This window comes from Gordonia sp. N1V (genome assembly GCF_029269935.1).
In the GTDB taxonomy this organism is placed as follows: Bacteria; Actinomycetota; Actinomycetes; order Mycobacteriales; family Mycobacteriaceae; genus Gordonia; species Gordonia polyisoprenivorans.
Genome location: NZ_JARJDD010000001.1, coordinates 1 through 115,343, shown reverse-complemented (window position 1 = coordinate 115,343; position 115,343 = coordinate 1). Strand labels below are relative to the sequence as shown.

Genomic DNA, 115,343 nt, shown 5'->3' with positions numbered 1-115,343 from the left:
CGCAGGTCGACCCGGCGGGTGCAGGACCTGACTGGTGATCACCTTGCCCATCGCCGACGAGTACACCTCGAGCACCGACTCGGTCGGGGAGAGGTCGTGGACGGCGACGAGGTGTGCCGCCTGCGCGCGAGCCGGCACCTGCGCACCGACGGTCGCGGCCAGCAGCAGCATCGCCGCGATCATCCCGATGCGGCGGGCCCACGACGAGGCGGTGGGTCCGGCGCCATGGGGTCCGGTGCCGTTCGGTCCGGATCGTCTCAGGCCGGATCGTCGAGTTGTCATCCACGTGCTCCGTTCGCAATTCGTGTGGTCCCGACGCATGTCTGTGAGGTCGCTGTGAGCATATCCGTGGCAGGTGGGTCCAGAGTTACCCATGGTGCGATTTCGTTAGAGGTGCGTAATGAATCCGAGTCCTTGCATCCGCAAGGTTTGCGCTGCTCGCTCGCATGAGGTGCAGGTGAAATCCGCTCGCCTCGTGCCCGTATCCTGGATGGGTCATTTCCTCCAGTCACGCCAGGAGAGATCCATGCTCGCCCGAACCGACCTGCGCGGTAGCACCCCGACGCTTGCCGAACTGCGTCGCGCGTTGCCCCGCGGGGGCACCGACGTCAACGCCGTTCTCGACACGGTGGGGCCAGTGGTTCATGCCGTCGCCGAGCGCGGCACGGCAGCGGCACTGGAGTACGGGGAGCGCTTCGACGGTGTACGGCCCGCGTCGGTGCGGGTGCCGTCATCGGTCATCGGTGACGCACTCGCGGCGCTGGATCCGGCGGTCGCCGATGCCTTGCGCGAGTCGATCACACGCGCACGGGCGGTGCACGCCGATCAGCGCAGGCAGACCTCGCGGACGCAGGTCGTCGACGGCGGTGTGGTCAGTGAGAAGTGGATTCCGGTGCGACGCGTCGGTCTGTACGTGCCCGGCGGCAATGCCGTGTATCCCTCGTCGGTGATCATGAACGTCGTTCCGGCGCAGGAGGCCGGCGTGGGGTCGCTGGTGGTGGCCTCGCCGCCGCAGAAGGACTTCGGCGGATGGCCGCATCCGACGATCCTGGCCGCGTGCGCGTTGCTCGGGGTCGACGAGGTGTGGGCGGTCGGCGGAGCGCAGGGCATTGCCTTGTTGACCTACGGCGGAACCGACGCCGATGCCGCCGATGCGCCCGGCGCCGTCCTCGATCCGGTGGACCTCATCACCGGGCCGGGCAACATCTACGTGACCGCGGCCAAGCGGTTGTGCCGCGGGGTCGTGGGTATCGACTCCGAGGCCGGGCCGACCGAGATCGCGATTCTCGCGGACGCCACCGCGGTGCCCGAACTCGTTGCCGCAGACTTGATCTCCCAGGCCGAGCACGATGTCCTGGCCGCGTCGGTACTCGTCACCGACAGCGTCGACCTCGCCGATGCCGTCGACGCGGCCCTCGACGGCCAGGTGGCACAGACCAAACACCGCGAACGGGTGGCAACCGCCTTGGCGGGCAAGCAATCCGGTGTGGTGCTCGTCGACGATCTCGAGGCGGGACTGGCGGTGGTCGACGCCTACGCCGCCGAGCATCTCGAGATTCAGACGCGCGACGCGGCCGCGGTGGCCGATCGCGTGCACAATGCCGGCGCGATCTTCGTCGGTAACTACGCGCCGGTCAGCCTCGGTGATTACTGTGCGGGTTCCAATCACGTTCTGCCGACCTCGGGTTCGGCGCGCTTCGCGTCGGGGTTGTCGGTACAGACCTTCCTCAAGGGCGTCCAAGTCATCGACTACGACGAGGCCGCACTGCGTGATGTCGCAGACAAGGTCGTCACCCTGGCGCAGGCCGAAGACCTTCCGGCACACGGGGATGCGATCACCCGGCGCTTCATGGAGGACGCGCGGTGACCGCGGAGGGCGTAGCGAGCGGGCCGAGTGTGCCTGGCGCCGGGAGCGCAGCGAGCGGGCCGAGTGTGCCTGGCGCCGGGAGCGCAGCGAGCGGGCCGAGTGTTCCCGGCGCGTCGATCTCGGTCGACGAGTTGCCGTTGCGGGACAACCTTCGTGGGAAGAGTGCCTACGGTGCACCGCAGTTGACGGTTCCGGTGGTGCTCAACACCAATGAGAACCCGCATCCGCCGTCGGCGGCGTTGATCGCCGACGTCGCCGAGTCGGTCCGTGCTGCGGCGGCGGAGTTGCATCGATACCCCGACCGGGATGCGGTCGCGCTGCGTACCGAGTTGGCGGAGTATCTCACCCGCGCCACCGGCGTGCGGTTGTCGGTCGAGAACCTTTGGGCGGCAAATGGTTCCAACGAGATCCTGCAGCAGCTGCTGCAGGCCTTCGGGGGGCCGGGGCGGACCGCGTTGGGGTTCGTGCCCAGTTATTCGATGCATCCGATCATCTCCGACGGCACCACCACCACGTGGCTGGAGGCCAAACGCAACGCCGATTTCTCGCTCGACGTCGATTACGCCATCGGTGAGGTCGCCGCGCGCCGCCCCGACGTCGTGTTCCTCACCTCGCCCAACAACCCGACGGGTGCGTCGATCCCGAATGCCGGGTTGCGCGCCATCGTCGATGCCGCGCCGGGCATCGTCATCGTCGACGAGGCGTACGGTGAGTTCTCCGAGCAACCCAGTGCGGCCGAATTGATCGACGAGTTCCCGGCGAAGGTCGTCGTGAGCCGCACGATGAGCAAGGCGTTCGCCTTCGCCGGCGGACGGCTCGGGTATCTGGCCGCGTCGCCGGCGATCGTCGAAGCCCTGCAACTCGTGCGGTTGCCCTATCACCTGTCGGTGCTGACCCAGGCGTCCGCGCGAGCGGCGCTGCGCCACGGCGAGGAGACCCTGGCGGGGGTCGCCACGATCATCGCCGAACGCAAGCGCGTCGTCGCCGAGCTCGCCGCGTCAGGTTTCGAGGTGATCGACTCCGACGCCAACTTCATTCTGTTCGGACGGTTCGCCGACGCCCCGGCGTCGTGGCAGCGCTACCTCGATGACGGGGTCCTCATCCGTGACGTCGGGATTCCCGCATACCTGCGGGTGACGGTCGGTCTGCGTACCGAGAACGACGTCTTCCTCGAGGTCAGTCGACGCCTGGCCGCAACCGATCTGGAGAATGGCTGAGTGAGCACCACACAGGAGTCGAGCACAACCGGGGCCCGCATCGGCAGGGTCGAGCGCACCACCAAGGAGTCGTCGATCGCCGTCGAGATCGACCTCGACGGCACCGGTCGCACCGACATCTCCACCGGCATCGCGTTCTTCGATCACATGCTCACCGCGTTCGGTGCGCACGGCAGCTTCGATCTGACGGTCAAGGCGACCGGTGATGTCGAGGTCGAGGGCCACCACACCATCGAGGACACCGCGATCGTCCTCGGTCAGGCGCTCGGTCAGGCGCTCGGGGACAAGAAGGGCATCCGTCGCTTCGGTGACTGCTACATCCCGATGGACGAGACCCTCGCACACGCCGTCGTCGACGTGTCGGGCCGGCCGTACTGCGTCCACACCGGCGAGCCGGAGCATCTGCTGGCCGCGGTCATCGGCGGGTACCCGGGCGTCCCGTACTCGACGATCATCAATCGGCACATCTTCGAGTCGATCGCGCTGAATGCCCGTATCGCACTGCATGTTCGGGTGCTCTACGGACGCGATCAGCACCACATCACCGAGGCGGAGTTCAAAGCCGTCGCCCGGGCGTTGCGCGAGGCCACCGAGGCCGATCCGCGGGTGACCGGGGTGCCCTCGACCAAGGGTGCTCTATGAGCGGGCCCGACGTCGTCGTCCTCGATTACGGGTCGGGGAATCTGCGGTCGGCGCAGCGGGCACTGGAGCGGGCCGGCGCTGCGGTCACCGTCTCGGCCGATTTCGACACCGCCCTGAACGCGACCGGTCTGGTCGTGCCGGGCGTCGGGGCCTTCGCGGCTTGTATGGAGGGACTGCGTGCGGTGAAGGGTGACCGGATCATCGGGCGTCGCCTCGCCGGCGGCCGTCCGGTCCTCGGGATCTGCGTGGGCATGCAGATCCTGTTCGATCACGGTGTCGAGTTCGGGGAGGAAGCCGACGGGTGTGGTGAATGGCCCGGTTCGATCACCCGGCTGCCCGCGCCGGTGCTGCCACACATGGGATGGAACACCGTCGATGCCCCCGAAGATTCGGTGCTGTTCGCCGGGCTCGACGCCGACACCCGCTTCTACTTCGTGCACTCCTATGCCGCGCAGTCCTGGGAGATGGACAACGACGGCACCGCGCTCCGCGCACCCCGGTTGACCTGGGCCGACTACGGTGGGAAATTCCTCGCCGCCGTCGAGAACGGTCCACTGAGCGCCACCCAGTTCCATCCGGAGAAATCCGGTGACGCCGGGGCGCACCTGCTCGCCAACTGGATCGGGGCCCTCTCATGACCGACTCGGGTGCCGGCGGTGATCCGGAGTACCGCTTCTCCTACGGTCGATTCGTCCTGTTCGTCCTCGGCGCGGGTGTCATCGTGCTGGTGATCTGCATCCCGGTGGTGCTGGCGTTGGCCAAATGGAATGCGATCGCCGGGCTGGTCGCGTCGCTGGTCAGCATCGTGCTGATGATCACGGCGATCGGCATCACCTCCAAACGCTTGATCGGCAAAGCCGAACGCGCGCTGCGCGCCCAGCACCGCAGCAACCCCCCGACCTCCTGAAAGGACCCGCGCAACCCCATGGGAACAACCCTCGAACTGCTTCCGGCCGTCGACGTCGCCGATGGTCAGGCGGTGCGCCTGGTCCAGGGCGCCGCCGGTACGGAAACCTCCTACGGTTCACCGCGGGAGGCCGCGCTCGCCTGGCAGAAGGACGGCGCGGAGTGGATTCACCTCGTCGACCTCGACGCGGCCTTCGGACGCGGCAACAATCGTGACCTGCTCGCCGAGGTCGTCGGCGAACTCGACGTGAAGGTCGAATTGTCCGGCGGCATCCGCGACGACGAGTCGCTCGAGGCCGCACTGGCCACCGGTTGTACGCGGGTGAATCTGGGCACCGCCGCGCTGGAGAATCCGCAGTGGTGCGCCACGGCGATCGAGCGATTCGGCGACCGGATCGCCGTCGGGCTCGACGTCATCCGGGAAGGCTCGTCGTACCGGTTGCGCGGGCGCGGCTGGGTGACCGACGGCGGCGACCTGTGGGAGGTGCTCGAACGGCTCAACGGCGATGGATGCGCCCGCTACGTCGTCACCGACGTTTCCAAGGACGGCACGCTGGGGGGGCCGAATCTCGACCTGCTCGCCGAGGTCGCCGCGGCCACCGACGCGCCGATCGTCGCGTCCGGTGGGGTGTCGGCGCTCGACGACCTCGTCGCGATCGCCGGTCTGGTGGAGCAGGGCGTGGAGGGTGCAATCGTCGGAAAGGCGCTCTACGCCGGGCGTTTCACCCTGCCCGAGGCGTTGACGGCGGTCGGCCGACGGTGACCGCGGGCGCCGACCTGGATCTGTCCCGACTGCTCGAGGTGGCCGGGGGAGTCCTCGACGGGGTCAGCGACGAGTTCATCGCCGGTCTGGGAGCGCCGAGCGCGGTCCGCAAGGGTGCCACCGACTTCGCCACCCAGGTCGATCTCGATCTCGAACGCCGGATCGTCGGCGAGCTGACCGAGCTGACCGGTATCGGGGTGCACGGTGAGGAATTCGGCGGTCCGCCCGTCGACGAGGGCGTGGTGTGGGTCCTCGATCCGGTCGACGGTACCTACAACTATTCGGCCGGTGTGCCTTTGACGGGCATCCTGCTCGCGCTGCTCGTCGACGGCGAGAGCGTGTTGGGTCTGACGTGGTTGCCGTTGTCGCGGCAACGTTTCGCCGGGCACCTCGACTCACCACTGCTCTGCAACGGCGAGCCGGTGACCCCTTCCGGCGCAACGTCGTTGGCGCAGTGCGCGATCGGCTTCGGGCCGTTCAACGTCGGGCACGGCGGCCGGTATCCCGGTGCGCGCCGCGCCGACCTGATCCGGGCGCTGTCCGGGCGGGTGGCCCGGCTGCGGATGACCGGTAGCACCGGAGTCGACATGGCCTATGCGGCGTCGGGGACCTTCGGCGGCTCGATCGCCTTCGGTCGTCACCCGTGGGACAACGCCGCCGGCGCAGCCCTGGTTCGTGCTGCCGGTGGCGTGGCCACCGATCTGTCCGGACAACGGTGGACCGTCGACTCGCCGTCGTTGGTCGCCGGGTCACCGGGGATTCATTCGGCGCTGATGGACGTTGTGTACGAGGTGATCGGTGACGAGTGGTCCGCCGATGCCGCCCGACCCGAGGAGACCGACCGATGACTTTGGCCGTGCGTGTGATCCCGTGCCTCGACGTCGACAACGGACGCGTCGTCAAGGGCGTCAATTTCGCGAATCTGCGTGATGCCGGTGATCCGGTGGAGCTCGCGGCCCGCTACGACGCGGAGGGTGCCGACGAGCTGACGTTCCTCGACGTCACCGCGTCGAGTTCGGGGCGCGCCACCATGATCGAGGTCGTCGGGCGCACCGCCGAGCAGATCTTCATCCCGCTGACCGTCGGTGGCGGCATCCGCACCGTCGCCGATGTCGACACGATGCTGCGGGCCGGCGCCGACAAGGTCAGCGTCAACACCGCGGCGATCGCCCGGCCCGAGGTGCTCGAGGAGATGAGCAGGCGTTTCGGTTCGCAGTGCATCGTGCTGTCTGTCGATGCGCGTACCGTGCCCGACGGCGAGCAGCCGACCCCGTCGGGCTGGGAGGTCACCACGCACGGCGGCCGCCGGGGTACTGGCATCGACGCTGTCGAATGGGCAAGGCGCGGACAAGAACTCGGCGTCGGGGAGATCCTGTTGAACTCGATGGACGCCGACGGCACCAAGCAGGGCTTCGATCTGCGCATGCTGACCGCGGTCCGTGCGGCCGTCGAGGTGCCGGTCATTGCCAGCGGTGGCGCGGGGGCGGTCGAGCATTTCGCGCCGGCGGTCGCGGCGGGCGCCGATGCGGTGCTCGCGGCCTCGGTGTTCCACTTCGGCCAGCTCACCATCGGTGAGGTCAAAGCGTCGATGGCGGCCGCCGGGATCACCGTGCGGAACGCACGCGACACTCCCGTGCGGAACGCACGCGACACTCCCGTGCGGAACGCACGCGACACTCCCGTGGGGAACGCACGCGACACCCCGATGGAGGTGTGAGGCAATGGCTCTCGATCCAGAGTTGGCGAGTCGGCTCACCCACAATGCCGACGGCTTGTTCAGCGCGGTCGCCCAGGAGCGCGAGACCGGCACCGTGCTGATGGTGGCGTGGATGGACGACACCGCACTCGAACGCACCCTGGCCACGCGGCGCGCGACCTACTTCTCACGGTCCCGTCAGGAGTATTGGGTGAAGGGTGAGACCAGCGGTCACACCCAGTACGTGCACGACGTCCGGCTCGACTGCGATGGCGACACGGTGTTGTTGATCGTCGATCAGGTGGGCGCGGCCTGTCACACCGGCAATCACAGTTGCTTCGACACCCCGTCGTTGCCGTTGGCCCAACCCGACGCGACCGGCGCGGGGTAGTGCCTGGGAGAATCGGGGCGGACATTCATTTGACGAAAGGTGGCGACGAGTCATGCCATTGATCCAGATCTCGCAGACCCCCGGGCTCTCTGACCGGGTGAAGCGCGAGACCATCGCGGCGGTGACCGAGGCATACGCGCGGGCCACCGGCAAGAGCCCGGATTCGGTGTGGGTCACCATCAACGAGATCCCGCGCACCCAGTGGGGCGTGGGCGGCGAGCCCCTGGGATGAGTACGCCCGCGATGAGCACCTCCACCCACGACCATGCGGCGGGTTCGGCCACGACGAGTCTGGCCGAGTTCCTGGATCTGGCTGCCGACCATCGTGTCGTGCCGGTGACCCGCAAGGTCCTTGCCGATTCGGAGACACCGCTGTCGGCGTACCGCAAGCTCGCGGGCGACCGCGCGGGCACCTTCTTGCTCGAGTCCGCCGAGAACGGGCGGAGCTGGTCGCGGTGGTCGTTCATCGGCGCGGGTGCGCCGTCGGCGCTGACCGTTGTCGACGGCAAGGCCAGTTGGTGGGGGGCGGTGCCGTCCGGCGCGCCGGTCGACGGTGACCCGCTGACGGTGCTGGCCGAGTCGCTACGGCTGCTGGCCACCGATCCGTTGCCGGACATGCCGCCGCTGACCGGCGGCTTCGTCGGATTCATGGCATATGACATGGTGCGTCGGCTCGAACGGCTCCCCGAGACGACCACCGATGACCTGCACCTGCCGGATCTGATGATGTTGCTCGCGACCGATCTGGCCGCGGTCGATCATCATGAGGGCACGATCACCCTGATCGCCAACGCCGTCAACTGGGACGGTTCCGACGAGCGTGCCGAGCAGGCCTACGCCGATGCTGTGGCCCGGCTGGACCGGATGACCCAGGCCCTCGCCGCGCCGGCGCCGTCGACGGTGTCGCATTTCGACCGGCCCGCCCCCGACTTTCGGGTGCAGCGCAGCCGTGAGGAGTACCACGAGATCGTGCGCGACCTCGTCGGCGAGATCGAGGCGGGCGAGGCCTTCCAGGTGGTGCCGTCGATTCGGTTCGAGATGGACACCGCCGCCGACCCGCTCGACGTGTACCGGGTGCTGCGCGCGTCCAATCCGAGTCCGTACATGTACCTGCTGCGGATTCCGGGAATCGAGTCCGATCCGTTCACGATCGTCGGGTCGAGCCCCGAGGCGCTGGTGACCGTGCAGGACGGCTGGGCGACGACCCATCCGATCGCCGGTACCCGGTGGCGTGGGGCGACCGAGGAGGAGGATCAACTGCTCGGGAAGGACCTGATCGCCGACGAGAAGGAGAACGCCGAACATCTGATGCTCGTCGATCTCGGACGTAATGATCTCGGTCGGGTGTGTCGTCCCGGCACCGTGAAGGTGAGCGATTACCGACACATCGAGCGGTACAGCCACGTCATGCACCTGGTGTCGACGGTGTCGGGGGAGTTGCGTGAGGACAAGCACGCCCTGGACGCGGTGACGGCGTGCTTCCCGGCGGGGACGCTCACCGGTGCGCCCAAGGTGCGGGCGATGGAGCTCATCGACACCCACGAGCGGACACGACGCGGCCTGTACGGCGGCATCGTCGGCTACCTCGACTTCGCCGGCAACGCCGACACCGCGATCGCCATTCGCACTGCATTGATCAAGGACGGCACCGCCTATGTGCAGGCCGGCGGCGGGGTGGTGGCCGACAGCGATCCCGACTACGAGTACAACGAGGCGCGGAACAAGGCGACCGCGGTTCTCAATGCGGTTGCCGCCGCCTCGACGATGCGTCGGGTCTCTGGCGGCGCCACCGAAGGTGGGTCGACAGATGAGTGAGCAGACCCCCGATCCGACGACCCCCGACGCCGCGGAGACCGCGCGCGGGTCCCGTCGGATCAAGGTGATCGCCGCGATCCTGATGGCGTTGGGTGCACTGGCGTTCTGGTCGGCCTCACGCGTGACGTGGGCGACCGTCTTTGCCGGTGACGGCATGTCGCCGGATCGATACATGCAGGTCAAGGGTGCCGACTGGAGTCCGTGGCTGACGCCGCTGGCGTTGGTGTTGCTCGCGGCGATCCTCGCGGCGTTCTCGCTGCGCGGGTGGGGATTGCGGATCGTGGCGGTCCTCGTCGCCGCGGGTGGGCTGCTCGCCGCGTTCCCGGCGCTGTCGCTGCTGACCAGCAGCTCCGATTCGCTGTACGCGGCACGGGCGATCGATCTGTCCGATCGGTACGTCGTGCGGCTGACGACCACCCACGGCTGGGTGTCGGTGGTCGTCTTCGCGGGGACAGTGTGTTGCGTCGCGGCCGGTGTTCTGTTGCTGCGCTCGGCCTCGGGTGCGGGGATGTCGAGCAAGTATCGGACACCTGCCGCACGCCGCGACGAACTCGAGCGCGAGATCTTCGCCGAGCACGAGCGCCGCAAGGCGGCCGGCGATGCAGGGACGGAGCCGGCCGGCGGGCTCACCGGTCGGGACGGGACGAACGCGGCGGCCGACGGCGAGGACGCGGCGCGCACGGAACCGCCACACGTGAACGAACGCATGATGTGGGACGCCCTCGACACCGGGATCGACCCGACCGAACAGCGCTGATCCCTGCGATGCTCGGCGTGACGTGGGTCTCGACGGACCCGCGCACGGGTCGCCGGGAACCCCGGTCTACCCTGGTGAGGGCAAGGAGCGTCGAAAGGGAACCAGCTGTCGTGAGCACGCCGAACGTCCTCGATTCGATCATCGAGGGAGTCAAGGCCGACGTCGCCGCGCGCGAAGCGGTCGTCGATTACGCGGCCGTCAAGGCGGCCTCGGTCCAGGCGCCCGACCCCAAGGACGTGATGGCTGCGTTCCAACAGCCCGGCATCGGGGTGATCGCCGAGTGCAAGCGTGCCAGCCCGTCGAAGGGTGAGCTCGCCACCATCGCCGACCCCGCCGAACTCGCGCGTGCCTATGAGGACGGTGGCGCCCGGATCATCAGTGTGCTCACCGAGGAGCGGCGCTTCCGCGGGTCGCTCGCCGATCTCGATGCCGTCCGCGCGGCCGTGAACATCCCGGTGCTGCGCAAGGATTTCATTGTCGGGCCGTACCAGATCCATGAGGCGCGCGCACATGGTGCCGACATGATCTTGCTGATCGTCGCGGCCCTGGAACAGAATGTGTTGGCTTCGTTGCTCGATCGCACCGAGAGCCTGGGCATGACGGCTCTCGTCGAGGTGCACACCGAGGAAGAGGCCAACCGCGCGCTGGAGGCGGGCGCCTCGGTGGTCGGCGTCAACAACCGCAATCTCAAGACCCTCGAGGTCGATCGCGACAATTTCTCCCGGATCGCTCCGGGCCTGCCCACCAAGGTGATTCGTGTCGCCGAGTCGGGTGTGCGCGGCACCGCCGACCTGCTGGCCTTCGCCGGCGCCGGCGCCGATGCGGTCCTGGTGGGCGAGGGGCTGGTCACCAGTGGCGACCCCCGAACCGCGGTGGCGGAGCTGGTGACCGCCGGCACCCACCCGTCCTGTCCGAAACCCGTTCGCTGACAACGGTCTTCGGCTCCGGCCGAGCCGTGGACGCGTATGTGATGCAGTGAGGTGTCCTGTGACGACCGATCAGAGCAGCGGCACCGACGCCGCCCCGACCGTCCTGCCCACGGCCAGTCAGGGAGTGGCCACCCGCACCTCCCTCGAGCCCGACGCCGGCGGACACTTCGGTGTCTACGGTGGGCGGCACGTTCCCGAGGCGTTGATGGCGGTCATCGACGAGGTGACCACCGCCTACGAGAAGATGCGCACCGATGACGACTACCTCGCCGAACTCGACCGGCTGCAGCGTGACTACGTCGGTCGGCCCTCGCCGCTGTACGAGGCGACGCGGTTGTCCGACGATGCCGGCGGCGCGCGGGTCTTCCTCAAGCGAGAAGACCTGAACCACACCGGTTCCCACAAGATCAACAACGTGCTCGGTCAGTTGTTGCTGGCCCGCCGGATGGGCAAGTCGCGCATCATCGCCGAGACCGGTGCCGGTCAGCACGGGGTCGCCACCGCCACCGGCTGTGCCCTGTTCGGGATGGAGTGCATCGTCTACATGGGTCGCGTCGACACCGAACGCCAGGCGCTGAACGTGGCGCGGATGCGTCTGCTCGGTGCGACGGTGATTGCGGTGGAGACCGGCTCGGCGACCCTCAAGGACGCCATCAACGAGGCGCTCCGTGACTGGGTCACCAACGCGCACAACACCTACTACTGCTTCGGTACAGCCGCGGGGCCGCATCCGTTCCCGATGCTGGTGCGCGATCTGCAGCGCATCGTCGGCCTCGAGGCCCGGGCACAGATCCTCTCGCGCGTCGGGCGGTTGCCCGACGCGGTGGTGGCCTGCGTCGGCGGCGGCTCGAACGCGATCGGTGTGTTCCACCCTTTCATCGACGACGCCGACGTCCGGCTCGTCGGGTACGAGGCCGCCGGTGACGGCGTCGATACCGGCCGGCACGCGGCGACGTTCACCGGTGGTTCACCGGGCGCCTTCCAGGGTGCGTTCTCCTACCTCCTGCAGGACGAGGACGGCCAGACCATCGAATCCCATTCCATCTCGGCGGGTTTGGATTACCCCGGGGTCGGTCCCGAGCATGCCTATCTCAAGGACATCGGCCGGGCCGAGTACCGACCGATCACCGACACCGAGGCGATGAATGCACTGGCGTTGCTGAGCCGGCGAGAAGGGATCATCCCGGCGATCGAGTCGGCGCATGCGGTGGCCGGGGCGTTGCAACTCGGCCACGAACTCGCCCGCACCTCACCGCGCGGGGCGCAGGCCGGTACCGACGGCGCACCGATCATCGTCGTCAGCCTGTCCGGTCGCGGCGACAAGGACGTCGACACCGCCGCGGAATGGTTCCATCTGTTCGATCCGCCTCCCTCGGAAACCGAGACACAGTCCGAATCCGAAGCGGCCCAATCAGATCCGGGGGAGAGCCGATGACTGCGCCGACCGTCCGACACGCCGGAGCCTCCAAGCTCTCGCCGGTCTTCACCCGCTGCCGCGAGCAGGGCCGTGCCGCGCTGATCGGCTATCTGCCCGTGGGCTATCCGACGGTGGCCGGGTCGGTGGAGTCGTTCACCACCATGGTCGAGGCCGGGTGCGACATCATCGAGGTCGGGGTGCCCTACTCGGATCCGGTGATGGACGGGCCGACGATCCAGGAAGCCGCCGATCTCGCACTGACCAACGGGGTGCGGGTGCGCGACGTGTTCACCGCGGTCCGGGCGATCACCGAGGCCGGGGGGCAGGCCGTCGTGATGAGTTACTGGAATCCCATCCTCGCCTACGGTGTCGAGCGGTTCTCCGCCGATCTCGCCGAGGCCGGGGGAGCCGGACTGATCACCCCCAACCTGATCCCGGAGGAGGGACATGCGTGGCACGAGGCCTCCGATGCCCACGGGTTGGACCGCATCTATCTGGTCGCACCGTCGTCGACCCCGGAACGTCTGGCGTACACCATCGATGCGTGTCGCGGTTTCGTCTATGCGGCCTCGACGATGGGAGTGACCGGCGCTCGCACCGCGGTGTCGAACGCCGCCCCCGAGCTCTGTGCCCGGATCCGCGAGTACTCCGACATCCCGATCGGGGTCGGTCTCGGCGTCCGCAGTGGCGAGCAGGCCGCCGAGATCGCCTCTTATGCCGACGGTGTCATCGTGGGTTCGGCCCTGGTGACCGCGGCGCAGGCCGGGCAGGGTCAGCTGCGTGATCTGGTACGCGAACTCGCCGACGGCGTCGCCCATCCGAACCCGCCGAGGTGACCCGCGCACGTGAGGTCCGATCGGACGAACCGACCGGGTGGTGCGATCGTGTGCCTTCGACAGTCGGTTAGGGTGTGACCGTGATCGCGCCGACGACGACGTTGCTCGCCTATATCCCCAGTCCGCCGCAGGGGGTCTGGCATCTCGGGCCGGTCCCGCTGCGGGCGTATGCGCTGTGCATCATCGTCGGCATCATCGTCGCGGTCTGGTGGGGGGATCGCCGCTGGATCGCACGCGGCGGCCAGCCCGGTGAAGTCCTCGACATCGCCATCTGGGCAGTGCCCTTCGGTCTGATCGGTGGCCGTATCTATCACGTCCTCACCGACTGGTCAATCTACTTCGGCGGCGGTGGCAAGTCCCCGATCGACGTCTTCAAGATCTGGGACGGTGGTCTCGGAATCTGGGGTGCGGTGATCCTCGGTGCCCTCGGCGCGTGGATCGGTGCGCGCCGTCACGGTATCCGGTTGCCCGCGTTCGGCGATGCCATCGCGCCCGCGATCCTCCTCGCCCAGGCGATCGGGCGGCTGGGCAACTACTTCAACCAGGAGCTCTACGGCCGACCGACAACGGTGCCGTGGGGGTTGGAGATCTACGAGCGCACCAACGGCATCCAGACCGGACCCAACCTGATCAACGGGACCTCGACCGGCCAGGTGTACGAGATCGTCCACCCCACCTTCTTGTACGAGTTGGTGTGGAACGTGCTCGTGGTTCTCGTGCTCGTGGTGCTCGACCGGCGATTCCGCATCGGTCACGGCCGACTGTTCGCACTGTACGTGGCCGGGTACTGTGCAGGCCGATTCGTCGTCGAACTCCTGCGCTCGGACACCGCGTACACCTTCATCGCCGGCATCCGCATCAACGTCTTCACCTCCGCCCTGCTGTTCGTGTGCGCGGCGATCTACTTCGTCGTCGCCACCAAGGGCCGCGAGCGCGGTCTGGAGATGTACTACCCCGACCGTGCCGAGGAACTCGAAGCCCTCGGTGTCGTCGGCTACGTCGACGACCGATACCCGGACGACGAACTCGACGACGAGCCCGGGTCGGAGCCCGACGAGGACGAGCCGTTCGACTCCGACGGCGAGATGACCGATGCAGGCGACGACACCACCGCGACCGAGGTCATCGACAAGGGCATCGCCGAACACGACGAGGAAGCCGCCGTCGACCCGGAACTCGACGAGGACGCCGTCGCACCGGCCACCCCAGCCCCCTCCCCGTGGACGTCCCCCGCAGCCGACGCCGACAGCGCCGAGCCTGACACCGACAGCGCTCCCGACACCGCCGACGGCGCCCAGCCTGATGCCGACAGCGCCCAGCCCGACTCCGACAGCGCTCAGCCTGACGCTGACAGCGCCCAGCCGGACTCCGACAGCGCTCAGCCTGACGCTGACAGCGCTCCGGCTGACGCCGATAGCGCTCCCGCGGATGCCGACGGCGAGCCCGACGCCGACAGCGTCGAGCCTGATGCCGACAGCGCTCCCGACACCTCCGACAGCGCCCAGCCCGACGCCGACAGCGCTCAGCCTGACGCTGACAGCGCTCCGGCTGACGCCGATAGCGCTCCCGCGGATGCCGACGGCGAGCCCGACGCCGACAGCGCCGAGCCTGATGCCGACAGCGCTCCCGATACCGTCGACGGCGCTTCCCCCGACGCCGACAGCCCTCAGCCTGACGCCGACAGCGCTCCCGACACCGCCGACAGCGCTCCCGACACCGCCGACAGCGCTCCCGTCGACACCGACCCCGCTCCCGACTCCGCCAAAGACACCCCACACACCAGCTGACGGGATTCGGCGTTCGAGCCGGCTCGGATCACCTCGCCATCACGGGCACCCCGCTGGTGGGTCGGTTACAGTGGGATTTCACGGTTTGCGGCAGCCCATACCCGCGACCGACGTGCTCCACGGGCCAGCGCTGTCCCAGAGGACATCATGCATGCGATTCGTCACGAATCCGGTGGAGGTATTGATGTTGTTTTCGGCGCTCCCTGCCAAGCAGGGCCTGTACGACCCCGAGGCCGAGGTCGATTCCTGTGGTGTGGCGATGGTCACCGACATCCACGGCCGACGCTCACACTCGATCGTCTCCGACGGGTTGCTGGCGCTGGAGAATCTGGAACATCGTGGCGCGGCCGGCGCCGAGGCCAACAGCGGTGACGGTGCAGGCATCCTGATCCAGTTGCCCGACGAATTGCTGCGCGCCAGTGTTGATTTCGAACTTCCCGCGCCGACCGCATCGGGAGTCAACACCTACGCGGCGGGCACCTGCTTCCTGCCGAGGGACCCCGACCTCCGCTCGACGGCGATCGCTCGGGTGACCGACCTCGCGGCCGCCGAGGGCATCACGATCCTCGGCTGGCGCGAGCTCCCGGTCGACGCCGAGGGCGCCGATATCGGCGAGACCGCACTCGATTGCATGCCGCACATGGTGCAGCTGTTCGTCACCGTCGACCCCGGGCCAGGAGTCACACGCATCGGTGGCATCGATCTCGACCGGGCGATCTATCCCTTCCGCAAGCAGGCCGAGCGGGTGACCCCGGAGATCGACGCCGAGGGCACCGGACTCTATTTCCCGTCGCTGTCGAGCCGCACGATCGTCTACAAGGGCATGCTCACCACGATGCAGCTGCCGCTGTACTACCCGGATCTGCGCGACGAACGGTGCACGAGCGCGATCGCCATCGTCCACTCGCGTTTCTCGACCAACACCTTCCCGTCCTGGCCGCTCGCACATCCCTTCCGATTCGTCGCCCACAACGGCGAGATCAACACCGTCCGCGGCAACCGCAACCGGATGCGCGCGCGGGAGGCCCTGCTGGAGACCGACCTGATTCCCGGTGACCTCAAGCGCGCGTTCCCGATCTGCACGCCGGAGGCCTCCGACTCCGCGTCGCTCGACGAGGTGCTCGAGCTGCTGCATCTCGGTGGACGCAGCGTCGCCCACGCGGTGATGTTGATGGTGCCGGAGGCGTGGGAGAACGTGCCCACGATGGATCCCAAACGGCGGGCGTTCCTGCAGTTCAACGGCTCGCTCATGGAGGCGTGGGACGGGCCGGCATGCGTCACCTTCACCGATGGCACCGTCGTCGGGGCGGTCCTCGACCGCAATGGCCTGCGCCCGGGACGCTGGTGGCAGACCCGCGACGGGCGGGTGATCCTCGCCTCCGAGGCCGGAGTCCTCGACGTTCCGGTCGACGACGTCGTCTCCAAGGGTCGGCTCGAGCCGGGCAAGATGTTCCTCGTCGACACCGCCGCCGGTCGGATCATCCCCGACCAGGAGGTCAAGGGCGACCTGATCAACGCCGAGCCCTACGACGAATGGCTGCACGCGGGTCTTCTCGACATCGCGACGTTGCCGCCGCGACCGGTCTACACGCCGAATCACGACACCGTCGTACGCCGACAGGTCTCGTTCGGATACACCGAGGAGGATCTGCGCGTCCTGCTCACCCCGATGGCGGCCTCCGGCTACGAGCCGCTCGGCTCGATGGGCACCGACACCCCGGTTGCGGTGTTGTCCAAGCGTTCTCGCCTTCTCTACGACTACTTCGTCGAACTCTTCGCACAGGTCACCAACCCGCCGCTGGACGCCATCCGTGAGGAGATCGTCACCTCGATGGCCCGGGTCATGGGACCCGAGCAGAACCTGTTGCGCCCCACCGCGGCATCGTGCCGACAGATCTTGTTGCACTGGCCGGTCATCGACAACCACGATCTCGCCAAGCTCGTCCACATCGACGACGACGGCGACAACCCCGGTTTGTCGGCCAAGGTGCTCCACGGGCTCTACGAGGTCGCCGACGGCGGGCCGGGATTGGCTGCGGCACTGGAGGATCTGCGGTTGCGCGCCAGCCAGGCAATTGCCGAGGGGCATCGCACCCTGGTGATCTCCGACCGCCACACCGACCGCGAACACGCACCGATCCCGTCGCTGCTGGCCACCTCCGCGGTGCATCACCACCTGGTCCGCACCAAGGAACGCACCAAGGTCGCGCTGGTCGTCGAGTCCGGTGATGCCCGCGAGGTCCACCACATCGCCCTGCTCATCGGATTCGGTGCGGCCGCGGTGAATCCGTATCTCGCACTGGAATCGATCGAAGATCTGATCGCGCAGGGCGAGCTGATCGGGGTGGCCGCCAGCAAGGCCATCCGCAATTACGTCGAGGCACTCGGCAAGGGTGTGCTGAAGGTGATGAGCAAGATGGGTATCTCCACCATCAGCTCCTACACCGCCTCGCAGGCGTTCGAGGCCGTCGGCCTGTCCTCGGAGGTGGTCAGGGAGTACTTCACCCGGACCGTCTCCCGCATCGAGGGTGTCGGCCTCGACGAACTCGCCGAGGAGGTCCGGATGCGCCACCATCGCGCGTTCCCGGAGAACCCGACCGAGCAGGTCTATCGCCGACTCGAGGTGGGTGGCGAGTACCAGTACCGCCGCGAGGGTGAACTGCATGTGTTCACCCCGGAGACGATCTTCCTGCTGCAGCACGCCACCAAGACCGGGCGCGACGACGTGTTCCAGAAGTACTCCGACGAGGTCGACCGCCTCCAACGCGAGGGCGGCACGCTGCGCGGTCTGTTCGAACTCGATCTCGGTGCGCGCGACCCGATCCCGCTCGAGGAGGTCGAGCCGGCCGAGGAGATCATGAAGCGTTTCAACACCGGCGCCATGAGTTACGGCTCGATCTCGGCCGAAGCGCACGAGACCATTGCGATCGCGATGAACCGCATCGGTGCCCGGTCGAACTCCGGGGAGGGCGGCGAGGACGTCGACCGGCTCTACGATCCGGAGCGGCGCAGTGCGGTCAAACAGGTGGCGTCGGGCCGGTTCGGTGTCACCAGCGATTATCTGATCAACGCCACCGACATCCAGATCAAGATGGCGCAGGGAGCCAAACCCGGTGAGGGCGGCCAGCTTCCGGCGTACAAGGTGTACCCGTGGATCGCCAAGACCCGCCACTCGACCCCGGGCGTGGCACTCATCTCGCCGCCGCCGCATCACGACATCTACTCGATCGAGGATCTCGCCCAGCTGATCCACGACCTCAAGAACGCCAATTCGCAGGCCCGAATCCACGTGAAGCTGGTCAGCGCAGTCGGCGTCGGCACGGTCGCCACCGGTGTGTCCAAGGCGCATGCCGACGTCGTGCTCATCTCCGGTCACGACGGCGGCACCGGGGCCTCGCCGCTGACCTCACTCAAACACGCCGGCACGCCGTGGGAGATCGGTCTGGCCGACGCGCAACAAACGTTGATGCTCAACGGTTTACGCGATCGCATCACCGTCCAGTGTGACGGCGCGCTGCGTAATGGTCGGGATGTGATCATGGCGGCGTTGCTCGGTGCCGAAGAATACGGATTCTCCACCGCGCCGCTCATCGTGACCGGCTGCATCATGATGCGTGTGTGTCACCTCGACACCTGTCCGGTGGGTGTGGCCACCCAGAATCCGCAGTTGCGTGCGCGGTTCAGCGGGCAGGCCGAGCACATCGTCAACTTCTTCCGGTTCATCGCCGAGGATGTGCGGAAGTATTTGGCACAGTTGGGTTATCGGACGCTCGACGAGGCGGTCGGCCAGTCGCAGCGGTTGCACACCGATGCCGCCGTCGCGCACTGGAAGAGCAAGGGCCTCGATCTCAGCCCGATCTTCCGTCGGATCGAGGACAAGGGTCCGACGCGTCGGGTGCGCGGCCAGGACCACGGACTCGACAAGGCGCTCGACCAGACGCTGATCCAGCTCGCCGAGGGAGCGCTCGAGGACGCACACCCCGTCACCCTGGAACTGCCGGTGCGCAACGTGAATCGCACGGTGGGCACGCTGCTCGGCGCCGAGGTCACCCGCCGCTACGGTGCCGCCGGACTCGCCGAGGACACGATCACCGTCGAGCTGACCGGCTCGGCCGGTCAGTCGCTGGGCGCATTCCTGCCGCCGGGTGTGACGATCAAACTCAGCGGCGACACCAACGACTACGTCGGAAAAGGCTTGTGCGGCGGCAAGATCGTGGTGGCACCGGACCCCGACGCCTGGTTCATCGCCGAGGATCAGGTCATCGCAGGCAACACCATTCTCTACGGCGCGACATCCGGGCAGGTGTATCTCCGCGGCCGCGTCGGCGAGCGGTTCTCCGTGCGCAACTCCGGTGCCACCGCCGTGGTCGAGGGCGTCGGCGACCACGCCTGCGAATACATGACCGGTGGTCGGGTGGTGATCCTCGGGCCGACCGGACGCAACATGGCGGCCGGCATGTCCGGCGGGATGGCCTTCGTCTACGACCTCGATCCCGCCAAGGTCAACATGGCGATGGTCGAGCTGATGCGCCCCGACCCCGACGACCTGCGCTGGCTCCATGAGCACATCACCATCCACACCGAGCTGACCGGGTCGGCGATCGGGGCGTCGATGCTGGCCGACTGGCCACGACGGTGCCTCGCGTTCACCAAGGTCATGCCCACCGATTACAAGCGTGTCCTCGACGCGGCCCAGATGGCCGAAGCCGAAGGGCGCGACGTTGATTCAGCGATCATGGAGGCGGCACGTGGCTGATCCGCGCGGATTCCTGGAGGTCCCGAAGAAAGAGGCCCGATACCGGCCGGTTGCCGAGCGCATCCGCGACTGGGGCGATGTCTACGAGCACGCCGACAACCCGATCAAAGTGCTCTCCGAGGTGAGCGATCAGGCCCGGCGATGCATGGACTGCGGTATCCCGTTCTGCCACTCCGGAACCGCGGGTTGCCCGCTGGGCAACCTCATCCCGGAATGGAACGACCTCGTCCGACGCGGACGATGGGACGCGGCAAGCGAACGCCTGCACGCGACCAACAACTTTCCCGAGTTCACCGGAATGGTGTGCCCGGCCCCGTGCGAGGCGGCGTGTGTGCTGTCCATCTCGGAGAACACCACCGGCGGCAGCGTCACCATCAAGCGGATCGAGAAGACGATCGCCCACGAGTCCTGGGCCGAGGGCATCATCGGACCCGAGCCGCCCGCCCTCAAGACCGGCAAGTCGGTCGCCGTGGTCGGCTCCGGACCGGGCGGCCTCGCCGCCGCCCAGCAACTGACCCGCGCCGGCCACGACGTCACCCTCTACGAGCGTGACGACCGGCTGGGTGGACTGCTGCGCTACGGCATCCCCGAATACAAGCTGCAGAAGTCCGACATCGACCGCCGTATCGCCCAGATGCGCGCCGAGGGAACGGAATTCGTCACCCGATGCAACGTCGGCACCGACCTGTCGGTGGCGGAGCTGCGCGAGCGCCACGACGCCGTCGTCCTCGCGATCGGTGCGATGGCCGCCCGCGACAACCCGGTACCCGGGCGCGACCTCAACGGTGTGCACCTCGCCATGGAGCATCTGGTCCCGGCGAACCGCGAATGTGAGGGCGACGGCCCCGCGCCGATCACCGCCAAGGGCAAACACGTCGTCATCATCGGTGGCGGCGACACCGGTGCCGACTGCCTCGGCACCGCGCATCGGCAGGGAGCGGCCTCGGTGGTCCAACTCGACTACAACCCCGAACTGCCCTCCGATCGCGACGACACACGATCCCCGTGGCCGACCTGGCCGCTGGTGATGCGCACCTCCAGCGCGCACGCCGAAGGCGGCGAACGCAAATATCAGGTGGCAGTGCAACGATTCGTCGGTGACGAACACGGCAACGTCACCACGTTGGTTCTCGCCGAAGTCGCCGTCGTCCGCGAACCCGACGGCCGACGGGTGATCACTCCGGTCAGTGAAGAATTCGAGATCCCCTGCGAACTGGCGCTTTTCGCGATCGGATTCGAAGGTGTCGAACGAGGACCGCTACTCGACGGGCTCGAACTCGCACCCAACGGACGCGGTGCGCTGTCCTGCGGCAGTGACTGGCAAACCGACGCCGACGGGGTATTCGTCTGCGGCGACGCGCACCGCGGTGCGTCCTTGGTGGTGTGGGCGATCGCCGAAGGTCGTTCGGCGGCAAGGTCGGTCGACGAATACCTGATGGGTGCCTCCGATCTTCCGTCACCGGTCCGCCCGGCGGCGTTACCACTTTCGGTGCGTTGACAATCCACCGAGGCCGCCGCCGCGATCACGGCACAGCCGTCGGGCGGCGCGCCCGGACTGCGACCCCGATCGGGCTGAACACAATGAAACGGTAGCGCCGCCACTGACCTCGGGGGAGTGGACGAACGCGGTGTGGCCGGGTGATGACCAGTGGCCGCCACCGATAGAGATGCTGATCCGACACGACTAAGGTGAGCACCGTGACACGTCGTACCAAGATCGTCTGCACCCTGGGTCCCGCCACCAACTCCGAGGAGCGTCTCAAAGAGCTCGTCGAGGCGGGCATGGATGTTGCTCGACTCAACTTCAGCCATGGCAGCCATGAGGACCATCGCACCGTCTACGAGCGTGTGCGTCGCGCGGGCGATGCCGCGGAGAAGGCCGTGGGCATTCTCGCCGACCTACAAGGACCCAAGATCCGGCTCGGCAAATTCGTCGACGACGGCGCACTCAACGGACAGGTCATGTGGGCCACCGGAGAAGAGGTCCGCATCACCGTCGACGACGTCGTCGGGACCCACGACCGCGTCTCGACGACCTACAAACAACTCGCCGAAGACGCCGAAGCCGGAGACCGCCTCCTCGTCGACGACGGCAAGGTCGGACTGAAGGTCACCGCCATCGACGGCAACGACGTCGTCTGCCTGGTCACCGAAGGTGGTCCGGTCAGCAACAACAAAGGCCTGAACCTGCCGGGCGTCAAGACCTCGATCCCCGCCCTGAGCGAAAAGGACATCGCCGACCTCGAGTTCGCACTGCAACTCGGCGTCGACCTCGTCGCCCTCTCCTTCGTGCGCAGCCCGGCCGACATCGAACTCGTCCACGAAGTGATGGACCGCGTCGGCCGCCGCGTTCCGGTGATCGCCAAACTGGAAAAGCCCGAGGCCGTCGACAACCTCGAAGCCATCGTGCTGGCCTTCGACGGAGTCATGGTCGCCCGCGGTGACCTGGGCGTGGAACTGCCGCTCGAGCAGGTCCCCCTGGTGCAGAAGAAAGCCATCCAGATGGCCCGCGAGAACGCCAAACCGGTGATCGTGGCCACCCAGATGCTGGACTCGATGATCGAGAACTCCCGGCCCACCCGCGCCGAGGCCTCCGACGTCGCCAACGCCGTCCTCGACGGTGCCGACGCGGTGATGCTCTCCGGCGAGACCTCCGTCGGCAAATGGCCGATCGAGACCGTACAGACGATGACCCGCATCTGCGTGGCCGTCGAAACCGGCTCACGCGACGTACCGCCGCTCTCCCACGTTCCCCGCACCAAACGCGGCATCATCTCCTACGCCGCCCGCGACATCGGCGAACGCCTCGAGGTCAAGGCCATGGTGGCCTTCACCCAGTCCGGCGACACCGTCCGCCGACTGGCACGGCTGCACTCCCGTCTGCCGCTGCTCGCGTTCACGCCCACCCAGGCCGTACGCAGCCAACTCGCCCTGAGCTGGGGAACCGAGACCTTCATCGTGGATCACGTCGACACCACCGACCACATGATCGACCAGGTCGACCACCAGCTGCTGCGCATCGGTCGGCTCAAGGACGGCGACGTCGTCGTCATCGTCGCCGGCGCTCCGCCCGGCACCGTCGGATCGACCAACATGATCCACGTCCACCGGATCGGCGAGCAGGACCACTGAGTTGTTGGCGCGGACTCCGTCCGCGCGTGCTCACCGGGCCTGAGGCACCACGCCTTCCTCCTCATCGCATTGTCGCTTCGCTCCGCGCTCTTCGTCGTGCAGGCGTGGCGCGCCCGGTGAGCGGGGGGGGTGAGCCGCTGACGCGGGCCCACCCACTCGTTCGTGCAGGCGTGGCGCGCCCGGTGAGCGGTGGGCTGTGCCGCGCCACGGTCCCGGTGACCACCGGGCACGCGGGGGTCCCTAGTCTGTTCGCATGACTGCGGACCCCACCAGCGACCTCGGCAAGCTGCTCGAACTGCTCGACGTCGAGCAGCGCGACGCCGACCTGTTCATCGGGCAACACCCCGAACAGAAGACGGCGCGCACCTTCGGTGGGCAGATGCTCGGTCAGGGTGTCGTGGCGGCAGCCCGCACCCTGACCCGCGGCACTCCGCCGGTTCATGCCCTGCACGCGCACTTCATTCGCGGCGGCGACGTCAACGAGCCGATGGAGTACCACGTCGACCGGTTCCGCGACGGTAAGTCCTTCGCAAACCGTCAGGTCACCGCCAAACAGAAGGGTGAAGAGGTCTTCACCATGCTGGTCGCGTTCCAGGACAACTCGGCCGGACTCGAACACGCGGTGGAGATCCCACAGGTGCCCTATCCGGAAGAATTGCCACCCCTCGGTGAGCATTTCAAGGGTTTCGAGGACCGGATCGCGACCTTCGTCGACGCACTGCACCCGATCGACATCCGGTTCGCCAACGACCCGTCGTGGAAGATGCGTGAAGCGGGGGAGAAGCTGCGCGACAACCGTGTGTGGATGAAGACCGACGGCCAGATGCCCGACGACCCGATCATGCATGTGGCCGCCATGTGCTACGCCTCCGACACCACCGTCCTCGACTCGATCATCACCACACACGGCTTGTCGTGGGGCATCGATCGACTCTTCGCGGCCACCGTGAACCATTCGATGTGGTTCCACCGTGACTTCCGCTTCGACGAGTGGATGCTCTACGCGACGCGATCCCCGGTGGCGACCGGATCGCGCGGGATGGGTTCGGGGCGGTTCTGGATGCGGGACGGAACACTGGCCACCTCCGTCGTGCAGGAAGCGCTCATCAAGTACTTCCCGCCCAAGAAGTAGCGCGCCCTCGCCCACTTCGACGGATCAGAAGCCCCTGGAACTGGGAATTTTACCTTCTCATTACCTTTTCTTCCGATCGGCTGTGCCGCCGAAGACCCGCCGCTAGTGTGATATGCGTCATCACCCACACCACTCTCGCCGGGGGTCATCCATGTCCGAATCCGAACCGATTCTCTTCCCGCACGAGAGCGGCCGGTCGGTCGCCACGCTGCCCGAGGCCTTCCAGGCGACGGTAGGCATGCGCCCGACCGCGATCGCGCTGCGCACCGTCGGCGGCATCCGAGAGATCACCTGGGCCGAATACGGGCGGCGGGTCGAGGCGATCGCCCGAGGTCTGGCCGCACTGGGCGTCGGCCCCGGCGACACCGTGGGCATCATGCTGACCAACCGGCCGGAGTTCCATCTTGTCGACACCGCAGCGCTGCATCTCGGTGCGGTGCCGTTCTCGATCTACAACACCAGCTCCCCGCAGCAGATCGAGTACCTGTTCGGTAATGCCGGCAATGCCGTCGTCGTCACCGAGCAGATATTCGTCCCGGCCGTCCGCGCCGCGTCCACCGCGGTGACGACGACGATCGTGGTGGACGGCCCGGCCGCCGACGCGATCACTCTCGACGACGTAGAACATTCCGGCGCAACGGATTTCGACTTCGCCGCCGCGTGGCAGGCGGTACGGCCCGAGGATCTCGCCACCATCATCTACACCTCGGGCACCACCGGTCCGCCCAAGGGTGTCGAGATCACCCACCGCAACATCATCTCCGAGTTGACCTCACTGGCCGAGGTCGTCGACGTCGGCTTCGACGACCGCGTCATCTCCTATCTGCCCGCCGCACACATCGCCGATCGGGTCTCCTCGCACGCGGCCAACATGGTGCGTGGTATCCAGGTCACCACCGTCCCCGATCCGCGGGAGATCGGCGCCGCACTCCCCGAGGTCCACCCCACCTTCTTCTTCGGGGTACCCCGCGTCTGGCAGAAGATCCGGGCCGGCATCGAGGCCAAGCTCGCCGAGGAAACCAGCCCGGTCAAGAAGAAGCTGGGAGCCTGGGCGATGAGAACCGGTGCCGCGGCCGCACAAGCGCAGCTCGACGGCCGTACGCCCAACGCCATCGCCACCGCCCAGCACACCCTCGCCGACAAGCTCGTCCTGCAGAAGGTGCGGTCGGCGATCGGCATGGACCAACTCACCTTCGCCGGGTCGGGTGCCGCCGCGATCCCGCCGGAGGTGCTGCAGTTCTTCCTCGGGCTGGGGATACCGGTGCTGGAGGTGTGGGGCATGTCGGAGACCACCGGCGTCTCCACGATGACCACGCCGGAGAACATGAGGCTCGGTACCGTCGGCAAGCCGGTGTCGGGTGTCGAGGTCACGCTCGCCGACGACGGCGAACTGCTGATCCGGGGGCCGGTGGTCATGCGCGGTTATCGCAAACAGCCTGACAAGACAGCCGAGACGATAGACTCCGACGGGTGGCTGGCCACCGGTGACATCGCCGAGATCGACGCGGACGGCAACGTGCGGATCGTCGACCGCAAGAAGGAACTCATCATCAACGAGTCCGGAAAGAACATGTCGCCCACCAACATCGAGAACGCGCTGAAGGCGGCGTCGTCGCTGATCGGTCAGGTCGTCGCGATCGGCGACGCCAAACCGTTCGTGTCGGCGCTGCTCGTACTCGATCCCGACGCCGCGGCCGCCCGCGCGAAGGCGCTGAACATGCCCGACGCCGAGGTCGCAGCCCTCACCGGGCATCCGAGGGTCGTCGAGGAGGTCATCGGCGCGGTCCGACTCGGCAACGGTCGACTCTCCCGAGTCGAACAGGTCAAACGATTCACCATCGTGCCCGAGGCGTGGGAGCCCGGCGGCACCGAACTCACCCCCACGATGAAATTGCGGCGCAAGCCCATCGCCGACAAGTACGCCGAGCACATCGAGTTGCTCTACGCCTCCGACGCCGGTGACGGTGTGATCGACCTTCGCTGAACGGCCACCGCAGCACCCCACACCACCAGATACAGCGTCATGCCGCCGATCTGAATGCGTTGTGCGAGCCCCAGCAGCCAATCCCCGGACAGGTTGTCGGCGGCCAACATCCATACCGTCGCGACAGAGATGACCAGCAGGATCGCCAGGCCGAGCAGACGCAGCACCGGCCAGATCGGTGTCCGCCAGGCCGCGACCACGCCGAGGATCATCGCGATGAAGATCGCGAACACCGCCACACTGCTGGTGAAGGCGTGGACGTGATGCAGTTGGGGCAACAGCCCACTCGGCTCTGACGGGCAATTCGGGTCGACGTGCGGAATGCACTCGATGGGCGACAACGCGTCGGTGATGGTGGACACCCCGAACACCACGAGCGACACGAGCGCGCCGCGGGCGAAGCCGCCGGCCACTGCGGGACGAGGAACGAACGCCAGCACCCCGGCAAGCATGGCGCATACTGCGGTGATGACGTCGCCGTACACATAGACCAGGCGATGCGGGCGGTGCTCCGCGTCGAGTTCACTCATGAAGCTGCGCAGCGGATCCAGAGGCGAGGCCCAGAAGAACTCCAGCACCCACGACGAGTAACAGACGCCTGCGGCGGCGATGAGGATGCCGACGACGATCAGGCGCGGCGACAGCTCCCGGACAGACAGCACCTCGTCAGGTTATGTCATCGGTGTTCACCCACCGTCGACGCCACGTTCGCCGTACCCATGCACCGGCGACACCTCTCCGACGCTGTGATCCGAGTCACTACCTGTCACATTCTCGGCCTGCGTGGTGTCTCGGGTATGTCAGATCCCCGGCAGTCAAGGAGTGAGAACCATGAGTGAACAACGCAGGGTGGTGGTCGTCGGTGGCGGGTACGCCGGCACGATGGCAGCCAACAGACTGGCCGCAGAGTCGTCGTTCGATGTGGTGATGGTGAATGCGCGCGACCACTTCGTCGAACGTATCCGGCTTCATCAATGGGCGGCCGGCACCGCCACGCCCACCCGCGACTTCGAGACGCTGCTCTCCGCGCGCGTCCGCCGCATCGTCGCCACCGCGGAACACATCGACGCACCCGGACGTCAGGTCGGCCTCGACTCGGGTGACCGGCTCGACTACGACTGGCTGATCTACGCCGTCGGCAGCTCCGGCAGTGCGGCGATCGGCAGTGCGGCGACCGAGGGTGCCGCCGACCACGCCCAGCAGGTCACCGACTGGGAATCGGCCACTCGCCTGCGCAACCGGCTGGCCGAGCTGCGAGGCGCCGGCCGCGTCACCGTCGTCGGCGGCGGCCTGACCGGGATCGAGACCGCCGCCGAACTCGCCGAGGCCGGCCACCGGGTCACCCTCGTCACCGCCGACGAGATCGCCTCGAGTCTGTCCGTCCGTGGGCGCGAGCGGACACGCCGCGCGCTCGAGCATCTCGGCGTCGTCTGCCACGAGCACACCCGGGTCGAACGCATCGGCGCCACAACGGTGACACTCGTCCACGCAACGGGCGAGTGGGTCGAGGCGGCCACCGACATCACCGTCGTCACCACCGGTTTCGCGGTACCTGATCTCGCACGCCGCAGCGGGCTGACGTGCGACCACCTCGGTCGGCTGTGCACCGACGCCGCCCTGGTCAGCGTCGACGACGAGCGCATCCTCGGAGCCGGTGATGCCGTCGCGCCGGCGGGTAACGTGCCCCGCATGAGCTGTCAGGCCGCAATGCCGCTCGGTGTGGCCGCCGCGCAGTCGGTGCGTGCGCTGGCCAAAGGTGAGCACCCGGTCGCGGCGTATCCCGGGTTCGTCGCGCAATGCGTCAGCCTCGGGCGGCATGCGGCCACGCTGCAACCCACCCACAAGGACGATTCGCCGACGCGCGGCGTGGTCACCGGCCGTGGGGCCGCACTGATGAAGGAGCTGATCTGTCGGGGCACGATCTGGGGTCTGCAACTGGAGGCCCGGCATCCGGGGATCTATCCGGCCGGCCGCTCGACGGCCTCGGTCGACCACCGCGACCCGACCCCGAACGGACAGGTCGCGCCGTGAGCACCGGTGGCACACGCGACGAGCACCTGCGGATCTTCCTCGATCACCGCCCGCTGCTGTTCACCATCGCCTACGAGATCCTCGGCTCGGCCACCGAATCCGATGACGTGCTGCAGGAGAGTTACCTGCGCTGGTCGGTGGTCGATCTCGACGCCGTCGACGACCCGCGGGCCTATCTCGCGAAGTTGGTCACTCGGCAGGCGCTCAACGCCGCACGCGCCGGACAACGGCGCCGCGAGGACTATGTCGGTCCGTGGTTGCCCGAACCCATCGTCATCGACGTTCGCGATCCCGCCGACGACGTCGTCCTCTTCGAAGCGGTGTCGACGGCGATGATGGTGGTCCTGCACTCGCTGGGACCGGACGAACGTGCGGTGTTCCTGCTCCGTGAGGTGTTCGGGTTCGCTCATGCCGAGATCGCCGACATGACGCAGAAATCCGTTGCCGCGGTCCGGCAGATCTCCCACCGGGCCCGCGAACACGTGCAGGCGCGACGGCCGCGGTTCGCTGCCGACGCCGACACGGGAACGCAGGTGGCGCACGCTTTTCTGGCCGCAGCGGCCACCGGTGACGTGCAGGCGCTGCTCGAGGTGCTCGCGCCCGACACGGTGTATCTCGCCGACAGCGACGGCAAGGCGCCGGCGGCGCGGCGCCCGATCCACGGTGCCGATCAGGTCGCGCGGATCATGGCCAACCTGATGCGCCTTGCTGAGAAGCGGCAGATGCAGGTCGGCGAGATGGAGGTCAACGGGATGCCGGGATTCACCGTGGCGGTGTCCGACGATCCGGGTGCGATCCTGTGGCTCGATGTGGTCGACGGTCTCATCCGGCACGTCTTCGTCATGCGGAATCCGGCCAAGATGGCAGCGGTGCATACGGTACGGGAGATCTCACGTCACTGAGGTGGCGCGTGCACATCTGCGGTTCAGGCGACCTGCCGGTCGGCGTAGTGGACGTCGTGCAGTTGTCCAGCCGGGTCGACGACCATGATCACCGGGCCCATCGTGTCGGTGGCGCGTTCGATCAGTGCCTCGATCTGCGTCGGATCGGCCGGATCGCAGACGACCGCCCAGACCCGGTCGTGGACGGCGGCGTCCACATAGGAGACGAGATCGCGCGTGTGACGCCCCGCGACCACCGCATTGCGGCCCGAGCGCAGAACCTGATCGATGACGGTGCGCGACCGCAGCGAGCCGTCGGTGACGACGAGGACGGTGTCGGTGAAGGAGTGCTTCGTGGTGTGCATACCGATCATCACACTGCGCACAGCTGGGATGGCACCGCGATCACGCTGGCAGTTGGCTGGACGTCGCGCGGTGGGTCGCCACGGCGGCGCATTCGGTGATCCTCGATCAGGGAATCGCGAAGGCCGCCAACAGCATTCGCGCACAGGTGTCGACCAGTCGCCGGCGGTCGGCGGTCGCCGGGCGGGCCAGGGCCACGCGGAGACACAGGCTCGCGGTGGCACCCATGGTGAGGAACACCAGGTCGTCGAGCTCCGCGGGCGACAGATCCGGCCGGAAGCGCGCCGGGAGGATGCGGCCCAGCGGGACCAGTGGCGCCTCGATCTGTGCCCAGGCCGATCCGAACTCGGCGTTGTCGCCCGCCAGCGATGCCGCGATCACCGGCGCGTGCCGCTCGAACGAAGAAGTGAGGGCATCCACCACGACGGTGATCGCGGCGAGTGGTTCGGCGTCGATCGCCTGCCCGATACCGACGGCGAGGTCCGAGCTGATCTGCTGGATCGCCTCCTGCCGGAGATCGAACAGGATGTCGCCGACGTCGGCGAAGTAGCGATACACCGTCCCGATGCTGACATCGCAGTGATCAGCGATGTCCTGGGTGGTCGGGAGACCGTCGGGCCGCTCGGCAAGCAGCGTCGTGGTCGCGTCCAACAGTCGCCCGCGCATCGCGACGGCGCGCGGCTGACGCGGCGCGACGCGCGTGCGAGCGCCCGCCGCGGAGCGGGCAGGGGTTCGGGCCATGAAATGAATGGTAAGTGAGGATTCCTCGTGTTTGGCTGGTGTCATGACTCTTGTGCCGCCCACCGGGTTGGTGAACACCGACCGAGCCCGCACGTTGTACGGACACGCGGGAGACACCTGGATCGCCGCCATGTGGCGTGCCGATGATCTCGCCGACGCCGTCGTCGCCGAACGGGGGTCCGCCGCTCTGATCCGCCCTGTTCTCGCCGATGGCATCGGCTCGCTGGCCGAAGCGCCACCGGCACTGGTCGCGCTGTTCGACTCGATCGAGCGCGAACCGGACTGTCTCGACCACGATCGTTGCGACCGCGCCGCCGACGCCCTGGTGCGGCACTTCCCGGCCATGGCGATCGTGCTGGCGGCGGCCTCGCTGCTGCGCGGCGCGGGCAACAGCATCGCAGGCAAGCCGTTGGCGCTGACCGGACGGTACTCGACGATGCCGGGCGTGCGTTCGGTGGAGGTCGGCGAGTGGCTGCGTCGGGTGTTGACGCCGGGCGGAATGCGCCGTGACGGTGCGGGTTTCGCCTACACGGTGCGGGTGCGGATGATCCACGCGCACGTCCGGGCACATCTGCTGCGCAGCGGGACCTGGGAGCACGATGCGTGGGGTGTCCCGATTCCGCAGCCGTACATGGCATTCACGCTCGCCGAGTTCGGGCACATCGCGATCGAGGCGATGGGCACGCTCGGGGTTCGTTTCACCGCGGACGAACTCGACGACATCTATCACCTGTGGCGTTACGTGGGTCATGTGATCGGCATGGACGACGACCTGAATCCCCGAAACGAGGCCGATCACCGGCGGATCGAGGAACTGTACCGATTGACCTCGCCCGGCCCTGATGCCTACGACCGCGAATTCGTCACCGCGCTCAACGCCGAGTATCTGATTCCCGAGTTCGCCAACACCATGTCGTTGCCGCAGCGGTGGCGGGTGCCGGTCGCCACGGCCGTCATGGAGGGATACGAGCGGGTCTTCCTCGGTGATGCCGACGCCGACGCGCTCGGCATCCGTCATCGCCGGATCGCTCGGCTGCTCCCTCGATTATCGGGGGTCATGCATCTCATCAGCCGCGCACAAATCCGCCGCGCCGGCGGGCTCGACGAGTTCACCCGACGCGCCTATGCCGACCGGGACACCGAGATGGCGCGCATGCGTGCCGCCTACGCGATGACCCACGACATGGTCGATACCGCGCCGGACCGGGTGCCCGTCTGAGCATTGCCCGTGTGACGTCCGGTCGGTTCGTCGCTGATCGCGGTCACCGCGCCCGCGTCGAGGAGGCGCTCGAGGTGCAACTGCGCGGTCCGACGCTCCACCGATCGCACCCACGGGGCCTCGACATGTGGCCGATACACCAGCCGGTGTGCCACGATCTCGTCGAAAGTCCTTGGCTGTCGCAGGAACTCGAGTAGCCGTTCCTCGCGCTCGAGGATCCGGTCGCGATAGGCCGCGAGCCGGATACCGAACTCGGAACGCCCGGACACCACACCTTTGTGGTGGAAGGTTCCGTACCAGCGGGCGTCGATCCCGCCGACCCGGTCGATGGAGGCGAGGAAGTCATCGAGACTGGACCCGAGATCGCCGTACATCGGCCCGAACGACGTCAGGTCGATGTCGGCGACGTAGAGAAACCCGGCAGGCTCGATCAGCACGCCGCAGTGACCGGCGGTGTGTCCGGGCAGGTGGATGACCGTTGCGGTCTGGTCGCCGAGGTCGAAGGTGTGGCCGTCGGTCACACCCACGACGCCGTCACGCACGGCCGGCAGGTGGTAGTCGTCGGTCATCACCGTGGTCATCGCGTCGCGGAGATCCGGGTCGAGCCCGTAGCCGGCGATGAGGGTGTCGAGCGAGCCGACGGCGGCCGCGTCGTGAAGGTGGGCGAAGGTGTCGGCGGTGAAGTGCCGCAGCCCGGCGATGTGGTCCTCGTGCGCGTGACTGATCATCACCGCGTCGGCGCCGACTGGGTCGTCGTCGAGGGCGAGTGACGGATCGATCACCAGCACCGCGTCCGATCCGCGGACCACGACGGTGTTGCCGTACGGTACGACGCCGCCGTTACCCGCCGTCAGGACGTCGACCGCCCCGAAGCGGTTGACGGTGTACATCTCTCAGCCCTGCACGATCAGGGAGGCGACCACGCCGCCGTCCACGAGCAGATCGGTGCCGGTGACGAACGACGACTCGGGGCCGAGGAGGAAGGCGGCCGCGGCGGCGATGTCGGACGCGGTGCCCACCCGTCCGGTGCCCGAGCCCTCGATCATCGACCGCATCGTCTCCCCGCTGGCGCCGGCGAGTTCCTGGCGACCCATCGCCGTGGCGATCACCCCGGGAGAGATGCTGTTGATCCGGGCGCCGCGGGCGCCCCAGCTGCGGGCTGCCGCGCGCACGCGGATGTGGTTGGCCTGCTTGGCGATCCCATACGCCAGTGCCGGATTCGAGGCGACGTCACCCTGCAGGAAACCCAAGCCGAGCAGGTCCTCTGCGGCGGTGGCGGCCAATGCCGCGGCCTGATCGGCCGGCAGCGGCCCGAACATGTGCCCGGCCATGCTCGCGATCACCACACCCGCACCGCCGGGGGCGATGACCTCGCCGAAGACGTCCAGCGACAGGGCGACCCCGAGGAGATCGACTCGCAGGATCGCCTCCGCGCTCGCCTGCACCGGCGACAAACCGGCCGTGTGGACGACCTGGTCCACGGCGCCGAGCCCGGATGCATGCTCGGCCAGTGCCCGCAGCGAATCCGCCGACGCCACGTCCACCGGATGGCCGGACACGTCGAACCCCTCGCCGTCGAGGGCGTCGACCCGCGCGTCGAGAGCGGTCGCATCGGCATCGGCGAGCAGCACCCGCCGCCCGCCGCCCTGCCGGCGCGCGATGGCCACACCCATGCCCCCGGTTCCGACGACGACCAGCACACTGCGGCTCATTGCAGACCTTCTCACCGTTGACTTCAGATCACCTGACGCCGCCGAATCTTCCGGTCCCCGGCGGGGATGTCAAGGGCGGGATGAGATGGGCGATTTCCCGACCGTGGAGCTCGGTGCGATCCCGAGGCGTTGCGACCGGACGGGATACGCTGGCACTCATGCGTGTGGTGTCATCCGATGACCGATGCCCGTGTACCTCCGGGCTGACCTTCGGCGAGTGCTGCGGACCGCTTCTCGCGGGTCGGCGGCGCGCACCGACCGCGCAGGCATTGATGCGATCACGATTCACCGCGTTCGCCGTCGGCGATCGGGAGTACCTGCTTACCACCTGGCATCGACGTACCCGCCCCGGCGATCTCGAACTCGACGACGAGATAGACTGGTATCGCCTCGACGTCACCGAGACCTCCGGCGGCGGTCCGTTCGACGATGCAGGCGAGGTGTCCTTCGTCGCCCACCACCGAGCCGACGGAGCGCGCCGGACGATGTCCGAGCACAGTCGCTTCATGCGCGAGCACGGCCGGTGGTACTACGTCGACGCGCTCGGGGTGAGGTGATCGATCGGGGGTGACTCAGATTTCCTCGGCGAGCACGGTCGAGGCGATGCGGAATGCGGAATTGGCATCGGGCACCCCGCAATAGATGGCGCTCTGCAGGATGACCTCCTTGATCTCCTCGACGGTCAGTCCGTTGCGGCGGGCGGCGCGGATGTGCATGGCGAGTTCTTCGTGATGGCCGCGCGCGATCAACGCGGTGAGGGTGATCATCGACCGGCTGCGCCGGTCCAGTCCCGGGCGCGTCCAGACCGTTCCCCAGGCATAGCGGGTGATGAACTGCTGGAACTCCTCGGTGAGGTCGGTGATGGCGGCGTTCGCCCGGTCCACGTGGGCGTCGCCGAGAACCTCACGGCGGACCGTCATTCCGGCGTCGTAGGGATCGGTGTACGGATCGGTCACGAATGGGCCCCTTCGAGATAGCGGTGCGCGCGCGCCACGACGTCGTCGACCAGGATGTCGGTGGCGCCGAGATAATCCGGCGACGCCGCATGTCCCGCCAGTCGTGACATCGTGTCCTGCTCGGTCAGAATGCCCTGGGCCGATGCGAGATTGGCGGCGGCGCGGTCGGGATGGAACTGTACACCGATCAGCAACTGCGCGGACTGGGCGGCGGCGGTGACGGTGTGACGGCTCAGGGTGCGCAGCGTCGACCACTCGGCGTGCCAACCCCCGTCGGAGCGTTCGTCGATGCTCGCCGCCGACGCGGCATGCAGGGTCGCGGCGAGGCCCGGTGCGGCCAGCGCGGCCCGTCGGAGCAACACCGTGAGGACGGGATTGTTCTTGTGCGGCATCGTCGATGACCCGCCACCGCCGCCCTCGGTGAACTCGCCGATCTCGGGACGTCCGGCGATCGCCAGATCACCTGCGAGGTGCCCCCATGCGTCGCAGCAGGTCACCAGCGCGTCACCGATGCGGGTGGTGGTGGCGCGGGTGGTGTGCCACGGCGGTGAAGCTGCCAGACCCACGGTGCCTGCCGTTGCGGTCACCAGTGCCCGCGCGGCCTGCACCGAACCGGTCAATTCGACCGGTGCTGCGAGAGTGCCTGCGGCGCCACCGATCTGGACGGGAATCGGCGGGAGGGCGTCGAGGGTGTCGGCGGCGTCGAGGATGGCGGTCAGCCATACGCCGAACTTGCGTCCCGCGGTGCTCGGCAGTGCCGGCTGGGTCAATGTGCGCGTCAGCAGGGGAGCGTCACGGTGGGCCTCGATCAGTGCCTGTAGCGCCCGGACCTGCGTCCGCACGTGGTCCTCGACGCGGCGCAGGACGTCTCGCACACACATCATGAGTGCCGTGTCGAGGGTGTCCTGACTGGTCAGGCCCCGGTGCAGCCACCTTGCAGCGGTGTCGCCGGTGCGCGAGCGCAACAATGACACCAGGCCGCTGACGGGGTTGCCGTCGGCCTCGGCGTCCACGGCGATGGCCGTGAGATCGTCGGCCCCGACGAGTGGACGGAGGTCCGCTGCTGCCTCGGCGGGTGCCACACCGTTGCTGACAAGTGCTGTCAGCCAAGCGTTCTCGACCTCGATGAGGGCCCGCAAGAGCGCTTCGTCGCTCATCAGGTCGTCGGCGCGGTGATCGCCCGGCCAGAACAGATCGCTCAACGTCTACTGTCCCGGGTAGTGGAGGAAGACGGTCTCGTCGGCACCCTGTAAGCGCAGGTCGAAACGGAATCCGTCGGCATCGGCCGCCGCGATCAGGGTGGCGCGCCGATCCTCGGGTACGCCGGCCAGGAAAGGATCCGCCTCGGCGAGCGGACCTGGCAGGTAGGCGCGGGTGAACAGTCGATGCAGCAGGCCGCGACCGAACACGGTGATCAGGAAGTATGGTGCGGCGCCGTCGATCGGTCCGGGTTGGACTGTGCTGAACGAATATTCGCCGGCGTCATCGGTGGCGCAGCGTCCCCAGCCGGTGAAGGTCCACCCGTCTCGGCGAAGCGATCCGGCTCGCTGCACGACGGTGCCGTCGGCATCGGCCTGCCAGAGTTCGAGCAGCACGTCCGGGATGGGTTGGCCGTGGCCGTCGGTGACGAGTCCGTGCAGGCGGATCGAGCCGGGGGATCGTGGCGGCACCAGCTCGTTGTCGCCCTCGAAGGGCAGTGCGTACCCGTAGAACGGTCCGATGGTCTGAGCGGGTGTGGGCGGCAGCAGGGCGGTCATCAGTTCTCCTCGTCGTCGAGCGGGGTGCGATTGCTGCCGGTGAGCACGATGTCCCAACGGTAACCGGTGGACCATTCGTGACTGGTCACGTCGTGATCGTAGGCGGCGACGAGGCGCTCACGTGCCTTCGCGTCGACGATCGACTGGTAGATCGGGTCGAAGGGGAACAGCGGGTCGCCCGGGAAGTACATCTGGGTGATCATCCGCTGCGTGAAATCGGTTCCGAACAGCGAGAAGTGGATGTGCGCGGGCCGCCACGCATTGTGGTGGTTCTTCCACGGGTAAGGGCCGGGTTTGATGGTGGTGAAGCGATAGTTCCCGTCCTCGTCGGTCAGGCACCGCCCGACGCCGGTGAAGTTGGGGTCGATCGGCGCGTGGTGCTGGTCCCGCTTGTGGATGTAGCGCCCGGCCGAGTTCGCCTGCCAGATCTCCACGAGCTGGCGACGCACCGGCCGGCCCTGACCGTCGAGAACACGACCGGTCACCACGATGCGCTCACCGATCGGCTCGCCGCGATGCGCGATCGTGAGGTCGGCTTCGAGTTTGTGGACATCACGTTCGCCGAACACCGGCGAGGACAGCTCGAGGGTCTCCGGATCGGCGTGGTGCGGGTCCTTGGTCGGATGGCGCAGCAGGCTGCTGCGATAGGGCGGATAGTCCAGACGCGGCTGGGTCTCCTCGATGCCGGCGTGCTGATATGCGGTCTCGATCGCGGTGATCTCACCGCTGATCTCCCGCTGGCTCGCCGACGCGCTGTCGGGGTTGGTGTTGAGGGCTGTCATGTGGCTCACAGTAGGTCGGTCGGTGTGAACCGGGAAAGAGTAGGCTTCCGCTGAGCGGAAAGCGTGTGTCAGAAGGAGTGCTCATGGCCGGCAACACCTCGATCGCCGGGGCCACCGTCACCTCGCGCGTCCTGGCGATCATCGGGGCATTCGACGAGCGCCACCGAGTGCTCACGCTCAGCGAACTCGCCCGGCGCTCGGGGCTGCCGGTGGCGACGACGCACCGACTCGCGGCCGAACTCGTCGCCGGGGACGCGTTGGCCCGCCGTCCCGACGGCCGGTTCGTGGTCGGTCGACTCCTGTGGGAGGCAGGCCTGCGCGCACCGGTCACGGGCCGACTCAAGCAGGTCGCGGAGCCGTTCCTGCACGACGTCTATGCGGCGACGCTGGCGACCGTGCACCTCGCGGTTCGCGATGGAGCCCAGGTGCTCTATGTGGAGCGGATGGCCGGGCGTGCCTCGGTGCCGATCGTCAGCACCGTCGGCAGTCGGCTCCCGTTGCACTGCACCGGCGTCGGCAAGGTGCTGTTGGCGCACGCACCGGATGATGTTGCCGCAGAATCGATGTCGAACCTGGTGCGGATCACCGCGCACACCATCACCTCGCCGGATGTCCTCGCACGTCAACTCGAGGACATCCGGGCACGCCGATACGCCACCACCAGCGAGGAGATGTCGCCCGGAGCCTGCTCGCTGGCCGTGCCGGTGATACCGGTCAGCGATCCGACGTCGGTGGTCGCGGCCATCGGGGTCGTGGTACCCACGCTCAAACGGGACCGCAATCGGCTGCTCGCGGCGCTGCAGGTCGCCGCGAGTGGTATCGGGCGGCAACTGTGATCGCCGTGCTCACGCGGGAACGGCACCCGGCACGTGTCTGTGGGCCATCATGACAGGGTGACCTCGACGACGGCAGAGGTGCCGCAGCGACCGGCTACGGTATCGGTCGCCGGCATCGCCGTGCTGCTCGTCGTCGTTCTGCTCGCCCTGTCGGGCCGTTACGGGTATCACCGCGACGAGCTGTACTTCCGGGTCGCCGGCCAACATCCGGCGTGGGGGTATGTCGACCAGCCGTTCATGACGCCGATGCTCGCGCGTGTGGGAATCGCGGTGTTCGGGGACTCGCCGCCGGGGCTGCGCGTCCTCCCGGCACTTCTCGCGGGGTCGACCGTGCCCATCGTGGCGTTGCTCGCGCGGGAATTGCGGGCCGGCCCGCCAGCGCAGGTGCTGGCCGCCGTCAGCGCGATGGTTCTGCAGGGTGGGCACATGTTGTCGACTCCCACCACCGACGTGCTGACCTGGTTGGTGATCTCACTGCTGGTCGTCCGGATGCTGCGGTGCGCGGAACCACGCTGGTGGGTGCCGATCGGGTTGGTGAGTGGGTTGGCGGTGGACAACAAACTCACGGTCGGGATTCTGCTCGGTGCCATCACGGTGACGTTGCCCGTCGTCGGGCCGCGCGTCGTGCTGCGTTCGTGGTGGCTGCCCGTTGGCGCGGTACTCGCCGTTCTCGTGGCCCTGCCGACCATCGGATGGCAAGTGGTACATGACTTTCCGCAGGGACGGGTCGCGTCCTCGATCGCCGGCGATGACGGGTTCACCGATCGGGTGCTGTTCGTGCCGATGCAACTGGTGCTGCTCGGCCCGTTGATCGTGCCCCTCTGCGTGGCGGGGTGGTGCGCGCTCTGGCACGATTCACGGATCCGATATGCCAGGCTGTTCGCTCCGGCCTACCTCCTGGCGGCCGTCGTCGTGATCGTGGCCGGCGGCAAGTTCTACTACACCGCAGGCCTTCTGCTCGTGCTCATGGCGGCCGGTGCGCAACCGGTGGTGGAGTGGGCACGTACGCCCACCCGACGACGGCTGCTCGTCGCCGGGTCGATCGTCACCGTCGTCTCGAACGCCGTGATCGCGCTGCCGGTGCTACCGGTCGGCCTGGTGGGAATCGTCAACCCGGTCAACAAGGAACAAGGCGAACAGGTGGCGTGGCCGGAGTTCGCCGCAGCGGTCGACAGCGTGTGGTCGGCGATCCCGGCCGATCAGCGTGAGCGCGCCGTGGTGGTGACCGCCAATTACGGCGAGGCCGGGGCGATCGAGCGCTTCGATTCCGGGCTGCCGGTGTATTCGGGACACATGAGCTACTACGACTGGGGCCCGCCGCCCGACGCGCGAACCGGGCCGGTCCTGCTGATCGATCACCTCGGTGACACCGGACTCCGGGACCTCGTCGGATCATGTTCACTCGCAGTACGTTTCCGGAACCACGAGCACCTCGACAACGACGAGGACGGCGTCGGCATCTGGCGATGCGACCCGCCGCACGAGCCGTGGTCGCAGGTGTGGCCGCGCTTCCGGCACACCTGAGGGTCTCCTCATGCATTGCCGTGTCGCAGAATCCATTCGATCAATGGCGTGGTGGTCCGCCAGTCGACCCGAACGCGGTCGACGAGATCGGCGGTATGGATGACCGGATCGAACCCGTAGTCTCGCATGACCGTGATCGTCTTGTGTCGCAGCAGATCGATCCGCGGATGATCCCGGTCGAATCCCCGCGGCGCGGTCTTGAGCTTGTCGCCGCCGACTTCCCAACCCGCGTCGGACACCTCGCCGACGATCCGCTCCAGCTCGGTTCCGCTGCGTTCGTTGACGATCGCGGCGCGGATGGCGGTGAGCCGGTCGGCCGAGGTGTCGTAGATACCCCCGCCGACCCGGACCCCGGGCGCACCGATCTGCACGTAATACCCGGTGGCCGGCGCGACCGCGACGTATGCGCCCTGATGGGTCTTGTAGGGAGATTTGTCCTTGGCGAACCGCACATCCCGATACGGCCGGAACAGTTTGGCCTCACCGAATTCCTCGGCGAGGTCTGCGGTCAGCGCAGCCATCGGTTCGGCCACGGCCGAGGAGTACGTGGCCTTGTGCGCCGTCCAGAATGCCTTCGTGTTGTCGATCTCGAGATCGTCGTAGAAGTCCAACGCAGCCTCGGGAAAACCGGTGAAGCCCATGACGTCAGCTTAGGGTGCCGACCGTGGCTGCGGTCGTCACAGCCGAGCGAGCTGGTCGATGTCGTCGAGAAAATCCGCCACCACGTCGGAGGCGACGGTCGCTCGCGTCGCCGAGAGGGCGTTGAGGTAATCCGCGGTGGACGGACCGTCGGACTTGTCCGGTGCGTCGTCGCGCAGGGCCCGTTCGAGTGCGTCCTGTGCTGCGCGCCGGGCAGCGTACTCGATATCGGCAGGCGTCAGACCGTCGCTGGCTGCCACGAGGCGTTCCACGTCGACGCCGCGCGCCGCGGGCGGCAGATACCTGTTCCAGATGGCCGCCCTGGCCTCCTGATCGGGAAGACCGATCGGGATGACGTAGTCGAATCGTCCGTGCCGCAGGAACGCCGTGTCGAGTGCACGGATGAAATTCGTGGCACAGATCAGCAATCGGCCAGGGCTGGAACGGAATTCGGGAATGAGTTTGAGCAGTTCGTTGGTCACGCCCTGTCCGGCGTGGGCCGGTTCGCCGGTGCGTCGGGACGCGATCTCCTCGACTTCGTCGATGAACACGACCACCCGGTTGATCTCCGCGATACGACCGAAGGTGTCCCGTAACCCCGATGCGAGGCCACCTCCGTCCACCGCCAGCCGAGAGGGGAAGACCTCGACGAACGACCAGCCGAGTCGCGCGGCGACCGCCTTGGCAAAGGTGGTCTTGCCGGTTCCCGGTGGTCCGAACAGGATCACCGCCCGCGGTGGCACGACGCCGAACCGCACGGCGAGATCGGGCCGGTCGAGCGGGGTGATGAGCCGCAGTTCGAGGAGTTCTTTCTCGCGGTGCATGCCACCTACCGCAGTCCACAGATCCGGTGGGAGAGTGTGGCCGCCCAGCTCACGGAGCACGGCGAGTTCATGCGCACTGACGGTGACCATCCGCTCCAGATAGCGCAGGTTCTCCCGTGCGGAGAAGCCCTCGCGCACATAGTCGTCGAAACGGGCCTCGTCGCTGGACACGATCGCCGAGAGGCGGTCGAGCCCCAACGGTCCCATCTTGCGAGCCAGATGATTCACCAGCGCGCTCGCCACCGTCGAATCGTGACGGCTCGGTGTCACACCGAAGAACACGATCCACCCCTGAGCATGCGCGGCCCGGCCGACGATCGCGCCGACGACGGTCTCGTTGTCGTCGACAGCCACCAGAGCATGATCCTCACGGCAGGACGCGAGCACCTCCGACAGCGAATAGACGGCATCGGCGGGGCGCGTGACGGTCCGCTCCCAGAGATCGACGATCCCGTCGATGTCTCCCGGATGGAAATCCCGGGTGTGCGGTGGTGACGGTGTCGGGTCATCGCTGATCGTGGAACTCATGTTCTGCCTTCCGCTGTGTCGACGAATCGCCACAGCCTAGGGGTTACCCGCGGGTTGGACCAGCGAATTCCGAGGTGCCCGGAGAGCGGCATTCGTGCTGGTGGACGGCGTCGTGACGAGGAGCCGGACCGTCGACGATTTCGGTGGGACGGCCCCATGGGTCCAAAGATGTGCTCATAGTGGAGGTGAGGGCGGTGCCGTACGGGCACGCCCCGTTCGAGGAAGGATCACCGATGGCACTCGATGACGACGACATCACCACCTCCGGCCCCGGCGGTGAGGGACCGGCCGACGGCGGCTCCAACCCCGGTGGCCACGACGGCGGAGCCGACGGAGCCGCCGGTGGGGGAGAGGGGCCTGCCGACGGTGGTTCCAACCCGGATGGCCACGATGGCGGAGCCGACGGCACCGCAGACGGTGAAGGTCCGGCCGACGGTGGCTCCAACCCCGGTGGCCACGACGGCGGAGCCGACGGAACTGCCTGAGCGACAGCGATGTTGGAACGCTGCATCGCGATCGACCCCGATGTGTTCGCTCGCGAGCATTGGGGTCGATCGCCGTTGCTGAGTCGCGCGGTGAATCTACCGCGCGACTTCGTCGACCTCCTCTCACCCGCTGCCGTCGACGAACTCCTCGCCGAACGCGGCGTGCGCACGCCCTTCATCCGCATGGCCAAGGAGGGCACGCTGCTCGCCCGCGAGAGATATGTGGGTCCGGCGGGTTTCGGGGCCGAGATGCCCGACCAGGTGGACTCGGCAAAGGTGTTGGCGCAGTTCGCCGACGGAGCCACGATCGTCCTACAGGGACTACACCGGCTGTGGCCCCCGGTCATCGACCTCGTCCGTGGCCTCGTCGACGATCTCGGTCATCCGGTGCAGGCCAACGCCTATGTGACCCCGCCCAGCAATCGGGGATTCGATCCCCACTACGACGTCCACGATGTGTTCGTTCTCCAGATCTCCGGCGAGAAACATTGGACCGTGCACGCACCGGTGCACCTCGATCCGGTGGACTCGCAACCATGGACCGACCATCGCGAGGACATCGAGCGGCGGACCGACGACCCGCCCGTCATCGACACCGTCCTGCGCAGCGGCGATGCGCTCTATCTGCCCCGGGGTTGGGTACATTCGGCCCGGGCGTTGGGCACCACGTCGATCCATCTCACCATCGGCACCGCCGCACTCACCGCGCTCGATGTCCTCGGAGCAGTGGTCGAACAGCTCACCGAACTTCGTGAATTACGCGAATCATTGCCCATGGGAATCGATCTCACCGATCCGGACGCGACTGCGGCGCTGGTCGGCAAGACACTGTCCGCAGCCCTCGAGGCGGTGCGGGACCGCTCCACGGAGATCGAGTCGGGGGCCGCCGAGATACTCGCCCACCGGCACGCCGATCGCACCCGGCCGGCGTCGGTACGTCCCCTCGCGACGGGGGAGGCGTTGTCGAACCCGGCATCGGTGGGTACGGTGCAGTGGCGACAGGGGCTGGCCGCAGTGGTGGTCGAGGTCGCCGGCCGCGTCGAGCTCCGCCTCCCGGATCGGACAATGAGCTTTCCCGGATTCTGCGCGGACGCTCTCGTCGAGGTGCGTCGCGGGACAGCGGTGCGCGGCGACCGGCTACCGGGACTCGACGCCGCCGACGGGGAAATCCTGCTGCGTCGGCTGCTGCGCGAGGCGGTCGTCGTACCGGCGCCCAGAAGTACTGAGACAGAACAAGAGTCATGACCGATCGCCGCCCGTGCAGTGATCAGTCCCTCGCTCGTGACGATCCGATGTACGGTACCGCGTCGGCGGGCTCCTCATGGCTGCTGCTCGAACTCTCCGGTCCGTGGGGGCCGTCGGCATTCCTCACCTCGCCGTCGGTCCTCGACCCCGACCTGGGACGCGCCATCGTGCGCCGCGTCGAGTCGGCGGGAATGCGGATCGTCGCGATCCGCAGACCGGGCCGACGACCACCGACACCTCGATGGCGGTGGTTCGTCGTCGACGCCCGCCCCGGACACGAATCGGTGCGTCGTGGTGAGGTATCGGGTCCGGCCGACTATGTGGACCTTGCGCTCAACGGGTCGGCCGGTGAGGTCTCCCGCGATCCCGTCGTCGCGGTCTGCGCCCACGGCAAACACGATCAGTGCTGTGCGGTGCGCGGTCGTGCCGCCACCGCCGCGATCGCCGAGGCCTATCCCGAATGGACATGGGAGTGTTCGCATCTGGGCGGTGATCGCTTTGCCGCGACGATGCTCGTGCTTCCGCACGGACTCTGTTACGGGCGGGTCGATTCGGCAACCGATCCCGCGATGCTGATCCGGCACTATACGGAAGGACGACTGGTCGACTCGTTGCTTCGTGGCCGTACATCACTGCCGCACGCGGTACAGGCGGCCCAGCATTTCGTGCGTGAGCAGACCGGCGAGGATCGGATCGATGCGCTCGAGCCGCTCGATGTCCGGCACGAGGACCACCGCATCATCGTGGCCCTGACAGGTCCGCACGGACCGATCGAGGTCGTGCTCACCGAACACCTCACCGATCCGCTGTACTCCAATTGTTCTGCGCGCGTGGCGGGTCGGGTGCGCCAGTTCGTGCTGGTGTCGATCGCCGGGCTGTCGTCGGAGAGCTCAGATGCCGGCGAGTTCGCGTGACTCGCCGAGCTCCATCGTCTCCAGTGGTGTTGCGGTCAGCGAGTTCTCACCCAAGAACATGCCGGTCGTCGACTTGCCGGCATCGCTGAGCATCAGGTCATGAATGGCGATGCTGCGCTGCGGTTTCACCGCCCGCACATAGTCGATGGCCTGCTCGGTGGAGATCCACGGTCCACTGACCGGTAGGAGCAGGGTGGTGATCGGTCGTCCGGGGTTCAGGTAGGCGTCACCGGGATGGAAGACGGTGCCGTCGATCAGGAAACCGATGTTGTCGACCACGGGGATCTCGGGATGGATCACTGCATGATCGGTGACGAATGCCTCGACCGTGAATCCGGCGATGTCGAGGGTCTGATCGGTCGAGATCGCATGTACCTGGTCGGCGACCTCCGAGAGGGGCTCGGCGATCGAGGCCGGGCCGTACAACTGCAGCTCGGGGTGATCACGCAGGGCCGCAAGGATCTTCTCGACATCGAAATGGTCGAAGTGCTCGTGGGTGATCACGACGGCGTCGGCGTCGGCCAACAGTTCCGCGGCATTCGGCGTGAAGGTGCCGGGATCGACGAGGAGCGTCGAGCCGTGATCGGTCACGGTGATGGTGGCGTGGGTGTGCTTGGTGAGAAGCATGACGACCTCCGATGATCGGAAAGCTGGTGGGACTGCCATCGACACTACTGTCGTGGAGGAGGTTGTCGAGTCCGGGTCCGGCCGTACAGGGCAGGGACGCGATACGGACAAATACCTCGAAAAGGGTTAGGGTGAACGCTTTTTCGTCATCGCCGGCAGTATGTCCGACTGACGTCGGGCACCGTCGGTTGTGAGAGGATCAGACGATGGGCGACACGGGCGATGGACGGCGTGTCCGACCCGGTCGCGCAGGTCGGACCCGAGGCCGTCGAGGACCGGTGACGATCCTGTTCGGCCTACTGATCCCGGTGGTCGTGACGGGGTGTCTGATCGCCGGGGGGATCAGCATGGTCACCGCTGCGACGACATGCGCAGGAGAACCGATGACCACCACCGAGGAGTGTGTGCACTTCGGTCGGGAAGGTGAGGAACTCATCGACAAGGGCGATCCGCTTCCGCCGCACGCCTCCAATGTGTCCGACCGGAGTCACGAGGCCAGATCGAATCGGGTATTCGGCGGATTCCTGATCGCGATCGGGGTGGGCTTCGGTGCCTTCTACCTGACCGCGGTGGGTCGCCCGCTCGTGCAAGCATATCGGCGGCGGCGCAAGCGAAGGGGCTGACGGTCCGCACAGAGCACAGAGCACCGAGCGCCGGTCCCGGCCGATGGTCGTGACTTCTATGTCGGGAAAGCGTACTTTACGATCCGTTTACCTTTGGTGACATCGTCGACCCATCACCGGCCTAATCTCACCACTGCGTACACCGTCGGTACGCCTTGTTCAGTGAGAAGAAACAGTTCGCGTGCCGGGAGGTTCGATTTGTCCACCGAGGTCACCGACGCCATCACCACGATGGCGTCGGTCAACAACGAGTTCTTCTACTGGGTCTCCATCGCATTGATGATGTTGATCCACGCCGGGTTCCTGGCGTACGAGGTGGGCGCCTCGCGGTCGAAGAACGTATTGGCCACCGCCATGAAAAACCTGCTCGCCTTCGCCACCATCGTGGCCTCGTTCTACTTCGTCGGGTGGTTCCTCTACAACGCGATGCCCAGCGGTTTCATCGAGTTCAGCGATGCCGCCAAGGCCGCGCTTCCGTGGAGCGACAACATGGGACCCAACGTCGAGGACTCGGCCAGCGGCATCTTCTGGGGTGCGTTCGCCCTGTTCGCCGCGACGACCGGCTCCATCATGTCCGGAGCGGTGCTGGAGCGAATCCGCACCAGCGCATTCCTCGTTCTCACCGTGCTCGTCGGCTCGGTGGTGTGGATCATCGGCGCGGCGTGGGGTTGGCACGGCGCCGGCTGGATGCTGACGAAATTGGGGTTCCATGACGTCGGAGCTGCCGGTTGTGTGCACATGATCGCCGGATTCGCCACTCTCGGAATACTTCTCAACCTCGGTCCACGCATCGGCAGGTTTCGCGCCGACGGGTCGGCGGTCACCATCCGACCCCACAATCTGCCTCTGACGATGCTCGGCCTGATGTTGATCTTCACCGGATTCTTCGGCTTCCTGATGGGCTGTGTCATCTACGGGCCCGGCGGTTACGCGACGATCTACGGAAGCCCGACCACGTTGTCCGCGTTCGCCTTCAACACGTTGATGGGTCTGGCCGGTGGCATCATCGGCGCCTACCTGACCTCGCGCGGCGAGCCGTTCTGGACGATCTCCGGCGGGCTGGCCGGGGTGATCGGCGTCGCGTCGGGCATGGATCTCTATCACCCGGCACTGGCGTTCATCATCGCCCTGGGTGCAGGAGCGTTGATCCCGTTCATCGGAAAACTGTTGGAGAAGTTCAAGATCGACGACGTCGTCGGTGCGGTCTCGGTCCACGGGGGTATCGGATTGTATTCGGTGCTCATGGCCGGGGTGTTCCTGGCCGGCTACCCCAACACCGACGGCAACCCGTCGATCTCGTTCTGGGGACAGGTCGTGGGCGCGCTGACCTTCGTCGCGCTCGGCTTCATCCCCGCCTACCTCGTGTCCCTTGCCCTGAAGAAGGTGGGGATGCTGCGCATTCCACCCGAGGTGGAGGAGCAGGGACTCGACCTCACCGAGGTTCCCGCCACGCCGTATCCCGAGGGCATTCCGGTCACCGTCATGCGCACCACCGACGAGTTGCTCGTCGCCACCGAGGAGGTCAAGTAAATGTTCAGTCCCATCGAGTCCTACGACGGAGCCTCTGTGGTGTTCACCTTCGGCGGGTTCTCCGTCGGGGTGTGGATCGTCTTCGTGCTCGCGGTGCTCCTGTTCGTCGCCTTCTTCGTCCGCATGGTGCGTCACGAGAATCACGCGTACAAGTCGATCATCGAGAACACGCCCGTGGAGAGGGGGCCGGCGGCCGAGGGAGAACCGCCGGCCTACTGACCCTGAGGCCCGTCGTCAGCCGGCCGGTTCGTCGACGATTCGGTAGTCGGCAGAGGTTGCCCCGTGCTCGGCCGTCGCGACCACCAGGACCAGCGCGCCGTAGGGGTCACGCCACGACGAATGGGTGCGGCGTAGTTCGGCGGTCGGCACTTGTGTTGTCGCCGTGAATGAATGGTCGTCGCGGTCGACCTCGACCGCCGAGCCGTCGACGAACACCTGCACCATCGGGGCATCGGTGCTGCCGGTGACCTCGATGACGGTGACGTCGCCATCGCCGCGAGCTGTCGCGGTCATCGTGAGTTCGGGGGCGGCACCGGCGGCGAGGGTTCCCGGCCGGGTGAGTGCGGGCAGCTCGGGGGTTCGCGGTGGCGCCGTACGCCGACTGGTCCGGTGCTCGAAGGCCCACCCGTAGGCGAGCAGCGCGTTGTCGGTGTAGGCGCGGCCGGCGAACGTCAGGTTCACCGGCATGCCGATATCGCTCATCGTCCCCATGGTGACGTTGACCGTCGGAATGCCGTAGTGCCTGATCATGGTGTTGCCCGTCGACACCCACACCCCGTTGGCCATGGCGTGATCGTGGGCCTGCGGGTCGGTGTCGGCATCGGCGGTCCCGACGTCGAGAGCCGACGGGAACACCAGGGCATCGAGCCCCAGCTCGTCGAGCCAGTCCTCGAAGTCGATGCGGCGCAGTTCTTCCAGGCCCCGCACGCCGTCAGCGAGGTCGGGGATCTCGGTCAGCGGTGTGATGCCTTGCGCTGCGCGGTGGGGGTACTCGCTGATATCGAGGTTGTAGCGTGCGTAGTAGCCGTCGAGCGGGTCGGGGATCGCGCCGTCGGGTAGCGGGAAGATCAGCTCGCCCTTGACATCTTCCAGGCGGTGCAGAGCCGGATCACCGGTGGCCTGCAAGAAGTCATCCCACGCCCAGGTGGTGAGATCCCACATCTCGGCGTCGAAGAAGCCGGCAGGCAGGATGCCCCGCGCGTAGCCGTCCTGTGCGCCGGGACGGTCGAGTTCGTAATTGGTCAGCGCCGGGAAGTCGACGTCGACCACCGTGGCACCGGCGGCCTCGAGATCGGCGCGGGCTCGCTCCCACAGCTGCAGCACCGACGGCCGCGGCGTGATCGGCCACCCGGCCTGATCGTCCTGCCCGAGAATGATGCGTGGTACACCGAAACGTTTGCCGCGCAACGCGTCCCCGTCGCGCAGGTCGAGGTAGGAAGCAGGCCGAACCTGGGATGCGGCGGGCAGGTTGACCCACGGCTGGGTCCGCCAGAAGTCGCCGCGGGTCTGCGGATCGTCGTCGACCAGCACGTCGAGCAGCGCCAGCATGTCGTCCATCGTGCGGGTGTGCGGCACCACCACGTCCATGGTCGGTGTCAGCGGCCAGTTACCGCGAACCGAGATGACACCCCGGGAGGGGGTGTAGGCGGCCAGCGCGTTGTTGGACGCCGGCGACCGTCCGCTCGACCAGGTTTCCTCGCCGAGGCCGAAGGCGGCCATGCTCGCCGCCGTCGACACGCCCGATCCGTTCGACGACCCCGACAGGTACGCCGCCGCGAGATAGTCACCGTTGTAGGGACTTTCGGCCCGGCCGTAGACGCCGCGCTGCATGCCTCCGTTGGCCATCGGCGGCATGTTGGTCAGGCCCACACAGATCGCTCCGGCCGCGCGCAGTCGCTCAATGGTGAAGGCGTCGTCGCCCGCGATCAGGTTCTCGAACGCCGGAGAACCCGCCGCCACCGACAATCCCGCAACCCGGTAGCTGTCCTTGGCGGTATAGGGAATCCCGTCGAACGGGCCGAGTGTCTCACCGCGAGAACGTCGTTCGTCGGAGGCTCGAGCCTCGGCGAACATGTCCGGATTGAGCACCGGGACCGCGTTGAGTGCGGTGCCGTGGTGATCGTAATACGCGACGCGGTTGAGGTAGGCGGCGACGAGCTCGACGGCGGTCACCCGGCCCTGCGCGAGTGCCCGGCTCAGCTCGGCGATCGACGACTCCACCAACGGCGGAGTCTGTGTGCGCGGAGTGCTCTCCAGACGGCTGGTCATCAGAGATCCCCGACGGCCGGCTGCTGCTGAGTGATGCAGTGGATTCCGCCGCCACGCGCCAGGATCTCCCGCGCGTCGATGGTCACGACTCGTCGTCCGGGATACACGGAGGCGAGGATCTCGGCGGCGCGCTCGTCGGCGGCGGGTTCGCCGTAGCCGCAGGCGATCACCCCGTCATTGACGACGAGATGGTTGATGTAGCTGTAATCGACGAATCCGGTCTCGTCGCGAATCGCGTCGGGGGCGGGCAGGTCGACGATGTCCCATTGGCGCCCCGCTGCATCGGTGGTCCCGGCGAGGAAGTCCCGGAGCTCGCGCATCACGACGTGGTCGGGGTGTTCGGGGTTGGGCTGCTGGTGCAGGAGCAGCGTGCCGGGGGAGGGGATGGTCGCGACCATGTCGACATGTCCGCGGGTGCCGAAGCGCTCGTAATCGCGGGTCAGACCGCGTGGCAGCCAGATCACGTTATGCGCGCCGATCGTGCGGGCGAGTTCGGCCTCGACGGTCTCTTTGGTCGCGTACGGGTTTCGGCCGGGATCGAGCTGCACGGTCTCGGTGACCAGGACGGTGCCCTCGCCGTCGACGTGGATCGCGCCGCCTTCCTGGACGAGCATCGAGCTGATGACCGGCACGCCCGCGGCTTCGGCGACGACGCGGCCGATGCGGCGGTCGTTGTCCCATTCGGCCCACTCCTGGGCGCCCCAGCCGTTGAAGGTCCAGTCCACGGCGGCGAGGTGTCCCGCACCGTCGGTGACGAAGGTCGGGCCGATGTCACGCATCCAGGCGTCGTCGAGTTCGGCCTCGATGATGTCGACGGCTGCAGTGAGCATCGTGCGTGCGCGGGAGGTCTCGGTCGGGTCGACGACCACCGTCACCGGTTCGAACTCGGAGACCGTGTTGGCCACCGTACTCCAAGCGGCATAAGCGGTTTGGGCGTCGGCGGCGCTCTCGGCGAGGGTGGTGTTGGCCCTCGGGAAGGCCATCCACACACGGTCGTGCCGAGCGGTCTCGGCGGGCATGGTCCACGACACTTGATGTTCCCCTTGCTGGTCCGATATTGATCTAGTGGTCAATAACTGTCGAGAGTAGGCGGTTGCCGACGCGCGAGTCAAGGGTTTCCGAGAAATATTGACGGACCGATCAATAGCTATTGACTGTGTGATCAACAAGCTACATGATCGCTGTCACACCCCGACCCGATCGGGTCGGGGTTTCGAACCAGCCGAGGAGTACCGCCATGACGCCTGCACCATCCGAGCCCGACCAACCCGACGGCGCCGAGGTGATCGCCGACCCGACCGACCGGGTCGGACGGATCGAGGAGTCCGGTGTCGACTACCTGCCGGAGAGCCAGCGAGACTCCAGCCCCCGCAACGTGTTCGCCGTCTTCGCCGGCGGCAATCTGGGCTGGACGATCGCCGTGTTCGGCTGGGTCTCGATCCAACTCGGACTCGACTTCTGGGGAGCTGTGATCTCGACCGTCGTCGGCGCCCTCATCGGGACCGTCGTCGTGCTGCCGCTGGCCGGCGTCTCGCCGCGGACCGGAACCAACATGACCGTTTCCAGCGGGGCCTTCTTCGGCATCCGGGGCCGGCTCATCGGATCGGCGCTCTCGCTGGTGATCGCCATCGTCTTCGCCGCCATCACCGTATGGACCAGCGGCGACGCTCTCGTGGCAGCAGCGCATCGCCTGGTGGGTCTGCCGCAGAACCCCGTCATGCTGGGGGTGGGGTACGCGGTGGTCTCGGTCGTGATCGTGGCCGTCGCACTGTTCGGCCACGCCACCATCGTGGCCATGCAGAAGTTCCTCGTACCCGTGGCCGGGGCGGTCTTCGTGCTCGGCTTCGTGGCGTTCGCGCCGACCTTCGATGTGCACAGCGCCACCGGACATTTCGCGGTCGGCGGCTATTGGTCGACGATGGTGCTCTCGACGGTGCTCGCCACCGCCGGGCCGATCTCCTACGCGCCGATCATCGGCGACTACACCAGGCGTATCTCGATCAAACGCCACAGTGATTCGTCGATCCGGTGGGCGTTGTTCGCCGGCTTGATGTTCGGCACCCTGCTGCCCGCGGTCCTGGGCGCCTTCGCGGGATCGGCGATGACGGTGAACTCGGGGGAGTTCATGGCCGACCTGGTGTCGTCGTCGCCGTTCTGGTTCCTGATCCCCATCCTGATCGTGTCGATTGCGGGTGGTTTCGGTCAGGGCGTGATGTGCATCTACGCGACGGGACTCGACCTGGAGACCTTCTTCCCCCGGCTCAAGCGGGTCCACACCACGGCGCTCGCGGCCGCAGTGGCGGTCGCCCTGCTCTACGTCGGTGTCTTCGTCCTCGACGCCGTCGATGCGATCACCGCGGCAACGGTGGTGGTCAATGCGGTGGCCACACCATGGGCTGTCGTCATGGTCGTCGGCGCGCTGCGCACCCGCACCTACGATCCGTTTGACCTGCAGGCATTCGCTCACGGACGCCGTGGTGGACGGTACTGGTTCGTCCGGGGCTGGAATCCGGCAGCCGTCGCGGCGTGGGTCGGAGGTTCGGCCTTCGGACTGCTGAGCGTGCAGACGGATCTGTATTCGGGGCCCCTCGCCGGCATCTTCGGGGGCATCGACCCCAGCGCGATCGGGTCGGGCGTGGTGGCGGCCATCATCTACCTTGGACTGGTGATGATGTCGCGACAGCGTATGGAGGTTCTCGACGCTCCCGCCTTGGCGACTCCGGCCGGACCGGAGCCCGCATGAGCAGATCGTCGAGTGCGGTCCGACCGCGCGCCGCGCGAAAGTCGCCCGAGGAGCGCGCGGAGGAGATCCGTTCGGCTGCATGTGAACTCGCCCGCAGTGACGGACTCCCCGTGCTGACCCTGCGGTCGGTGGCCGCCCGGATCGGTGTCGCCCCGGCGCTCGTGGCCCACTACGAGCCGAGTATGGACGAACTCGTCGCCGCCACCTTCACCACCGTGACCACCGCCGAGGTCGACGAGATCGCCGAACTACTTGCCGAGGCGCCGTCCGCCACCGACAAGCTCCGTCGACTCGTCGCGACACTGCTGGAACCCTCGCGCGACGACGTGACCACGGTGTGGGCCGACGCCTTCAGTCTGGGCCGCACCAACGAATCACTCGCTGCCGCGGTGCGCGCCGTGATGGACACCTGGCAGGCGCTCGTGGTCGGGGTGATCGAGGAGGGCGTCGCGTCGGGGGAGTTCACCACCGATGAGCCGGCGGATGTGGCATGGCAATTCCTCGGCATGGTCGACGGTGTCAACGCGCACGCCCTGGTGCACTACGCCGGCACACCCGACCGCGGACGCCTCGTATGCCGCGCCCTGGAGAACGAGCTCGGCCTCGCTCACGGCACGCTACGAATCAAGAGCGGAATGTCTTCGGAGACAACCGAGTAGGTCTGCACTACCGTGTTCGTGCCGAACGGATCGTTGTCGTGGCGTTGGCCGTGGCCACGAGCGTGCCGCTCGGAGTGAGCAATTCGCCGGCAAGGAACGCGATGGTGTTGCCCTGTTCGCCCAGGTCGGTTCAACGAGCGCGTCCTCGAAAACTACGAGAATGCGTGCGTTGTTACTCGTTAGAGCGTTTCGGATGTCAAGCTGCCGTCAGCGTCAGCCCCTGGGACTACCGCGAGCATGTCCTCTCCGACCTGGCAGTTGATCGTTGGCGAGTGTGAGTTGCCGGTGGTGCTCGAGCCTGTGTAGATGGCTCGGTCTGCCCGACCTCGGGTGTCCACCTGCGTTCGGTGCGCCTTCGGTGGCTAGGACGAGGGGACGGCGCTGGATGGAACCGGAGGGTTCTGGTGACTCTCGCTTCAGGTCTTCGATCCCGCCATGGTAGTTGTGAGCCGGGGGCCTTTGCCTCTCGGTGCCGACCTCTAGTGTCGCCGTCATGGTCATGCAGTGGGTCAGGTGCATCAGCTGTCGGAAGTCTCTTACTGGTGGCCGTAAGGCCGTAAGGCATCACGTCCAGGTGTGTATGGCGCGACGTGCTCGACATACCAACGCGCAGTGAGTCGACCTTGTCGCTACGTGATCATCGAACAGATCCAGGCGATGGCGACGGTCGTGGCCACTGTTGAGATGCCGCCGACGATGACGCCGACCGCGGGGTGTCGACGCATCCATTCGTACGTCGCGCTGTTTGGTTGCAGCCGGTGCCTACCTGTCACTAGTTCAGTTTAGCGAACTGGGAATGGTCGCTATTGATTTGTTCCTGGTCGCCGCGGGCGCAGCCCTGCCGGAGCGCTCGACGCGGAGACGCCGGCTCTCGGTGACCATGGCGCGTCGGGCAGACGCGCGAGCCTGTTGACCTCTGCGAATCCCGTTGCGGGTGTCATTTGCGACGGCCCACCTCGGTTCGGTTGGGTGGGGCTTGGCGTACCTGCCGGGAATCGGACCCGGACCGTTGGGCGCCACCCAAAGGACTACGCCGCCAAGCCGGTTGCTGAGAGTGATTGTGCAGCAACAGAGTTGGCGGACAAGTGGCTTAGGGAGCCAAGAACTCGGGGCTAAGTGACTGGTAGACCGTGCGCGTCGACCAGTGCGCCGATCAGGCTGTCGAGGTCGGTGAGACTGTTGATCTCGATGGTCGCTCGGATGCTGTCCAAGAAGACGGCGGGGCCTTCCTGGGCGTCGGATAGGAAGTTCATAGCGCTGGTAACGGTGACCGGGAGGTGTGGGCCGATCCAGGTGCGTGTCCAGTCGATCGGCTGCGGCGAGCATGTCTGGTCGAGGCGGGCTTGGGTTGCGGTGACGCGCGATCGTTGTCCATGCGTGCCGGCCGGAGTGGACGCACAGGCCAATATGGCGAATCGGAGCCAAAGTAGAAAACGTGTGTGACCTGGGTGGTTAGTAGATACGTCCGTAGAGGCATCGGAGGGGTCTTTGCGGGGTCGACGGGCAGTTTTCGCCGTCGGTCTCACTGCCCGTCTGCCTCACTTCTACCGCATAATTCGCTGTGTGGCAGTCGTATAAAGCGAAAGACCCCTGCTGAACAGGGGTTTCGAGTGCCCTCGGTGAGACTCGAACTCACACTGGACGGGTTTTGAATCCGTTGCCTCTGCCAATTGGGCTACGAGGGCATGCAACTGCGTCGAGCTGCGAGAGACGAGTCTAGTAGATCGGCCGAGCAGCGATCCAACGGGTACCCTTCCCCTCATCGTCCGTCGTGCGCGACGGACGTGGCCTGCGTGTTCACGCAGGTCGATCGCTTGACGTGGAGGAGGGGATGGTGACGGTGGTGGACAGTGCGCCGGTGACGCCGGACGGAGCGCAGGTAGGCCACAAGGTTCTCGTGGCCGAAGACGACTCGCTGATCCGGATGGACCTCATCGAGATGTTGCGCGAAGAGGGCTACGACGTCGTCGGTGAGGCACCCAATGGTCAGGCGGCCGTCGAGCTAACCGAACAGCTCGCCCCCGATCTGGTGATCATGGACATCAAGATGCCCGTCCGGGACGGAATCGATGCGGCCGGCGAGATCGCGAGCAAGCGGCTGGCCCCGGTGGTCATGCTCACCGCATTCAGTCAGCGCGACTTCATCGAGAAGGCCCGCGAGGCCGGAGCGATGGCCTATCTGGTGAAGCCCTTCACCAAGGCCGATCTCGTGCCCGCGATCGAGGTTGCGGTGAGTCGGTATCAGGAACTTCGCGAACTCGAGAAAGAGGTCGCGTCGATGACCGACCGTCTCGAGACCCGCAAACTCGTCGAGCGGGCCAAGGGTTTGCTGATGGAGAAGCAGACGTTGTCGGAACCTGAGGCGTTCAAGTGGATTCAGCGCGCGGCGATGGATCGCCGTACCACGATGAAGGCTGTGGCGCAGGTCGTGGTGGAGACACTCGGTCCGCAGGAGTGACCTCGACGGGTCGTTCGTTAAATCTCTGAAACAAGCTCGATGCCGATCTGCGCGGTTTCCCTCAGTTACCCCGCGCAGGCCGGTCGTCGGGTCTATGTTCCTCTCAGGATCTACGGGGTAGATCTCCCGGCGACGCCGGGCGGGCGGATGAGAGGCAACAAGTATGCGACGTCGAATGGCGACCGCAGCGATCGCGGTGACACTGACGGGAATCCTCGCAGTCTCGGCGTGTAGTAGTAAGTCCACTGATTCTGGGTCCGGTGCGAGTGGCGGCTCGTCGGCGAGTAATTCGGGTCTGACGATCTCGGCTCTCAATCAGATCAATACCGAGGGCAAAGAGGTCCCGCCGGCCGCGGAGTCGGCGGCTCTGAATCCGGCCCAGCCCGGCGGCGCCAAGTGCGATCCGTCGACAATCGCCATGGCCGGCGCCCTCACCGGCGCCAACGCGGCACTCGGTATCAACATCGTCAACGGTGCACAGCTGGCCGTCGATCAGCACAACAAGGCGAACCCCGACTGCAAGATCACCTTGAAGCGCTTCGACACCGAGGGAGACCCGCAGAAGGCCACCCAGGTCGCCCCGCAGATCACCAACGACAACTCGATCATCGGCTTGATCGGTCCGGCGTTCTCGGGCGAGACCAAGGCCACCGGCGGCATCTTCAATCAGGCCGGTCTGGTGTCGGTGACCGCCTCGGCCACCAACGCCGCACTGACACAGAACGGCTGGAAGACCTTCTTCCGCGGGCTGGCCAATGACGACGCCCAAGGCGCGGCGGTCGGCAAGTACCTGACCAACACCCTGGGCAAGAAGAAGGTCTGTGTCATCGAGGACGACAGCGCCTACGGTGTCGGCCTGGCCGCGGTGGTGACCAAGTCGCTCGGTTCGGCCGCCGACTCGGACTGCTCGGGCAACGTCAAGACCGGTGAGCGCGACTTCTCCGCGATCATCTCGAAGGTGACCGCCGCGAGTCCCGACGCAGTGTTCTACGCCGGGTACTACGCCGAGGCAGCACCGCTGGCCCAGCAGTTGAAGTCGGCCGCACCCAATGTGACCTTCGCGTCCGGTGACGGCACGAACGACCCGCAATTCGTTGCCCAGGCCGGAGATTCGGCCAAGGGTGCCTACCTGTCGTGCCCGTGTGGTCCGGCGCCGGCAACGCTGGCCAAGGAGTACCAGGCGGCGTTCAACCAGGCCTCCGGCGTCTACTCGGTGCAGGCCTACGACATCGCCTCGATCATGATGAAGGGCATCGAAGAGGGCAACACCACGCGTCCGAAGCTGCTGGAGTTCATCCGGACCTACAAGGGCCAGGGATTGGCCGGCCCGTACTCGTGGACACCGGACGGCGAGCTCACCTCGTCGCTGATCTGGGTCTACGAGGTCAAGTAAGTCCGACACATCCGGTGCGCCCGGCCACCGTCCGGTGGTCCGGGCGCACCGCATGTTGCTGCTCTCATCCGGCTGAAGGGGAGGAAACGTGAGCACACTCTTCGCGGCGGCCCAGACGACCACCGACGTGGCGTCGACCATCGGCTTCGACGTCCACTCGCTCGTCGACGGTTTCTGGGGTCTGACCATCGAGGGATTGACCTACGGATCGGTGTATGCCCTTGTCGCAGTGGGTTACACACTGGTCTACGGCGTACTGCGACTGATCAACTTCGCGCATTCCGAGGTGTTCATGCTCGGCATGTTCGGCACCTACATCGGCCTGCTCATCATGGGTTTCAGCCCGTCGGGCAACGTCTACGCCGAGGGCACGCTGATGACCGTGGTGTATCTTGCGCTCGCGGGACTGTGCGGCATGGTCGTGGCCGGCGGTGCCGCCGTCGGACTGGAGTTCGTCGCCTATCGACCACTACGACGTCGCAACGCCAAACCGCTGGCATTCCTCATCACCGCGATCGGCATGTCGTTCGTGCTCCAGGAGTTCGTGCACTACGTGCTGCCCAAGGTTCCGGTGGACCCGCCGCTGGGCGGATCGAGCGCACAGCCGACGATCCGACTGGCCCAGGCCGTCGAGGAGTTCACCATCTTCGGTGCGCCGGTCACCAATCTGACGATGGTGATCATCCTGTCGGCGATCGTGTTGGCGCTCGGCACCGATTTCATGATCAACAAGACACGTTTGGGACGCGGCATCCGGTCGGTGGCCCAGGACCCCGATGCGGCCCTGCTCATGGGGGTCTCGCGGGAGCGAATCATCCTGGTCACCTTCTTGATCGGCGGCCTACTCGCCGGCGCCGCGGCACTGCTCTACACCTTGCGTGTACCGAACGGGATCATCTTCAACGGCGGATTCATCCTGGGCATCAAAGCGTTCTGCGCCGCGGTACTCGGTGGCATCGGCAACGTCCGCGGCGCACTCCTCGGCGGCCTGCTGCTCGGGGTGATGGAGAACTACGGGTCGGTGGTGTTCGGCAACCAGTGGAAGGACGTGGTGGCCTTCGCCTTGCTGATCCTGGTGCTCATGTTCCGTCCGACGGGCATCCTGGGAGAGAAGCTCGGAAAGGCGAGGGTATGACGACTGCACCGACATCGTTCACGTCGCCCGAACGTCATGGGCTGGGCGACGCCATCCGAACCTGGTGGGAAGGCCTGCCACGGGTCATGCAGTGGCTCGTCGGGGTTCCGCTGATCATCCTGATCGCTCTGCTTCCCGTCATCAATCCACCGCTGATCACCACGACCGCCACCAACTTCGGGGTGGTGATGGCGACCTTCGCGATGACCGCCCTGATCGCGATCGGCCTCAACGTGGTGGTCGGGCAGACCGGTCTCCTCGACCTCGGGTATGTCGGGTTCTACGCCGTCGGCGCCTACGTCGTCGCGCTGCTGACCAGCCCGTCGAGCCCGTTGTGGGGCAGCACCGACCACGGATTCTTCTCCGGTCCGTGGGCGTGGCTGGCGTGTGTGCCGCTCGCGATCATCATCACCGGGATCACCGGTGTCATCCTGGGTACCCCGACGCTGCGCGTGCGCGGCGACTACCTCGCGATCGTGACCCTCGGGTTCGGTGAGATCGTGCGGTTGCTCGCCGACAACCTCACCGACGTCACCAACGGCGCCACCGGGTTGCAGAGCGTGCTCTACCCGGAGATCGGCCGGTCCGCCGACAGCCCCGGTGGTGTGTTCTCGACCGCCAACAACACCTCGTCACTCAACTACGGCGTGTGGTGGTACTGGTTCGGCATCGCTGCGGTGATCATCGTGCTCATCGTCATCGGCAACCTCGAACGCAGTCGGGTGGGTCGTTCCTGGGTGGCCATCCGCGAGGACGAGGACGCCGCCGAGATCATGGGTGTGCCGACCTTCAAATACAAACTGTGGGCGTTCGTCATCGGAGCCGGCATCGGCGGCCTGTCCGGGGCGTTCTACGCGGGGCAGGTGCAGTATGTCGACCCGACGGCGTTCACCGTCATCAACTCCATGCTGTTCCTGTGTGCGGTGGTCCTCGGCGGCCAGGGCAACAAGCTCGGCGTGATCGCCGGTGCGTTCATCATCATCTACCTGCCGGCCCGCGTGCAGGGCATCTCGGTGGGTGGAGAAGCGTTGAGCGAGTACAAGTATCTGTTCTTCGGGATCGCCCTCGTGGTGCTCATGATCTTCCGTCCGCAGGGGCTGTTCCCGGCACGCGCCCGACTGATCACGTTCGGACGCCAGGTGTATGCCGCGATCCGGCGCACCCCCAAACGGGCGACGCCGACCGAGGAGGCGGCCGCATGAGTCACCGCACGCCCGACGAGCCCAACCCGGCATCTGCTACACCGGATCTCACCAAGCAGATCGCCGAGGTGAACTCCGACCCCGAGGCCACCACCCTGGTCAATCCGGCCGAAATCGACCCGGATCTGGCCGATCCCGAAGCGGTCGCCGAAGCCGTTGCACCGCAACGTGATATCGCAGTCGACGAAGGTGAGACCCTACTCAAGGTGGAGGGGCTCACCGTCGAATTCGGTGGGTTGGCCGCCCTCGACGACGTCAGTTTCGAGATCCGCCGCGGTGAGATCCTCGGCCTCATCGGGCCGAACGGTGCGGGAAAGACGACCTGCTTCAACGCGATCACCGGGGTGTATCGGCCCACCCGCGGCACGGTCACCTTCGACAATGCGCCGCTGGGAAAGCTCAAGCAACACAAGATCACCCGCCGAGGTATCGCCCGCACCTTCCAGAACGTCCGGCTCTGGGGAGAGATGACGGCGCTGGAGAACGTCTGTGTGGGCACCGATGCGCGCCACAAGACCTCGGTGTTCGGCGGCATCCTGCGGACGCCCCGGCATTACCGTGAAGAGCGTGATGCCGTGGATCGCGGGATGGCGCTGCTGGAGTTCGTCGGGATCGGTCCACGCGCTGCGGAAAAGGCATCCAACCTGCCCTACGGCGATCAGCGTCGACTCGAGATCGCACGAGCACTGGCCACCGAACCGAAACTCCTGTGCCTCGACGAACCCGCCGCCGGCTTCAACCCGAGCGAGAAGACGGCGCTGATGGGCTTGATCGAGAAGATCCGACAGGACGGGTACACGATCCTGCTCATCGAACACGACATGCGACTGGTCATGGGCGTCACCGACCGGATCGTGGTGCTCGAGTTCGGTCGCAAGATCGCCGAGGGGTCACCCAAAGACGTCCGCGACAATCCGGCGGTGATCGCCGCCTACCTGGGGGTACCCGATGATCAGATCGACGAACATGTCTGAGCCGCACGAGTTTGCAGCGCGAGAGTCAGAGCCGCGAGAGTCGGGGCAGTCTGTGTCAGGGAAATCGGTCTCGGTACCGCCGGTTCTCGAACTCACCGACGTCGTCATCCACTACGGACGCATCCAGGCGCTGCACGGCATCTCGTTGCGGGTCGAGGCGGGCGAACTCGTGACGCTGCTCGGTGCCAACGGTGCGGGCAAGTCGACGACGATGCGCGGGATCTCCGGGCTGAACAAGCTGACACAGGGCGACATTCGCTTCAACGGGGAGTCGATCACCCGCCTCGCACCACACGAGCGGGTCAAACGCGGCATCATCCAGGTGCCGGAGGGACGGCGCATCTTCCCGGGGATGACGGTCCTCGAGAACCTCGACATGGGTTGCTACGGGCGGAAATTCGAGAACAAAACGGCCTACAACGAGGCCCTGGAGCATGTGTTCGAGGTGTTTCCGCGGCTCGGTGAACGCCGAAAACAATTCGGTGGAACGATGTCCGGTGGTGAGCAGCAGATGCTGGCCATCGGGCGTGCGCTGATGGCTCGGCCCAAGCTGCTCCTGCTCGACGAACCGTCGATGGGGCTGGCGCCCATGGTGATCCAACAGATCTTCCGGATCATCGGACAGATCAACAGCGAGGGCACGACGATCCTGCTGGTCGAACAGAATGCGCAGCAGGCGCTGAGCCGGTCCGACCGCGGCTACATCCTCGAAACCGGGTCGATCACCAAGGAGGGGGCAGGCAAGGATCTGCTCGTCGACGACGCCGTGCGCGAGGCCTACCTCGGCGTCGCCTGAGTCCGGTTCGCCTCGGCCTGCACGTAGAGTCGGGACATGGCCGATACGACGGTTGTTCCCACCCGCGATCTCGATGTGACCAGTTCGCTTCTGGCGCAAGCCTTCATCGACGATCCGGTCACCCGGTGGATCGCGCCGGATCCGCGCGGCGACGTGCAGATGTTCCGCACCCTGGTCCGGTGGACGCACCGCAGTGACGTGGCGCCGGACCTCGCGGTACGTGCCGGGGAGCCGGTCGGGGTCGCGGTGTGGGATCCGCCCGGGTACCGGGTGTCGCGTCTCGACGAGATCCGTGCGCTTCCCGGGTTCGTCTCCTCGCTGCGGACGGGCGTTCGTCGCGGTGCGGTGGTCGAGTCGACTTTCGCGAGGCTGCGACCCGAGGAACCGCACTGGTATCTCGGGCAGCTCGGCGCGATCCGGCATGGTGAGGGCATCGGCACCGCCTTGCTCGAGGCCGGGATCACACGCGTCGACGGACCGGCGTACCTCGAGAGCTCCAACGTCGCCAACATCCCGCTGTACGAGCGCTTCGGGTTTGAGGTGGTGCGCGAGGTGCGGCTTCCCGGCGGCCCGTCGGTGTGGCCGATGTTCCGCAAGGGATGACCGCCTCGCCGGGTTCGGCCGGTGGTCGCGGGCGGCGAAGGTCTGTCGGGGGTCGCCACTAGACTCGTCCGGGTGAGTCCCGCACAGAGTTCGACCGCCACCCGCGGCAAGACCAAGGCCAGCACCCAGCCGACGCTGATGCTCCTCGACGGGCATTCCCTGGCCTACCGGGCGTTCTTCGCGTTACCGGCCGAGAACTTCAAGACCGAGACCGGTCAGCACACCAATGCGGTGTACGGCTTCACCTCGATGCTCATCAACCTGCTGCGCGACGAGGAGCCGACGCACATCGCCGCAGCGTTCGACGTCTCCCGGAAGACCTTCCGCTCGGAGATGTACCCGGAGTACAAGGCGCAGCGGTCGAAGTCGCCGGATGAGTTCAACGGGCAGGTCGACGTCACCAAGGAAGTCCTCGATGCGCTCGGTATCCAGGTGTTCGCGATCGACGGCTACGAGGCCGACGACATCATCGCCACGCTCGCCACCCAGGCCGAGGCGCAGGGTTTCAAGGTCCTCGTCGTCACCGGTGACCGGGACTCGCTGCAGCTGGTCGACGATTCGGTGACCGTCCTCTACCCGCGCAAGGGTGTCTCCGACCTGACCCGCTTCACCCCGGAAGAGGTCGAGAAGAAGTACGGGCTGACGCCATCGCAGTACCCCGATTACGCGGCGCTGCGCGGGGACCCGAGTGACAACCTCCCGGGTATCCCGGGCGTGGGGGAGAAGACGGCATCGAAGTGGATTCGCGAATACGGTTCACTGGCCTCCCTCGTTGATCACGTCGATCAGGTCAAGGGCAAGGTCGGCGACGCGCTGCGGGCCAATCTCGCGTCGGTACAGACGAATCGTCAACTCACCGAACTCATCCGAGACATGCAGCTGCCTGCCGGGCCCGACGATCTCGCCCGGGTCGGCTGGGACCGTGACCGCATCCACCAGCTGTTCGACGATCTCGAGTTCCGGGTGCTGCGGGATCGGTTGTTCTCCACGCTCAGCTCGGTCGAGCCCGAGGCGGAGGCAGGCTTCGACCTCGACGGTTCGGTGCTGGCGGCCGGACAGATCACCGGTTGGCTCGACGATCACGCACGGACCGGGCGCACCGGGCTGACCGTGACCGCGCCACACACCGTCGTCGGTGCCGACATCACCGGGATCGCGTTGGCCGCCGCGGACGGGGTGTCGGCGTATGTCGACATCACCCAGCTCGACCCGGCCGATGAGAAGGCCCTCGGTGGCTGGCTGTCCGACCCCGACACGCCCAAGGCCCTGCACGAGACCAAGTGGGCGATCCACGCGCTGCGCTCGCGCGGCTGGACGCTGCGCGGCGTCACCAGCGACACCGCGCTGGCCGCCTACCTGGTGCGCCCCGGCCAACGCTCGTTCAACCTCGACGATCTGGCCTTGCGCTACCTGCGTCGAGAGCTGCGCGCCGACGACGGTGCAGGCAACGATCAGCTCTCGCTGCTCGACGAGGACGGTGGGTTGGCCCAGCAGGCCGAGCAGCACATGCTCGAGGCGCGTGCGGTCGCCGAACTCGCCGACACCCTCGACACCGAACTCGATCGCATCGATTCGCGGCCCCTGCTGACCGACATGGAGCTGCCGCTGCTGTTCGTCCTGTCGGATCTGGAGGCCGCAGGCATCGCGGTCGACGTCGATCACTTCGGCACCCTGGAGGAAGGTTTCTCCGAGCGCATCCGCGCCGCGGCGGAAGCGGCCTACGAGGTCATCGGAGAACAGATCAATCTCGGTTCGCCCAAACAGCTGCAGACGGTGCTGTTCGACAAACTCGAGATGCCCAAGACCAAGAAGACCAAGACCGGCTACACCACCGACGCCGACGCCTTGCAGACGTTGTACGAGAAGACCGAGCATCCGTTCCTCGCACATCTGCTCGAGCATCGCGATGCCACCCGGCTGAAGGTGACCGTCGACGGGTTGCTGAAATCCGTTGCCGACGACGGCCGGATCCACACGACCTTCAATCAGACCGTCGCGGCCACGGGACGACTGTCGTCGACCGAACCGAATCTGCAGAACATCCCGGTGCGCACCGAGGCCGGCCGCGAGATCCGTCATGGCTTCGTCGTCGGTCGTGCCGAGGACGGGACGCCGTTCGATTGTCTGATGACCGCCGACTACAGCCAGATCGAGATGCGCATCATGGCACACCTGTCCGAGGACGCAGGGCTGATCGAGGCGTTCAACACCGGCGAGGATCTCCACAACTTCGTCGGGTCCCGCGCGTTCGGCGTGCCGATCGACGAGGTCACCACCGAGATGCGCCATCGCGTCAAGGCCATGTCGTACGGACTTGCCTACGGGCTCAGCGCTTTCGGGCTCGCCGCGCAGTTGCGGATCAGTCGCGACGAGGCCAAGGAACAGATGGAGGCCTATTTCGCCCGGTTCGGTGGGGTGCGCGACTACCTGCACAACGTCGTCGCCGAGGCGCGCCGAAACGAGTACACCGCAACATTGTTCGGCCGCCGACGCTATCTCCCCGATCTGAACAGCGACAACTGGCAGCGCCGACAGGCAGCCGAACGCATGGCCCTCAACGCGCCCATCCAGGGCACCGCCGCCGACATCATCAAGGTCGCGATGATCAACGTGCACAAGCGGCTCACCGCCGAGGAGTTGCGCTCGCGGATGCTGCTGCAGGTGCACGACGAACTCGTCATCGAGGTCGCCGACGGCGAGCGCGATCAGGTCGAGACCGTGGTCCGCGAAGAAATGGGCAACGCCATCACGTTGTCGGTGCCGTTGGAGGTATCGGTCGGCTACGGTCGCTCGTGGGACGACGCCGCGCACTGACGATCACCCTCCGACGATGATGAACAAGCGACGATCACGAGTAGCGCATGTATGACGACCGGCGTCCGTCCCGACCGCCGTGGGTGATCCCGGTCGTGGTGGGTTGTGTCGTCGGTCTGATCGCTGTCGCGGCAGTCATCGTGGGACTCAAACTGTCCGGGGGTCAATGGAATACAGGTCCGAGTACGGCCGCAGGCTCGACGGCTCCGACGGTCGTCGTCACTCAGACGACGACCGAGTCGGCCACACCGACCGAGACCACCCCCGACGACACAACACCCGAGGACACCACACCCCAGGGCAGCGAGCCGAGCGACGCACCGACCCCATCGCTTCCGGTGCCACCGGTCGCCGACACCGTCTGGTACGCGCAGTTCGGTGCGTTCGGCAGCTATCGGCGGGCCGAACAAGCCCGCGACAACCATTACGGTTCGTTGATCCTGCCCGGTGAGATGCTCGGATCGGGCAGTCGCTACGTGGTGGCCCGTCCCGCCGAGTCGCGCACCGACGCCGAAGACGTCTGCGCGCACTTCGACTCCGGATCGTGCGTGGTCAAGCAACGCGTCGAGTGACGCGGGTGGGTCAACGCGTTCCCTGAAGCAGCCGACGTTCCAGCGCGTCGAGTAACAGGCCGAGCCCGAAATCGAAGGCCGCATCGGCGCGTTCGCGACCGCTCGGGGCGGCGGCGACCGCTCGGGCGAGCGCACTGTCGTCGGCGAGGGACGCGACCGACCAGACCGTCGCCGGTGCTGCGGCGTCGAGTGCCGAGCCGAGCGCGAAGGTGTCGAGGAGCGTGATGAGGTGCAGGATCTCCGTGTCGGCGAATCCGGCTGCCCTGAGACATCGCGCGAGGTGGTCGTAGCTGTTCAGGATCGCCGGAGCCTCGACCGTCTGCCCGGTCAGCGCACGCACCAGCGCCGGATGCGCCCCGAACGCGTCCCGGTAGGTGCGCACCCACGTCGTGACCGCCGCACGCCAGCCGCCGGACCAGTCGACGTCGTCGGCCATCGCCACCGCGATGGTTCCGCGCACCAGCTCGAGCACCTCTTCGCGTCCGGAGACGTGGTGGTAGAGCGAGGAGACCGCCACGCCCAGCCGTTTGGCCAGGCCGGGCATGGTGAAGGTCTCCTTCGCGTCGAGCTCGGCGAGCGCGGCGCGGGCAATCGATTCGCGGTCGAGGAGCGGCGAGGTCGGTCGGGGCACGACGTCAGCCTAGGACATCATCCGGCGCGAACCGATCACGCTCGGAACACGAACCGGCCGTCGACCATCGTCGCAACGACGGGAGCGTCGGCCAGCTCGTCGGGTGGGGCGGTCAACGGGTCGACGGCGAACGCGGTGAAATCGGCGCGGGCACCGACTCCGATCCAGCCGGCGTCGGCAGACCCCTGGGCGCGTGCGGCGTGCGAGGTGTACCCCTCCAAGGCCATCGAGGCGGTCAGCCCCTGCTCCGGGCACACCGGGATCTCGTCGAGATGGCCTGCGCGACGCCGCAACTGTGCGTCGGCGAGGATCTTGCGCGGATCGAACGGTGCCACCGGCCAATCCGATCCGAGCGCCAACAGTGCTCCCGAATCGCGGATGTCGCGGGTGCGGAACGCCCGGTTCGCGCGCTCGGTACCGAGCCGGACCGACCAGTTGTCGCTCTGATCGCCACGCGTGTAGAGGGTGCAGTGGTTGGGCTGCATGCTGGCGACGACGCCGGTCGCGGCGAACCGCGACACGAGATCGTCGGGCAGGGTTTCGATGTGCTCGATCCGATGCCGGACGCCGGTGGGTGTCGCCGGGGTGTCGGCGAGGGTGTCGAGGGCATATCGGATGCCCGCATCGCCGATCGCGTGGGTCACCGTCGGCACCCCACGCGCGGCGAGATAACGGACGGCTTCGCGGTACTCGGCTGGATCGGGCCACAGCGGCGCGGTCGATTCGCCGTGTGCGTCGGCGTGTTCGAGCCACGCGGTCCCGCCGTCGATGGTGCCGTCGATCATGAACTTCACCCCGTCGACCCGCCAACGTCGCCCGCCACGCCTCTGCAACTCGACGATGTGGTCGAGTTGTGCACGGTCGGTGCCGGGCATACAGAACGGCGCGAACCGCAGCCGGATCGGCAGGTCTCCCGAGTTCTCCAGGGCGGCAACGAGTTCTCCGCTGTCCGCCTCGAAATCCATGGCGTTGCCCGAGGTGATCCCGGACTGCGCCATGGCGGTCAGCACCTCGTGCAGTCGCCGACGACGAGCAGCCGCCGGTTCGTTCGGTAGGGCGCCGTCGACGAGCTCGACGGCCTCGAGTTCGAGTAGGTGCCCGGTGGGAATCCCGTCGGTGCACACGATCTCGGCGTTGCCCGCGAAGGGCCGTGGTCCGCTCACCCCTGCCGCGTGCAACGCGGCCGGACTCGCGAGCGCCGAGTGCGCGTCGAAGAGGTAGATGAACACGGGGACATAGTCACCGAGTGCCTCGACGATCGGTGCATGGGTGATCGGCCGGTCGCCGAAAACGTTGGGGTCCAGCCCCCAGCCGAGCACCCACCCGTCGTTTCGGGGTGCAGCGCGTAACGCGACGGCGAGTTCGTCGAGGTTCGTCACCGACGAAAGGTCATGTCCGGCGGTCATCTTCAAGCCGAGTACCGGATGGATGTGCCCGTCGATCAGTCCGGGCGTCAGGGTTGCGTCACCGAGGTCGATGACGTCGGTGGCGCCACCGATCTCGGTCTTGATCGAGCGCGCGTCGCCGACGGCGGTGACCCGGCCGTCCCGGAGGGCGAGCGCCTCGACGGGCGCGGCGGTACGCAGGGTATGGATGGTGCGGGCGAACAGGACGGTGTCTGCCGGGCTCATTTCGGTGATCTCCTCGGTGTGTTCAGCGTTCGGTGTCGGCATGCGGGTCGTCGTACAGCCCGCCGATGCGATCGAAGATTCGTGGTCGTCGCAGCCGGAAGTACTGGGCCACCGCGATTCCCGCGAGCAGCACGGCACCGACGAGGCCGACCAACCAGGTATTGGTGGTGGAGTCGGCATTGGTGAGCAGATTGATCTTCGAGATCAGGACCGCCAGCGCCACACCGAGTACCACGATGCTGACGATTCCGGCGATGACGGCGACCCGTTCGACTCGCACGAGGCGTTTGCGCGCGAAGTAGGCCACCACGGCGATCGCGGTGATCAGTTGCAGCGCAATGATCCCGACCACTCCGGGGGTGTTCACCAGGAGCAGGAGGCGGTAGTAGGGGTCGGCGCCGGCGATGGCGAAGGCGCCCACGACGACCACGGCGATGACGGTTTGCAGAGCACCGGCGCGCGCGGGTGACCGGAACACCGGGTGGGTGCGGTCGAGATAGGCGGGCAGCACACCGTCGCGGGCCAGCGAATAGGTGTAGCGGGTGATCGCATTGTGGAAAGCGATCTGCGAGGCCAGTGCGCTGGTCACGATGAGGACCGACATGATGTCGGTGGCCCATGTTCCGACGTAATGGGTCATCGCGGAGAAGAACAGTCCCGCAACGTCGTTGGTGGCCGCGGCCTGGACTTCGCGGGCGCCGTAAGCCTGCACCATCGACCAGACGATGAAGCAGTACGCGATGGCCATGAAGCCGACCGCCCAGTATGTCGCCCGGGGGATGGTCCGGTCGGGGTTGCGCGCCTCCGAGCGGTAGAGCGCGGTGGACTCGAATCCCATGAACGCGGCGAAGGCGAAGGCGAGGATGCCACCCATCCCGGGAGCGAACACCGCGGACGGATGGAAGGAGTCGAAGCCGATCCCGTGGGCGCCGCCCTGTGCCAGCACGGCGAACGCCAATATCAGCAGGATCCCGGTTTCGAGGGAGAGCAGCACCCCGAGGAACTTCGCCCCGACGTCGATTCCGCGCCGCCCGACGTACCAGACGATCACGATCGCGGCGAGTGCGAGATAGGGCCACCCGATGGTGATGCCGAACAGGCGGGTGATCGCGTCCTGGGTCTGGATGGCCATCAAACCGTAGACGCCGATCTGCAGGGCGTTATAGGCGACGACGGCCAACAGCCCGCATCCGAGTCCGACGGACCGGCCGAGACCGAGCGTGATGTAGGAGTAGAACGCTCCTTTTCCGCCGGTTGCCCTGGTCATCGCCATGAAGGCCACGGCGAAGATCGCGAACGCAGCACCGGCAACCAGGTAGGCGACCGGCGCCCCGGCCCCGCCGATGGACAGTGCCAAGGGGGCGACGCCTGCCATCACTGTCAGCGGTGCGGCCGCCGCGATCACCATGAAGGCGATGGCGGGTGCGCCGAGCGCATTCTGTTTCAGGCCGATTTCCGGTGGTGGTGGACTGTCGAGGCCCTCGGGGCGTGCCGGCTCGGGCGGAGTGGCAATCGATGGGGTCGCCGGTTGTCGGGTCATGGGAGTGCTCTTTTCGCAAGCTGTGAGATCTGCGGAGGGTTAAACGAATCAGATTCGGTTAAGAGCATGAGGCACGTCACACCCGCTGTCAACAGCAGGCGTGGATGGGTCGCACGCCTGCCCGTTCAAGGTCGGTTCAGCCGATACGCTCGGTCCGATGAACACAACGAGGACGCGACGACGCATCGGTGTCATGGACGGCGACGGAATCGGGCCGGAGATCGTCCCCGTCGCCAGGGACGTCGTCTCCGCGGCGGGCGAGCTCGCCGGCATCGAATTCGATTGGGTGTCACTGCCACTCGGCGTGACGGCGATCGAGACTCACGGGCGTCCGGTCCCCGAGGAGACGCTCGAGGCGCTCGACGATCTCGACATCTGGATCCTGGGCCCACATGACTCGGCGGGCTACCCGGCGCAGTTCGCCGCCGACCTCACCCCGGGTGCGACCATCCGCAAGAGATTCGGGCTCTACGCCAACCTGCGACCGTGCCGGGCGATGCCCCGTGTCGGCGCACTCGCGCCCGACCTCGACGTCGTCATCGTCCGGGAGAACTCCGAGGGCTTCTACGCCGATCGCAACATGACGGTCGGGTCGGGCGAATTCATGCCCACGCCCGACGTCGCGCTCGCCGTGGGGGTGATCTCACGTGCGGCGACCGAACGGATCGCACATCAGGCGTGCCGACTCGCGCGCGAACGTTCGGGTCGGCTCACCATCGTGCACAAGGCTAATGTGCTGCGACTGACCACCGGGCTCTTCCGGGATGTGTGTCGGGAGGTCGCCGAGCAGTATCCGGGACTCGTGGTGGACGACAAACACGTCGATGCCATGGCGGCCCTGCTGGTTCGTCGGCCCGGCGACTTCGACGTCGTCGTGACCGAGAACCTGTTCGGCGACATCCTGTCCGATCTCGCGGGTGAACTCGCCGGATCGTTGGGCACCGCGGGATCGGTCAACTGCTCCGACACGGTCGTGATGGCGCAGGCCTCGCACGGCGCAGCCCCCGACATCGCCGGACGCGGTGTGGCCGATCCGATCGCGATCATCGCCTCCGCCGCGATGGCGTTGCGGTGGTGGGGAACCCGCCACGACGACAGTCGGATGCTCGCGGCAGCCACGGCCATCGACACCGCCGTCGGTGACAGCGTCGCCGCCGGTGCCCGGACACCGGATCTCGGCGGTACTGCCACGACGGCCGATGTCGGCCGCGCCGTGGTCGATCATCTGAGTCGGCAAGGCCGAACCGGTTAATCTCTCGTAACCAACCGGTGAAAGCAGCTCCGAGGAAGTAAGTTCAGACGGCGGGGGACAGCCCTGTCTTCTGATCGGCCGACCTGCCCCGGAGAGTGATCCCGAGGCGCGAAGGGATAGTTGTGATGCGCGATCTCCGATCGTTCGGCAGCCTACGACGTCTGCCCGGGATCTTCATGTTGCTCGTGGGGGTGATCGCCCTTGTGGTGGCGGGCTGCTCGAACGATGACTCGTCGACGGGTGCCGGCGGTAGCTCGGCCATCCAGCCGACAACCGTCGATGTTGCCAAGCAAGCCGACATCGCGGCACTGTTGCCGGCGGGAATCCGGGAGTCCGGACAGTTGATCGTCGGTGTCAACGTGCCCTACGCGCCCAATGAGTTCAAGGACAGCAACGGTCAGATCATCGGCTTCGATGTGGATCTGATGAACGCGATCGGCAAGGTCCTCGGCGTCACCCCGGTGTACAAGGAGGCCGATTTCGACAAGATCATCCCGTCGATCCAGGCGGGCACCTTCAACATCGGCATGTCCTCGTTCACCGACAACAAGGAGCGCGAGGCTCAGGTCGACTTCGTGAACTACTTCAGCGCCGGCATCCAGTGGGCGCAGCAGGCCGGTGGGAACATCGACCCAAACAACGCCTGTGGCAAGAAGGTTGCGGTGCAGTCGACTACCGTCGAGGACACCGACGAGGTACCGGCAAAGAGCAAGGCGTGCACCGACGCCGGGAAGCCCGCCATCCAGATCCAGAAGTACACCGACCAATCGGAGGCGACCAACGCCCTGGTCCTCGGACGCGTCGACGCGATGTCGGCTGACTCCCCGGTGACCGCCTACGCGATCAAGCAAGCCGGCGGAAAGATCGTGGCCGCCGGACCGGTCTTCGATTCCGCGCCCTACGGCTACCCGATCGCCAAGGGATCCTCACTCGTGCAAGCGGTTCAGAAGGCCGTCCAGTACCTCATCGACAACGGCCAGTACAAGGCCATCGCCGAGCACTGGGGCGTTGAGGCGGGAGTCGTTCCGACCGCTACCGTCAACGGCGCGACCAGCTGACGGTGACCGCTCCGACAACCGGCCCGATCGGTGCCGACCCGGGCGCCTCGCCCGGGCCGGCACCGATCAAGGCCGTACCCCTCAAACATCCCGGGCAGTGGATCGCTGCGGCGATCGTGCTCATCCTCGTCTTCCTGTTCGTGTGGGGAGCGGCGACCAACAGTGCATACGGCTGGGGGACCTACGCCAAGTATCTGTTCGACACCCGTATTCTCAAGGGCGTCGGGTACACCCTTGCGCTGACCGTGCTCTCGATGGTGATCGCCATCGTGCTCGGTGTGCTCCTCGCGATCATGCGGCTCTCGCCCAACCTGGTGCTGAGATCGGTGTCGTGGGTGTATCTCTGGATCTTCCGTGGCACCCCGGTGTACGTCCAGCTGGTCTTCTGGGGTCTCTTCCCGTCGCTGTACAAGCAAATCGACCTCGGCATCCCGTTCGTGGTCCAGTTCGCGCACTTTGACATCCAGTCACTCAACGCCGCGTTCACCTTCGCGATGATCGGACTGGCGCTCAACGAATCTGCGTACATGGCCGAGATCGTGCGCGCCGGTATCTCCTCGGTGGGTGAGGGGCAGACCGAGGCGTCGGTGGCGCTGGGGATGTCATGGACCCAGACGATGCGCCGGACGGTGTTGCCGCAGGCGATGCGGGTCATCATCCCGCCGACGGGCAACGAGGTCATCAGCATGCTGAAGACCACCAGCCTGGTGACCGCCGTGCCGTTCAGCCTCGAGCTCTACGGTGTCGCGCACGACATCTCGGGTGTCAACTTCCAGCCGATCCCGCTCCTGTTGGTGGCCTCGACCTGGTACCTCGCAGTCACCAGCGTGCTGATGGTCGGCCAGTTCTACCTGGAGCGTTACTACTCACGAGGGGCGTCGCGACAGTTGACCGGCCGACAATTGAAGGCGATGGCGGCCGCACAGAACAAAGTGCTCGCAGTCGACGAGGAGAGTGATGAGCGCCGTTGAGACCGCTGCGCCACCGATGGTTCGCGCCGACCGGGTGTGCAAGAGCTTCGGGACCCTGCAGGTGCTCAAGGGCATCAGCCTCGAGGTCGCCAAGGGTGAGGTCCTCTGTCTGATCGGCCCATCGGGATCGGGGAAGTCGACGTTCTTGCGGTGCGTGAACCATCTCGAGGTGGTCAACGCCGGGCGGCTCTACGTCGACGGTGATCTGATCGGGTACCGCGAACGCGGCGACAAGCTCTATGAGATGAGCCCGAAGGATGCGGCCAAGCAGCGGCGCGACATCGGCATGGTGTTCCAGCATTTCAACCTGTTCCCGCATCGCACCGCGTTGGAGAACGTGATCGAGGCACCGACACAGGTCAAGAAGCAGAAGAAGGACGCCGCACTCGCGCGTGCCCGTGAACTGCTCGACCGGGTGGGGCTGGCGGACAAGGCCGATACCTATCCGGCCCAGCTCTCCGGTGGGCAGCAACAACGAGTCGCCATCGCTCGTGCCCTCGCCATGGAACCCAAACTGATGCTCTTCGACGAGCCGACCTCGGCGCTCGATCCCGAACTGGTCGGCGAGGTACTCGGCGTCATGCGGGAGCTCGCGGCGTCCGGGATGACGATGGTGGTGGTCACCCACGAGATGGGTTTCGCGCGCGAGGTGGCCGACCAGCTGGTGTTCATGGACGGCGGTGTTGTCGTCGAAAAGGGCGATCCGCGTGAGGTTCTCGCGAATCCGCAGCACGAGAGGACCAAGAGCTTCCTGTCCAAACTCCTGTGAGCCGGGCGCGGCTATCCTCGGAGGGCATGACGAATGCGAGCCCGCGGCCACCGTGGTGGTTGAAACCGATGAACAAGGTGCTGATGGCGGTGACGAGGGTCGGGATACCGATCTTCGGTGACGAGGGTCCGGCGATCCTCACCGTGCCCGGACGCGCCAGCGGTAAGCCCCGATCGACGCCGATCACCCCGATGACCGTGGACGGTCATCGCTACGTCGTGTCCGGTTTCCCCGGCTCGGACTGGGAACGCAACGCCCGCGCCGCCGACACCGCAACCCTGCGTACCCGTCGGCGTTCGGAAACCGTGCGCATGGTGGAACTCGATGCGGCGCAGGCCCGTCCATTGCTCCGACGGTTTCCCGAACTCGTGCCCTCCGGTGTCGAGTTCATGACGCGGTCGGGTTTGGTCACCGAGGGCACCCCCGACGAGTTCGAGGCGCTCGCCGGTCGGTGCGCGGTGTTCCGGTTCGATCCCGTGTGACGTGACGGCCAGAGGACTGAACGAAGTCAGCTGTCCGGCTTGCGGCAACAGAAGATTGCGGTGCCCGGAAAGTATTGTCCCCGTAGCGGACTCCATTGACCCCAGACGCGTTCGAGGTCGTCGGGCCATTCCGGCTCCACGATGTCGTCGAGAATCAAACCGGCGGAACGGATCTCACGGACGCGATCACCGATGGTCCGATGGTGCTCGACGTAGGTGACGGTGCCGTCGGCATCGACCTCGGAGTACGGGGTGCGATTGAAGTAGGGAATCGCGACGGTGAGACCGTCGGGTCCGGGGTCGTCGGGGAACATCCAGCGCATCGGGTGATTGATGGAGAACACCCAACGGCCACCGGGCACGAGAACCCGTGCGGCCTCGGCCATCACGCGCCCCGAATCGGCGACGAACGGCACCGCACCGAACGAAGAGAAAGCGATGTCGAAGGTGGCATCGGCGAAGGGGAGTGCCTCCGCCGTGGCCTGGACGAGGGGAACCGGGGTCTCGTCGAACTGCGCCATCGCAGCCAGCCCGTACCCCAGCATGCGCCGCGAGAGATCGGTCGCGACGACGTCGGCGCCCTGCACGGCAAGCCACCTGGAACACGGCGCCGATCCGCAACCGATCTCGAGCACGCTCTTCCCCCGCACGTCGCCGAGCAGGTGTGCGTCGGACTCCCGAAGATTCTCCGGGCACCACACGAAATCGCCCCCGGGTGTGCCGGCGCCCAGGAAGTCGCCGTGTTCGGCGTGATAATCGGTGGTTTCGGCGTCCCACCACGCGCGGTTGGCTCGGGCGCTGGTCGCCGAGTCGATCGGTCCGAGTTGGCGTGGCGCGCTTCGACCGTCATCGGGGACGGCTGGATCGTCGGTCACGTGGCGATGATACGAAGCGCGGCAGAACCGATGACAGTCGGCGACGTTCAGCAGCTCCGGCCGGCGATCACGTGGTCGACTTTCGCGTCGCCGTCCCATCGGCGCACCGCGGTGATCGTCGCGCTGTCGGTGTCGGCGGAGTGGACGGAGTCGAGCGTCTCGAGCGCACGCCCGATCTCGTCGGGTCCGATCCGCCGGGCCACGGTGATGTGAGCGGTCCAGGAGCCGGGTCGGGTGTGGGCGAACAGCGACTCCTGCCCGTGTCGGTCGGCGGTGTGCACAGCACCCGCGCGCACGATCGACGCGTGTACCGACAGCAGCTCGGAGCTGGGCACGATCAGTCGTGCGAGGACCCGCCGGGCCCCGCGTCCGAACACGACCACGTCGCCCAGCGTGACGCGAATCGGGAGCCGCATCGCGACGGTGCCCAGAGCTGCGTCGATCTCGGGGGAGATGCGGGTCGCGGCGATCGCGGTGATGTGGGGGCGATTGGTCGCCGAACGGATGTCGGCCGCAGAGGGCAGGCCGGCGTCGCCCAACGCCGCCCATTGCTGGCGAATGAGCTGGTCACAGGCATCATCGAGGAGGAGTTCCACAGAGTGTGCCATCCGGTCATCTCCCGTCGTCGACCACCGCGGGGTCCGCGCACCGACCGGCCGCGGGCGGCATTTGCCCAGCACAATGCGCCTGGAGTAGGCTGATCTGCGCGCGTGTGTAGCATTCTCGCGCGGTTCAGCATGCCCTCACCCGGGTGCCATCGAACGCGATGGCGTGGGTGCACAGGACCCGAGGCCGACACGATTTCGGGAGTGCGCCGACACCGCTGTCCAGCAACACGAACTGTACCTACTACATATCTGTCCGGAGCAACTCACCAATATGCCGTCCTCCACCATCACCTCGCCGCAAGTAGCCGTCAACGACATCGGCTCGGCTGAGGACTTTCTCGCCGCCATCGACTCCACGATCAAGTACTTCAACGATGGCGACATCGTCGAGGGCACCATCGTCAAGGTCGACCGCGACGAGGTTCTGCTCGACATCGGTTACAAGACCGAAGGCGTGATCCCCTCACGCGAACTCTCGATCAAGCACGACGTGGACCCCAACGAGGTCGTCAACGTCGGTGACGAGGTTGAAGCACTCGTCCTCACCAAGGAGGACAAAGAAGGCCGGCTGATCCTGTCCAAGAAGCGTGCGCAGTACGAGCGCGCGTGGGGCACGATCGAGGAGCTCAAGGAAAAGGACGAGGCCGTCAAGGGCACCGTCATCGAGGTCGTCAAGGGCGGCCTGATCCTCGACATCGGTCTGCGTGGCTTCCTCCCGGCATCGCTGGTGGAGATGCGCCGCGTCCGCGATCTGCAGCCGTACATCGGCAAGGAGATCGAGGCCAAGATCATCGAGCTCGACAAGAACCGCAACAACGTGGTGCTCTCGCGCCGCGCCTGGCTGGAGCAGACCCAGTCCGAGGTGCGCAGCGAATTCCTGCACCAGCTGCAGAAGGGCCAGGTCCGCAAGGGCGTCGTGTCCTCGATCGTCAACTTCGGTGCGTTCGTCGATCTCGGCGGCGTCGACGGTCTGGTTCACGTCTCCGAGCTGTCCTGGAAGCACATCGATCATCCGTCCGAGGTCGTCACCGTGGGTGATGAGGTCACCGTCGAGGTTCTCGACGTCGATCTGGACCGCGAGCGGGTGTCGCTGTCGCTCAAGGCCACTCAGGAAGACCCGTGGCGCCAGTTCGCCCGCACCCACGCGATCGGTCAGATCGTCCCGGGCAAGGTCACCAAGCTGGTGCCGTTCGGTGCGTTCGTCCGCGTCGACGAGGGCATCGAGGGCCTGGTGCACATCTCGGAGCTCGCCGAGCGTCACGTCGAGGTTCCGGACCAGGTTGTCGCCGTCGGCGACGACGCGATGGTCAAGGTCATCGACATCGACCTGGAGCGTCGCCGGATCTCGCTGAGCCTCAAGCAGGCCAACGAGGACTACACCGAGGAGTTCGACCCGTCGAAGTACGGCATGGCCGACAGCTACGACGAGCAGGGCAACTACATCTTCCCCGAGGGCTTCGATCCCGAGACCAACGAATGGCTCGAGGGTTTCGAGAAGCAGCGTGAGGCCTGGGAGGCGCGCTACGCCGAGGCGGAGCGTCGTCACAAGATGCACACCGCGCAGATCGAGAAGTTCGCCGCTGCCGCGGCCGAGGCCGAGAAGGCCCCGACGGACTACTCGTCGGCGTCGGAGAGCCGTAGCAGCTCGTCGACCTCGTCCTCGTCGACCTCTTCGTCGGGCGGCGGATCGCTGGCCAGCGACGAGCAGCTCGCGGCGCTTCGCGAGAAGCTGTCGGGCAACGCCTGATCGCCTGATCTGAACAAACGAGTGCGGCCTCTTCCGACAACGGAAGGGGCCGCACTCGTTGGTATGTCCACCTGATCGTGGCCGGGTTCAGACGTGCGGGCGGACCTGCACCTCCAGCCGCGCCGACAGGTCGACCTCGATGATCGCCCGACCGTCGTGGTCTGCGGTGACCTCGTCGGAAATCGCACCGCGCAACGCGTACGTCGCGCTCGGTCGGAGTCTCGAGAGTCGCAGCGCAGTTCGGGTCGGACCGGCTCCGGGCCGCAGCACGAGTTGGAGTGTCGTGCCGTCGGTGAGCGCCTTGGCGACCAGAACATCCGGATAGCCGGCCGAATCGAGGTGAGGGCCGTGGCGCCAGGCGTCGGCGATCTCGCCGGAGGCGAGGTCCCGCATGCCGTCGGGTCTGGTCATGCGTCCCAGCACATGGGCGCAGTTGACCCATGTCGAGACGCCGTGGAGTTTGTGCGCGCCGTGCGGAGAGTGATCGAGCCCGATGTCGGCGGCGATCTTCTCGGTGATCGTGTCGGCGACCTCGGTGTCTCCCATCTCGTGCGCGGCGATGAGCAGATTTGCCCACGCCCATCCATCACCGGGCCGATAGGACCCGACGTCGAGGTGGTCGACGGGCGTTGTCCGCAGTCCGATGCGCGTCGAGCGGTCGCGAATGCGTGTCCGACGCAGTGTGTCCCAGGTGTCGTGCGCGAGATCCGGCGTCAAGGCGTTGAGCCAGTAGGTCATCACGGCGTCGTTGGCGATCATCGGTGGGAAGACCAGGCCGAGCGGCCCGCGTCCGAAGACAAAGCGTCCGTCGCGACGCCGGAACTTGTTGTCGAACAACGATTGCCGCATCTTTTCAGGCAGATCGCCGGCGAGATCGCGGTGGTGGAGCCGGTCGTAGGCACACAGTCCCACCATCGCGACGGCGTTGCACATCGGGTAGATCAGGTGCGGCTCACACGGATACAACGTCTGACGACTCTGCCGCATGTTGCGCGCGATGGCCTCGGCGATCGGGGCGTAACCATAGTGAAACGACTTCTCGGTGCTCCACCGCAGTTCCAGGCTTCCCGGATCGTCGAATTCTCCGGTGCCGTTGAGGCTTTCGTAGAGCGCGAGCATCGCGGCGAAGAAGCCCGTGTACATCACGTTGCCGAAGGTCATGGGATCGGGATTCCATCGAAGGTATCCCGCCAGTTGCTCGGTGGCCCAGTACCCCCATACGCGTTTGTCGCACATCTTACGAATGAGATTGGCCTGCGCCTCCGCGAGATAGCCGCCGAATGCCGGTGTGCGCGTGTACTGCGCCATCGACAACGCGTACCCGGCATAACTGAGTTGGTAGCGCAGCGCGCTGCCGCCGATCTGCTCGAGCCGGGTGAAGCCGGTGAAATCGTCTATCGGCTGGAGCGCGAGATCGAGCAGGTACCGCAGCGACGCGAGATCGTCGGCGGACGACTCGGTGACCGCGACCGGCGCGATGCTCGTGCTCACGCCGACCCGACCGGCGTGCGTGCGCGCATGACCGACGCTGCGGCGAGTACTGCGATGAACCCGGACATGAGGACTCCCAACAGGATTGAAGTGATGACGAGGTGCACGGTTGTCGAGCGGAGTTGATACAGGTCGACCAGACGGGTGTCGATTTCGACGACGGTCAACAATGCGCCCGCGATCCCGATCGCCATGACACCGAGCGCCCCGACCCCACGGATGCGCTGCGGCCACCGGAGACCGACGAACGCCGCTGCACCCATGACGGCGACGGTGAGCATTGCCACACCCGAGCAGTGGATCAGCCACACCCAGCCGGGTGCGCTGGTGCGGGCGAATCCACTGGCCATGAGCGCCACGGTCACGGGCAGCGAAGCGGCCACGCCCGTCGCGATCGCTTGCATCACCGACGGGACCGCAGTGTGGAGTGTGGGGCGACTGTGCAGCGCGGGGCGACCAAGCAGTGCGGGGCCGGCCCTGGGCGGCCGCTCGCAGAGGGCGTCGACAAGGGCCGCGAGATCGGTGTCGTCCGGGGTGCTGCGCACCGCAGTCGGCGCGAAGCCGCCGTCGTCTCGGACGGCGCGCCACGGCATGAAGCGTGAGCCGGCTCCCAGCACGATCACCATCACCAGGCAACACAGCATCGCAGCCTCCTCTCCCGGACGATGGCCGGTGGCCTCGAATCTGTTGGAACAATATATTAAATATGTCTCTACGTTCGTAGAATGCGCCGACGCGCTCGCCAACGTATTCGTGTATGGCATTTTGACAATAATTGTCATCAACGGCTTAGCTGTGCGGCGTGCTCATACAACGGACAAAACTGACATTTTCCGTGGCCGCGCTCACGGCGGTGACCGCAACGCTCGTCGCGTGTGCTTCTGATGGCGGCGGTGACACCTCGGCGACGAGCAGTGCGGCGTCGGGATCGCTGGTCGAACAAGGCAGTGCCACACCGAGACTCGCACTGAGCTACGACGGCGGTGTGCTGGTCTACGACGCCGAGACCTTGAAGCAGGTCGGGGATTTCCCCGTCGAGGGGTTCACCCGACTCAACAGCGCCGACAATGGCCGCAATGTCTTCATCAGCGAGTCCGACGGGTTCCGCGTTCTCGACATGGGAACCTGGACCCGCAAGCACGGCGACCACGGCCATCACTACACGACATCGCCGGTACTCACCGACATGCGATTCGGCGGTGCCGAACCCGGTCACGTCGTGTCCTTCGAGGACCGCCTCACCCTTTTTTCCGACGGTACCGGCGAGGTGAACATCGTCGAACCCGTCGAACTGGCACAAGGGAATGCCGCGTCGACGACCTACCGCACACCCGAGCCGCATCACGGGGTCGCGGTGTCGCGCGGCGACGGCACCCTGGTGGTCACCGTCGGCAACGAGGACACCCGCTCGGGCATCGCGATCCTGGACAAGTCCCGCAACGAGATCGCCCGCAACGATCAATGCCCGGGCATTCACGGTGAGGCCGAGGCCGCCGGGGGAGTACTCACCTTCGGCTGCCAGGACGGCATACTCATCGTGCGCGGCAACGAGATCCAGAAGGTGTCGAGTCCTGATCCGTACGGCCGCATCGGCAACCAGGCCGGCGCGGCCGAGTCCCCGATCGTGCTCGGCGACTACAAGACCGACAAGGACGCCGAGCTCGAACGCCCGAATCGTTTCACCCTCACCGATACTCGGACCGGAACCCTGCGGCTCGTGGACTTCCCGGCCAGCTATAGCTTCCGGTCGATCGAGCGCGGCCCCAACGGGCAGGCGGTGATCCTCGGTACGGACGGCGCACTGCACGTCTACGAGCCCGTGTCGGCCACCGAGACGGCGAGCATCCCGGTCATCGCGGCCTGGTCCGAACCCGACGAGTGGCAGTCGCCGATGCCGAATCTGTTCATCCAGGGTGACCGGGCCTACGTCAGCGACCCCGCGACGAAAACCCTGTATGCCGTTGACCTGTCCACAGCGAAGGTGGCGAACAAGGCGACCCTTCCGGCACAGACGATCGAGCTGACCGGCGTTACCGGCTGACGGTGAGGTGGTCCGGATCACGGCCCCGTGGGCGCGTTTGCCACACTGGGACCGTGATCCGAGTGGGGCTGACCGGCGGCATCGGGGCCGGGAAATCGACAGTGGCCAAGACGTTCATCGAGCGCGGCGGTTTTCACATCGACGCCGACAAGATCGCCCGGGAAGTCGTCGAACCGGGCACTCCGGGCCTCGCGCAGCTCGTCGAGGCGTTCGGCGAGGACATCCTGGCCGGTGACGGGTCGCTGGACCGCCCCGCGCTCGCGGCGAAGGCGTTCGTCGACGACGAGAGTCGCTCCACCCTGAATTCGATCACCCACCCGCTCGTCGGGGCGCGCACCCAGGAGCTGCTGGAGGCCGCGCCCGACGACGCGATCGTGATCCAGGACATCCCATTGCTGGTCGAGGGCAACATGGCCCCGTTCTTCCATCTGGTGATCATCGTGCACGCCGACGCCGAGGAACGAGTGCGTCGGCTCGTCGAGCTGCGCGGAATGCCGGAATCCGACGCTCGTGCACGCATCGCCGCCCAAGCCGACGACGACCAGCGCCGGGCGGTCGCCGACGTCTGGCTCGACAATTCGGGCAGCCCGGAGGCGCTCGCGGCCTCCTCGGTGCAGGTGTGGGAGCGCCGACTCGTGCCGTTCGAGACCAATGTGCGTACCCGTACTCCGGCCGTGATGGACGCCGAACTCATTGCGGCCGAACCCAACTCCTCGACACTGCCCACGCGCATCACTCAACGGTTGTGGGCGTTGGCGGGCGCGAACGCCACGGCGATCGATGCTGCGGCAAGCGGCGGCGCCGATCCGGGGTTCGCGATCACTGCGCGCGACGCCGACGCGTCGGGCGCACTCGCCGACGCGCTTCCGCCGGGGGGATTCGCACCGATCGGAGACGGTCGGTTCGGATCTGCCGACCCCGGTCGGCCCGCGACGGTGGGTATCCGAACGGCCGGCTGAACGGAATCCTCGACCGGTCGGCGTAGTCTCGCAACAATGTTGCGCGACAACCGATCCCAGTCGCCGGGTATGCCGGTTTCGCGACGTGGGCTACTCGCTGCGGTCGGCCTCGGCGCAGGCGCCGCGGCGATCGCGGGCTGCGCCACGACACCCGACACGTCGGGCAGCGAGGTGACCGCCGCCGCGACGGCGAGATCGACGCCATCGACCTCGCCCGGCGCACCGCTGGTGATGATCGTTCGGCACGCGGAGAAACCGGCGGCGGACACGCACGGCGTCACCGAGTCCGGGGCCAGGGACTCCGCGTCGCTGACGGTCAGCGGATGGACTCGCGCAGGCGGGCTCGTCGCCCTGTTCGGTGCCGACGGCCAGCCGCCGCGCGAAGGTCTGGTCACCCCGGATCGGATCGTCGCGTCGGCCGGTGGAGGCGGCGCGAGCCGTCGGCCACTGCAGACGATCACTCCACTCGCCGCGCGGCTGGGCGTCGAGCCGGTCACCCGATTCACCCAGGACGACCTGAGCGGTGCGGCCGCCTTCGTGCGTGGGCAGACCGGGGTGACGCTGATCAGCTGGGAGCACCACCGAATCCGTGGCCTGATCCAGGAGTTCGGAAAGGTCACCCCGAGCCCACGCGACTGGCCCGACGACCGGTTCGACATGGTCTGGCTGCTCCGACCGAGCGAGACCGGCTGGGCACTCGACGAGATGGCGCAGTTGCTCCTGCACGGCGACCGAACGGTCTGAGCAGGACTCAGGGACGATCCAGCCAGAACACTCGCCCGCCGACCGCGGCGTCGAGCCATGCGTCGACGTCATGGCCGTGCTCGGCGGCACCGGCGAGGGCTCGCGTGGCGATCCCCACGGCGGCCACGCAGTCATCGGTGGTCAGCAACCCGGCGCGATGTGCAGCGAAGAGCTCGTCGACGTCGATCAGCTCCAAGGGGGTTCCGGGGACATCGACGAGATCGAGATACCAGTCCACCGCATGCCAGCGGCCTTCGCCGTCGGGGCCGTCGAAAGCACCCACGTCCAGATAGAGTCGCTGACCCGTGCGATGTCCCTCCACGAAATGGAAGATGTTCGCACGGAGCCCGAGCGCGGGGAGCAGCCACGACTCGAGGTGATCGAACCGCGGATGGTCTGCGGTCCGTGACATGTACAACCCGAAATCGGTGACCTCGTACCGTTCGACCGGCCGCACGAAACCCTTGTTGTCGGTGTTGGTCATCGCCGGCACGTCGAAGGTCTCGCGTTTGGGCGGATGGAGGTGCTCGTGAGACGGGACCTCGTGTGACGGGAGACCGGCCGAGTCGGACATGCACCGACCCTAACCGTGCCCGCACCGCTCGATCGCATGGAACACACTTGTCGTAGGGCGCGTTTACCCTGGCGTCATGGCCTTTGCAGCAGAGCGACCGGTGATCGCGCACTCCGAGTACCGCCCGATCGGCGAGATCGAACGCACCGAGGGCCACTTCGAGGTGGTCAGCGAGTACGAGCCCGCCGGTGACCAACCGGCAGCCATCGACGATCTGGAGAAACGGATCGCCGCAGGCGAGAAGGACATCGTGCTACTCGGCGCCACCGGTACCGGCAAGTCGGCGACGACCGCGTGGCTCATCGAGCGGGTCCAGCGTCCGACCCTGGTGATGGCGCCCAACAAGACCCTCGCCGCGCAGCTGGCCAACGAACTGCGCGAGATGCTCCCCAACAACGCCGTCGAGTACTTCGTGTCGTACTACGACTACTACCAACCCGAGGCGTACATCGCGCAGACCGACACCTACATCGAGAAGGACTCGTCGATCAACGACGACGTCGAACGTCTGCGGCACTCGGCCACCTCGAACCTGCTGTCGCGCCGGGACGTGGTGGTGGTCGCGTCGGTGTCGTGCATCTACGGTCTCGGTACCCCCCAGTCCTACCTCGATCGGTCGGTGGAGATCGCCGTCGGCGACGAGATCGATCGGGACGCATTGCTACGGCTGCTCGTCGACGTGCAGTACGCGCGCAACGACACCGCATTCACGCGCGGCACCTTCCGCGTTCGCGGCGACACCGTCGAGATCATCCCCTCCTACGAGGAGCTCGCCGTACGGATCGAGTTCTTCGGCGACGAGGTCGAGTCGTTGTACTACCTGCACCCGCTCACCGGAGACGTTGTGCGGCAGGTGGATTCACTGCGCATCTTCCCGGCGACCCACTACGTCGCGGGACCGGACCGCATGGAGAGGGCGATGAAGAGCATCGAGGACGAGCTCGAGGAGCGCCTCTCGGAGCTCGAACGCAAGGGCAAACTCCTCGAGGCACAGCGGCTGCGCATGCGCACCACCTACGACCTGGAGATGATGCGCCAGGTGGGGTTCTGCTCGGGCATCGAGAACTACTCGCGCCACATCGACGGCCGCGGCGCGGGTACCGCGCCGGCGACACTCATCGACTATTTCCCCGAGGATTTCCTCCTGGTGATCGACGAGTCCCACGTCACGGTCCCGCAGATCGGCGGCATGTACGAGGGTGACATGTCCCGCAAGCGAAACCTCGTCGAGTACGGTTTCCGGCTGCCGTCGGCGGTCGACAACCGGCCCCTGACCTGGGACGAGTTCGTCGACCGCATCGGGCAGACCGTCTACCTGTCGGCAACCCCGGGTCCCTACGAGCTCGGCCAGTCCAACGGTGAGTTCGTCGAGCAGGTGATCCGACCGACCGGACTGGTCGACCCGGAGATCGTGGTGAAACCGACCAAGGGTCAGATCGACGATCTGGTGCACGAGATCCGGGAACGCACCGACCGCGACGAGCGTGTACTGGTGACGACCCTGACCAAGAAGATGTCCGAGGACCTCACCGACTACCTGCTCGAACTCGGAATCCGTGTGCGGTACCTGCATTCCGAGGTCGACACCTTGCGGCGCGTCGAGCTACTCCGACAACTGCGTTCGGGTGACTTCGACGTCCTGGTGGGCATCAACCTCCTGCGCGAGGGACTCGACCTGCCCGAGGTATCGCTGGTGGCGATCCTCGACGCGGACAAAGAGGGATTCCTGCGCTCGACGACCTCGCTGATCCAGACCATCGGCCGTGCCGCGCGCAACGTCTCGGGTCAGGTCCACATGTATGCCGACAAGATCACCGACTCGATGCGCAACGCCATCGACGAGACCGAACGCCGACGGGCAAAACAGATCGCCTACAACAAAGAGCGCGGGATCGATCCGCAGCCGCTGCGCAAGAAGATCGCCGACATCCTCGATCAGGTGTACCGGGAAGCCGAGGACACCTCGGCGGCGGTGGTCGGGTCCGGCCGCAGCGCCAGCCGTGGCCGACGTGCGCAGGGCGAGATGTCCGGTACCAAGGCCGCCAGCGCCGGTGTGATCGAGAAGCGTGATGTGTCGGCGATGCCGAGAGCCGAACTGGCCGATCTGGTTTCGCAGCTGACCGACCAGATGATGGCTGCCGCACGCGACCTGCAGTTCGAACTCGCCGGCCGCCTGCGTGACGAGATCGCCGACCTGAAGAAGGAGTTGCGAGGTATGGACGCCGCCGGTATCAAGTAACGCAGACGGGCGTGCCTCGCCCGATCGTGGGACAAGTCGCCCCGCGGCGCACTAGCCTGCACACCCAGGGCTCCCTAAAGTGTGGGGGATGGTTGCGCCCGCGAAGTGCGGGGCCGAACACGTAGTGGAGGTACGAATGAGCGCATATAACACGGTGGTTGTCGGAACCGATGGCTCGGAGTCATCGATGGCGGCGGTCGATCGCGCCGGAGCGATCGCCGGAGAGTCGGCAAAACTGGTGATCGCATGCGCATATTTCCCCAACGACCGTTCCGCCGGTGAGGTGGCCGACGTGCTGAAGGACGAGGCCTACCAGGTCACCGGCTCCTCGCCGACCGAGGAGATCCTCCGTCGGGCCAAGGAACGGGCGACCAAGGCCGGGGCCACCCAGATCGTGCAGCGCGCGGTCAAGGGCGCACCGGTCGACGCGCTGCTGCAGCTCGTCACCGACGTCCAGGCCGATCTCCTTGTGGTCGGAAACCGAGGACTCAACTCGATCGCCGGCCGCCTGCTCGGTTCGGTGCCCGCCGACGCCGCACGCAAGTCCACCTCGGATGTCTTGATCGTCCACACCACCTAGAGAGCATCTCCTCACAGCCGACAGGGCGCCCCGCTCAGCGGGGCGCCCTGTCGGTTTCCGATGGTGTGGCGGTTGTTCGTGTCCGGGCTCAGGCCGACGGTAGATCTGCGAGCTCCGCGGGCAGATCCCGGCTGTGAATGACGATCAGCCGCTGCGTGCTTCGCGTCAGCGCCACATACAGGTCGCTGAAGCCCCGGGGCGACTGATCGACGAGCTCGGCCGGCTCGACGACGATGGTGGTGTCGAACTCGAGTCCCTTGCACGTGGTGACCGTATGTAACCGTGGCCGCGGGTCGGCGACCTCCCCGGATGCGTCGGTGCCGGTCTCCGGTGCCTCGGTGACATTGTCGAGTGCCTCGGTGACATTCTCGAGTGCCTCGGCGATCATCGGATGGACTGCATCGGGCACGACGATGCCGGTCAGACCGGTCAGCTCGGGTGCGGTGGCCGCTTCGAGGATGGTCGCGGCCAGGCCACGCGGCTCGGTGCGGATGGCCACGGGCTCGATTCCGTTCCTGCGCAACGACGTCGGGGCGGTGGCCCCCGGATCGACCCGGCTCAGCACGCGCGCCGCGTAGGTCATGATCTCGGCGGGCGTGCGGTAATTGACGGTCAGCTCCCGCAGCTGCCAGCGGTTGGCGACATACGGTGTGAGTACCTCACTCCACGAGGTGGTGCCGGCCAAGTCCCCGGTCTGAGCGGTGTCGCCGATGATCGTCATCCACCGGTTGGGTATGCGACGCATCACCATTCGCCACGCCATCGCGGAGAGTTCCTGCGCCTCGTCGACGATCACATGGCCGAACGTCCACGTCCGGTCCCCGTACGCACGTTCCGCGGTGGTCGCGCGACTGGTCTGGGTCTGACGTGCCGCGAGCTGTTCGGCGTCGATCAGGTCATAGGCCATGAGGATCTCGGGGTCCAGCTCGTCCTCGAGATCCTGTGGCGCAGAACCGGTGAGGATATCCAGGGCGTCCTGGGCCTCGGCGAGTTGACGGCGCCAATGCTCCTTCTCCCGCGCCTGGGCCTCGGCGGTGCCGTACCCGATCAGCTCGGCGAGCTCATCGAGCAACGGGACATCGGCGGGGGTGAGATCGGACGCGTCCTCGGCGGGGCTTCGATGCAGGGCGGCACGTTCCTCGTCGCTCCACCCGGGTGTGCACTTGCGCAGGGCGGCTTTGTTCGCGAAGAGATCTCGCAGCACGTCCTGTGGGGTCAGGGTCGGCCAGAAGTCGAGCAGTGTCGCCCGGATGTCGGTGTCACGGGACATATCGGCACGGATGTCGGCGATGTCGGAGGAACTGAGCATCTGGGAACCGTCGAGCAGGCTTGAGCCGATCGTCGCGGCGTGGCGTGCCGCCAGAGCGTCGAGCGCGGAGCGCAAGAACACCGATTGCGCCTGGTTGTGGGCGCGTCGGGAGGACCGTGCCTTCCCGCGGGCGGCCTTGATCAGCTCGCTGTCGATCTCGACCGTGTAACCCTCGAAGGTGACCGGGATCGAGGTGCGCGGCAAGGACTCCCGGGCACGCACCGCACGTTTGAGGACGTCGAGCATCGCAAGTCTGCCCTTCACCTCACGAGTGGTCCGCGGTTCGTCGGCGCGGGCATGGACGTCCGGGAACAACTCGCCGATGGTCGCGAGCAACACGCCCGACTCGCCCAGGGATGGCAGCACCTGGCCGATGTAGTCCAAGAAGTCACTGTTCGGTCCGATGATGAGAATGCCACTCCGCGAAAGGATCTCACGATGGGTGTAGAGCAGGTACGCCGCGCGGTGCAGCGCCACGGCGGTCTTGCCGGTACCCGGGCCACCTTGGATCACGGTCACCCCGCGATGGGTGGAGCGGATGATGAGGTCCTGCTCGCGCTGGATCGTCTCGACGATGTCGGTCATCTCACCGGTGCGTGCGGTGTTCAACGCGGCGACGAGCGCCGACTCGTTGACGACATCGCCATGACCGAAATCCTCGGCGGACGCATCGCCGGCGGTCAGGAGCTCGTCGTTGACCGCCTGCACCGAGCGATTTCGGGTGCGGATGTGCCGGCGCCGGGCGACGTCCTCCGGTGCGGCGGGCGTGGCGAGGTAGAACGCCCGTGACAGTGGTGCCCGCCAGTCGAGTAGCAGGGTGGTGTCGGCGTCATCGTCGTCGAGAATCCCGATCCGGCCGATCCGCCGGGTCTCGCCATCCTCCAGATCGAGTCTGCCGAAATACAGATTGTGTTCGGCGGCATCGAATTTGGTGAGATCGTCGACGTACATCCGCTCGTAGGACTCGCGTTCGGACTGCGCCTGCGGCGTCCCGCCGGACTCGCGCAGGGTTGCTGCGAGGCGCTTGCGGGTGGTGGCGCGCATGCGGTCGAGCCGTGCGTAGACCAGATCGAGGTGTGTCTGCTCCTCGACGGTGCGGGGGTCGTCGGTGCGTGCGGGTGACGAACTCATCGGGCCTCCGCAACCTCGGTGAGACCAGCGTCCTGGACCAGACACGCCGCACGGATGCACTCGACGAGTCGGGTCGCCCGGTCGGTGCCCGCCAGCCCGGCGCAGGTTGCTGCCGAGTCGGTGGACAGACCCAAGCCCAGGCGTCGGTCCAGCCAGCCGAAGACATCGGCCTGGGAGCCGAAGGGCGCCAACGAGTCCGGGCTGTCGCCGAGCACCCCGTGCCGGGAGACGTAGAGGCAGAAGGTCGCGGGGAGCTGGAAACCCATGGATGGTGCCGGCCCATCGGGGCGCAGGGAAAGTGACGTCGAGCTCACGGTCATTCGATGGTAGTTGGGTTCGGTGGAGTCGAGTGCCGCGAGGTGTGCCGGCTCGAGCCATGCGGCGGTGGTGGCCAGTCGGGCGCCTGGTCGGCGATAGGGGGCCGCGGGGATGTAGCCGCGTCGGGCGACGTGCGCCGAGTGGGTGACGTCGAGGTCGGCCACCCACACCCGCACGACTCTGTCGAGGAGGTCGGCGGTGTCGAGTCCTGCATCGACGAACTTGCGGCGCAGCACTTCTGGCGAGGTGTTGGAACCGACGGCGACCACGAGGGTGGCCACTCCCGACGTCGTCGGAGGACATACCGACGACGTCGGGACGACGAGCTCGTCGCACCAGGGGTAGAGATGAGGATCGAGGCTCCCCGTGACGGTGGGGGATCGATGCCGGGGCGGCAGGGTCAGGACACGGCCTTTCGCCAGCGGCGACGGCCGGCCTCCGCCTTGTCCTGTGCGGTCGCGGCCAGCGACTTGGCCGAATCCGCCAACTCCGGTGCGCGGTCACCGATGAGCTCGGCGACCTCGGCGGAACGGTCGCCGATCTTCTCGGCCCATTCGGTGGAGCGTTCGCGTGCGGCTTCGGCGAGTTCGGGGGCGCGGTCGCGGACCTTGTCGGCCCATTCGGTGGAGCGTTCGCGTGCGGCCTCGGTGAGCTCGGGGGCGCGGTCGCGCAGCAGTTCGGCGGCCTCCTCAGACTTCTCGCCGAGGACCGATGCACCCTCATGGGTGCGTTCGACGATCGAATCCCACGCTGAGGAGCCGGCCTTCGCGCCGACCGGCAGGGCCGCGGTGACCGCGGCGGTCGCGGCACTGGCCTTGCGCTTTCCGCGCCACGCGAGCGAGGGCTTGCCCTCGGTGTCCGCTGCGGCGATCAGCAGTCCACCGGCGAGGCTGACGTTCTTGAGGAACTGTGTGCGCTGGAGGTTGCGCTTGGCCGGATCGGTCTCCTGCCAGAAGGGATGGCCGGCAAAGGTGGTCGGTACCAGCGACCCGGCCAGACCGAGTGCGGCGATTCGCGGGAACTTGCCCGTCGCGAGCAACAATCCGCCACCGACCTGCACGGCGCCGTTGATCCGCACCAGCAACTCGGGGTCGTGGGGGACAGCGGCGGAAACGTTCTCGGGCAGGGCATTCAAGGAACTCTCGATGAAATCACCCGCCATCTCGGCGCGGCCGGTCGGCTTGCGCAACGCGTCGACACCCGACGCGATGAACACGGTGGCGAGCATGGGACGGGCGATACGGCGAAGAATCATCAGTGACACTGCCCTTCGTTCGGTCTGCGTGCGGAGCCGGACGCCCGACGGTGGCCGACCCGTGTTCTCGAATCAGCTCGGTCGATATGGCGCCTCATCGAGGCTACCCGTCGTGGGCAGCGCGCCGGGGATTGCGCAAGGAACAGTTACCAGCCCCGCTCGCGCCACTCGGGCAGCGCAGGTCGCTCGGCGCCCAACGTGGTGTCCTTCCCGTGCCCGGGATAGACGACGGTGGAATCGGGGAAACGATCGAAGACCTTGGTCGAGACGTCGTCGATGAGGGTGTCGAAATCACCCGGTTGCCAGGTCTTCCCGACTCCACCGGGGAACAGCGAATCGCCGGTGAGGAGGTGCACGACGCCGTCGGCGGGATCGGTGAAGGCGAGCGCAATGGAGCCCGGGGTGTGGCCGACGAGATGGATCGCCGTGAACGTGAGGTCGCCGACGGTGAGCTGGTCGCCATCGTCGACCAGCGTGTCCGGACGGACCGGCAATTCGTCGGCATCGATGCGGCCGGCAGCGGTCGGTGCACCGGTGGCGGTGGCGACCTGCTCGAGAGCCTGCCAGTGGTCGAAATGTTGGTGGGTGGTGAAGATCAGGGTGGGGGAGCCGCCGAGTTCGCGCAGGACGGCGAGGATGTCGTCGCCGTCGTTGGCGGCATCGATGATCAACTGCTCACCGGAGGATGTCGAGGTGATGATGTAGGTGTTGTTGTCCATCGGGCCGACGGACATCTTGGTGATGGTCGCGTGGGACAGCGTGCGGCGTTGGGGGCCACTCTCGGACAGGTCGCCGGTGTAGTCGTCGGAGATCGCCAGATCGTTCGAGGTCATAACACCCAACCCTAGACATTCACGCGCCCCGCGTATCGTGGATCCGTGGCGTGCCGGGAAGCCTGTCCGGTGCGTACGACCCACTCTCCCCGGAATTTGTCGGTGGCTCCCGCTACGGTCATGCGCGCGGGGCGCCATGCGCCCGGACATTCGAGTTCTTGAGATAGGAATGCAGTGGTTGATCGCCTGATCGTCCGCGGAGCCCGTGAGCACAACCTGCGCGGAATCGACGTGGACCTGCCGCGTGACAGTCTGATCGTCTTCACCGGTCTGTCCGGGTCGGGGAAGTCCTCGCTGGCCTTCGACACGATCTTCGCCGAGGGCCAGCGCCGCTACGTCGAGTCGCTCTCGGCATATGCGCGTCAGTTCCTGGGCCAGATGGACAAACCCGACGTCGACTTCATCGAAGGCTTGTCCCCGGCGGTCTCGATCGACCAGAAGTCGACCAACCGCAATCCGCGGTCGACGGTCGGCACGATCACCGAGGTATACGACTACCTGCGACTGCTCTACGCGCGCGCCGGCAAGGCGCACTGCCCGGTGTGCGGCGCGGAGATCGCCAAACAGACACCCCAGCAGATCGTCGACCAGGTTCTCGAGATGGGGGAGGGCACCCGCTTCCAGGTCTTGGCGCCGGTCGTCCGTACCCGCAAGGGCGAGTTCGTGGATCTGTTCGCCGAACTCCAGACGCAGGGCTTCTCCCGTGCGCGGATCGACGGCAAGGTCCATCCATTGGCGGAGCCGCCGAAACTCAAGAAGCAGGAGAAGCACGACATCGAGGTCGTCGTGGACCGCCTGGTGGTCAAGAGCAGTGCCAAGCAGCGATTGACCGACTCGGTGGAGACGGCGCTGCGCCTGGCCGACGGCATCGTGGTGCTCGACTTCGTCGACCTCGACGCCGACGATCCGCACCGCGAGCGACGCTTCTCCGAGCGGATGGCCTGCCCGAATGGGCACCCCATCGCGATCGACGATCTCGAGCCCCGATCGTTCTCGTTCAACTCCCCGTACGGAGCATGTCCCGAATGCGACGGTCTCGGCGTCCGCAAGGAGATCGACGAGGATCTCGTCGTGCCCGACCCCGATCTCGCCTTGTCGGACGGCGCGATCGCGCCGTGGTCGTCGGGACACAATGCGGACTACTTCCTGCGACTGATGGGCGGCCTGGCCGACCAGATGGGTTTCGACGTCGACACCCCGTGGAAGAAGTTGCCCGCCAAGGCACGCAACGCGCTGCTCAACGGCAGTGACCATCAGGTTCACGTCAAGTTCCGCAACCGATACGGCCGCACCCGCTCGTACTACACCGAGTTCGAGGGCGTGATGGCCTTCCTCAGCAGGCGGATGGATCAGACCGAGTCCGAGCAGATGAAGGAGCGTTACGAGGGGTACATGCGCGACGTGCCGTGCCCCGCGTGTGGTGGGGCCCGCCTGCGACCGGAGATCCTGTCGGTGACCCTCGACCATCCGACCGACGGGCCCCGATCGATCGCGCAGGTCTGCGAACTCTCGATCTCCGAATGTGCGACGTACCTCGACGGTCTGTCCCTCGATGCCCGGCAGAAGGCGATCGCCGGCCGCGTTCTCAAAGAAGTACAGGCTCGCATCCGGTTCCTGCTCGACGTGGGCCTGGAGTACCTGTCGCTCGAACGCGCGGCCGGGTCGTTGTCCGGTGGCGAAGCACAACGCATCCGCCTTGCCACCCAGATCGGTGCAGGGCTGGCCGGGGTGCTCTACGTCCTCGACGAGCCGTCGATCGGGCTGCACCAGCGCGACAACCGACGACTCATCGACACGCTGACCCGCTTGCGCGATCTCGGCAACACGCTGATCGTCGTCGAACACGACGAGGACACCATCCGCGCGGCCGATTGGATCGTCGACATCGGCCCCCGGGCCGGTGAACACGGTGGTGAGGTCGTGCACTCGGGCAGCTACAAGGAACTGCTCAAGAATCGGAAGTCGTTGACGGGCAACTATCTTGCGGGTCGAGACACCCTTCCGGTGCCGGCGATCCGACGGCCGATCACCAAGAACCGGCACATCACGGTTGTCGGGGCGCGCGAACACAATCTGCGGGGCATCGATGTGACGTTCCCGCTCGGTGTGCTCACCGCCGTGACGGGAGTGTCCGGGTCGGGGAAATCGACCCTGGTCAACGACATACTCGCCACGGTCCTCGCCAACAAGCTCAACGGCGCTCGACAGGTCCCGGGCCGGCACACGCGGGTCAACGGGTTGGGAAACCTCGACAAGCTCGTTCAGGTGGACCAGTCGCCGATCGGACGCACCCCGCGTTCCAACCCGGCGACCTACACCGGCGTCTTCGACAAGATCCGAACCCTGTTCGCAGCCACCACCGAGGCCAAGGTGCGCGGCTATCAGCCGGGTCGGTTCTCGTTCAACGTCAAGGGCGGCCGGTGCGAGGCGTGCACCGGTGAGGGCACGATCAAGATCGAGATGAACTTCCTGCCCGATGTCTACGTGCCATGCGAGGTGTGCCACGGGGCGCGGTACAACCGCGAAACTCTCGAGGTCCACTACAAGGGCAAGACCATCTCGGAGGTTCTCGACATGCCGATCGAGGAGGCCGCCGAGTTCTTCGAGCCGGTGACCTCGATTCACCGCTACCTCAAGACACTGGTCGAGGTCGGGCTCGGTTACGTCCGGCTCGGGCAGCCGGCGCCGACCTTGTCCGGCGGTGAGGCGCAACGCGTGAAGCTCTCCGCCGAACTCCAGAAACGGTCGTCGGGACGCACCGTCTACATCCTCGACGAGCCGACCACCGGCCTGCACTTCGAGGACATCAAGAAACTGCTCGCGGTGATCAACGGACTGGTCGACAAGGGCAACACCGTGATCGTCATCGAGCACAATCTCGACGTGATCAAGACCGCCGACTGGGTGATCGACATGGGGCCCGAGGGTGGAACCGGGGGCGGCCTGGTCGTCGCGGAGGGCACTCCGGAGGAGATCGCCGACACCCCGGAGAGCCACACCGGCAAGTTCCTCGCCGAGATCCTCGACGACGAGCGGGTCGCCTCGGCCGGCTGACGGCGCCCTTCAGTTCGCCGACAGCGCTCACGTATCCGCCGACGGTGCTCGTGGCGGTCAGTCGTCGTAGTTGTCGAAGGCTTTCATCGAGCTCCAGTTCGGCCAGGTCAACTCCCACAGGCGGTGGATGCGTCGACCTCGGAACGTCGCGACGAACATCACTTCGATGTCGGTGGCAGCCTCGTCGGGACGTTTCGTCGTGATCCAGAGTCGCCCGGCGAGGCGACCGGAATCCTCGACCCATGCCTCGTCGTCGTAACGCACCGAGTAGGTGATGGGCGTCGAATAGACGCGCGCATGGCCGGCGTGGAAGGCGTCGTAGTCCTGCGTCTGGCCATTGGTGACGAGGATGAAATCTCGGTCGTAGTACTTATCCACCATCGAGATGTTCTTGGCCTCCACCATTCGCGTGAACATCTCTCGCATCACCGCTTGGAGTGGAGGTGCCATCGCGTCACCCACCCATCGACTTCCGGATCTCCTCGAGTCGTTTCTTCGCGGCCTCATCGCGCTTGCGCATCATCTCGTCCACCTGCTGACCTTCGGGGGTCCCTTCGGCCAGCTCTTGTGACCCGATCGCCGTCGCGATCCGATTCTCGATCTTGTCGCGCACGAAATCGAATGTGGGAACACCGGATTCGGTGTAGTCGGGGTCCGGGATCGACGGCGTGCCGGCGAACTGTCCGGGCGTCGTGGGTGGTACGACCACCTCGGCGTCGATGATCTCGTCCTCAGGTCCACCGGGCCCGGTGTGGGAGGATGCCGACTCGCCAGATTCCGTCATGACCTCCACCCTATGCGCGCCCGGGGACGGCTGTATGCGCTTGCCGAGCGGTGACGAACGAACCGGGACCGGAGACGGTGTGCGGACAGGTACCGAGCGCCTCACACTGAGAAGATGGCGGTCGACGGCTCGGTTCTGCGGGTAGCGGTGGCGCAGCCGGGTGACGGTTCGTCACTGAGGGATAGCGCGCGTCGCCACGCCGGTCTGATCCGGCGTGCCGGCGCCGATCTGATCGTTTTTCCCGAACTGTCTCTCACCGGGTATCACCTCGACGCACGCGATGTCGCCGTCGACGCGACCGAACTCGGGGTGATCGCCGACGCCTGCCACGACAGCGGGTGCACGGCGCTGATCGGCGCGCCGATCAGCGAGAACGGGCAACGTTACATTGCTGTCCTCCGCGTCGATTCGACGACGACATCGGCGGTCTATCGGAAGTGCTTCCCCGGTGCGGACGAGAGTCCGCACTTCGCGGCCGGGCCGGGGCCCTGTGCCATCACGGTGCAGGGATGGTCGATCGGGCTCGGTATCTGCCGCGACACCGGGGTGGCAGCGCACGTGGCCGACACGGCTGCGCTCGATATCGATCTGTACGCGTGTGGCGTCGTCCACCACCGGTGGGAGTTGGACGAACAACGGCGCCGCACGGCTCGGATCGCCGAGGCGTGTCGGTCGCCGGTGGCGATGGCGAGTGCTGCCGGCAGAACGGGCGGCGGCTACGACCTGCCGGCCGCACATTCGGCGATTGTCACTTCCGCAGGGGAGATCGCGGCCGATGCCGGCACCGCCGTGGATGCGGTGGTGGCGTGCGACCTTCAGTTGCGCCGGGCACTTGGCCCGGCGGTCATGCGTGAGCCATACCCGCCATGGCCAACGCAGCGCCCAGGAGACCGACAACGAGATACCCCATGATCGTCAGCCCGCGCCGGAGTCGAGAACCCGCTCTGGATCCGAGTAGCGCACCCACGGTCACCAGTCCGGACTGCCAACTCAGCGAGGCCGCGATGACCCCGACGACAAATGCGATCCGCGCCACGGGAGGCAGCGGGCCGGTGGAGACCGCCACTGCAGAGAAGTAGACGAAGGTCGCCGGGTTGATCGCGGTCAAGCCGAAGAACACCAGGAATCGGCGGCCGGTTCGGGTCCGCCGATTCGGCAAGGCCGTCGTCGCTGTCGGGGATCGACGTCGGATGCCCATCACCGCGATGACGATGAGAACCACTCCGCCGAGCACCTCGGGGAGCGCACCGAGTCGGCGGACCTCCGGTACCACGATGTTTCCGACGACGACCGACGCGAGCGCGTAGAGACCGTCCACCGAGGCGACCCCGACAGCCGCAGGCAGTCCGCGGCGAATGCCCGCGCTGACACCTTCGTGGATCAACGGAATCCCGACCGCCCCCGAGTGGCATCGCCACACCGAGCCCGGTCAGAAGTCCCATACCCATCGCACTCAGCGCCTCCCACATGCTGTCGACCCTGAGGCGCCGGCCCGACACGGACGAGAGGTTGAGCAGCGGAGTGCACAATCTTCTGTATGGACGACATCGACAGACAAATTCTCGGCATTCTTGCCACCGATGGCCGAGCATCGTTCAGTCACATCGGTCGAGTCGTCGGCCTGAGTACCAACGCTGCGGCCTCCCGTGTCAGGCGACTCGAAAGTGACGGCGCGATCCTCGGGTATCGAGTGGTGCTCGCCGATGCCGCCGAGGTCGACGTCCCGGTCACCTCGATCGAGGCCTTCGTCGACATCCGATTACGCGAGGGCGTCGACTCGGAGGGATTTCTGGATTGGGCCGGACACGATCCGGCGGTGCTCGACGCCGTTCACGTGACAGGCTTGTTCGACTACCTGCTGCGCATCCGGGGGTCGGGAACCGCGGACCTCGATCGCTTTCTTCGCAGGGTCAAATCAGAGGGCGGGGCCGGTGGCTCACAGACCCGAATCGCTTTGCGCCCCAGGGACTGACGAGTGCGGTGTGAGTCGGCGCAACCGGTTGTGGGTCGGTGGCGCACGATGAGCGGAACGCGACGCGGTCTCAGCGCCGGCGGTCGCGCACCGGCCCGGTGTACTTCTCGCCCGGTCCTTCGCCGGGCTCGTCCGGGTATGCGCTCGCCTCGCGGAATGCGAGCTGCAGCTGCTTGAGTCCGTCGCGGATGGGTGCGGCGTGGATGCCGAGGTCTGCGCGTGAAGCGTCGACCAGTCCGGCGAGTGCGTGGATGAGTCGCCGGGCCTCGTCGAGGTCCACGTCGGACTCCGCAGCGCCCTCGGCGAGTCCCAGTTTCTCCGCCGACGCGCTCATGAGCATCACGATGGCCTTGGTGATGACCTCGATCGCCGGAATATCAGCCAGGTCGCGGACGTTGTCACCGTCGGCAATGGAAGGGTTCGACTCGGTCGGCCCGGAGCCCGTCGTCCCGCCGGCAGGCCCGTCACCTGCGGCGTCGTCGGAGGGCGAATAGGTGTTTCCGGTCATGACTGTTAGACTTCCATAGCACGACCGCCCCGGTTCGCCGGGGTTGCAAGTGGAGTCAGGCTCCCACCGCTACGACGCGCCATTGGCGCAGTTGTACGGTCCGGTCCCAAAGGCCCAGGTCAGCCGCATGGCTGCGTGGGTCGGATACGCCGAGCGTATTCGAGTGGACCGGTCGGCGTTGGAGCCCTGCCGTTGATCTCTCGAGATCATCGCGGGGCTTTTTTGCTGAGCCCTTCTCCTCCTGCGCCCGACTCATCGCGGCGGCCGACCTGTTCGGAATTATCAAGGAGGCCCCATCAGCACTGAGACCCGCATCAACGAGCGCATCCGCGTACCGGAGGTCCGACTCGTCGGACCGAATTCGGAGCAGGTGGGCATCGTGCGTGTTGAAGATGCGCTCCGCCTGGCCTACGAGGCCGATCTGGATCTGGTCGAGGTCGCACCCGACGCCCGCCCGCCGGTGTGCAAGATCATGGACTACGGCAAGTTCAAATACGAAGCCGCCCAGAAGCAGCGCGAGGCGCGTCGTAACCAGCAGATGACCGTCATCAAGGAGCAAAAGCTCCGCCCGAAGATCGACGACCACGATTACGAGACCAAGAAGGGTCACGTCATCCGGTTTTTGAAGGACGGGTCCAAGGTGAAGGTCACCATCATGTTCCGTGGACGCGAGCAATCGCGACCCGAGCTCGGATTCCGGCTCCTGCAGCGTCTCGGCAACGACGTTGCCGACTACGGCTTCATCGAGACCTCGGCCAAGCAGGACGGACGGAACATGACGATGGTCCTCGCCCCGCACAAGGGAGCGAAGACCCGCGTCAAGGCGCAACAGCAGTCGCAACGCCCGCCGCGGCAGGCCGGCGACGACAGCGCCGACGCCACGAGCTAGTCGACACCGGCGTCGACTGCCCCGGGCGTCGACGCACGGACAGACCATCGCGAACCCAGCGCGCCCGCCGGAGCGGGCGCCGCTGGAGTTCGCCCTAACGAAGGAAGACACATGCCGAAGAGCAAGACCCACAAGGGCACCGCGAAGCGCTTCAAGGTGACCGGCAGCGGCAAGATCGTGCGCCAGAAGGCCAACCGTCGCCACCTGCTGGAGCACAAGCCCTCCCGTCGGACCCGTCGTCTCGACGGCACGACCGTTGTGAGCGAGAACGACGCACCGCGCATCAAGCGCCTGCTCAACCGCTGACGCCCTGACCACCACCGAGAAGAGGATTGACTAAATGGCACGCGTGAAAAGGGCTGTCAACGCCCAGAAGAAGCGTCGGACGACCCTGGAGGCCTCCAAGGGATACCGCGGTCAGCGTTCGCGCCTGTACCGCAAGGCCAAGGAGCAGCAGCTCCACTCGCTGACCTACGCCTACCGGGACCGTCGCGCCCGCAAGGGTGAGTTCCGCAAGCTGTGGATCGCGCGCATCAACGCCGCGGCCCGCGCCAACGACATCACCTACAACCGCTTCATCCAGGGCCTCAAGGCCGCGGGTGTCGAGGTCGACCGCAAGGTGCTCGCCGACATCGCCGTCACCGACCCGGAGGCCTTCACCGGTCTCGTCGAGGTCGCGCGTAAGGCGCTGCCCGCCGACGTCAACGCGCCGGCCGCCTGATCACCACGTAGTTCGCGTTGGTGCAGACCGACAACACACGACCCGTGACGGACGTTCTCTCGGAACGCTCGTCGCGGGTCGTGTCGTTGGCGAAGCTGCACAGGTCTGCCACACGCCGCACCGAGAAGCGGTTTCTCGTCGAGGGCGCCAACGCCGTCGACGCTGCGCTGGCGACCGGCCGCGCCCGTTCGGTGCTGGTCCGGGACGACGCCGAGGATCGTTTCGGCGAGCTTCTCGATCGGGCGAGAGCACATTCCGTGCCCGTGCACCGGCTGTCCGACCGGGCCGCGGCGAAATTGGCCGAGACCACCACGGCGCCGGGGGTGTTCGCCGAATGTGATCTCCTCACCGTCGATCTCGACGAGGTGCTCGCCGGATCGCCCCGGTTGCTCGCCGTTGCGGTCGAGCCGCGTGAGCCCGGCAACGTCGGCACGCTGATCCGATGCGCCGACGCGATGGGCGCCGACGCGGTCGTCCTGCTCGGTGACGCCGTCGACCCGCACAACGGCAAGGCGGTCCGCGCGAGCGCGGGAAGTGTTTTCCACATCCCGGTGGTGCGCGAATCGGACACGACCGCCGCGCTGCGGGCATTGCGCGCCGACGGCATCCTCACCCTGGCCACCGCGGCCGACGGTGAACTGAGCCTCGACGACGCCGACGACGTGTTCACCGGGCCGGTGGCGTGGCTGTTCGGCAACGAGGCCCACGGATTGCCCGGCACCCTGCTCGCCGATGCCGACCACCGCGTGGCCATTCCGATCCACGGTCACGCCGAAAGCCTCAATCTTGCTGCGGCCAGCGCGATCTGCCTCTATTCGGCGGCTCGCATCCAGCATCGTCGGTCGGCGTCGTCGGACTGAGACCACACTTCGGTCCGCCGACCGAGTCCGACCGCACTCGCAGTATGCGCGCGCAGGCGTCGGACACCCCGGTCGGCGCGGCGACCTGCGCCGGTGCGTCCACATCGGGTCGACTAGTCTGGGATGTCGATGTCCGCCGTCGCGCATTGCGTGATCCGCCAGACGTGACAATCCGGACGTGACGACACCGAGGAGATCACCACACGTGGCCAGCTCAGCCGACCGCCCCGCCGACCAGGGTTCCGAGGACCTGCGGTTCCCGGAACCATCGGAACTCGACGCCGCCGCCTCCGCCGCGGTGTCGGCGTTCGAGGCGGCGGGCGATCTCGATGCCCTCGCGCTCGCGAAGACCGCGCACCTCGGTGACCGCTCACCGATCGCACTGGCCCGGCGCGCGCTCGGCAGTCTGCCGAAGGACCAGCGGTCGTCGGCGGGCAAGGCCGTCAACGAGGTTCGCGGTCGGGTGTCGGCGGCCTTGGACGCGCGGACCGCTCAACTCGAGGCGGAGCGGGATGATGCCGTCCTGGTCGCCGAATCGGTCGACGTGACCCTGCCCAGCCGTCGACGCCCCCTCGGTGCCCGTCACCCGATCACGGTCATCTCCGAGCAGGTCGCCGATGTCTTCGTCGCGATGGGCTGGGAGATCGCCGAAGGTCCGGAGGTCGAGACCGAGCACCACAATTTCGACGCCTTGAACTTCCTGCCCGATCACCCCGCTCGCTCGATGCAGGACACGTTCTACATCGCGCCCGAGGGGTCGCGACAGGTGCTGCGCACCCACACCTCCCCGGTTCAGGTGCGGTCGATGCTCACCCGCGACGTCCCGATCTACGTCGCATGTCCGGGGCGCACCTTCCGGACCGACGAGCTCGACGCCACCCACACGCCGGTGTTCCACCAGATCGAGGGTCTCGCCGTCGACAAGGGCCTGACGCTGGCCAATCTGCGCGGCACCCTCGAGGTCTTCGCGCGGGCACTGTTCGGTCCGGAGACCACGACGCGGATGCGAGCAAGCTACTTCCCGTTCACCGAGCCGTCCGCCGAGGTCGACGTGTGGTTCCCCGCCAAGAAGGGCGGCCCGGGCTGGGTGGAGTGGGGAGGTTGCGGCATGGTGAACCCGAATGTGTTGCGCGCCAGCGGAATCGATCCCGACGTCTATTCCGGATTCGCCTTCGGGATGGGTCTGGAACGCACCCTGCAGTTCCGCAATGACATCTCCGACATGCGCGACATGGTCGAGGGTGACGTCCGCTTCTCCCTGCCGTTCGGCCCTGCGATCTGATCGCGCCACCCGACACCGCAAACGATCGAAAGTAGCTGATTGACGTGCGTGCCCCACAGTCCTGGTACACCGAGGTGTTGCGAGCCGGCGACCCGACCTGGTCGGCGACCGCCGAGGAGATCGACGCCGGATTCGTGCGCGTCGGCTTCGAGATCGAGGACATCGACGTCTTCCCGACGATCACCGGCCCCCTGGTCATCGGCCGGGTGGAGACGATCGAGGAACTGACCGAATTCAAGAAGCCCATCCGCTTCTGCACCGTCGCGGTCGGCGAGGCGGAACCCCGTGGAATCGTGTGCGGTGCACGCAACTTCGCCGAGGGCGACCTCATCGTGGCGGCATTGCCCGGTACCGTGTTGCCGGGCCCGTTCGAGATCGCCTCGCGCAAGACCTACGGGCGTATCTCCGACGGAATGATCTGCTCGGTCTCGGAATTGGGGATCGGCACCGACCACAGCGGCATCCTCGTGCTCGCACCGGGCACCGCCGAGCCGGGTGCCGATGCGCGTGAGGTCCTCGGACTCGACGACACCGCCATCGACGTCAACGTCACCCCCGATCGTGGCTATGCCTTCTCCGTCCGCGGGCTCGGACGTGAACTCGCAAGCAGTTTCTCGGTACCCTTCATCGATCCGGGCCTGCCCGGCGAGGCCATCGTCGCCGGCGGTGATCCGTGGCCGGTGGCCATCGAACCGGGATCCGCCGCCACCCGTTACACCGCGCGCCTGATCGCCGGGGTCGACGCGACCGCCATCTCGCCGTGGTGGATGCAGAAGCGTCTGATGGTGGCCGGGGTGCGGCCGATCTCGGCGGTCGTCGATGTCACCAATTACGTGATGCTCGAACTCGGTCAGCCGTTGCACGCCTTCGACGCCGACAAGCTCACCGGAACCGTCACCGTGCGCAACGCCGCGGCGGGAGAAAAGCTCACCACCCTCGACGGCGTGGTGCGCACACTCGATCCCGAGGATGTCGTCATCGCCGACGACAGCGGTCCGATCGCCCTCGCCGGGTTGATGGGCGGCGCCGACACCGAGGTCGGGTCGGAGACCACCCGGGTTCTGCTGGAGTCGGCCACCTTCGATCCGGTTCGGGTGTTCCGGACCGGCAAGCGCCACAAGCTGACCTCGGAGGCCACCAAACGGTTCGAGCGCACCGTCGACCCCGAGATCACCGCGGTCGCCTCGGATCGCGGTTCGGCGCTCATCGTGGAACTCGCCGGCGGTGAGGTCGCCTCCCCGCTGTCGGACCTTCGCGTGCATGTCGATGCGCCGCAGCCGATCTCGATCGCTGCCGACGAACCCGACCGCACCGCCGGGGTGACCTATGCGCCGGGCACCACCGCGGCGCGATTGACCGAGGTCGGCTGCACCGTCACCGGCACCGACCCGCTCGAGGTGATCCCCCCGTCGTGGCGCCCCGACCTACGTCAGCGCGCCGATCTCGTCGAGGAGGTGCTGCGGCTCGAGGGTCTCGAGGACATCCCGGCAGTCCCGCCCACCGCGCCCGCGGGGACTGGTCTGACTCCCGCGCAGCGTCGGCGACGCGGCATCGGGCGGACACTCGCCCTCGACGGCTTCGTCGAGGTGCTGCCGTACCCGTTCATGCCGGCCGGCATCTTCGACCAGTGGGATCTCCCGGCCGACGACGAGCGACGACGCACGGTGAAGGTGCTGAATCCGTTGGAGTCCGATCGGCCGGAACTCAACACGACCCTGTTGCCCGGCCTGCTGGAAATGGCTGCGCGCAACATCTCTCGTGGTCAGCGCGACCTGTCGCTGTTCACCATCGGGCAGGTCGTCATCGCCGGTGACAACGTCGTTCCGGTCGGGGCCCTCGACGTGACCCGGCGCCCGACCGACGAGCAGATCGCCGCACTCGACGCCTCCCTGCCGCACCAACCGTTGCACGTGGCCACGGTCCTGACGGGGCTGCGCGACCCGGCGGGTCCGTGGGGCCAGGGGCGCGCGGCGGATCATCTCGACGCCTTCGAGGCGGCCCGCACGATCGGCCGCGCCGCCGGTGTGACGGTGGAATTGTCGGCCGACGATCATCGTCCCTGGCATCCCGGCCGCTGCGCTCGAGTGACGGTGAACGGGACGACCGTCGGATACGCCGGGGAACTACATCCCGCGGTCCTCGAACGCGCCGGGCTCCCCAAACGGCTGTGTGCGGTGGAGATCGACATCGATGCGCTGCCGTTGTCGGTGAACCTGCCGGCGCCGAGTATCAGTGTGTTCCCGGCCGTCCTGCAGGACGTCGCGGTGGTGGTCGGCGACTCGGTGCCCGCAGCCGAGGTCGAGAAGGCGTTGCGCGACGGGGCCGGTGATCTCCTCGAGGCGATCGAACTGTTCGACGTGTTCACCGGCGCCCAGGTGGGCGACGGACACAAGTCGCTGACTTTTGCGCTGCGCTTCCGTGCGGCGGACCGTACGCTCACCGAGGACGAGGCCAGCAGTGCCAAGCTCGCCGCGGTCGAGACGGCGAGCGAACGTCTCGGAGCACGTTTGCGCTGATCGAGGGAGAGCCCTGTCTCCACGCGGTCGAGGCGAGGCCACCGGGGTCGGTGTGAATTGATTTGCACCGCCATGCATAATGATTGCATGACGATCAAGGTGGCGGTCGCCGGTGCGAGCGGCTATGCGGGCGGTGAGATCCTACGACTACTGTGCGGTCACCCCCGACTGCGTTCGGGTGAGCTGGAGATCGGCGCGTTGACCGCGGGTGGCAACGCCGGCAGCACGCTCGGCACCCTTCATCCCCATCTGCTCCCGCTGGGCGATCGTGTGCTGGAGGAGTCGACACCGGAGGTCCTCGCGGGCCACGACGTGGTCTTCCTCGGCCTGCCGCACGGGACGTCGGCAGCGATCGCGGATGCCCTTCCGCCCACGACGTTGATCATCGACTGCGGTGCCGACTTCCGGTTGCGTGACAGTGCCGACTGGACTGCGTACTACGGGGGACAACACGCGGGCACCTGGCCGTACGGCATGCCCGAGCTGCCGGGCAACCGCGAAATCCTCTCCGGCGCCAGCCGTATCGCGGTTCCGGGCTGCTACCCGACGGTCTCGATCCTGTCATTGCTGCCGGCGGTCGCCGCGGGGTTGGTCGAACCGGCGGTCACCGTGGTCGCCGTCAGCGGGACCTCCGGTGCGGGGCGCACGCCCAAGGTCGACCTGCTGGCCGCCGAGGTGATCGGGTCGGCACGGGCCTACGGCGTCGGCGGTGTGCACCGGCACACCCCGGAGATCGCGCAGGCACTCTCGGCTGCCGCCGACATGCCGGTGACCGTGTCCTTCACCCCTGTTCTGGTCCCGATGTCACGGGGCATTCTGGCCACCTGCACCGCCCGTACCTCGGCGACTTCTGACGATGTGCGCGCAGTCTATGAAAAGGCTTATGCGGATGAGCCTTTCGTGCACCTTCTGCTGCCCGGGTCCCTGCCGACGACCGGTTCGGTGATCGGATCCAATGCGGTGCAGTTGGCGGTGACCGTCGACGAGCGCGCAGGCACTCTCGTCGCGGTCGGCGCTATCGACAACCTCACCAAGGGCACCGGCGGTGCTGCGGTGCAGTCGATGAATCTGGCGCTGGGCTGGGACGAGACCGAGGGTTTGAGCACCGTGGGGGTGGCACCGTGACCACATCGGATGATCGGATCGACACCGACGATCGCATTGCCGGCGGAGCGCCGCTGGACGCACCGCGATTGGTGCGGGAACAAGGCGTGACGGCCCCGCTCGGGTTTCGGGCTGCCGGGATCGCGGCCGGTATCAAGGCATCCGGCAAAGAGGATCTTGCACTGGTCTTCAACGAGGGCCCCGACTACGCCGCAGCCGGTGTGTTCACCCGCAACCAGGTCAAGGCCGCGCCCGTCCTGTGGTCGCAGCAGGTACTCACCACGGGCCGACTACGCGCGGTGATCCTCAACTCCGGCGGCGCGAATGCGTGCACCGGACCCGGCGGATTCCAGGACACCCACACCACCGCGGAGGCCGTCGCGGAGGCACTGAGCAACTGGGGCACCGAGACCGGTGCCGTCGAGGTCGCCGTCTGCTCCACCGGCTTGATCGGCGATCGTCTGCCGATGGACAAGGTGCTCGCCGGCGTCACCGAGATCGTCCACGAGATGGGGGGCGGTCTGTCCGGGGGAACCGACGCCGCCTACGCCATCATGACCACCGACACCGTGCCCAAACAGGTTGCGCTGCACCACCCGCAGGGATGGAACGTCGGCGGGATGGGCAAGGGTGCGGGAATGCTCGCCCCGTCACTGGCCACCATGCTTTGCGTGCTGACCACCGACGCTCGCGCGTCCGCCGAGCAACTCGACACCGCCCTGCGGCGGGCAACGGCGCTGACCTTCGATCGACTCGACGTCGACGGTGCCACCTCGACCAACGACACCGTGCTGTTGCTCGGTTCCGGCGCCAGCCAGATCCCGGTCGATCAAGCAGATCTCGACGCCGCCGTGCTGGCGGTGTGCGACGATCTGGCCGCCCAGCTGATGGCCGACGCCGAGGGCGTCACCAAACGCGTCACCATCACCGTCGCCGGTGCGCGGACCGAGGACGACGCGATCACCATCGCACGGACCGTGGCCCGCGACTCGCTGGTGAAGACCGCACTGTTCGGCTCCGATCCGAACTGGGGTCGCGTGCTCGCCGCGGTGGGGATCGCGCCGGTCACCATCGACCCCGACCGGATCTCGGTGTCGTTCAACGGCAATGCCGTCTGCGTCGACGGTGCCGGCGCACCCGGTGCGCGTGAGGTGGACCTGTCGGGCGCCGACATCGCCGTGCGCATCGAGCTGGGACTCGGCGAGGCGTCCGGTTCCATCCGCACCACCGACCTGTCGCATGCCTACGTCGAAGAGAACTCGGCGTACTCGTCATGAGCCTCGACGGGGTGGATCCCGGGGCCGTGAATGCCGGGGGCGCCGATCGCACGGACGCCGGCCTCGACAAGGCACAGGTGCTTGCCGAGGCGCTACCGGCGATGCAGTCCCTTGCCGGTGCGACCGTGGTGGTCAAATACGGCGGCAACGCGATGGTCGACGACGAACTCAAGCGCGCATTCGCCGCGGACATGGTCTTCCTGCGTGCCTGCGGAATGCATCCGGTCGTCGTGCACGGCGGCGGTCCGCAGATCTCGGCGATGCTGCAGCGGCTGGGGTTGTCGGGGGAGTTCCGCGGCGGGTTCCGCGTCACCACCCCCGAGGTGATGGACGTCGCCCGCATGGTGCTGTTCGGTCAGGTCGGACGAGAACTGGTGGGACTCATCAACACCCACGGTCCGTACGCGGTCGGCCTGACCGGTGAGGATGCGCACCTGTTCACCGCGACGCGCCGGACCGTGATGGTCGACGGCGTGGCCACCGATATCGGACTGGTCGGTGACATCACGTCGGTGAACACCTCTGCGGTTCTCGATCTCGTTGCGGCCGGACGTATCCCGGTGGTCTCGACGATTGCCCCGGATCGTGACGGCGTCGTGCACAACATCAACGCCGACACCGCCGCCGGGGCGCTCGCCGAAGCGCTCGGTGCGTCGCGGTTGGTGATGCTGACCGACGTCGAGGGGTTGTACACGGACTGGCCCGATCGGGGGTCGTTGGTGTCGCGGATCGACGTCGAGCAGGTCGCGAAGCTGTTGCCGCGCCTCGATTCCGGCATGGTGCCCAAGATGGAGGCGTGCCTGCGGGCGGTGACCGGCGGAGTCGGCGCGGCGCACGTGATCGACGGCCGTGTGCCGCATGCGGTGCTCGCCGAGCTGCTGACGTCGAGTTCGGCGGGTACCACCGTCGTGCCGTACCGAACCGGCGCCGGTTCGGTCACCGAACCGGCATCCCGAGCTCACCCCGACACCTCTGATCCGAAGGCCACGACCTCATGACCGCACCCTGGCAGCAGCGGTGGACGACCGCGCTGATGAACAACTACGGCACCCCCGCGCTCACCCTCGAGCGTGGCGCGGGTGCGCACGTGTGGGATGCCGACGGTAACCGCTACCTCGACCTCCTCGGCGGAATCGCCGTGAACGCGCTCGGACATGCCCATCCCGCGATCATCGACGCCGTCGCGAACCAGCTCGGAACACTCGGCCATGTGTCGAACCTCTACATCAACGAGCGCGTCGTCGAACTGGCCGAACGGCTGCTCGACAAGTTCGGGCAGCCCGGCCGGGTGTTCTTCTGCAATTCCGGGACCGAGGCCAACGAGGCGGCGTTCAAACTCGCCCGGCGTACCGGTCGACCGCAGATCATCGCTGCCGACAAGGCATTTCACGGTCGAACGATGGGCGCGCTGGCCATGACCGGACAGCCCGCCAAGCGCGAGCCCTTCGAGCCGATGCCGCCCGGTGTCGACTTCGTGCCCTATGGCGACGCGGCGGCGCTCGAGTCGGCGGTGTCGGAACGAACGGCTGCGGTCATCCTCGAACCGATCCTGGGCGAGTCCGGTGTGGTGGTGCCGCCGGCGGACTATCTCGCGCACGCCAGGCGGATCACGTCCGAGCACGGCGCGTTGCTGATCCTCGACGAGGTACAGACGGGAATCGCGCGTACCGGGACCTTTTTCGCCCACCAGGCGGTGGGCGTCGTCCCCGACGTGATGACCTTGGCCAAGGGGCTCGGGGGCGGTCTACCGATCGGCGCGTGCCTCGCCACCGGCGACGCCGCCGACCTGTTCACGCCCGGTCAGCACGGCACCACCTTCGGGGGAAATCCGGTCAGTGCCGCGGCAGCACTTGCGGTGCTGCGGGTGATCGACGACGAGGGGTTGCTCGACCATGTCGCCGCGGTGGGTAAGGCGATCGCCACCGGGGTCGAGGATCTCGGACATCCGCTGATCGACCATGTCCGCGGGTCCGGTCTGCTGCTCGGGATCGCGCTCACCGAGCCGATCGCCGCGCGCGTCGAGAACGCCGCGCGTGGCGGCGGTTTTCTCATCAATGCACCGGCGCCCGACGTCGTGCGCCTCGCGCCGCCGCTGATCCTCACCGAGGAGCAGGGTCGCGAATTCGTCTCGGCCTTACCGGGTTTCCTCGATGCCGCTGCTCACGATGCCGCAGCTCACGATGCGAAGGAGAAGGCATGACCCGCCACTTCCTCCGGGACGACGACCTGACCCCCGACGAGCAGGCCGAGGTCCTCGCGCTCGCCGCGGAGGTCAAGCGCAACCCGTTCGCGCACCGTCCTTTGGAGGGCCCGCGGGGGGTCGGTGTGATCTTCGACAAGAACTCGACGCGCACCAGGTTCTCGTTCGAGATGGGCATCGCCCAACTCGGTGGCCACGCCGTCGTCGTCGATGGGCGTACCACCCAACTCGGTCGTGATGAATCGCTCGCCGACACCGGCCGGGTGCTGTCGCGTTTCGTCGACGCGATCGTCTGGCGGACCTTCGGTCAAGATCGTCTCGACGAGATGGCCTCGACCGCAACGATTCCCGTGATCAATGCGTTGTCCGACAGCTTCCATCCGTGCCAGGTCCTCGCCGATCTGCAGACGATCATCGAACGCAAGGGAGCCACCGCGGGCCTGCGGATGACCTATCTCGGCGATGGTGCGAACAACATGGCGCATTCGCTGGCGCTCGGCGGTGTGACCGCCGGGATGCATGTGACGATCAGTGCGCCGGAGGGCTTTTCGCCGGACCCCACGGTGATCGCCGACACCGAGAAACGTGCGCAGCTGACCGGCGGTTCGGTCCAGGTGATCGAGGACCCGGTGCGCGCGGTCACCGGCGCCGACGTGCTGGTCACCGACACCTGGGTCTCGATGGGGCAGGAGGACGACGGAAAAGACCGCAAGGCCCCGTTCCGGCCGTACCAGATCAACGCCGAGCTGCTGGCCCGGGCAGCGTCGGATGCGGTTGTGCTGCACTGTCTGCCCGCTCATCGGGGCGACGAGATCACCGACGAGGTGATCGACGGTCCGGCGAGTGTGGTGTTCGACGAGGCCGAGAACCGGCTCCACGCACAGAAGGCATTGCTGATCTGGTTGCTGGGGCACCAATGACGGCGTCGAGCAGGCCCGAACAGCCCGAGACGCGGTTGGCCTCCACCAGGGCCGGTCGCCACGCCCTGATCGTCGACATCCTCGCCAAGAACCAGGTGCGCAGTCAGTCGGAGTTGCAGAATCTGCTCTCCGCTCGCGGCATCGACGCCACCCAGGCGACCATCTCCCGCGATCTCGACGAACTCGGTGCGGTGAAACTGCGTGCCGCCGACGGCGGGGTCGGCGTCTATGTGGTGCCCGAGGACGGGTCGCCGGTGCGCGGGGTCTTCGGCGGGACCGATCGGCTCTCCCGGTTGCTGTCGGAATTGCTGGTCTCCACCGACGCCAGTGGCAATCTTGCGGTGTTGCGGACACCGCCGGGAGCGGCGCACTACCTCGCGAGCGCGATCGATCGGGCGAGCCTGCCCGATGTGGTCGGCACCATCGCCGGCGACGACACCATCTTCGTCTGCGCCCGTGACCCGATCGACGGCGCCGAACTGGCCCGACGAATCGAGGGTCTCGTGTGACAACCGCACGTCGCAGGGGACCCGACAACCAGCCCTGATCACCGCGAGTCCGCTTCGGCGGACCCCGATCACCCTCAGCCAACCGCGCATCCGAGAATGGATGTGCACATTCGAAACAGGAGTTCACTGAAGACATGGCCGAACGCGTCGTACTTGCATACTCGGGCGGACTGGACACCTCGGTCGCCATCAGCTGGATCGGCCGGGAGACCGGCAAGGAGGTCGTCGCCGTCGCGCTCGACCTCGGCCAGGGCGGCGAGGACATGGAGGTCGTGCGTCAGCGAGCCCTCGACTGCGGTGCGGTCGAGGCGGTGCTCGTCGACGCGCGCAACGAGTTCGCCGACGACTACTGTCTGCCGGCGATCACCTCCAACGCTCTCTACATGGACCGCTATCCGCTGGTCTCGGCGTTGTCGCGACCGCTGATCGCCAAGCACCTGGTGACCGCGGCGCGTGACCACGGCGGCACCGTGGTAGCCCACGGCTGCACCGGCAAGGGCAACGACCAGGTGCGTTTCGAGGTCGGATTCGCCTCGCTCGCACCGGATCTGGAAGTCATCGCCCCGGTGCGCGACTACGCCTGGACCCGGGAGAAGGCGATCGCCTTCGCCGAGGAGAACGCGATCCCGATCAACGTCACCAAGAAATCCCCATTCTCGATCGACCAGAACGTGTGGGGCCGAGCGGTGGAGACCGGCTTCCTCGAGGACCTCTGGAATGCGCCGACCAAGGACGTCTACTCCTACACCGAGGACCCGACGATCAACTGGTCCTCGCCCGACGAGGTCATCATCACCTTCGACAAGGGCCGCCCGATCGCCATCGACGGCAGGCCGGTGAGCGTGCTCGACGCCATCGAGGAGCTCAACCGCCGCGCCGGGGCCCAGGGCGTCGGACGGCTCGACGTCGTCGAGGACCGGCTCGTGGGCATCAAGAGCCGTGAGATCTACGAGGCCCCGGGTGCGATGGTGCTCATCACCGCGCACGAAGAGCTCGAGCACGTCACCCTGGAGCGTGAGCTCGGACGGTTCAAGCGTCGCACCGACCAGAAGTGGGCCGAACTCGTCTACGACGGTCTGTGGTTCTCGCCGCTCAAGCGTTCGCTGGACACCTTCGTCGAGTCGACCCAGGAGCACGTCTCCGGTGACATCCGCCTGACATTGCACGGCGGACACATCGCGGTCAACGGTCGGCGCAGCGCCGAATCGCTGTACGACTTCAACCTCGCGACCTACGACGAGGGTGACAGCTTCGATCAGTCCGCGGCGCGCGGATTCGTCGAGTTGCACGGTCTGTCGTCGAAGATCGCGGCGCGCCGGGATCTGATCGGTGAGTGAGAAGGCCGGCGGCACCAACGAGGGTTCGCTCTGGGGTGGCCGATTCGCCGACGGCCCGGCCGCGGCAATGGCGGCGCTGAGCAAGTCGACGCATTTCGACTGGGTGCTGGCGCACTTCGACATCCGCGCTTCCAAGGCGCATGCGCGGGTGCTCAACGCGGCCGGACTGCTCGGCGATGACGACCTCACCGCGATGCTCGACGGTCTGGATCGTCTGGCCGCCGACGTCGCCGACGGCACCTTTGGTCCGGCGCCGTCGGACGAGGACGTCCACGGTGCCCTCGAGCGTGGACTGATCGAGCGGGTGGGCGCGGAGTTGGGCGGACGGCTGCGAGCAGGCCGGTCGCGCAATGATCAGGTGGCCACCCTGTTCCGGATGTGGGTGCGCGAAGCCATGAGTCGGGTCGCTCTCGGGGTGCTCGATGTGGTCGACGCGCTCACCACCCAGGCCGCCGCGCATCCTGATGCGGTGATGCCTGGCAAGACCCACCTGCAGGCGGCGCAGCCGGTCCTGCTGGCGCATCATCTGCTCGCCCACGCCCAGCCGCTGATCCGTGACATCGATCGCCTCCGTGACGCCGATCGACGGACCGCGGTGTCGCCGTACGGTTCCGGCGCCCTCGCCGGTTCGTCGCTCGGACTCGATCCCGGCGCGATCGCCACCGAACTGGGTTTCGACGCGCCGGCCGAGAATTCGATCGACGCGACATCGGCGAGGGATTTCGCCGCCGAGGCCGCGTTCGTCTTCGCGATGATCGCCGTCGACCTCTCGCGCCTGTCCGAAGAGGTGATCATCTGGAGCACACCGGAATTCGGTTATGTGACGTTGTCGGACGCGTGGTCGACCGGTAGTTCGATCATGCCGCAGAAGAAGAACCCCGATGTCGCCGAACTCGCACGCGGCAAGGCCGGGCGGCTCATCGGTGACCTGACCGGACTCATGGCCACCCTCAAGGCCCAACCACTGGCATACAACCGGGACCTCCAGGAGGACAAGGAGCCGCTGTTCGACGCGGTCGCCCAGCTCGAGTTGTTGCTTCCGGCGATCGCCGGGCTCGTCGGTACCCTGGAATTCCACGAGGAGCGGATGACCGAGCTCGCGCCCGCCGGATTCACCCTCGCCACCGATATTGCCGAATGGCTTGTGCGTCAAGGTGTTCCATTCCGGGTTGCGCACGAACTCGCCGGCGCCTGTGTTCGGGAGGCAGAGAAGCGGGGGGTCGGGCTCGACGAACTCGACGACGCCGCCTTCGCCGCGATCGATCCGGCACTCACCCCGCAGGTCCGTGAGGTGCTCACCGTCCGCGGGTCGATCGAGTCGCGTGACGCCCACGGCGGTACCGCACCGCGGCAGGTGCGGCGTCAGCTCGACGTGCTCGCCGAGGAGACCGCCCGACTGCGCACCTTCTGGCTGGACAGGCTGTCGGTCGGATAGTTCACGGCCGCCGTTGTCGCCGCGCCGGTGGCCGGACTGGCCGATAGCGGTCCGTCCGCCGAATCGGGTGGGTAGAGTGAGGGCCCACTGAGGAGGGGTGTCGATTGGGCGGAATTCCGGATGTGGGCGCGGTGGTCGGCCGCGTGGTCGCAACCGCACAGAACGGACTGGAGGTACTGCGTCTCGGTGGTCTGGAAACGGGCACGCAGCCTGCGCCCTTCGCGGTCGTGGAGACCGAGAAGATGTTCAAGCTGCGGCGGTACTTTCCCGGCGACGACGCCGACGGCCCGAACGTGGTGCTCATCCCGCCGATGATGGTGTCGGCGAACGTCTACGACGTCACCGAGCACAACGGGGCGGTGTCGATCCTGCATCGGCACGGGATCGTGCCGTGGGTGATCGATTTCGGGTCACCCGACACCGTCGAGGGCGGGATGGAACGCGACCTTGCCGACCACGTCGTCGCGGTGAGTCGGGCGATCGACCTGATCATCGATGCCACCGGCAAGGACGTTCACCTCGCCGGGTATTCACAGGGTGGGATGTTCGCGTACCAGACCGCCGCGTACCGACGTAGCAAGGGTCTCGCGAGCCTGATCACCTTCGGCAGTCCCGTCGACGTGCTCGCCGGCTTGCCGCTCGGACTACCGGCCGGGTTGGTGGTTCCCGGTGCCGAGATCCTCGCCGATCGCGTGGTCAGTCATCTGTGGGTACCCGGATGGTTGGCGCGCTTGGGATTCCAGATGCTCGACCCGGTCAAGACCGCGCGCAGCCGACTGGACTTCCTGCGGCAGCTCCACGACCGCGACGCCCTGCTGCCGCGTGAAGATCAACGGCGCTTCCTCGAATCCGACGGCTGGGTCGCATGGTCCGGCCCGGCGATCGCGGAGTTGTTGCGACAGTTCGTCGTTCACAACCGCATGGTGTCCGGTGGATTCGTCATCAACGGCGAACTGGTCACTCTCGCCGAGATCACCTGCCCCATCCTCGCGTTCGTCGGCGAGGCCGACGACATCGGCCAGCCGGCCGCGGTGCGGGGGATCGTCCGCGCTGCCCCCGACGCCGAGGTCTACGAATCACGGGTACCGGTAGGACATTTCGGACTCGTCGTGGGCAGTACCTCCGGCGCCCAGACGTGGCCGATCACCGCGGAGTGGATCGGGTGGCAGTCCGGCCTGCGCCCCAAGCCCGAGGGGCTGGAGACGATGACGGTTCCCGAGCCCGGTAGTGGGTCGGGGGTGAGCGTGGCGTCCCGCATCACCCACGGCCTCGGTGCGGTGGCCGACGCCGGCGCCGGGGTCTCCCGCGACCTGATGGGCATCGCCTCATCGCTGCAGCGGTCGTCGATCGCCGTCGCCCAGGAGTCGGTGCGCACCGTGCCCCGCCTCCTGCGACTCGGCCAGATCCAGGCCGGGACCCAGATCTCGCTGGGAAAGCTGATGTCGGAGAACGCCAAACGTGGCGCGCAGAAGGAACTGTTCCTGTTCGAGAACCGTGTGCTCACCCACGCGCAGGTGAACGTGCGCATCGACAACGTCGTCGCCGGTCTGGTGTCGTGCGGGATCCGTCCGGGCCAGCACATCGGCGTGCTGATGGATACCCGTCCCAGCGCCTTGGTCGTGGTGGCGGCGCTGTCGCGACTGGGCGCGGTGGCGGTGATGCTCTCGCCCGAGGGCGACATCGACGAAATGTTGCGTCTGTCCGACTGCGGCGTGGTGATCACCGACCCGAAGAACCTGGAGACCGCTGCGGCGCACAGTGATCGGGTGCTGATCCTGGGTGGAGGCAGTGGGGACACCCGGGTGATCGACCGTGCCGACGGTCACCGCATCGTCGACATGGAACAGATCGACCCCGAGGAGGTCGAGATGCCGGTGTGGTACCGGGCCGATCCCGGGTTGGCGGGCGATCTGGCGTTCATCCTCTTCACGCGGTCACAGGGCAAACTAGCGACCTGGCCCATCACCAACCATCGGTTCGCGATGTCGGCGTTCGGAGCAGCGTCGGCTGCCGGTCTGACCGATCGGGACACCGTGTACTGCCTTCCGCCGCTGCACCATGCGTCGGGGCTGCTCACCACACTCGGTGCCACCGTCGTCGGGCGCTCGCGTATTGCGCTGTCCAACGGTGTCGATGCCGAGACCTTTGCCGTGGAGGTTCGCCGCTACGGCATCACGGTCGTCTCCTACACGTGGACGATGATGCGCGAGATCGTCCGGTCGGAGAATTTCCACATCGCCGAGCACAATCCCATCCGGTTGTTCATCGGGTCGGGCATGCCCGTCGGACTGTGGGAGGACGTGCAGGCGGCTTTTCCGCGGGCGCGCGTACTCGAGTTCTTCGCGACCGCGGACGGCTCGGCCATTCTGGCCAATGTGGCCGGCGATCAAGCAGGGTCGATGGGACGTGAACTGCCGGAGACGAATCCGGTTCAGGTGGCCGCCTTTGACATCGAGAATTCACGTCTCGAGGTGGCGCCCAACGGATTCGTGAGGCGCGCCGACGCGGGGGAGGTCGGGCTCCTGCTGGCGCGCACCCGCTATCGGTTCGACATTTCCTCGACCGTGCTGCGAGATGTGTTCAGCCGCAATGATCGCTGGGAGGTGTCCGGTCACCTGTTCCGACGCGATTCCGACGGCGATCTGTGGTTCATGGGTTCGGCGGACTCGGCGGTGCGCTCGACCGACGGAATTCTGTATCTCCCGCCGATCGAGAATGCGCTGTCCCGGGTTCCCGGTGTCGATCAGGTCGTCGCCTACAGCGTGGGTGATCCCGGTGCGCAGCTGGCAATCGCGGCACTGACACTGAGACCCTCGATGAGGGAGGAGTCGCTGACCGTGACCAAGTTGCGGGTCGCTCTCGGCGAGTTGCCGGCTCCGCAGCGGCCCCATCTGATCCGGGTGGTCGAGGAGATCCCGGTATCGGACTCCTATCGACCGATGGCGACGGCGTTCGCCCGGGAGGGACTGCCACAGCCGGGCACGAAGGTCTGGTACCGCGACGTCGAGGGGCGTTACCGCAGGTACACCAGGTCGTCGGCAGCCAAGATCGCATGGAACGGCGCTGCACCCACGGAGGAGGCGGGCGAGGCCACCGGCACGATACGGTGAGGTCGACATGCAGCAACCGCAGTGTCGTGTGATCGTCGAACGAAGGGAATCAGCGGAATGTCGTCGCGTGCCGAGGCCATCGATCCGATCGTTCGGGAACGACTCGTGTGTCCGCAAGACCATGGCCCGCTGCTCGACGCAGGCGACGAGCTGTACAACCCGCGCCTTCACGTGGCCTACCGTATCGACGCCGACGGAATTCCCGTCATGCTCGCCGATGAGGCGAGAGCCGTCGACGATGCCGAGCATGCCACGTTGACCAGCGGTTCCTGATCGGCAGCCATCCCGCGCCTGCCCCTCGAACAGATTCCGAGTCCGGGGTGGGAAGATCGTCGGGTGAGTGCGCAGACGTCGGAGAACGCAGTGACCACCAGCGATATCCTCGAAGAGCTCGAATGGCGCGGTCTGATCGCGCAATCGACCGACCTCGATGAACTTCGTGCCACGCTGGACACCGGTCCCATCACCCTCTACGCCGGGTTCGATCCGACCGCGGCAAGTCTGCATGCCGGCCACCTCGTACCGCTGCTGACGTTGCGGCGCTTCCAGCTCGCCGGCCACCGACCTCTCGTGCTCGCCGGTGGCGCCACCGGACTCATCGGAGACCCACGCGAGGTGGGGGAGCGTTCCATGAACGCCGCCGATGTCGTCGAAGGGTGGGCGGACCGGATCGGCGGGCAACTGCGGCGGTTCGTCACCATCGACGACGCACCCAACAGCGCGGTTCTGGTGAACAACCTCGACTGGACCGGACCCATGTCGGTCGTCGACTTCCTCCGTGACCTGGGCAAGCACTTCTCGGTGAACGTGATGTTGGCGCGCGAGACCGTCAAACGACGCCTGGAGACCGACGGCATCAGTTACGCCGAGTTCAGTTACATCCTGCTGCAGTCCAACGACTACCTCCAGCTGCATCGACGACATGGCTGCTCACTCCAGATCGGCGGGTCCGATCAGTGGGGCAACATCATCGGCGGTGTGGATCTGGTGCGACGGGTCGACGGCGACGCTGTCCACGCGTTGACCGTGCCGCTGGTGACCTCCTCCGACGGGAAGAAATTCGGCAAGTCCACCGGCGGCGGTAGCCTCTGGCTCGATCCGGAGTTGACCAGCCCGTATGCGTGGTACCAGTATTTCGTCAACACCGCCGATGCCGACGTCGTGCGCTACCTGCGGTGGTTCACCTTCCTCGATCGTGAGGAAATCGCCGAACTCGAGCGCGCCACCGAGGAGACCCCACACCTCAGACTCGCGCAGAAGCGACTGGCAGCAGAGATGACGACGCTGATCCACGGCGCCGAGCACACCGCCGCCGTCCAGTTGGCCAGTCAGGCCCTGTTCGGTCGTGGGGATCTCGACGATCTCGACGAACAGACGCTGGCCGCCGCGCTGGGCGAAACCACGGTGGCCGACTACACCGGGACGCGGCCGACCATCATCGAGCTGTTGGTGGAGACCAAGTTGTGCGACAGCAACAAGGCTGCGCGGCGCGCGGTCGCCGAGGGCGGGGCGTACGTGAACAATGCGAAGATCTCCGACGAAGAGTGGCGACCGGCCGACTCGGATATGTTGCACGGCCGGTGGCTGGTCGTCCGGCGCGGCAAGAAGTCGTTCGCAGGCGCACGCATCGCCCGCTGACCTGGGGATTTGACGCGATGTTCCAACGCATGTAACTTTCTTGTTGCACCGCAGAGAGCAACTCCCCCGGGGCCGACAGGAATCGGGGGTTGGGCGATGTCCTCACCCCTTCGGAGTTGAGGACATCGGACCGCGGTGCGCCGGAACCGCGGTGAGGTCAGACAGGATTTGGCCGAAGCGCGAGGATCTGGCACACTGGACGAGTTGCCCGTGATTGGGTGGCGAATCCTGAACGACAACTCATTAATGTTCGCCCTTGTATCGGGTGGTGTTGGTGGGTGTGTGTTCTTTGAGAACTCGATAGTGTATTGGTGGATTGTTTGATGCC

The 115,343-nt window shown here is 66.8% G+C and carries 107 protein-coding genes and 1 tRNA gene (1 of these 108 running past the window's edge); 75 read left to right on the top strand and 33 right to left on the bottom strand.

Going from position 1 to position 115,343, the window contains the following annotated elements; all coding sequences use genetic code 11:
• A protein-coding gene (locus P3L18_RS00540; RefSeq protein ID WP_276112941.1) for an alpha/beta hydrolase family protein crosses the window boundary here: on the bottom strand, positions 1 to 282 show its 5' end (the start). Its footprint begins 756 nt before the window's first position; 282 of the gene's 1,038 nt are visible here — the first part of the coding sequence; its start codon is at positions 280 to 282; its stop codon lies beyond the left edge, outside the window.
• Between the two features lie 244 nt (positions 283 to 526).
• Here P3L18_RS00540 and hisD point away from each other — a divergent pair, with 244 nt between their 5' ends.
• The 21 genes from hisD to P3L18_RS00435 all read left to right on the top strand — a co-directional run bounded on the left by hisD (position 527) and on the right by P3L18_RS00435 (position 26,027).
• Positions 527 to 1,867 (top strand): histidinol dehydrogenase, encoded by a 1,341-nt coding sequence (gene hisD / locus P3L18_RS00535; RefSeq protein ID WP_276112940.1) that lies wholly within the window; start codon positions 527 to 529, stop codon positions 1,865 to 1,867.
• 65 nt (positions 1,868 to 1,932) lie between these two features.
• Positions 1,933 to 3,084 carry a histidinol-phosphate transaminase gene (locus tag P3L18_RS00530; RefSeq protein WP_020170959.1) on the top strand — a complete coding sequence of 384 codons (1,152 nt, stop codon included), beginning with the start codon at positions 1,933 to 1,935 and terminating at the stop codon, positions 3,082 to 3,084.
• On the top strand, positions 3,085 to 3,726 hold the full coding sequence (gene hisB / locus P3L18_RS00525) for an imidazoleglycerol-phosphate dehydratase HisB (RefSeq protein ID WP_020170960.1): 642 nt from the start codon (positions 3,085 to 3,087) through the stop codon (positions 3,724 to 3,726).
• On the top strand, positions 3,723 to 4,364 hold the full coding sequence (hisH, locus tag P3L18_RS00520; protein ID WP_020170961.1) for an imidazole glycerol phosphate synthase subunit HisH: 642 nt from the start codon (positions 3,723 to 3,725) through the stop codon (positions 4,362 to 4,364). The genes hisB and hisH overlap by 4 nt, the downstream gene beginning before the upstream one ends.
• Positions 4,361 to 4,633, top strand: a complete 273-nt coding sequence (locus P3L18_RS00515; RefSeq protein ID WP_006371438.1) for a hypothetical protein — start codon at positions 4,361 to 4,363, stop codon at positions 4,631 to 4,633. Before hisH ends, P3L18_RS00515 begins: the two co-directional genes overlap by 4 nt.
• 18 nt (positions 4,634 to 4,651) lie before the next feature.
• Positions 4,652 to 5,395, top strand: a complete 744-nt coding sequence (priA, locus tag P3L18_RS00510) for a bifunctional 1-(5-phosphoribosyl)-5-((5-phosphoribosylamino)methylideneamino)imidazole-4-carboxamide isomerase/phosphoribosylanthranilate isomerase PriA (protein ID WP_006371437.1) — start codon at positions 4,652 to 4,654, stop codon at positions 5,393 to 5,395.
• Entirely contained in the window at positions 5,392 to 6,243 is an 852-nt protein-coding gene (locus P3L18_RS00505; RefSeq protein WP_006371436.1) for an inositol monophosphatase, read from the top strand. The genes priA and P3L18_RS00505 overlap by 4 nt, the downstream gene beginning before the upstream one ends.
• On the top strand, positions 6,240 to 7,112 hold the full coding sequence (gene hisF, locus P3L18_RS00500; protein ID WP_276112939.1) for an imidazole glycerol phosphate synthase subunit HisF: 873 nt from the start codon (positions 6,240 to 6,242) through the stop codon (positions 7,110 to 7,112). The genes P3L18_RS00505 and hisF overlap by 4 nt, the downstream gene beginning before the upstream one ends.
• 4 nt (positions 7,113 to 7,116) lie before the next feature.
• Positions 7,117 to 7,482, top strand: coding sequence for a phosphoribosyl-AMP cyclohydrolase (gene hisI, locus P3L18_RS00495; RefSeq protein ID WP_006371434.1), 366 nt, complete (start codon positions 7,117 to 7,119; stop codon positions 7,480 to 7,482).
• Between the two features lie 52 nt (positions 7,483 to 7,534).
• Entirely contained in the window at positions 7,535 to 7,714 is a 180-nt protein-coding gene (locus tag P3L18_RS00490; RefSeq protein ID WP_006371433.1) for a 4-oxalocrotonate tautomerase family protein, read from the top strand.
• Positions 7,711 to 9,297, top strand: a complete 1,587-nt coding sequence (locus P3L18_RS00485) for an anthranilate synthase component I (protein WP_276112938.1) — start codon at positions 7,711 to 7,713, stop codon at positions 9,295 to 9,297. The genes P3L18_RS00490 and P3L18_RS00485 overlap by 4 nt, the downstream gene beginning before the upstream one ends.
• Entirely contained in the window at positions 9,290 to 10,054 is a 765-nt protein-coding gene (locus P3L18_RS00480; protein ID WP_276112937.1) for a TIGR02234 family membrane protein, read from the top strand. The genes P3L18_RS00485 and P3L18_RS00480 overlap by 8 nt, the downstream gene beginning before the upstream one ends.
• A gap of 110 nt (positions 10,055 to 10,164) precedes the next feature.
• Positions 10,165 to 10,983, top strand: coding sequence for an indole-3-glycerol phosphate synthase TrpC (gene trpC, locus P3L18_RS00475; RefSeq protein ID WP_006371430.1), 819 nt, complete (start codon positions 10,165 to 10,167; stop codon positions 10,981 to 10,983).
• Positions 10,984 to 11,041: 58 nt separating this feature from the next.
• On the top strand, positions 11,042 to 12,418 hold the full coding sequence (gene trpB, locus P3L18_RS00470; RefSeq protein WP_276112936.1) for a tryptophan synthase subunit beta: 1,377 nt from the start codon (positions 11,042 to 11,044) through the stop codon (positions 12,416 to 12,418).
• A complete protein-coding gene (trpA, locus tag P3L18_RS00465) occupies positions 12,415 to 13,236 on the top strand; it encodes a tryptophan synthase subunit alpha (protein ID WP_006371428.1) in 822 nt (273 codons plus the stop codon). The genes trpB and trpA overlap by 4 nt, the downstream gene beginning before the upstream one ends.
• An 80-nt stretch (positions 13,237 to 13,316) precedes the next feature.
• Positions 13,317 to 15,023, top strand: a complete 1,707-nt coding sequence (gene lgt, locus P3L18_RS00460; protein ID WP_276112935.1) for a prolipoprotein diacylglyceryl transferase — start codon at positions 13,317 to 13,319, stop codon at positions 15,021 to 15,023.
• A gap of 184 nt (positions 15,024 to 15,207) precedes the next feature.
• Positions 15,208 to 19,779 carry a glutamate synthase large subunit gene (gene gltB / locus P3L18_RS00455; protein ID WP_276113129.1) on the top strand — a complete coding sequence of 1,524 codons (4,572 nt, stop codon included), beginning with the start codon at positions 15,208 to 15,210 and terminating at the stop codon, positions 19,777 to 19,779.
• A complete protein-coding gene (locus P3L18_RS00450) occupies positions 19,772 to 21,277 on the top strand; it encodes a glutamate synthase subunit beta (RefSeq protein WP_276112934.1) in 1,506 nt (501 codons plus the stop codon). Before gltB ends, P3L18_RS00450 begins: the two co-directional genes overlap by 8 nt.
• Before the next feature lie 200 nt (positions 21,278 to 21,477).
• Entirely contained in the window at positions 21,478 to 22,911 is a 1,434-nt protein-coding gene (gene pyk / locus P3L18_RS00445; protein ID WP_006369672.1) for a pyruvate kinase, read from the top strand.
• 253 nt (positions 22,912 to 23,164) lie between these two features.
• Positions 23,165 to 24,043, top strand: coding sequence for an acyl-CoA thioesterase II (locus P3L18_RS00440; RefSeq protein WP_276112933.1), 879 nt, complete (start codon positions 23,165 to 23,167; stop codon positions 24,041 to 24,043).
• 151 nt (positions 24,044 to 24,194) lie between these two features.
• Positions 24,195 to 26,027 (top strand): long-chain fatty acid--CoA ligase, encoded by a 1,833-nt coding sequence (locus tag P3L18_RS00435; protein ID WP_276112932.1) that lies wholly within the window; start codon positions 24,195 to 24,197, stop codon positions 26,025 to 26,027.
• Here the strand turns inward: P3L18_RS00435 and P3L18_RS00430 are convergent.
• Positions 25,985 to 26,689: a DUF998 domain-containing protein gene (locus P3L18_RS00430; protein WP_211544687.1), complete on the bottom strand. Its 705-nt coding sequence runs from the start codon at positions 26,687 to 26,689 to the stop codon at positions 25,985 to 25,987. The two genes, P3L18_RS00435 and P3L18_RS00430, sit on opposite strands and share 43 nt — an antisense overlap.
• Positions 26,690 to 26,858: 169 nt before the next feature.
• Between P3L18_RS00430 and P3L18_RS00425 the strand changes: the two genes are divergently transcribed.
• Together P3L18_RS00425 and sigJ are read left to right on the top strand one after the other, a co-directional pair.
• Complete coding sequence (locus tag P3L18_RS00425) at positions 26,859 to 28,058, top strand: FAD-dependent oxidoreductase (protein WP_276112931.1); 1,200 nt, start codon at positions 26,859 to 26,861, stop codon at positions 28,056 to 28,058.
• Positions 28,055 to 28,960 carry an RNA polymerase sigma factor SigJ gene (gene sigJ / locus P3L18_RS00420; RefSeq protein ID WP_276112930.1) on the top strand — a complete coding sequence of 302 codons (906 nt, stop codon included), beginning with the start codon at positions 28,055 to 28,057 and terminating at the stop codon, positions 28,958 to 28,960. The genes P3L18_RS00425 and sigJ overlap by 4 nt, the downstream gene beginning before the upstream one ends.
• Before the next feature lie 23 nt (positions 28,961 to 28,983).
• Here the strand turns inward: sigJ and P3L18_RS00415 are convergent, their stop codons facing one another.
• Positions 28,984 to 29,304: a hypothetical protein gene (locus P3L18_RS00415; RefSeq protein WP_276112929.1), complete on the bottom strand. Its 321-nt coding sequence runs from the start codon at positions 29,302 to 29,304 to the stop codon at positions 28,984 to 28,986.
• 106 nt (positions 29,305 to 29,410) lie between these two features.
• Positions 29,411 to 30,043, bottom strand: coding sequence for a TetR/AcrR family transcriptional regulator (locus P3L18_RS00410; RefSeq protein ID WP_276112928.1), 633 nt, complete (start codon positions 30,041 to 30,043; stop codon positions 29,411 to 29,413).
• Between the two features lie 43 nt (positions 30,044 to 30,086).
• Here P3L18_RS00410 and P3L18_RS00405 point away from each other — a divergent pair, with 43 nt between their 5' ends.
• The gene (locus P3L18_RS00405; RefSeq protein ID WP_276112927.1) at positions 30,087 to 31,262 is read left to right on the top strand and encodes an oxygenase MpaB family protein; all 1,176 of its coding nucleotides are present in this window, start codon (positions 30,087 to 30,089) and stop codon (positions 31,260 to 31,262) included.
• Here the strand turns inward: P3L18_RS00405 and P3L18_RS00400 are convergent.
• Together P3L18_RS00400 and P3L18_RS00395 are read right to left on the bottom strand one after the other, a co-directional pair.
• Positions 31,208 to 32,152 carry an MBL fold metallo-hydrolase gene (locus P3L18_RS00400; RefSeq protein WP_276112926.1) on the bottom strand — a complete coding sequence of 315 codons (945 nt, stop codon included), beginning with the start codon at positions 32,150 to 32,152 and terminating at the stop codon, positions 31,208 to 31,210. The two genes, P3L18_RS00405 and P3L18_RS00400, sit on opposite strands and share 55 nt — an antisense overlap.
• Positions 32,153 to 32,155: 3 nt before the next feature.
• Positions 32,156 to 32,974, bottom strand: a complete 819-nt coding sequence (locus P3L18_RS00395) for an SDR family oxidoreductase (protein ID WP_276112925.1) — start codon at positions 32,972 to 32,974, stop codon at positions 32,156 to 32,158.
• 158 nt (positions 32,975 to 33,132) lie between these two features.
• Here P3L18_RS00395 and P3L18_RS00390 point away from each other — a divergent pair, with 158 nt between their 5' ends.
• A complete protein-coding gene (locus P3L18_RS00390; RefSeq protein ID WP_020170980.1) occupies positions 33,133 to 33,531 on the top strand; it encodes a YchJ family metal-binding protein in 399 nt (132 codons plus the stop codon).
• 15 nt (positions 33,532 to 33,546) lie between these two features.
• Here the strand turns inward: P3L18_RS00390 and pcaC are convergent, their stop codons facing one another.
• From pcaC to pcaH, 4 genes are read right to left on the bottom strand one after another with little or no spacing between them, the layout of a single operon-like run.
• Positions 33,547 to 33,930, bottom strand: coding sequence for a 4-carboxymuconolactone decarboxylase (pcaC, locus tag P3L18_RS00385; RefSeq protein WP_006369660.1), 384 nt, complete (start codon positions 33,928 to 33,930; stop codon positions 33,547 to 33,549).
• Entirely contained in the window at positions 33,927 to 35,132 is a 1,206-nt protein-coding gene (locus P3L18_RS00380; RefSeq protein WP_276112924.1) for a lyase family protein, read from the bottom strand. Before P3L18_RS00380 ends, pcaC begins: the two co-directional genes overlap by 4 nt.
• Positions 35,133 to 35,135: 3 nt before the next feature.
• Positions 35,136 to 35,687 (bottom strand): protocatechuate 3,4-dioxygenase subunit alpha, encoded by a 552-nt coding sequence (pcaG, locus tag P3L18_RS00375; protein WP_014360282.1) that lies wholly within the window; start codon positions 35,685 to 35,687, stop codon positions 35,136 to 35,138.
• Entirely contained in the window at positions 35,687 to 36,469 is a 783-nt protein-coding gene (gene pcaH, locus P3L18_RS00370; protein WP_006369657.1) for a protocatechuate 3,4-dioxygenase subunit beta, read from the bottom strand. Before pcaH ends, pcaG begins: the two co-directional genes overlap by 1 nt.
• A gap of 83 nt (positions 36,470 to 36,552) precedes the next feature.
• On the opposite strand from pcaH, the gene P3L18_RS00365 reads away from it, so the two are divergent.
• Both P3L18_RS00365 and P3L18_RS00360 read left to right on the top strand, forming a co-directional pair.
• The gene (locus P3L18_RS00365) at positions 36,553 to 37,305 is read left to right on the top strand and encodes an IclR family transcriptional regulator (protein ID WP_006369656.1); all 753 of its coding nucleotides are present in this window, start codon (positions 36,553 to 36,555) and stop codon (positions 37,303 to 37,305) included.
• A 57-nt stretch (positions 37,306 to 37,362) separates the two neighbouring features.
• Positions 37,363 to 38,829 (top strand): glycosyltransferase family 39 protein, encoded by a 1,467-nt coding sequence (locus tag P3L18_RS00360; RefSeq protein WP_276112923.1) that lies wholly within the window; start codon positions 37,363 to 37,365, stop codon positions 38,827 to 38,829.
• Between the two features lie 8 nt (positions 38,830 to 38,837).
• Here the strand turns inward: P3L18_RS00360 and P3L18_RS00355 are convergent, their stop codons facing one another.
• Together P3L18_RS00355 and P3L18_RS00350 are read right to left on the bottom strand one after the other, a co-directional pair.
• On the bottom strand, positions 38,838 to 39,470 hold the full coding sequence (locus P3L18_RS00355) for a DUF2461 domain-containing protein (RefSeq protein ID WP_276112922.1): 633 nt from the start codon (positions 39,468 to 39,470) through the stop codon (positions 38,838 to 38,840).
• Positions 39,471 to 39,506: 36 nt separating this feature from the next.
• Positions 39,507 to 40,820 carry a GNAT family N-acetyltransferase gene (locus P3L18_RS00350; protein ID WP_276112921.1) on the bottom strand — a complete coding sequence of 438 codons (1,314 nt, stop codon included), beginning with the start codon at positions 40,818 to 40,820 and terminating at the stop codon, positions 39,507 to 39,509.
• Between the two features lie 233 nt (positions 40,821 to 41,053).
• Between P3L18_RS00350 and P3L18_RS00345 the strand changes: the two genes are divergently transcribed.
• Genes P3L18_RS00345 through P3L18_RS00335 form a run of 3 tightly spaced genes read left to right on the top strand, consistent with a single transcriptional unit; the run spans position 41,054 to position 43,464 of the window.
• Entirely contained in the window at positions 41,054 to 41,305 is a 252-nt protein-coding gene (locus P3L18_RS00345; RefSeq protein WP_271353484.1) for a BatC protein, read from the top strand.
• 9 nt (positions 41,306 to 41,314) lie between these two features.
• On the top strand, positions 41,315 to 42,550 hold the full coding sequence (locus tag P3L18_RS00340; protein ID WP_276112920.1) for a cupin domain-containing protein: 1,236 nt from the start codon (positions 41,315 to 41,317) through the stop codon (positions 42,548 to 42,550).
• Positions 42,547 to 43,464 carry a sucrase ferredoxin gene (locus tag P3L18_RS00335; RefSeq protein WP_020170987.1) on the top strand — a complete coding sequence of 306 codons (918 nt, stop codon included), beginning with the start codon at positions 42,547 to 42,549 and terminating at the stop codon, positions 43,462 to 43,464. The genes P3L18_RS00340 and P3L18_RS00335 overlap by 4 nt, the downstream gene beginning before the upstream one ends.
• On the opposite strand, the gene P3L18_RS00330 is transcribed toward P3L18_RS00335, so the two are convergent.
• Complete coding sequence (locus P3L18_RS00330; RefSeq protein ID WP_240523948.1) at positions 43,441 to 44,130, bottom strand: MBL fold metallo-hydrolase; 690 nt, start codon at positions 44,128 to 44,130, stop codon at positions 43,441 to 43,443. The genes P3L18_RS00335 and P3L18_RS00330 overlap by 24 nt on opposite strands.
• Positions 44,131 to 44,474: 344 nt before the next feature.
• Here P3L18_RS00330 and P3L18_RS00325 point away from each other — a divergent pair, with 344 nt between their 5' ends.
• From P3L18_RS00325 to P3L18_RS00315, 3 genes are all read left to right on the top strand, one after another.
• Entirely contained in the window at positions 44,475 to 44,714 is a 240-nt protein-coding gene (locus tag P3L18_RS00325) for a hypothetical protein (RefSeq protein WP_006369646.1), read from the top strand.
• A gap of 198 nt (positions 44,715 to 44,912) precedes the next feature.
• Positions 44,913 to 46,244 (top strand): ammonium transporter, encoded by a 1,332-nt coding sequence (locus P3L18_RS00320; protein WP_006369645.1) that lies wholly within the window; start codon positions 44,913 to 44,915, stop codon positions 46,242 to 46,244.
• Entirely contained in the window at positions 46,245 to 46,463 is a 219-nt protein-coding gene (locus P3L18_RS00315; protein WP_276112919.1) for a hypothetical protein, read from the top strand. It begins immediately after the preceding gene.
• Between the two features lie 15 nt (positions 46,464 to 46,478).
• On the opposite strand, the gene P3L18_RS00310 is transcribed toward P3L18_RS00315, so the two are convergent.
• Together P3L18_RS00310 and P3L18_RS00305 are read right to left on the bottom strand one after the other, a co-directional pair.
• Complete coding sequence (locus P3L18_RS00310) at positions 46,479 to 48,512, bottom strand: amidase (protein ID WP_276112918.1); 2,034 nt, start codon at positions 48,510 to 48,512, stop codon at positions 46,479 to 46,481.
• Positions 48,512 to 49,543: an agmatine deiminase family protein gene (locus tag P3L18_RS00305; RefSeq protein ID WP_211544708.1), complete on the bottom strand. Its 1,032-nt coding sequence runs from the start codon at positions 49,541 to 49,543 to the stop codon at positions 48,512 to 48,514. Before P3L18_RS00305 ends, P3L18_RS00310 begins: the two co-directional genes overlap by 1 nt.
• A gap of 206 nt (positions 49,544 to 49,749) precedes the next feature.
• On the opposite strand from P3L18_RS00305, the gene P3L18_RS00300 reads away from it, so the two are divergent.
• Both P3L18_RS00300 and P3L18_RS00295 read left to right on the top strand, forming a co-directional pair.
• Entirely contained in the window at positions 49,750 to 51,255 is a 1,506-nt protein-coding gene (locus P3L18_RS00300) for a cytosine permease (RefSeq protein WP_276112917.1), read from the top strand.
• Positions 51,252 to 51,914, top strand: coding sequence for a TetR family transcriptional regulator C-terminal domain-containing protein (locus P3L18_RS00295; protein WP_276112916.1), 663 nt, complete (start codon positions 51,252 to 51,254; stop codon positions 51,912 to 51,914). Before P3L18_RS00300 ends, P3L18_RS00295 begins: the two co-directional genes overlap by 4 nt.
• 1,112 nt (positions 51,915 to 53,026) lie before the next feature.
• On the opposite strand, the gene P3L18_RS00290 is transcribed toward P3L18_RS00295, so the two are convergent.
• Together P3L18_RS00290 and P3L18_RS00285 are read right to left on the bottom strand one after the other, a co-directional pair.
• Positions 53,027 to 53,167: a hypothetical protein gene (locus P3L18_RS00290; RefSeq protein WP_211544719.1), complete on the bottom strand. Its 141-nt coding sequence runs from the start codon at positions 53,165 to 53,167 to the stop codon at positions 53,027 to 53,029.
• Between the two features lie 358 nt (positions 53,168 to 53,525).
• Positions 53,526 to 53,599: transfer RNA gene (locus P3L18_RS00285), tRNA-Leu, on the bottom strand.
• Between the two features lie 146 nt (positions 53,600 to 53,745).
• On the opposite strand from P3L18_RS00285, the gene P3L18_RS00280 reads away from it, so the two are divergent.
• From P3L18_RS00280 to P3L18_RS00240, 9 genes are all read left to right on the top strand, one after another.
• Complete coding sequence (locus P3L18_RS00280; protein ID WP_211544734.1) at positions 53,746 to 54,372, top strand: ANTAR domain-containing response regulator; 627 nt, start codon at positions 53,746 to 53,748, stop codon at positions 54,370 to 54,372.
• Between the two features lie 163 nt (positions 54,373 to 54,535).
• Positions 54,536 to 55,765 carry a branched-chain amino acid ABC transporter substrate-binding protein gene (locus P3L18_RS00275; protein ID WP_014360253.1) on the top strand — a complete coding sequence of 410 codons (1,230 nt, stop codon included), beginning with the start codon at positions 54,536 to 54,538 and terminating at the stop codon, positions 55,763 to 55,765.
• Positions 55,766 to 55,853: 88 nt separating this feature from the next.
• The gene (locus P3L18_RS00270; RefSeq protein ID WP_006373245.1) at positions 55,854 to 56,900 is read left to right on the top strand and encodes a branched-chain amino acid ABC transporter permease; all 1,047 of its coding nucleotides are present in this window, start codon (positions 55,854 to 55,856) and stop codon (positions 56,898 to 56,900) included.
• Positions 56,897 to 58,102, top strand: a complete 1,206-nt coding sequence (locus P3L18_RS00265) for a branched-chain amino acid ABC transporter (protein WP_014360252.1) — start codon at positions 56,897 to 56,899, stop codon at positions 58,100 to 58,102. Before P3L18_RS00270 ends, P3L18_RS00265 begins: the two co-directional genes overlap by 4 nt.
• The gene (locus P3L18_RS00260; protein WP_006373247.1) at positions 58,099 to 59,076 is read left to right on the top strand and encodes an ABC transporter ATP-binding protein; all 978 of its coding nucleotides are present in this window, start codon (positions 58,099 to 58,101) and stop codon (positions 59,074 to 59,076) included. Before P3L18_RS00265 ends, P3L18_RS00260 begins: the two co-directional genes overlap by 4 nt.
• Before the next feature lie 52 nt (positions 59,077 to 59,128).
• Positions 59,129 to 59,872, top strand: coding sequence for an ABC transporter ATP-binding protein (locus P3L18_RS00255; protein ID WP_006373248.1), 744 nt, complete (start codon positions 59,129 to 59,131; stop codon positions 59,870 to 59,872).
• A gap of 36 nt (positions 59,873 to 59,908) precedes the next feature.
• A complete protein-coding gene (locus tag P3L18_RS00250; protein WP_006373249.1) occupies positions 59,909 to 60,475 on the top strand; it encodes a GNAT family N-acetyltransferase in 567 nt (188 codons plus the stop codon).
• 72 nt (positions 60,476 to 60,547) lie between these two features.
• Entirely contained in the window at positions 60,548 to 63,289 is a 2,742-nt protein-coding gene (gene polA, locus P3L18_RS00245; protein ID WP_276112915.1) for a DNA polymerase I, read from the top strand.
• A gap of 47 nt (positions 63,290 to 63,336) precedes the next feature.
• The gene (locus P3L18_RS00240) at positions 63,337 to 63,861 is read left to right on the top strand and encodes a hypothetical protein (RefSeq protein ID WP_006373251.1); all 525 of its coding nucleotides are present in this window, start codon (positions 63,337 to 63,339) and stop codon (positions 63,859 to 63,861) included.
• A gap of 10 nt (positions 63,862 to 63,871) precedes the next feature.
• Here P3L18_RS00240 and P3L18_RS00235 read toward each other — a convergent pair whose 3' ends face one another.
• The 3 genes from P3L18_RS00235 to P3L18_RS00225 are packed head-to-tail and all read right to left on the bottom strand — an operon-like array spanning position 63,872 to position 67,663.
• Positions 63,872 to 64,492 (bottom strand): TetR/AcrR family transcriptional regulator C-terminal domain-containing protein, encoded by a 621-nt coding sequence (locus tag P3L18_RS00235; RefSeq protein WP_276112914.1) that lies wholly within the window; start codon positions 64,490 to 64,492, stop codon positions 63,872 to 63,874.
• Between the two features lie 35 nt (positions 64,493 to 64,527).
• Positions 64,528 to 66,165: an amidohydrolase gene (locus P3L18_RS00230; RefSeq protein ID WP_276112913.1), complete on the bottom strand. Its 1,638-nt coding sequence runs from the start codon at positions 66,163 to 66,165 to the stop codon at positions 64,528 to 64,530.
• Positions 66,146 to 67,663, bottom strand: a complete 1,518-nt coding sequence (locus P3L18_RS00225; RefSeq protein ID WP_276112912.1) for an APC family permease — start codon at positions 67,661 to 67,663, stop codon at positions 66,146 to 66,148. The genes P3L18_RS00230 and P3L18_RS00225 overlap by 20 nt, the downstream gene beginning before the upstream one ends.
• A 157-nt stretch (positions 67,664 to 67,820) precedes the next feature.
• Here P3L18_RS00225 and P3L18_RS00220 point away from each other — a divergent pair, with 157 nt between their 5' ends.
• From P3L18_RS00220 to P3L18_RS00200, 5 genes are all read left to right on the top strand, one after another.
• A complete protein-coding gene (locus P3L18_RS00220) occupies positions 67,821 to 68,915 on the top strand; it encodes an isocitrate/isopropylmalate family dehydrogenase (RefSeq protein ID WP_172398832.1) in 1,095 nt (364 codons plus the stop codon).
• 125 nt (positions 68,916 to 69,040) lie between these two features.
• The gene (locus P3L18_RS00215; protein ID WP_006373256.1) at positions 69,041 to 69,973 is read left to right on the top strand and encodes an ABC transporter substrate-binding protein; all 933 of its coding nucleotides are present in this window, start codon (positions 69,041 to 69,043) and stop codon (positions 69,971 to 69,973) included.
• A 2-nt stretch (positions 69,974 to 69,975) separates the two neighbouring features.
• The gene (locus P3L18_RS00210) at positions 69,976 to 70,944 is read left to right on the top strand and encodes an amino acid ABC transporter permease (RefSeq protein ID WP_276112911.1); all 969 of its coding nucleotides are present in this window, start codon (positions 69,976 to 69,978) and stop codon (positions 70,942 to 70,944) included.
• The gene (locus P3L18_RS00205) at positions 70,931 to 71,713 is read left to right on the top strand and encodes an amino acid ABC transporter ATP-binding protein (RefSeq protein ID WP_020171012.1); all 783 of its coding nucleotides are present in this window, start codon (positions 70,931 to 70,933) and stop codon (positions 71,711 to 71,713) included. Before P3L18_RS00210 ends, P3L18_RS00205 begins: the two co-directional genes overlap by 14 nt.
• Positions 71,714 to 71,739: 26 nt before the next feature.
• On the top strand, positions 71,740 to 72,195 hold the full coding sequence (locus P3L18_RS00200; protein WP_276112910.1) for a nitroreductase/quinone reductase family protein: 456 nt from the start codon (positions 71,740 to 71,742) through the stop codon (positions 72,193 to 72,195).
• 26 nt (positions 72,196 to 72,221) lie between these two features.
• On the opposite strand, the gene P3L18_RS00195 is transcribed toward P3L18_RS00200, so the two are convergent.
• Together P3L18_RS00195 and P3L18_RS00190 are read right to left on the bottom strand one after the other, a co-directional pair.
• Positions 72,222 to 73,070: a class I SAM-dependent methyltransferase gene (locus P3L18_RS00195; protein WP_276112909.1), complete on the bottom strand. Its 849-nt coding sequence runs from the start codon at positions 73,068 to 73,070 to the stop codon at positions 72,222 to 72,224.
• Positions 73,071 to 73,117: 47 nt separating this feature from the next.
• Positions 73,118 to 73,678 carry a 2'-5' RNA ligase family protein gene (locus P3L18_RS00190; RefSeq protein WP_276112908.1) on the bottom strand — a complete coding sequence of 187 codons (561 nt, stop codon included), beginning with the start codon at positions 73,676 to 73,678 and terminating at the stop codon, positions 73,118 to 73,120.
• Between the two features lie 271 nt (positions 73,679 to 73,949).
• Between P3L18_RS00190 and rpsA the strand changes: the two genes are divergently transcribed.
• Positions 73,950 to 75,425, top strand: a complete 1,476-nt coding sequence (gene rpsA / locus P3L18_RS00185; protein WP_026920065.1) for a 30S ribosomal protein S1 — start codon at positions 73,950 to 73,952, stop codon at positions 75,423 to 75,425.
• A gap of 87 nt (positions 75,426 to 75,512) precedes the next feature.
• On the opposite strand, the gene P3L18_RS00180 is transcribed toward rpsA, so the two are convergent.
• Both P3L18_RS00180 and P3L18_RS00175 read right to left on the bottom strand, forming a co-directional pair.
• Entirely contained in the window at positions 75,513 to 76,916 is a 1,404-nt protein-coding gene (locus tag P3L18_RS00180) for a hypothetical protein (RefSeq protein WP_276112907.1), read from the bottom strand.
• Positions 76,913 to 77,560, bottom strand: a complete 648-nt coding sequence (locus tag P3L18_RS00175) for a hypothetical protein (protein ID WP_079930011.1) — start codon at positions 77,558 to 77,560, stop codon at positions 76,913 to 76,915. Before P3L18_RS00175 ends, P3L18_RS00180 begins: the two co-directional genes overlap by 4 nt.
• A 158-nt stretch (positions 77,561 to 77,718) precedes the next feature.
• On the opposite strand from P3L18_RS00175, the gene aztD reads away from it, so the two are divergent.
• From aztD to P3L18_RS00160, 3 genes are read left to right on the top strand one after another with little or no spacing between them, the layout of a single operon-like run.
• Positions 77,719 to 78,957, top strand: a complete 1,239-nt coding sequence (aztD, locus tag P3L18_RS00170) for a zinc metallochaperone AztD (RefSeq protein WP_276112906.1) — start codon at positions 77,719 to 77,721, stop codon at positions 78,955 to 78,957.
• A 53-nt stretch (positions 78,958 to 79,010) separates the two neighbouring features.
• A complete protein-coding gene (gene coaE, locus P3L18_RS00165) occupies positions 79,011 to 79,916 on the top strand; it encodes a dephospho-CoA kinase (RefSeq protein ID WP_276112905.1) in 906 nt (301 codons plus the stop codon).
• A gap of 36 nt (positions 79,917 to 79,952) precedes the next feature.
• Positions 79,953 to 80,660 (top strand): hypothetical protein, encoded by a 708-nt coding sequence (locus tag P3L18_RS00160; RefSeq protein ID WP_276112904.1) that lies wholly within the window; start codon positions 79,953 to 79,955, stop codon positions 80,658 to 80,660.
• Positions 80,661 to 80,667: 7 nt separating this feature from the next.
• Here the strand turns inward: P3L18_RS00160 and P3L18_RS00155 are convergent, their stop codons facing one another.
• On the bottom strand, positions 80,668 to 81,234 hold the full coding sequence (locus P3L18_RS00155; protein ID WP_020171020.1) for a DUF402 domain-containing protein: 567 nt from the start codon (positions 81,232 to 81,234) through the stop codon (positions 80,668 to 80,670).
• Positions 81,235 to 81,310: 76 nt separating this feature from the next.
• Here P3L18_RS00155 and uvrB point away from each other — a divergent pair, with 76 nt between their 5' ends.
• Both uvrB and P3L18_RS00145 read left to right on the top strand, forming a co-directional pair.
• Complete coding sequence (uvrB, locus tag P3L18_RS00150) at positions 81,311 to 83,473, top strand: excinuclease ABC subunit UvrB (RefSeq protein ID WP_079929914.1); 2,163 nt, start codon at positions 81,311 to 81,313, stop codon at positions 83,471 to 83,473.
• A 136-nt stretch (positions 83,474 to 83,609) separates the two neighbouring features.
• A complete protein-coding gene (locus tag P3L18_RS00145; RefSeq protein WP_276112903.1) occupies positions 83,610 to 84,053 on the top strand; it encodes a universal stress protein in 444 nt (147 codons plus the stop codon).
• Between the two features lie 88 nt (positions 84,054 to 84,141).
• Here P3L18_RS00145 and P3L18_RS00140 read toward each other — a convergent pair whose 3' ends face one another.
• The 4 genes from P3L18_RS00140 to P3L18_RS00125 all read right to left on the bottom strand — a co-directional run bounded on the left by P3L18_RS00140 (position 84,142) and on the right by P3L18_RS00125 (position 88,899).
• The gene (locus tag P3L18_RS00140; RefSeq protein ID WP_276112902.1) at positions 84,142 to 86,493 is read right to left on the bottom strand and encodes an AAA family ATPase; all 2,352 of its coding nucleotides are present in this window, start codon (positions 86,491 to 86,493) and stop codon (positions 84,142 to 84,144) included.
• Positions 86,490 to 87,092: a hypothetical protein gene (locus P3L18_RS00135; RefSeq protein WP_276112901.1), complete on the bottom strand. Its 603-nt coding sequence runs from the start codon at positions 87,090 to 87,092 to the stop codon at positions 86,490 to 86,492. Before P3L18_RS00135 ends, P3L18_RS00140 begins: the two co-directional genes overlap by 4 nt.
• Positions 87,093 to 87,211: 119 nt before the next feature.
• A complete protein-coding gene (locus P3L18_RS00130) occupies positions 87,212 to 88,066 on the bottom strand; it encodes a DoxX family protein (protein ID WP_020171023.1) in 855 nt (284 codons plus the stop codon).
• A 146-nt stretch (positions 88,067 to 88,212) separates the two neighbouring features.
• Positions 88,213 to 88,899 (bottom strand): MBL fold metallo-hydrolase, encoded by a 687-nt coding sequence (locus tag P3L18_RS00125; RefSeq protein ID WP_079929911.1) that lies wholly within the window; start codon positions 88,897 to 88,899, stop codon positions 88,213 to 88,215.
• Between the two features lie 174 nt (positions 88,900 to 89,073).
• On the opposite strand from P3L18_RS00125, the gene uvrA reads away from it, so the two are divergent.
• Complete coding sequence (gene uvrA, locus P3L18_RS00120) at positions 89,074 to 91,953, top strand: excinuclease ABC subunit UvrA (RefSeq protein WP_006371207.1); 2,880 nt, start codon at positions 89,074 to 89,076, stop codon at positions 91,951 to 91,953.
• Between the two features lie 57 nt (positions 91,954 to 92,010).
• On the opposite strand, the gene P3L18_RS00115 is transcribed toward uvrA, so the two are convergent.
• Together P3L18_RS00115 and P3L18_RS00110 are read right to left on the bottom strand one after the other, a co-directional pair.
• Positions 92,011 to 92,403: a nuclear transport factor 2 family protein gene (locus P3L18_RS00115; protein WP_276112900.1), complete on the bottom strand. Its 393-nt coding sequence runs from the start codon at positions 92,401 to 92,403 to the stop codon at positions 92,011 to 92,013.
• Positions 92,404 to 92,407: 4 nt separating this feature from the next.
• The gene (locus tag P3L18_RS00110) at positions 92,408 to 92,737 is read right to left on the bottom strand and encodes a PspA domain-containing protein (protein ID WP_276112899.1); all 330 of its coding nucleotides are present in this window, start codon (positions 92,735 to 92,737) and stop codon (positions 92,408 to 92,410) included.
• A 114-nt stretch (positions 92,738 to 92,851) separates the two neighbouring features.
• Here P3L18_RS00110 and P3L18_RS00105 point away from each other — a divergent pair, with 114 nt between their 5' ends.
• Positions 92,852 to 93,649 carry a carbon-nitrogen hydrolase family protein gene (locus P3L18_RS00105; RefSeq protein WP_276112898.1) on the top strand — a complete coding sequence of 266 codons (798 nt, stop codon included), beginning with the start codon at positions 92,852 to 92,854 and terminating at the stop codon, positions 93,647 to 93,649.
• Here P3L18_RS00105 and P3L18_RS00100 read toward each other — a convergent pair.
• On the bottom strand, positions 93,582 to 94,121 hold the full coding sequence (locus tag P3L18_RS00100) for a LysE family transporter (RefSeq protein WP_276112897.1): 540 nt from the start codon (positions 94,119 to 94,121) through the stop codon (positions 93,582 to 93,584). The two genes, P3L18_RS00105 and P3L18_RS00100, sit on opposite strands and share 68 nt — an antisense overlap.
• Positions 94,122 to 94,274: 153 nt before the next feature.
• Between P3L18_RS00100 and P3L18_RS00095 the strand changes: the two genes are divergently transcribed.
• Complete coding sequence (locus P3L18_RS00095; RefSeq protein ID WP_276112896.1) at positions 94,275 to 94,709, top strand: Lrp/AsnC family transcriptional regulator; 435 nt, start codon at positions 94,275 to 94,277, stop codon at positions 94,707 to 94,709.
• Positions 94,710 to 94,779: 70 nt separating this feature from the next.
• On the opposite strand, the gene P3L18_RS00090 is transcribed toward P3L18_RS00095, so the two are convergent.
• Positions 94,780 to 95,217 (bottom strand): DUF1844 domain-containing protein, encoded by a 438-nt coding sequence (locus tag P3L18_RS00090; protein WP_276112895.1) that lies wholly within the window; start codon positions 95,215 to 95,217, stop codon positions 94,780 to 94,782.
• Between the two features lie 241 nt (positions 95,218 to 95,458).
• On the opposite strand from P3L18_RS00090, the gene infC reads away from it, so the two are divergent.
• The 17 genes from infC (at position 95,459) to tyrS (ending at position 115,015) form a co-directional block, all read left to right on the top strand.
• Positions 95,459 to 96,106 carry a translation initiation factor IF-3 gene (infC, locus tag P3L18_RS00085; protein WP_081482531.1) on the top strand — a complete coding sequence of 216 codons (648 nt, stop codon included), beginning with the start codon at positions 95,459 to 95,461 and terminating at the stop codon, positions 96,104 to 96,106.
• A gap of 111 nt (positions 96,107 to 96,217) precedes the next feature.
• Positions 96,218 to 96,412 (top strand): 50S ribosomal protein L35, encoded by a 195-nt coding sequence (gene rpmI, locus P3L18_RS00080; protein ID WP_006371199.1) that lies wholly within the window; start codon positions 96,218 to 96,220, stop codon positions 96,410 to 96,412.
• Positions 96,413 to 96,446: 34 nt separating this feature from the next.
• On the top strand, positions 96,447 to 96,827 hold the full coding sequence (gene rplT / locus P3L18_RS00075; RefSeq protein ID WP_006371198.1) for a 50S ribosomal protein L20: 381 nt from the start codon (positions 96,447 to 96,449) through the stop codon (positions 96,825 to 96,827).
• A gap of 44 nt (positions 96,828 to 96,871) precedes the next feature.
• Entirely contained in the window at positions 96,872 to 97,687 is an 816-nt protein-coding gene (locus P3L18_RS00070; RefSeq protein WP_205741407.1) for an RNA methyltransferase, read from the top strand.
• A 205-nt stretch (positions 97,688 to 97,892) separates the two neighbouring features.
• Complete coding sequence (gene pheS, locus P3L18_RS00065) at positions 97,893 to 98,969, top strand: phenylalanine--tRNA ligase subunit alpha (RefSeq protein WP_276112894.1); 1,077 nt, start codon at positions 97,893 to 97,895, stop codon at positions 98,967 to 98,969.
• A gap of 44 nt (positions 98,970 to 99,013) precedes the next feature.
• Complete coding sequence (gene pheT, locus P3L18_RS00060; protein ID WP_276112893.1) at positions 99,014 to 101,485, top strand: phenylalanine--tRNA ligase subunit beta; 2,472 nt, start codon at positions 99,014 to 99,016, stop codon at positions 101,483 to 101,485.
• 87 nt (positions 101,486 to 101,572) lie between these two features.
• Positions 101,573 to 102,610 carry an N-acetyl-gamma-glutamyl-phosphate reductase gene (gene argC, locus P3L18_RS00055; protein ID WP_079929902.1) on the top strand — a complete coding sequence of 346 codons (1,038 nt, stop codon included), beginning with the start codon at positions 101,573 to 101,575 and terminating at the stop codon, positions 102,608 to 102,610.
• A complete protein-coding gene (gene argJ / locus P3L18_RS00050) occupies positions 102,607 to 103,866 on the top strand; it encodes a bifunctional glutamate N-acetyltransferase/amino-acid acetyltransferase ArgJ (protein ID WP_006371193.1) in 1,260 nt (419 codons plus the stop codon). The genes argC and argJ overlap by 4 nt, the downstream gene beginning before the upstream one ends.
• Complete coding sequence (gene argB / locus P3L18_RS00045; RefSeq protein WP_006371192.1) at positions 103,863 to 104,864, top strand: acetylglutamate kinase; 1,002 nt, start codon at positions 103,863 to 103,865, stop codon at positions 104,862 to 104,864. The genes argJ and argB overlap by 4 nt, the downstream gene beginning before the upstream one ends.
• A complete protein-coding gene (locus P3L18_RS00040; RefSeq protein WP_276112892.1) occupies positions 104,861 to 106,066 on the top strand; it encodes an acetylornithine transaminase in 1,206 nt (401 codons plus the stop codon). The genes argB and P3L18_RS00040 overlap by 4 nt, the downstream gene beginning before the upstream one ends.
• The gene (gene argF, locus P3L18_RS00035; protein WP_079929899.1) at positions 106,063 to 106,986 is read left to right on the top strand and encodes an ornithine carbamoyltransferase; all 924 of its coding nucleotides are present in this window, start codon (positions 106,063 to 106,065) and stop codon (positions 106,984 to 106,986) included. Before P3L18_RS00040 ends, argF begins: the two co-directional genes overlap by 4 nt.
• Complete coding sequence (locus P3L18_RS00030) at positions 106,983 to 107,495, top strand: arginine repressor (protein WP_014360211.1); 513 nt, start codon at positions 106,983 to 106,985, stop codon at positions 107,493 to 107,495. The genes argF and P3L18_RS00030 overlap by 4 nt, the downstream gene beginning before the upstream one ends.
• Positions 107,496 to 107,629: 134 nt before the next feature.
• Entirely contained in the window at positions 107,630 to 108,832 is a 1,203-nt protein-coding gene (locus P3L18_RS00025; protein WP_020171036.1) for an argininosuccinate synthase, read from the top strand.
• Positions 108,825 to 110,267 (top strand): argininosuccinate lyase, encoded by a 1,443-nt coding sequence (gene argH / locus P3L18_RS00020; protein ID WP_276112891.1) that lies wholly within the window; start codon positions 108,825 to 108,827, stop codon positions 110,265 to 110,267. Before P3L18_RS00025 ends, argH begins: the two co-directional genes overlap by 8 nt.
• 122 nt (positions 110,268 to 110,389) lie before the next feature.
• Positions 110,390 to 113,377: an AMP-binding protein gene (locus P3L18_RS00015; RefSeq protein ID WP_276113128.1), complete on the top strand. Its 2,988-nt coding sequence runs from the start codon at positions 110,390 to 110,392 to the stop codon at positions 113,375 to 113,377.
• A gap of 57 nt (positions 113,378 to 113,434) precedes the next feature.
• On the top strand, positions 113,435 to 113,650 hold the full coding sequence (locus tag P3L18_RS00010; RefSeq protein ID WP_014360207.1) for a Trm112 family protein: 216 nt from the start codon (positions 113,435 to 113,437) through the stop codon (positions 113,648 to 113,650).
• Between the two features lie 63 nt (positions 113,651 to 113,713).
• Positions 113,714 to 115,015 carry a tyrosine--tRNA ligase gene (gene tyrS / locus P3L18_RS00005; RefSeq protein ID WP_276112890.1) on the top strand — a complete coding sequence of 434 codons (1,302 nt, stop codon included), beginning with the start codon at positions 113,714 to 113,716 and terminating at the stop codon, positions 115,013 to 115,015.
• Positions 115,016 to 115,343: the final 328 nt, after the last annotated feature.

Bases quoted from the DNA above. Each gene is read 5' to 3' on its own strand.
- hisD (WP_276112940.1), top strand. From the start codon at position 527: ATGCTCGCCCGAACCGACCTGCGCGGTAGCACCCCGACGCTTGCCGAA.
- hisH (WP_020170961.1), top strand. From the start codon at position 3,723: ATGAGCGGGCCCGACGTCGTCGTCCTCGATTACGGGTCGGGGAATCTG.
- P3L18_RS00515 (WP_006371438.1), top strand. From the start codon at position 4,361: ATGACCGACTCGGGTGCCGGCGGTGATCCGGAGTACCGCTTCTCCTAC.
- priA (WP_006371437.1), top strand. From the start codon at position 4,652: ATGGGAACAACCCTCGAACTGCTTCCGGCCGTCGACGTCGCCGATGGT.
- hisF (WP_276112939.1), top strand. From the start codon at position 6,240: ATGACTTTGGCCGTGCGTGTGATCCCGTGCCTCGACGTCGACAACGGA.
- hisI (WP_006371434.1), top strand. From the start codon at position 7,117: ATGGCTCTCGATCCAGAGTTGGCGAGTCGGCTCACCCACAATGCCGAC.
- P3L18_RS00490 (WP_006371433.1), top strand. From the start codon at position 7,535: ATGCCATTGATCCAGATCTCGCAGACCCCCGGGCTCTCTGACCGGGTG.
- P3L18_RS00485 (WP_276112938.1), top strand. From the start codon at position 7,711: ATGAGTACGCCCGCGATGAGCACCTCCACCCACGACCATGCGGCGGGT.
- P3L18_RS00480 (WP_276112937.1), top strand. From the start codon at position 9,290: ATGAGTGAGCAGACCCCCGATCCGACGACCCCCGACGCCGCGGAGACC.
- trpA (WP_006371428.1), top strand. From the start codon at position 12,415: ATGACTGCGCCGACCGTCCGACACGCCGGAGCCTCCAAGCTCTCGCCG.
- gltB (WP_276113129.1), top strand. From the start codon at position 15,208: ATGTTGTTTTCGGCGCTCCCTGCCAAGCAGGGCCTGTACGACCCCGAG.
- P3L18_RS00440 (WP_276112933.1), top strand. From the start codon at position 23,165: ATGACTGCGGACCCCACCAGCGACCTCGGCAAGCTGCTCGAACTGCTC.
- P3L18_RS00435 (WP_276112932.1), top strand. From the start codon at position 24,195: ATGTCCGAATCCGAACCGATTCTCTTCCCGCACGAGAGCGGCCGGTCG.
- P3L18_RS00425 (WP_276112931.1), top strand. From the start codon at position 26,859: ATGAGTGAACAACGCAGGGTGGTGGTCGTCGGTGGCGGGTACGCCGGC.
- P3L18_RS00415 (WP_276112929.1), bottom strand. From the start codon at position 29,304: ATGCACACCACGAAGCACTCCTTCACCGACACCGTCCTCGTCGTCACC.
- P3L18_RS00410 (WP_276112928.1), bottom strand. From the start codon at position 30,043: ATGGCCCGAACCCCTGCCCGCTCCGCGGCGGGCGCTCGCACGCGCGTC.
- P3L18_RS00405 (WP_276112927.1), top strand. From the start codon at position 30,087: ATGACTCTTGTGCCGCCCACCGGGTTGGTGAACACCGACCGAGCCCGC.
- P3L18_RS00400 (WP_276112926.1), bottom strand. From the start codon at position 32,152: ATGTACACCGTCAACCGCTTCGGGGCGGTCGACGTCCTGACGGCGGGT.
- P3L18_RS00395 (WP_276112925.1), bottom strand. From the start codon at position 32,974: ATGAGCCGCAGTGTGCTGGTCGTCGTCGGAACCGGGGGCATGGGTGTG.
- P3L18_RS00390 (WP_020170980.1), top strand. From the start codon at position 33,133: ATGCGTGTGGTGTCATCCGATGACCGATGCCCGTGTACCTCCGGGCTG.
- pcaG (WP_014360282.1), bottom strand. From the start codon at position 35,687: ATGACCGCCCTGCTGCCGCCCACACCCGCTCAGACCATCGGACCGTTC.
- pcaH (WP_006369657.1), bottom strand. From the start codon at position 36,469: ATGACAGCCCTCAACACCAACCCCGACAGCGCGTCGGCGAGCCAGCGG.
- P3L18_RS00365 (WP_006369656.1), top strand. From the start codon at position 36,553: ATGGCCGGCAACACCTCGATCGCCGGGGCCACCGTCACCTCGCGCGTC.
- P3L18_RS00355 (WP_276112922.1), bottom strand. From the start codon at position 39,470: ATGGGCTTCACCGGTTTTCCCGAGGCTGCGTTGGACTTCTACGACGAT.
- P3L18_RS00350 (WP_276112921.1), bottom strand. From the start codon at position 40,820: ATGAGTTCCACGATCAGCGATGACCCGACACCGTCACCACCGCACACC.
- P3L18_RS00345 (WP_271353484.1), top strand. From the start codon at position 41,054: ATGGCACTCGATGACGACGACATCACCACCTCCGGCCCCGGCGGTGAG.
- P3L18_RS00340 (WP_276112920.1), top strand. From the start codon at position 41,315: ATGTTGGAACGCTGCATCGCGATCGACCCCGATGTGTTCGCTCGCGAG.
- P3L18_RS00335 (WP_020170987.1), top strand. From the start codon at position 42,547: ATGACCGATCGCCGCCCGTGCAGTGATCAGTCCCTCGCTCGTGACGAT.
- P3L18_RS00330 (WP_240523948.1), bottom strand. From the start codon at position 44,130: ATGGCAGTCCCACCAGCTTTCCGATCATCGGAGGTCGTCATGCTTCTC.
- P3L18_RS00325 (WP_006369646.1), top strand. From the start codon at position 44,475: ATGACCACCACCGAGGAGTGTGTGCACTTCGGTCGGGAAGGTGAGGAA.
- P3L18_RS00315 (WP_276112919.1), top strand. From the start codon at position 46,245: ATGTTCAGTCCCATCGAGTCCTACGACGGAGCCTCTGTGGTGTTCACC.
- P3L18_RS00310 (WP_276112918.1), bottom strand. From the start codon at position 48,512: ATGACCAGCCGTCTGGAGAGCACTCCGCGCACACAGACTCCGCCGTTG.
- P3L18_RS00300 (WP_276112917.1), top strand. From the start codon at position 49,750: ATGACGCCTGCACCATCCGAGCCCGACCAACCCGACGGCGCCGAGGTG.
- P3L18_RS00295 (WP_276112916.1), top strand. From the start codon at position 51,252: ATGAGCAGATCGTCGAGTGCGGTCCGACCGCGCGCCGCGCGAAAGTCG.
- P3L18_RS00290 (WP_211544719.1), bottom strand. From the start codon at position 53,167: ATGAACTTCCTATCCGACGCCCAGGAAGGCCCCGCCGTCTTCTTGGAC.
- P3L18_RS00280 (WP_211544734.1), top strand. From the start codon at position 53,746: ATGGTGACGGTGGTGGACAGTGCGCCGGTGACGCCGGACGGAGCGCAG.
- P3L18_RS00275 (WP_014360253.1), top strand. From the start codon at position 54,536: ATGCGACGTCGAATGGCGACCGCAGCGATCGCGGTGACACTGACGGGA.
- P3L18_RS00265 (WP_014360252.1), top strand. From the start codon at position 56,897: ATGACGACTGCACCGACATCGTTCACGTCGCCCGAACGTCATGGGCTG.
- P3L18_RS00260 (WP_006373247.1), top strand. From the start codon at position 58,099: ATGAGTCACCGCACGCCCGACGAGCCCAACCCGGCATCTGCTACACCG.
- P3L18_RS00250 (WP_006373249.1), top strand. From the start codon at position 59,909: ATGGCCGATACGACGGTTGTTCCCACCCGCGATCTCGATGTGACCAGT.
- P3L18_RS00240 (WP_006373251.1), top strand. From the start codon at position 63,337: ATGTATGACGACCGGCGTCCGTCCCGACCGCCGTGGGTGATCCCGGTC.
- P3L18_RS00230 (WP_276112913.1), bottom strand. From the start codon at position 66,165: ATGCCGACACCGAACGCTGAACACACCGAGGAGATCACCGAAATGAGC.
- P3L18_RS00225 (WP_276112912.1), bottom strand. From the start codon at position 67,663: ATGACCCGACAACCGGCGACCCCATCGATTGCCACTCCGCCCGAGCCG.
- P3L18_RS00220 (WP_172398832.1), top strand. From the start codon at position 67,821: ATGAACACAACGAGGACGCGACGACGCATCGGTGTCATGGACGGCGAC.
- P3L18_RS00215 (WP_006373256.1), top strand. From the start codon at position 69,041: ATGCGCGATCTCCGATCGTTCGGCAGCCTACGACGTCTGCCCGGGATC.
- P3L18_RS00205 (WP_020171012.1), top strand. From the start codon at position 70,931: ATGAGCGCCGTTGAGACCGCTGCGCCACCGATGGTTCGCGCCGACCGG.
- P3L18_RS00200 (WP_276112910.1), top strand. From the start codon at position 71,740: ATGACGAATGCGAGCCCGCGGCCACCGTGGTGGTTGAAACCGATGAAC.
- P3L18_RS00190 (WP_276112908.1), bottom strand. From the start codon at position 73,678: ATGGCACACTCTGTGGAACTCCTCCTCGATGATGCCTGTGACCAGCTC.
- rpsA (WP_026920065.1), top strand. From the start codon at position 73,950: ATGCCGTCCTCCACCATCACCTCGCCGCAAGTAGCCGTCAACGACATC.
- P3L18_RS00175 (WP_079930011.1), bottom strand. From the start codon at position 77,560: ATGCTGTGTTGCCTGGTGATGGTGATCGTGCTGGGAGCCGGCTCACGC.
- P3L18_RS00160 (WP_276112904.1), top strand. From the start codon at position 79,953: ATGTTGCGCGACAACCGATCCCAGTCGCCGGGTATGCCGGTTTCGCGA.
- P3L18_RS00155 (WP_020171020.1), bottom strand. From the start codon at position 81,234: ATGTCCGACTCGGCCGGTCTCCCGTCACACGAGGTCCCGTCTCACGAG.
- uvrB (WP_079929914.1), top strand. From the start codon at position 81,311: ATGGCCTTTGCAGCAGAGCGACCGGTGATCGCGCACTCCGAGTACCGC.
- P3L18_RS00145 (WP_276112903.1), top strand. From the start codon at position 83,610: ATGAGCGCATATAACACGGTGGTTGTCGGAACCGATGGCTCGGAGTCA.
- P3L18_RS00140 (WP_276112902.1), bottom strand. From the start codon at position 86,493: ATGAGTTCGTCACCCGCACGCACCGACGACCCCCGCACCGTCGAGGAG.
- P3L18_RS00130 (WP_020171023.1), bottom strand. From the start codon at position 88,066: ATGATTCTTCGCCGTATCGCCCGTCCCATGCTCGCCACCGTGTTCATC.
- P3L18_RS00125 (WP_079929911.1), bottom strand. From the start codon at position 88,899: ATGACCTCGAACGATCTGGCGATCTCCGACGACTACACCGGCGACCTG.
- P3L18_RS00115 (WP_276112900.1), bottom strand. From the start codon at position 92,403: ATGGCACCTCCACTCCAAGCGGTGATGCGAGAGATGTTCACGCGAATG.
- P3L18_RS00110 (WP_276112899.1), bottom strand. From the start codon at position 92,737: ATGACGGAATCTGGCGAGTCGGCATCCTCCCACACCGGGCCCGGTGGA.
- P3L18_RS00105 (WP_276112898.1), top strand. From the start codon at position 92,852: ATGGCGGTCGACGGCTCGGTTCTGCGGGTAGCGGTGGCGCAGCCGGGT.
- P3L18_RS00095 (WP_276112896.1), top strand. From the start codon at position 94,275: ATGGACGACATCGACAGACAAATTCTCGGCATTCTTGCCACCGATGGC.
- P3L18_RS00090 (WP_276112895.1), bottom strand. From the start codon at position 95,217: ATGACCGGAAACACCTATTCGCCCTCCGACGACGCCGCAGGTGACGGG.
- rpmI (WP_006371199.1), top strand. From the start codon at position 96,218: ATGCCGAAGAGCAAGACCCACAAGGGCACCGCGAAGCGCTTCAAGGTG.
- rplT (WP_006371198.1), top strand. From the start codon at position 96,447: ATGGCACGCGTGAAAAGGGCTGTCAACGCCCAGAAGAAGCGTCGGACG.
- argC (WP_079929902.1), top strand. From the start codon at position 101,573: ATGACGATCAAGGTGGCGGTCGCCGGTGCGAGCGGCTATGCGGGCGGT.
- argB (WP_006371192.1), top strand. From the start codon at position 103,863: ATGAGCCTCGACGGGGTGGATCCCGGGGCCGTGAATGCCGGGGGCGCC.
- P3L18_RS00040 (WP_276112892.1), top strand. From the start codon at position 104,861: ATGACCGCACCCTGGCAGCAGCGGTGGACGACCGCGCTGATGAACAAC.
- argF (WP_079929899.1), top strand. From the start codon at position 106,063: ATGACCCGCCACTTCCTCCGGGACGACGACCTGACCCCCGACGAGCAG.
- P3L18_RS00030 (WP_014360211.1), top strand. From the start codon at position 106,983: ATGACGGCGTCGAGCAGGCCCGAACAGCCCGAGACGCGGTTGGCCTCC.
- P3L18_RS00025 (WP_020171036.1), top strand. From the start codon at position 107,630: ATGGCCGAACGCGTCGTACTTGCATACTCGGGCGGACTGGACACCTCG.
- P3L18_RS00010 (WP_014360207.1), top strand. From the start codon at position 113,435: ATGTCGTCGCGTGCCGAGGCCATCGATCCGATCGTTCGGGAACGACTC.